At 64.7% G+C, this 112,429-nt stretch carries 114 protein-coding genes and 1 pseudogene (1 of these 115 cut by a window edge); 71 read left to right on the forward strand and 44 right to left on the reverse strand.

The genetic code is table 11. The features are described from left to right. Positions 1-92 (forward strand): annotated as a pseudogene (locus tag NSO95_RS06525) (IS5/IS1182 family transposase); the annotation flags it as partial. 127 nt (positions 93-219) lie between these two features. Here NSO95_RS06525 and NSO95_RS06530 read toward each other — a convergent pair. The 4 genes from NSO95_RS06530 to NSO95_RS06545 all read right to left on the reverse strand — a co-directional run bounded on the left by NSO95_RS06530 (position 220) and on the right by NSO95_RS06545 (position 2,491). Further along, a complete protein-coding gene (locus tag NSO95_RS06530; protein WP_257595376.1) occupies positions 220-495 on the reverse strand; it encodes a hypothetical protein in 276 nt (91 codons plus the stop codon). A gap of 204 nt (positions 496-699) precedes the next feature. Then, a complete protein-coding gene (locus tag NSO95_RS06535) occupies positions 700-987 on the reverse strand; it encodes a helix-turn-helix domain-containing protein (protein ID WP_257595377.1) in 288 nt (95 codons plus the stop codon). 50 nt (positions 988-1,037) lie between these two features. After that, positions 1,038-1,376 carry a type II toxin-antitoxin system RelE/ParE family toxin gene (locus NSO95_RS06540; RefSeq protein WP_257595378.1) on the reverse strand — a complete coding sequence of 113 codons (339 nt, stop codon included), beginning with the start codon at positions 1,374-1,376 and terminating at the stop codon, positions 1,038-1,040. Between the two features lie 200 nt (positions 1,377-1,576). Further along, positions 1,577-2,491 (reverse strand): hypothetical protein, encoded by a 915-nt coding sequence (locus NSO95_RS06545; RefSeq protein ID WP_257595379.1) that lies wholly within the window; start codon positions 2,489-2,491, stop codon positions 1,577-1,579. A gap of 167 nt (positions 2,492-2,658) precedes the next feature. Between NSO95_RS06545 and NSO95_RS06550 the strand changes: the two genes are divergently transcribed. Further along, a complete protein-coding gene (locus tag NSO95_RS06550; RefSeq protein ID WP_257595380.1) occupies positions 2,659-3,447 on the forward strand; it encodes a DUF1036 domain-containing protein in 789 nt (262 codons plus the stop codon). Between the two features lie 25 nt (positions 3,448-3,472). Here NSO95_RS06550 and NSO95_RS06555 read toward each other — a convergent pair whose 3' ends face one another. Together NSO95_RS06555 and NSO95_RS06560 are read right to left on the reverse strand one after the other, a co-directional pair. Next, entirely contained in the window at positions 3,473-3,643 is a 171-nt protein-coding gene (locus NSO95_RS06555) for a Flp family type IVb pilin (protein WP_257595381.1), read from the reverse strand. A gap of 98 nt (positions 3,644-3,741) precedes the next feature. Further along, positions 3,742-4,266, reverse strand: coding sequence for an SRPBCC family protein (locus tag NSO95_RS06560; RefSeq protein ID WP_257595382.1), 525 nt, complete (start codon positions 4,264-4,266; stop codon positions 3,742-3,744). Between the two features lie 93 nt (positions 4,267-4,359). Between NSO95_RS06560 and NSO95_RS06565 the strand changes: the two genes are divergently transcribed. Both NSO95_RS06565 and NSO95_RS06570 read left to right on the forward strand, forming a co-directional pair. Continuing rightward, on the forward strand, positions 4,360-6,597 hold the full coding sequence (locus NSO95_RS06565) for a CHASE2 domain-containing protein (protein WP_257595383.1): 2,238 nt from the start codon (positions 4,360-4,362) through the stop codon (positions 6,595-6,597). Positions 6,598-6,937: 340 nt separating this feature from the next. Next, positions 6,938-7,864, forward strand: a complete 927-nt coding sequence (locus NSO95_RS06570; RefSeq protein ID WP_257595384.1) for a hypothetical protein — start codon at positions 6,938-6,940, stop codon at positions 7,862-7,864. A gap of 10 nt (positions 7,865-7,874) precedes the next feature. Here NSO95_RS06570 and NSO95_RS06575 read toward each other — a convergent pair whose 3' ends face one another. Next, positions 7,875-8,099 carry a hypothetical protein gene (locus NSO95_RS06575; protein ID WP_257595385.1) on the reverse strand — a complete coding sequence of 75 codons (225 nt, stop codon included), beginning with the start codon at positions 8,097-8,099 and terminating at the stop codon, positions 7,875-7,877. Positions 8,100-8,763: 664 nt separating this feature from the next. Between NSO95_RS06575 and NSO95_RS06580 the strand changes: the two genes are divergently transcribed. Next, positions 8,764-9,264 (forward strand): GNAT family N-acetyltransferase, encoded by a 501-nt coding sequence (locus NSO95_RS06580; RefSeq protein ID WP_257595386.1) that lies wholly within the window; start codon positions 8,764-8,766, stop codon positions 9,262-9,264. Positions 9,265-9,286: 22 nt separating this feature from the next. On the opposite strand, the gene NSO95_RS06585 is transcribed toward NSO95_RS06580, so the two are convergent. The 5 genes from NSO95_RS06585 to NSO95_RS06605 all read right to left on the reverse strand — a co-directional run bounded on the left by NSO95_RS06585 (position 9,287) and on the right by NSO95_RS06605 (position 13,977). Beyond that, complete coding sequence (locus tag NSO95_RS06585; protein WP_257595387.1) at positions 9,287-9,931, reverse strand: potassium channel family protein; 645 nt, start codon at positions 9,929-9,931, stop codon at positions 9,287-9,289. Positions 9,932-9,935: 4 nt separating this feature from the next. Further along, positions 9,936-11,264 (reverse strand): TrkH family potassium uptake protein, encoded by a 1,329-nt coding sequence (locus NSO95_RS06590; protein WP_257595388.1) that lies wholly within the window; start codon positions 11,262-11,264, stop codon positions 9,936-9,938. Between the two features lie 72 nt (positions 11,265-11,336). Further along, complete coding sequence (locus NSO95_RS06595; protein WP_257595389.1) at positions 11,337-12,263, reverse strand: FecR family protein; 927 nt, start codon at positions 12,261-12,263, stop codon at positions 11,337-11,339. A 3-nt stretch (positions 12,264-12,266) separates the two neighbouring features. After that, the gene (locus NSO95_RS06600; RefSeq protein WP_257595390.1) at positions 12,267-12,635 is read right to left on the reverse strand and encodes a hypothetical protein; all 369 of its coding nucleotides are present in this window, start codon (positions 12,633-12,635) and stop codon (positions 12,267-12,269) included. Positions 12,636-12,711: 76 nt separating this feature from the next. After that, positions 12,712-13,977, reverse strand: a complete 1,266-nt coding sequence (locus NSO95_RS06605) for a glutamate-5-semialdehyde dehydrogenase (protein ID WP_257595391.1) — start codon at positions 13,975-13,977, stop codon at positions 12,712-12,714. Between the two features lie 160 nt (positions 13,978-14,137). On the opposite strand from NSO95_RS06605, the gene NSO95_RS06610 reads away from it, so the two are divergent. From NSO95_RS06610 to NSO95_RS06665, 12 genes are all read left to right on the forward strand, one after another. Then, positions 14,138-14,941, forward strand: a complete 804-nt coding sequence (locus NSO95_RS06610) for an outer membrane protein assembly factor BamD (protein WP_257595392.1) — start codon at positions 14,138-14,140, stop codon at positions 14,939-14,941. A 226-nt stretch (positions 14,942-15,167) separates the two neighbouring features. After that, positions 15,168-15,341: a DUF465 domain-containing protein gene (locus NSO95_RS06615; RefSeq protein WP_257595393.1), complete on the forward strand. Its 174-nt coding sequence runs from the start codon at positions 15,168-15,170 to the stop codon at positions 15,339-15,341. Positions 15,342-15,392: 51 nt separating this feature from the next. Continuing rightward, the gene (locus NSO95_RS06620; protein WP_257595394.1) at positions 15,393-16,406 is read left to right on the forward strand and encodes a TerC family protein; all 1,014 of its coding nucleotides are present in this window, start codon (positions 15,393-15,395) and stop codon (positions 16,404-16,406) included. Positions 16,407-16,470: 64 nt separating this feature from the next. After that, positions 16,471-18,213, forward strand: a complete 1,743-nt coding sequence (locus NSO95_RS06625; protein WP_257595395.1) for a DNA repair protein RecN — start codon at positions 16,471-16,473, stop codon at positions 18,211-18,213. A gap of 59 nt (positions 18,214-18,272) precedes the next feature. Next, complete coding sequence (locus NSO95_RS06630) at positions 18,273-18,674, forward strand: antibiotic biosynthesis monooxygenase family protein (RefSeq protein WP_257595396.1); 402 nt, start codon at positions 18,273-18,275, stop codon at positions 18,672-18,674. A 62-nt stretch (positions 18,675-18,736) separates the two neighbouring features. Continuing rightward, a complete protein-coding gene (locus NSO95_RS06635; protein ID WP_257595397.1) occupies positions 18,737-19,570 on the forward strand; it encodes an alpha/beta hydrolase family protein in 834 nt (277 codons plus the stop codon). Next, positions 19,571-20,269, forward strand: a complete 699-nt coding sequence (locus NSO95_RS06640) for a GNAT family N-acetyltransferase (protein WP_366518998.1) — start codon at positions 19,571-19,573, stop codon at positions 20,267-20,269. Further along, positions 20,269-22,533, forward strand: a complete 2,265-nt coding sequence (gene ligA / locus NSO95_RS06645) for an NAD-dependent DNA ligase LigA (protein ID WP_257595398.1) — start codon at positions 20,269-20,271, stop codon at positions 22,531-22,533. Before NSO95_RS06640 ends, ligA begins: the two co-directional genes overlap by 1 nt. A gap of 75 nt (positions 22,534-22,608) precedes the next feature. Beyond that, a complete protein-coding gene (locus NSO95_RS06650) occupies positions 22,609-23,781 on the forward strand; it encodes a PA14 domain-containing protein (RefSeq protein WP_257595399.1) in 1,173 nt (390 codons plus the stop codon). 62 nt (positions 23,782-23,843) lie between these two features. Next, the gene (locus NSO95_RS06655; protein ID WP_257595400.1) at positions 23,844-25,019 is read left to right on the forward strand and encodes a sterol desaturase family protein; all 1,176 of its coding nucleotides are present in this window, start codon (positions 23,844-23,846) and stop codon (positions 25,017-25,019) included. Positions 25,020-25,037: 18 nt separating this feature from the next. Then, positions 25,038-26,177, forward strand: coding sequence for a serine hydrolase (locus tag NSO95_RS06660; protein ID WP_257595401.1), 1,140 nt, complete (start codon positions 25,038-25,040; stop codon positions 26,175-26,177). Then, positions 26,174-26,671 carry a CinA family protein gene (locus tag NSO95_RS06665; RefSeq protein WP_257595402.1) on the forward strand — a complete coding sequence of 166 codons (498 nt, stop codon included), beginning with the start codon at positions 26,174-26,176 and terminating at the stop codon, positions 26,669-26,671. The genes NSO95_RS06660 and NSO95_RS06665 overlap by 4 nt, the downstream gene beginning before the upstream one ends. Positions 26,672-26,677: 6 nt before the next feature. Here the strand turns inward: NSO95_RS06665 and NSO95_RS06670 are convergent, their stop codons facing one another. The 5 genes from NSO95_RS06670 to NSO95_RS06690 all read right to left on the reverse strand — a co-directional run bounded on the left by NSO95_RS06670 (position 26,678) and on the right by NSO95_RS06690 (position 30,692). Beyond that, a complete protein-coding gene (locus tag NSO95_RS06670) occupies positions 26,678-27,349 on the reverse strand; it encodes an SDR family oxidoreductase (protein ID WP_257595403.1) in 672 nt (223 codons plus the stop codon). Positions 27,350-27,422: 73 nt separating this feature from the next. Next, a complete protein-coding gene (locus NSO95_RS06675; protein WP_257595404.1) occupies positions 27,423-28,088 on the reverse strand; it encodes a DUF2459 domain-containing protein in 666 nt (221 codons plus the stop codon). Positions 28,089-28,179: 91 nt separating this feature from the next. Then, entirely contained in the window at positions 28,180-29,091 is a 912-nt protein-coding gene (locus NSO95_RS06680; protein WP_257595405.1) for a 50S ribosomal protein L11 methyltransferase, read from the reverse strand. Beyond that, positions 29,081-29,992, reverse strand: coding sequence for a subclass B3 metallo-beta-lactamase (gene bla / locus NSO95_RS06685; protein WP_257595406.1), 912 nt, complete (start codon positions 29,990-29,992; stop codon positions 29,081-29,083). The genes NSO95_RS06680 and bla overlap by 11 nt, the downstream gene beginning before the upstream one ends. Continuing rightward, entirely contained in the window at positions 29,982-30,692 is a 711-nt protein-coding gene (locus NSO95_RS06690) for an SDR family NAD(P)-dependent oxidoreductase (RefSeq protein ID WP_257595407.1), read from the reverse strand. The genes bla and NSO95_RS06690 overlap by 11 nt, the downstream gene beginning before the upstream one ends. A gap of 123 nt (positions 30,693-30,815) precedes the next feature. On the opposite strand from NSO95_RS06690, the gene sdhC reads away from it, so the two are divergent. Genes sdhC through sdhA form a run of 3 tightly spaced genes read left to right on the forward strand, consistent with a single transcriptional unit; the run spans position 30,816 to position 33,423 of the window. Next, positions 30,816-31,196 carry a succinate dehydrogenase, cytochrome b556 subunit gene (gene sdhC, locus NSO95_RS06695; protein WP_257595408.1) on the forward strand — a complete coding sequence of 127 codons (381 nt, stop codon included), beginning with the start codon at positions 30,816-30,818 and terminating at the stop codon, positions 31,194-31,196. Between the two features lie 11 nt (positions 31,197-31,207). Next, the gene (gene sdhD / locus NSO95_RS06700) at positions 31,208-31,597 is read left to right on the forward strand and encodes a succinate dehydrogenase, hydrophobic membrane anchor protein (RefSeq protein WP_257595409.1); all 390 of its coding nucleotides are present in this window, start codon (positions 31,208-31,210) and stop codon (positions 31,595-31,597) included. Then, positions 31,597-33,423 (forward strand): succinate dehydrogenase flavoprotein subunit, encoded by a 1,827-nt coding sequence (gene sdhA, locus NSO95_RS06705; protein WP_257595410.1) that lies wholly within the window; start codon positions 31,597-31,599, stop codon positions 33,421-33,423. The genes sdhD and sdhA overlap by 1 nt, the downstream gene beginning before the upstream one ends. 786 nt (positions 33,424-34,209) lie before the next feature. Here sdhA and NSO95_RS06710 read toward each other — a convergent pair. Both NSO95_RS06710 and NSO95_RS06715 read right to left on the reverse strand, forming a co-directional pair. Continuing rightward, a complete protein-coding gene (locus NSO95_RS06710; RefSeq protein WP_257595411.1) occupies positions 34,210-34,500 on the reverse strand; it encodes a type II toxin-antitoxin system RelE/ParE family toxin in 291 nt (96 codons plus the stop codon). Continuing rightward, positions 34,500-34,751 (reverse strand): type II toxin-antitoxin system ParD family antitoxin, encoded by a 252-nt coding sequence (locus NSO95_RS06715; RefSeq protein ID WP_257595412.1) that lies wholly within the window; start codon positions 34,749-34,751, stop codon positions 34,500-34,502. The genes NSO95_RS06710 and NSO95_RS06715 overlap by 1 nt, the downstream gene beginning before the upstream one ends. A gap of 122 nt (positions 34,752-34,873) precedes the next feature. On the opposite strand from NSO95_RS06715, the gene NSO95_RS06720 reads away from it, so the two are divergent. From NSO95_RS06720 to NSO95_RS06735, 4 genes are all read left to right on the forward strand, one after another. Further along, positions 34,874-35,392, forward strand: coding sequence for an STM3941 family protein (locus tag NSO95_RS06720; RefSeq protein WP_257595413.1), 519 nt, complete (start codon positions 34,874-34,876; stop codon positions 35,390-35,392). A 27-nt stretch (positions 35,393-35,419) separates the two neighbouring features. Beyond that, positions 35,420-35,890, forward strand: a complete 471-nt coding sequence (locus NSO95_RS06725; RefSeq protein ID WP_257595414.1) for a hypothetical protein — start codon at positions 35,420-35,422, stop codon at positions 35,888-35,890. A gap of 114 nt (positions 35,891-36,004) precedes the next feature. Then, the gene (locus tag NSO95_RS06730) at positions 36,005-36,406 is read left to right on the forward strand and encodes a BlaI/MecI/CopY family transcriptional regulator (RefSeq protein WP_436278024.1); all 402 of its coding nucleotides are present in this window, start codon (positions 36,005-36,007) and stop codon (positions 36,404-36,406) included. Beyond that, positions 36,403-37,974 carry a M56 family metallopeptidase gene (locus NSO95_RS06735; RefSeq protein ID WP_257595416.1) on the forward strand — a complete coding sequence of 524 codons (1,572 nt, stop codon included), beginning with the start codon at positions 36,403-36,405 and terminating at the stop codon, positions 37,972-37,974. Before NSO95_RS06730 ends, NSO95_RS06735 begins: the two co-directional genes overlap by 4 nt. Positions 37,975-38,086: 112 nt before the next feature. Here the strand turns inward: NSO95_RS06735 and ypfJ are convergent, their stop codons facing one another. Then, a complete protein-coding gene (gene ypfJ, locus NSO95_RS06740; protein WP_257595417.1) occupies positions 38,087-38,956 on the reverse strand; it encodes a KPN_02809 family neutral zinc metallopeptidase in 870 nt (289 codons plus the stop codon). Positions 38,957-39,072: 116 nt separating this feature from the next. Between ypfJ and NSO95_RS06745 the strand changes: the two genes are divergently transcribed. The 5 genes from NSO95_RS06745 (at position 39,073) to NSO95_RS06765 (ending at position 44,784) form a co-directional block, all read left to right on the forward strand. After that, a complete protein-coding gene (locus NSO95_RS06745; RefSeq protein ID WP_257595418.1) occupies positions 39,073-39,828 on the forward strand; it encodes a 3-hydroxybutyrate dehydrogenase in 756 nt (251 codons plus the stop codon). A 34-nt stretch (positions 39,829-39,862) separates the two neighbouring features. After that, the gene (locus NSO95_RS06750; RefSeq protein ID WP_257595419.1) at positions 39,863-41,323 is read left to right on the forward strand and encodes a M28 family peptidase; all 1,461 of its coding nucleotides are present in this window, start codon (positions 39,863-39,865) and stop codon (positions 41,321-41,323) included. A 96-nt stretch (positions 41,324-41,419) separates the two neighbouring features. Further along, on the forward strand, positions 41,420-42,883 hold the full coding sequence (gene guaB, locus NSO95_RS06755) for an IMP dehydrogenase (RefSeq protein ID WP_257595420.1): 1,464 nt from the start codon (positions 41,420-41,422) through the stop codon (positions 42,881-42,883). A 156-nt stretch (positions 42,884-43,039) separates the two neighbouring features. Further along, positions 43,040-44,221, forward strand: coding sequence for an RsmB/NOP family class I SAM-dependent RNA methyltransferase (locus tag NSO95_RS06760; RefSeq protein WP_257595421.1), 1,182 nt, complete (start codon positions 43,040-43,042; stop codon positions 44,219-44,221). Between the two features lie 59 nt (positions 44,222-44,280). After that, positions 44,281-44,784, forward strand: coding sequence for a tetratricopeptide repeat protein (locus tag NSO95_RS06765; protein ID WP_257595422.1), 504 nt, complete (start codon positions 44,281-44,283; stop codon positions 44,782-44,784). Between the two features lie 300 nt (positions 44,785-45,084). Here the strand turns inward: NSO95_RS06765 and NSO95_RS06770 are convergent, their stop codons facing one another. Then, on the reverse strand, positions 45,085-45,561 hold the full coding sequence (locus NSO95_RS06770) for an RNA pyrophosphohydrolase (protein ID WP_257595423.1): 477 nt from the start codon (positions 45,559-45,561) through the stop codon (positions 45,085-45,087). Beyond that, positions 45,562-46,512 carry an alpha/beta hydrolase gene (locus NSO95_RS06775; protein ID WP_257595424.1) on the reverse strand — a complete coding sequence of 317 codons (951 nt, stop codon included), beginning with the start codon at positions 46,510-46,512 and terminating at the stop codon, positions 45,562-45,564. It abuts the gene before it with no gap. Positions 46,513-46,686: 174 nt separating this feature from the next. On the opposite strand from NSO95_RS06775, the gene NSO95_RS06780 reads away from it, so the two are divergent. The 6 genes from NSO95_RS06780 to NSO95_RS06805 all read left to right on the forward strand — a co-directional run bounded on the left by NSO95_RS06780 (position 46,687) and on the right by NSO95_RS06805 (position 52,948). Beyond that, entirely contained in the window at positions 46,687-48,612 is a 1,926-nt protein-coding gene (locus tag NSO95_RS06780; protein WP_257595425.1) for a 2-oxoacid:acceptor oxidoreductase subunit alpha, read from the forward strand. A 32-nt stretch (positions 48,613-48,644) separates the two neighbouring features. Next, a complete protein-coding gene (locus NSO95_RS06785) occupies positions 48,645-49,022 on the forward strand; it encodes a hypothetical protein (RefSeq protein WP_257595426.1) in 378 nt (125 codons plus the stop codon). Continuing rightward, positions 49,019-50,056 (forward strand): 2-oxoacid:ferredoxin oxidoreductase subunit beta, encoded by a 1,038-nt coding sequence (locus tag NSO95_RS06790; RefSeq protein ID WP_257595427.1) that lies wholly within the window; start codon positions 49,019-49,021, stop codon positions 50,054-50,056. The genes NSO95_RS06785 and NSO95_RS06790 overlap by 4 nt, the downstream gene beginning before the upstream one ends. A gap of 50 nt (positions 50,057-50,106) precedes the next feature. After that, positions 50,107-50,487, forward strand: coding sequence for a GxxExxY protein (locus NSO95_RS06795; RefSeq protein ID WP_257595428.1), 381 nt, complete (start codon positions 50,107-50,109; stop codon positions 50,485-50,487). 41 nt (positions 50,488-50,528) lie between these two features. After that, entirely contained in the window at positions 50,529-51,458 is a 930-nt protein-coding gene (locus tag NSO95_RS06800) for a metal-dependent hydrolase (RefSeq protein WP_257595429.1), read from the forward strand. A 113-nt stretch (positions 51,459-51,571) separates the two neighbouring features. Then, on the forward strand, positions 51,572-52,948 hold the full coding sequence (locus NSO95_RS06805) for a cryptochrome/photolyase family protein (RefSeq protein ID WP_257595430.1): 1,377 nt from the start codon (positions 51,572-51,574) through the stop codon (positions 52,946-52,948). Here the strand turns inward: NSO95_RS06805 and NSO95_RS06810 are convergent. Further along, entirely contained in the window at positions 52,945-53,358 is a 414-nt protein-coding gene (locus NSO95_RS06810) for a hypothetical protein (RefSeq protein WP_257595431.1), read from the reverse strand. The two genes, NSO95_RS06805 and NSO95_RS06810, sit on opposite strands and share 4 nt — an antisense overlap. Positions 53,359-53,456: 98 nt before the next feature. Between NSO95_RS06810 and NSO95_RS06815 the strand changes: the two genes are divergently transcribed. Both NSO95_RS06815 and NSO95_RS06820 read left to right on the forward strand, forming a co-directional pair. Continuing rightward, on the forward strand, positions 53,457-54,695 hold the full coding sequence (locus NSO95_RS06815; protein WP_257595432.1) for an SAM-dependent methyltransferase: 1,239 nt from the start codon (positions 53,457-53,459) through the stop codon (positions 54,693-54,695). Between the two features lie 23 nt (positions 54,696-54,718). After that, complete coding sequence (locus NSO95_RS06820) at positions 54,719-55,930, forward strand: serine hydrolase domain-containing protein (protein WP_257595433.1); 1,212 nt, start codon at positions 54,719-54,721, stop codon at positions 55,928-55,930. A 6-nt stretch (positions 55,931-55,936) separates the two neighbouring features. Here NSO95_RS06820 and NSO95_RS06825 read toward each other — a convergent pair whose 3' ends face one another. From NSO95_RS06825 to purF, 3 genes are all read right to left on the reverse strand, one after another. Then, positions 55,937-56,284: a PilZ domain-containing protein gene (locus NSO95_RS06825; RefSeq protein WP_257595905.1), complete on the reverse strand. Its 348-nt coding sequence runs from the start codon at positions 56,282-56,284 to the stop codon at positions 55,937-55,939. Positions 56,285-56,413: 129 nt separating this feature from the next. Further along, the gene (locus NSO95_RS06830) at positions 56,414-57,136 is read right to left on the reverse strand and encodes an SDR family NAD(P)-dependent oxidoreductase (protein ID WP_257595434.1); all 723 of its coding nucleotides are present in this window, start codon (positions 57,134-57,136) and stop codon (positions 56,414-56,416) included. After that, positions 57,137-58,603, reverse strand: a complete 1,467-nt coding sequence (gene purF / locus NSO95_RS06835; protein WP_257595435.1) for an amidophosphoribosyltransferase — start codon at positions 58,601-58,603, stop codon at positions 57,137-57,139. 191 nt (positions 58,604-58,794) lie between these two features. Between purF and NSO95_RS06840 the strand changes: the two genes are divergently transcribed. The 7 genes from NSO95_RS06840 to dnaE all read left to right on the forward strand — a co-directional run bounded on the left by NSO95_RS06840 (position 58,795) and on the right by dnaE (position 66,027). Continuing rightward, positions 58,795-60,036 (forward strand): lipoprotein-releasing ABC transporter permease subunit, encoded by a 1,242-nt coding sequence (locus NSO95_RS06840; RefSeq protein WP_257595436.1) that lies wholly within the window; start codon positions 58,795-58,797, stop codon positions 60,034-60,036. Continuing rightward, entirely contained in the window at positions 60,029-60,703 is a 675-nt protein-coding gene (locus NSO95_RS06845; RefSeq protein WP_257595437.1) for an ABC transporter ATP-binding protein, read from the forward strand. Before NSO95_RS06840 ends, NSO95_RS06845 begins: the two co-directional genes overlap by 8 nt. A 17-nt stretch (positions 60,704-60,720) precedes the next feature. Beyond that, positions 60,721-61,239, forward strand: a complete 519-nt coding sequence (locus tag NSO95_RS06850; RefSeq protein WP_257595438.1) for a hypothetical protein — start codon at positions 60,721-60,723, stop codon at positions 61,237-61,239. Positions 61,240-61,316: 77 nt separating this feature from the next. Further along, positions 61,317-61,547, forward strand: coding sequence for a hypothetical protein (locus NSO95_RS06855; RefSeq protein WP_257595439.1), 231 nt, complete (start codon positions 61,317-61,319; stop codon positions 61,545-61,547). Next, a complete protein-coding gene (locus NSO95_RS06860) occupies positions 61,544-62,023 on the forward strand; it encodes a glutathione peroxidase (RefSeq protein WP_257595440.1) in 480 nt (159 codons plus the stop codon). The genes NSO95_RS06855 and NSO95_RS06860 overlap by 4 nt, the downstream gene beginning before the upstream one ends. Before the next feature lie 48 nt (positions 62,024-62,071). Next, positions 62,072-62,410: a hypothetical protein gene (locus NSO95_RS06865; protein WP_257595441.1), complete on the forward strand. Its 339-nt coding sequence runs from the start codon at positions 62,072-62,074 to the stop codon at positions 62,408-62,410. A gap of 143 nt (positions 62,411-62,553) precedes the next feature. Next, positions 62,554-66,027, forward strand: a complete 3,474-nt coding sequence (gene dnaE / locus NSO95_RS06870; RefSeq protein WP_257595442.1) for a DNA polymerase III subunit alpha — start codon at positions 62,554-62,556, stop codon at positions 66,025-66,027. Here the strand turns inward: dnaE and NSO95_RS06875 are convergent. Next, the gene (locus NSO95_RS06875) at positions 66,010-66,378 is read right to left on the reverse strand and encodes a hypothetical protein (protein WP_257595443.1); all 369 of its coding nucleotides are present in this window, start codon (positions 66,376-66,378) and stop codon (positions 66,010-66,012) included. The two genes, dnaE and NSO95_RS06875, sit on opposite strands and share 18 nt — an antisense overlap. A gap of 49 nt (positions 66,379-66,427) precedes the next feature. Between NSO95_RS06875 and NSO95_RS06880 the strand changes: the two genes are divergently transcribed. Together NSO95_RS06880 and NSO95_RS06885 are read left to right on the forward strand one after the other, a co-directional pair. Continuing rightward, positions 66,428-68,068, forward strand: coding sequence for a long-chain fatty acid--CoA ligase (locus NSO95_RS06880; protein WP_257595444.1), 1,641 nt, complete (start codon positions 66,428-66,430; stop codon positions 68,066-68,068). Between the two features lie 162 nt (positions 68,069-68,230). After that, positions 68,231-68,665, forward strand: a complete 435-nt coding sequence (locus NSO95_RS06885; protein WP_257595445.1) for a DUF1330 domain-containing protein — start codon at positions 68,231-68,233, stop codon at positions 68,663-68,665. On the opposite strand, the gene NSO95_RS06890 is transcribed toward NSO95_RS06885, so the two are convergent. The 5 genes from NSO95_RS06890 to NSO95_RS06910 form a co-directional block, all read right to left on the reverse strand. Then, a complete protein-coding gene (locus tag NSO95_RS06890) occupies positions 68,662-68,835 on the reverse strand; it encodes a hypothetical protein (RefSeq protein WP_257595446.1) in 174 nt (57 codons plus the stop codon). The genes NSO95_RS06885 and NSO95_RS06890 overlap by 4 nt on opposite strands. A gap of 145 nt (positions 68,836-68,980) precedes the next feature. Next, the gene (locus tag NSO95_RS06895) at positions 68,981-70,066 is read right to left on the reverse strand and encodes a PA0069 family radical SAM protein (RefSeq protein WP_257595447.1); all 1,086 of its coding nucleotides are present in this window, start codon (positions 70,064-70,066) and stop codon (positions 68,981-68,983) included. A gap of 476 nt (positions 70,067-70,542) precedes the next feature. Then, positions 70,543-71,070, reverse strand: coding sequence for a molybdenum cofactor biosynthesis protein B (gene moaB / locus NSO95_RS06900; protein ID WP_257595448.1), 528 nt, complete (start codon positions 71,068-71,070; stop codon positions 70,543-70,545). Between the two features lie 10 nt (positions 71,071-71,080). Next, positions 71,081-72,826 (reverse strand): lytic transglycosylase domain-containing protein, encoded by a 1,746-nt coding sequence (locus tag NSO95_RS06905; RefSeq protein WP_257595906.1) that lies wholly within the window; start codon positions 72,824-72,826, stop codon positions 71,081-71,083. 25 nt (positions 72,827-72,851) lie between these two features. Further along, positions 72,852-73,586, reverse strand: a complete 735-nt coding sequence (locus tag NSO95_RS06910; protein ID WP_257595449.1) for a uracil-DNA glycosylase family protein — start codon at positions 73,584-73,586, stop codon at positions 72,852-72,854. A gap of 127 nt (positions 73,587-73,713) precedes the next feature. On the opposite strand from NSO95_RS06910, the gene NSO95_RS06915 reads away from it, so the two are divergent. From NSO95_RS06915 to NSO95_RS06950, 8 genes are all read left to right on the forward strand, one after another. Then, positions 73,714-75,375, forward strand: coding sequence for an electron transfer flavoprotein-ubiquinone oxidoreductase (locus NSO95_RS06915; protein ID WP_257595450.1), 1,662 nt, complete (start codon positions 73,714-73,716; stop codon positions 75,373-75,375). A 33-nt stretch (positions 75,376-75,408) separates the two neighbouring features. Then, complete coding sequence (locus NSO95_RS06920; protein ID WP_257595451.1) at positions 75,409-75,900, forward strand: GIY-YIG nuclease family protein; 492 nt, start codon at positions 75,409-75,411, stop codon at positions 75,898-75,900. A 31-nt stretch (positions 75,901-75,931) separates the two neighbouring features. Beyond that, positions 75,932-76,840 (forward strand): GHMP family kinase ATP-binding protein, encoded by a 909-nt coding sequence (locus NSO95_RS06925; protein WP_257595452.1) that lies wholly within the window; start codon positions 75,932-75,934, stop codon positions 76,838-76,840. Positions 76,841-76,934: 94 nt separating this feature from the next. Continuing rightward, the gene (locus NSO95_RS06930; RefSeq protein WP_257595453.1) at positions 76,935-77,663 is read left to right on the forward strand and encodes an N-formylglutamate amidohydrolase; all 729 of its coding nucleotides are present in this window, start codon (positions 76,935-76,937) and stop codon (positions 77,661-77,663) included. Between the two features lie 75 nt (positions 77,664-77,738). Next, positions 77,739-79,460 carry a dihydroxy-acid dehydratase gene (gene ilvD, locus NSO95_RS06935; RefSeq protein WP_257595454.1) on the forward strand — a complete coding sequence of 574 codons (1,722 nt, stop codon included), beginning with the start codon at positions 77,739-77,741 and terminating at the stop codon, positions 79,458-79,460. Further along, the gene (locus NSO95_RS06940) at positions 79,441-79,821 is read left to right on the forward strand and encodes a hypothetical protein (protein ID WP_257595455.1); all 381 of its coding nucleotides are present in this window, start codon (positions 79,441-79,443) and stop codon (positions 79,819-79,821) included. Before ilvD ends, NSO95_RS06940 begins: the two co-directional genes overlap by 20 nt. Then, a complete protein-coding gene (locus tag NSO95_RS06945) occupies positions 79,796-81,223 on the forward strand; it encodes an NAD(P)H-hydrate dehydratase (RefSeq protein ID WP_257595456.1) in 1,428 nt (475 codons plus the stop codon). Before NSO95_RS06940 ends, NSO95_RS06945 begins: the two co-directional genes overlap by 26 nt. Next, entirely contained in the window at positions 81,220-82,413 is a 1,194-nt protein-coding gene (locus NSO95_RS06950) for a class I SAM-dependent RNA methyltransferase (protein ID WP_257595457.1), read from the forward strand. The genes NSO95_RS06945 and NSO95_RS06950 overlap by 4 nt, the downstream gene beginning before the upstream one ends. Before the next feature lie 9 nt (positions 82,414-82,422). On the opposite strand, the gene NSO95_RS06955 is transcribed toward NSO95_RS06950, so the two are convergent. From NSO95_RS06955 to NSO95_RS06970, 4 genes are read right to left on the reverse strand one after another with little or no spacing between them, the layout of a single operon-like run. Next, positions 82,423-83,211, reverse strand: coding sequence for a hydrolase 1, exosortase A system-associated (locus tag NSO95_RS06955; RefSeq protein WP_257595458.1), 789 nt, complete (start codon positions 83,209-83,211; stop codon positions 82,423-82,425). Then, positions 83,208-83,894 (reverse strand): hypothetical protein, encoded by a 687-nt coding sequence (locus NSO95_RS06960; RefSeq protein ID WP_257595459.1) that lies wholly within the window; start codon positions 83,892-83,894, stop codon positions 83,208-83,210. The genes NSO95_RS06955 and NSO95_RS06960 overlap by 4 nt, the downstream gene beginning before the upstream one ends. A gap of 2 nt (positions 83,895-83,896) precedes the next feature. After that, positions 83,897-84,208 (reverse strand): acyl carrier protein, encoded by a 312-nt coding sequence (locus NSO95_RS06965; protein ID WP_257595460.1) that lies wholly within the window; start codon positions 84,206-84,208, stop codon positions 83,897-83,899. A gap of 36 nt (positions 84,209-84,244) precedes the next feature. Continuing rightward, positions 84,245-85,219 carry a GNAT family N-acetyltransferase gene (locus NSO95_RS06970; RefSeq protein WP_257595461.1) on the reverse strand — a complete coding sequence of 325 codons (975 nt, stop codon included), beginning with the start codon at positions 85,217-85,219 and terminating at the stop codon, positions 84,245-84,247. Positions 85,220-85,246: 27 nt separating this feature from the next. On the opposite strand from NSO95_RS06970, the gene NSO95_RS06975 reads away from it, so the two are divergent. From NSO95_RS06975 to NSO95_RS07035, 13 genes are all read left to right on the forward strand, one after another. Further along, positions 85,247-86,773: an acyl-CoA ligase (AMP-forming), exosortase A system-associated gene (locus tag NSO95_RS06975; RefSeq protein ID WP_257595462.1), complete on the forward strand. Its 1,527-nt coding sequence runs from the start codon at positions 85,247-85,249 to the stop codon at positions 86,771-86,773. Then, positions 86,770-87,996, forward strand: coding sequence for a pyridoxal-dependent decarboxylase, exosortase A system-associated (locus NSO95_RS06980; protein WP_257595463.1), 1,227 nt, complete (start codon positions 86,770-86,772; stop codon positions 87,994-87,996). Before NSO95_RS06975 ends, NSO95_RS06980 begins: the two co-directional genes overlap by 4 nt. A 181-nt stretch (positions 87,997-88,177) precedes the next feature. Beyond that, positions 88,178-88,822 carry an XrtA/PEP-CTERM system exopolysaccharide export protein gene (locus tag NSO95_RS06985; RefSeq protein ID WP_257595464.1) on the forward strand — a complete coding sequence of 215 codons (645 nt, stop codon included), beginning with the start codon at positions 88,178-88,180 and terminating at the stop codon, positions 88,820-88,822. Positions 88,823-88,838: 16 nt separating this feature from the next. Further along, positions 88,839-90,362, forward strand: coding sequence for an XrtA system polysaccharide chain length determinant (locus tag NSO95_RS06990; protein WP_257595465.1), 1,524 nt, complete (start codon positions 88,839-88,841; stop codon positions 90,360-90,362). A gap of 10 nt (positions 90,363-90,372) precedes the next feature. Then, complete coding sequence (locus NSO95_RS06995; protein WP_257595466.1) at positions 90,373-91,458, forward strand: P-loop NTPase family protein; 1,086 nt, start codon at positions 90,373-90,375, stop codon at positions 91,456-91,458. A 6-nt stretch (positions 91,459-91,464) separates the two neighbouring features. Continuing rightward, positions 91,465-93,093, forward strand: coding sequence for a preprotein translocase subunit YajC (locus tag NSO95_RS07000; RefSeq protein WP_257595467.1), 1,629 nt, complete (start codon positions 91,465-91,467; stop codon positions 93,091-93,093). Positions 93,094-93,110: 17 nt separating this feature from the next. Further along, positions 93,111-94,256, forward strand: coding sequence for an XrtA/PEP-CTERM system-associated ATPase (locus NSO95_RS07005; RefSeq protein WP_257595468.1), 1,146 nt, complete (start codon positions 93,111-93,113; stop codon positions 94,254-94,256). Between the two features lie 13 nt (positions 94,257-94,269). After that, positions 94,270-95,172: an XrtA system polysaccharide deacetylase gene (locus NSO95_RS07010; protein WP_257595469.1), complete on the forward strand. Its 903-nt coding sequence runs from the start codon at positions 94,270-94,272 to the stop codon at positions 95,170-95,172. Continuing rightward, positions 95,169-96,233 (forward strand): FemAB family XrtA/PEP-CTERM system-associated protein, encoded by a 1,065-nt coding sequence (locus tag NSO95_RS07015; RefSeq protein ID WP_436278025.1) that lies wholly within the window; start codon positions 95,169-95,171, stop codon positions 96,231-96,233. The genes NSO95_RS07010 and NSO95_RS07015 overlap by 4 nt, the downstream gene beginning before the upstream one ends. Then, positions 96,233-97,465 carry a TIGR03087 family PEP-CTERM/XrtA system glycosyltransferase gene (locus NSO95_RS07020; protein ID WP_257595471.1) on the forward strand — a complete coding sequence of 411 codons (1,233 nt, stop codon included), beginning with the start codon at positions 96,233-96,235 and terminating at the stop codon, positions 97,463-97,465. Before NSO95_RS07015 ends, NSO95_RS07020 begins: the two co-directional genes overlap by 1 nt. Then, positions 97,455-99,008: an exosortase A gene (gene xrtA, locus NSO95_RS07025; protein WP_257595472.1), complete on the forward strand. Its 1,554-nt coding sequence runs from the start codon at positions 97,455-97,457 to the stop codon at positions 99,006-99,008. Before NSO95_RS07020 ends, xrtA begins: the two co-directional genes overlap by 11 nt. Before the next feature lie 10 nt (positions 99,009-99,018). Continuing rightward, entirely contained in the window at positions 99,019-100,917 is a 1,899-nt protein-coding gene (locus NSO95_RS07030) for an XrtA/PEP-CTERM system amidotransferase (protein ID WP_257595473.1), read from the forward strand. Between the two features lie 148 nt (positions 100,918-101,065). Beyond that, positions 101,066-102,025 carry a crotonase/enoyl-CoA hydratase family protein gene (locus NSO95_RS07035; protein ID WP_257595474.1) on the forward strand — a complete coding sequence of 320 codons (960 nt, stop codon included), beginning with the start codon at positions 101,066-101,068 and terminating at the stop codon, positions 102,023-102,025. Here the strand turns inward: NSO95_RS07035 and zapE are convergent. From zapE to NSO95_RS07050, 3 genes are read right to left on the reverse strand one after another with little or no spacing between them, the layout of a single operon-like run. Next, complete coding sequence (gene zapE, locus NSO95_RS07040) at positions 102,022-103,140, reverse strand: cell division protein ZapE (RefSeq protein WP_257595475.1); 1,119 nt, start codon at positions 103,138-103,140, stop codon at positions 102,022-102,024. The genes NSO95_RS07035 and zapE overlap by 4 nt on opposite strands. Further along, positions 103,137-103,598, reverse strand: coding sequence for a PaaI family thioesterase (locus NSO95_RS07045; protein WP_257595476.1), 462 nt, complete (start codon positions 103,596-103,598; stop codon positions 103,137-103,139). Before NSO95_RS07045 ends, zapE begins: the two co-directional genes overlap by 4 nt. A 1-nt stretch (position 103,599) precedes the next feature. Next, on the reverse strand, positions 103,600-104,385 hold the full coding sequence (locus tag NSO95_RS07050; protein WP_301332554.1) for a succinate dehydrogenase iron-sulfur subunit: 786 nt from the start codon (positions 104,383-104,385) through the stop codon (positions 103,600-103,602). 132 nt (positions 104,386-104,517) lie between these two features. On the opposite strand from NSO95_RS07050, the gene NSO95_RS07055 reads away from it, so the two are divergent. Beyond that, complete coding sequence (locus tag NSO95_RS07055; protein WP_257595477.1) at positions 104,518-105,264, forward strand: SDR family NAD(P)-dependent oxidoreductase; 747 nt, start codon at positions 104,518-104,520, stop codon at positions 105,262-105,264. A 160-nt stretch (positions 105,265-105,424) separates the two neighbouring features. Here NSO95_RS07055 and NSO95_RS07060 read toward each other — a convergent pair whose 3' ends face one another. Both NSO95_RS07060 and NSO95_RS07065 read right to left on the reverse strand, forming a co-directional pair. Further along, complete coding sequence (locus tag NSO95_RS07060; protein ID WP_257595478.1) at positions 105,425-106,228, reverse strand: NTP transferase domain-containing protein; 804 nt, start codon at positions 106,226-106,228, stop codon at positions 105,425-105,427. 3 nt (positions 106,229-106,231) lie between these two features. Continuing rightward, complete coding sequence (locus NSO95_RS07065) at positions 106,232-107,239, reverse strand: D-alanine--D-alanine ligase family protein (protein ID WP_257595479.1); 1,008 nt, start codon at positions 107,237-107,239, stop codon at positions 106,232-106,234. Between the two features lie 97 nt (positions 107,240-107,336). Here NSO95_RS07065 and NSO95_RS07070 point away from each other — a divergent pair, with 97 nt between their 5' ends. Both NSO95_RS07070 and NSO95_RS07075 read left to right on the forward strand, forming a co-directional pair. Further along, positions 107,337-108,017, forward strand: coding sequence for a hypothetical protein (locus NSO95_RS07070; RefSeq protein ID WP_257595480.1), 681 nt, complete (start codon positions 107,337-107,339; stop codon positions 108,015-108,017). Beyond that, the gene (locus NSO95_RS07075; RefSeq protein WP_257595481.1) at positions 107,906-108,802 is read left to right on the forward strand and encodes a hypothetical protein; all 897 of its coding nucleotides are present in this window, start codon (positions 107,906-107,908) and stop codon (positions 108,800-108,802) included. Before NSO95_RS07070 ends, NSO95_RS07075 begins: the two co-directional genes overlap by 112 nt. Positions 108,803-108,808: 6 nt before the next feature. Here NSO95_RS07075 and NSO95_RS07080 read toward each other — a convergent pair whose 3' ends face one another. Further along, positions 108,809-109,831, reverse strand: a complete 1,023-nt coding sequence (locus NSO95_RS07080) for a D-alanine--D-alanine ligase family protein (protein WP_257595482.1) — start codon at positions 109,829-109,831, stop codon at positions 108,809-108,811. 71 nt (positions 109,832-109,902) lie between these two features. Further along, a complete protein-coding gene (locus NSO95_RS07085) occupies positions 109,903-110,799 on the reverse strand; it encodes a haloalkane dehalogenase (protein WP_257595483.1) in 897 nt (298 codons plus the stop codon). A gap of 61 nt (positions 110,800-110,860) precedes the next feature. On the opposite strand from NSO95_RS07085, the gene NSO95_RS07090 reads away from it, so the two are divergent. Further along, a complete protein-coding gene (locus tag NSO95_RS07090) occupies positions 110,861-111,496 on the forward strand; it encodes a class I SAM-dependent methyltransferase (RefSeq protein WP_257595484.1) in 636 nt (211 codons plus the stop codon). A gap of 36 nt (positions 111,497-111,532) precedes the next feature. On the opposite strand, the gene NSO95_RS07095 is transcribed toward NSO95_RS07090, so the two are convergent. Further along, positions 111,533-112,429, reverse strand: the end of a protein-coding gene (locus NSO95_RS07095; protein WP_257595485.1) for an Rne/Rng family ribonuclease. 1,785 nt of this gene lie beyond the right edge of the window; the window shows 897 of its 2,682 coding nt (coding positions 1,786-2,682); the start codon falls outside the window, past its right edge; the stop codon is at positions 111,533-111,535.

The following is a 112,429-nucleotide window of genomic DNA, read 5'->3' on the forward strand; positions in this document are numbered from 1 at the left end:
GGCGCATCCACACACGCTATGATCGCTGCGCGCATGCCTTCATGTCAGCAATATGCATCGCCGCAACCGTCATCTTCTGGCTCAATCAATGAGTCCTGACCCTAAACGACAGATGTCCAAGAACATTGGGAACCCAACCTGCGAAGGACACTCGTGACGAGGCCCATGGAGCAAGCCCCTCCGCCGGAAACGACGTTGGCATAACTGGGTCTTTCCTGCTTAGACTTCAGCGGATGTTGTGCGTGTCTGTCTCGACTTTGATACCTTGCGGCCGTCAAATTCAAATTCCACTCCTTCGATCACATCGATAGATGTTGCTTGGTACTGATCAGGCATATTGCCCGTCAGCCAAGCTCGAATGCCGAAGCCCTTGGCAATTAGATCAGAAATAACCGACGGGCCCTGCCGCAGATGCGAAAACAACAATCCGACCACCAATACGGCAAGCAATCCGACAAGGGCGAAGACCACAAACAGGGTCACCTCAACAACCATTCATCCTCTCCCTCGATGAAGTCGCGGCGATCGAAATTCATATAGGTCAGTTGGCCGATTTGGTTATAAAATGCAAGAACTGTTGATAAGTCTGGTGATAACGGTGAGACGTTTAAGCAAATTTGCGCAGTTCACCTCGGAGCCCACCGACGGGGAATTTGAGGGGGATTTTGGGGGTAAGGAAATCCGGGGACGGTTTATTGATTACTCCGCCCGCTCAATCAACGCCAGCGCTGTCTTAGGGTCAGCATCCACCATCCCCAGCAGCGTCCGTGCCGGGGCGTCGGGCGAGCGGCGGTGTTGCTCCCAGTCGCGCACGGTGCCCACCGGCACGCGCAGTTTGGCAGCGAATTTCACTTGGCTGAGTTTGGTCTTGGCGCGGATGGCCTTGACGTCGGGGCCAGCGGCGACGCGGCCCTTGCTGGTGTCACCTTCGGCATAGGCAATGGCATCGGCCAGCCCGGCTGCGATCTTTTCGAATGCTTTACCCATGATCAATCGGCCTCCTGTCGCCGTGGTGTCGGGCTCAATGCCCAAACGGATCATCCTGCGCCTAAACTCTCTCTCAATGACCTCGTCAGCGAGCGAAGCGCATTACGCTCGCCTTGGGTCAAATTGGCTTTCTCGTCCTTGCCGAACACGGTCAGCAGGAACACCGGAATGTCGCCGCCGCCGAAATACCAGACGATGCGATAGCCGCCGGACTTGCCCTTGCCGCGACCTGCAAGTCGCGCTTTGCGGACGCCGCCCGTACCCTGCATCACATCGCCTGCCTCCGGATCGGCAGCGACGAGATCGACAGCAGCCGTTCTCTCCTCCTCGCTCATCTTTGCGTTCTTGGCGTCGCGCAGATAGCTTTCGGTTTCGATGACGGTCTGCATACCAGACTGGTATATACGGCAATGCCGTAGAAGATATCAAGAGGGAATGTGCGGCATTGCCGTACTGCATATCTCTCCCAATCTCCCCGTCTCAATGAAAAGGACCGTAGGTGGGAACTCGGGGCTACTGTGTGATACGAAACTGGGGGCGTAGTACACCCACCCCTCAATCCCCTCCCTCAAGGGAGGGGAGGCTATGACTACCACCCCTCATCCTTCAACGTCCTGATCCTCGGCCCGCTCGGCTCGGGTGCCTCCGCATCCTCCTCCCGCCACCCCGGCGGGGGTAGCGTCATCGCGTTCTCCTCCTCCTCCGCCTCACGCCTGCGGGCGTGCATGGCCGCCTCTTCGGTCTGCTCGGCGGCGATCGTCACTTCGCTCGGCAGGTGGCTTTCCTCCTCGTATTCGCAGCCCAGGTCGCGGGCGCGCAGGCGTTGGTAGTGGCGGTAGGCGTCGCGGGTTTCGGGGGTGAGCGCGCGCCATTCCTCGCCGCGCGAGGCGAGGACGCGCTGGCGCAGCTCGCCCAGTTTCTGTTCGATCAGCCTGCGGCCCTCGACCGCGTTTTCCAGCCGCTTGCCGGGGAGCTGCGCCTCCCACTTCTTCTTCCATTTTTGGCGCCACTTCGCCTTCCATTTCTTCTTTAGCCGGCGCAGCTGCATCTTGCCCACCGCGCCCTTCTGGCCGGGGGCGGTTCCCCCAGAACCATCGGCGCCGTATTTCTCCGCCAGGCGGGTGCGCAGCATGAACATCACCAGCCGCTCGTTGTAGCGGCGGCGGGTGGCGACCAGTTCGCCGTGGTAATGGACCGTTTCCTCGGTGCCGTTGATCGCGCGGTCGATCGCCTCGTCCTCGATCCGGAGCATGCCGTAGGCGAGCGCGGCGTCCCACGCGGCGGCGAATTCGCGCGCGTCGGGCTGGCGGCGGAGCTGGTAGGCGCCGGTGGTCGCGCGGCCGACCTTTTTGCACGCAGCCTTGACCGAGCCGGAGTTCGCCAGGGCGTCGATGAAGTCGCGCTGGACGGCCTCGTTCCAGCCGTTCGAGCGTTGTTTCTGGCGCTCGACCGGGGCGAAAAGGGTGAGGGGGTTTGGGGCGGATTCGGGGGCGGTGTTGCTCATCCGCCAGTATAGGCCACAAATATGGGTCTGTAGGACAGCACTTTTTGGTTAAGTTTGGACTCAGGCCGGGCGAGACATTAGGGGCGCGATTCCAGCCACCTGCCGGTCAAGCGCGGGGGAACCAGGGTACCGTCTTTCGGGTTGCACAGGGAAAGGGGGTTTTCACCGTGAGAATCGTTCGACTGTTGCTGGGCCTTGCCGCGCTGTTTGCGCCGGTGATGGCGCATGGGCAGGTGCCGAACGATGCGAAGGTGGAGATCCGCAACACCTCGGGCGAGGCGCGGCGGGTGTGCTTCTACAAGGGCCACGCCGACATCAACCTCGCGCCCGACGGCTGCGTGATGCTCGCGGCGGGGGAGACCAGGAGCTACGATCGCGGCGCGGCGGGGGATCGCGGGGCGTTCAAGGTCAAGGTGTTCAAGCCCGCGCTGTTCGACCAGTATCTCTATGCCCGCAAGCTGCCCGCCGATGCCGGCCGGCTGCTGCTCAAGGAGCGCGGGGGGTTCAGCTTCGTGCGTTATCGCAACATTGCGCCGCCGCCCGAGCAAGGGCCGCGTCAGATTTCGCTGTGCAACGCCAACCAGCCGCAATCGGTGTGGGTGGTGCTCGCGCTGCGCCATGCCGGGCGGCTGACCGCGAACGGATACTGGGAAGTAAAGCCGGGGGCATGCATCAACGTGCCATTCCACCGCTATTCCAATGCCCCGCAGACGGTGTTTCCGGAGGTGTTCTACTGGGCGCGGACCTATGGCGATACGCCGCTCTACTGGTCGGGCAAGCCGGGCGACGTGGCGATCTGCAAGCAGCGCGGCGAGTTCCGCAACGAATGGCGCGCACCCGCCGGTCAGGAGGTCGAGGAAGGCGCGGAGTGCGCGGGTGAAGGGAGCGAACTCGTCTTCACCCGCCGCCACACCGCCGGCACGCCGCAAGGGCGGACCACGAGGCTGACGTTCTAGCGCTGCGCAGGGCAGCGCCGGATTATCAGACGGTGTTGCTTTCACCCATCTTGGTCGAGACCGTCCCGAAGGTGGTCGACAATTCGTTGCCCAGACCCTGCATTGCGGTGATCGCGGCAACCGCAATCAGCGCGGCGATCAGACCGTATTCGATCGCGGTTGCCCCGCTTTCATCCTTGAACAAGCGTACCAGCATGACTTTGCTCCCTGCCATTGAGAAACACAGATAGCGCCCGGTTGAGTTTCAGTGCGCTTACCTATGGTGGTTAAATTGGGGCTAACGACGATCGCGGGTCAGCCGAACTGCCGGTCCTCGTAGTCGAGCACCGCCTGCGCGCCCTGCTCGGCGTGGAGCCGCAGTTTCTCGAGTGCGGTCATGCAGCCCATCGCCATCCGCGTGACGTGCTCGCCATACTCGGCCAGCGGCATCGGCTCGTCGAACTGCGCCTCGACCACCAGCCGGACGAGGCACGAACCGTCGCCGCGCGGCTCGATCTCGTGGCGCTCCTCGCTCCACACCAGCCGGCCGACCTTCTTCCGCGCCACCGCGCGATAGGCATAAACCTCGCCCGGCACCGCCTCGCCGACGGTGATGTCGAACGGAAGATCGGCCATCTGCCACATGGTGAAGCAGTAATGATCCGGCCCGACCAGCGCGACACTGTGGCCGAGTTCGCGCTTGGCGCAGAGCTCGCTTCCGAAGTCGAGCAGGCCGTAGATGCGCTCGGCGCTGGCATCGATCTCTTCTTCGAAATCGAAGGTTACCGGGCCCCGAGGCGCCATCTCGGGCGCGAACATCTGCTTGAACCGGTCGAACATCATGGATCCTCCTGCGCGCGCCATAGCCGCCCAAAGGCTAACGACTTGCAAACTCTCCCGCCGCCCATAGGGTGGGGCAGGGGGAGGCCTTGTATGCTCGAGCGCCTGCGGCAGAGCCGCAACGGAACAGCAATCGCGGTCGGCCTCGCGGCGATGCTCGCGGTCGCGCTGGTGCAATGGCTCGACCTGCGGCTGCTGCGCATCCCCAGCCTGCAACTGTTCGACCTCTACCAGCGCGCCGCCCCGCGCGACTATGGCGAGCCGCCGGTAAGGGTGGTCGATATCGACGAGGATTCGATCGAACAGCTCGGCCAGTGGCCCTGGCCGCGCAGCGACATCGCGCGGCTGGTCGACCGGCTGGACCGGGCGGGCGCGGTGGTGATCGCCTTCGACATCGCCTTTGCCGAGGCCGATCGCACCTCGCCCGAACAGATCGCTCAGGCGCTGCGGCGGCAGAGCCCCGAAAGCCCGCTGGCCGACCGGCTGGAGGAACTGCCCGGCAACGACGCGCTGCTGGCGCAAAGCATCGCGCGGGCGCGGGTGGTCAACGGCTATTTCCTGACCCGGGCGCAACGCGGGCGCGACTACGAGCCGCCGGTGGGCGTCGCGCTCGCCGGGACGCTGCTCGACAACTTCGTACCGCATTACGACGGCGTGATCGCCCCGTTGGCCGGGCTCGACGCAGGCGCAGCCGGCGCGGGCTTCCTGACCAAGGCGGAGGACGACGACGGGGTGACCCGCCGCGTCCCGCTGGTGGCGGTGCTGGGCGGCGCGCCGGTCACCTCGCTCTCGGTCGAGGCGCTTCGGGTGGCGCAGGGGGCGGGCACCACGCTGGTCAACGCCAGCGACGCCGCGAACGAGGACGGTTCGGCGCCCGGCGCGGTGGTCTCGCTCAGGATCGGCGACTACGTCGTGCCGACCACCGAAGCGGGCGAGCTGTGGCTGTGGTCCACCGGCCCGCGCGCCGAGCGCAGCGTTCCCGCGTGGAAAGTGCTGTCCGAAGCGACCTCGGCCGAGGAGCTGGCCGAGGAATTCGAAGACCGCATCGTCTTCGTCGGCGCGAGCGCCAGCGGGCTGCGCGATCTCGTGCTGACGCCGACCGGCCAGGTCGAACCCGGGGTGGTGATGCACGCGCAGGCGGCGGAGCAGATGCTCGCCGGGGCGTTCCTCACCCGGCCGGACTGGGCGCGTGGGCTGGAGAGTTTCCTCGTCCTGCTGCTCGGCGGCGGGCTGGCGTTACTGCTGCCCCGGCTCGGCGCGGTGCTCGGCGCGCTGGCGGGCAGTGCCGGGATCGCGCTGACCGGCGCGGGCAGCTGGTTCGCCTTCACCGGGCAAGGCTACCTGCTCGATCCGACCTATCCCGCACTGGCGCTGGTGGCGGTCTATGCGGTGCAGACGGTGTTCGCCTTCAACCGCGAGGAACGCCGCCGCGCCTATATCCACCAGGCTTTCGACCGCTATCTCTCGCCCGCGCTGGTGCGCCAGATCGCCGAGAACCCCGACAAGCTCGAACTCGGCGGGGAGGAGCGCGAAATGACCGTGCTGTTCTGCGACATCCGCGGATTCTCGCGCATTTCCGAGGCGATGGGGCCGAAGCAGGTGATCGACTTCCTGATCGCCTTCCTCACCCCGATGTGCGACGAGCTACTTGCGCGCAAGGCGACGGTCGACAAGTTTATGGGCGACGCGATCCTCGCCTTCTGGAACGCCCCGCTCGACGATCCCGACCACCCCCGCAACGGCGCGCTGGCCGCGCTGGCGATGATCGAGCGGCTGGACCGGCTCAATGCACAGATGGCGCGCGATCCCTCGGCCCCGTGGCCGGGCGAGGTCAAGATCGGGATCGGGATGAATTCGGGCCTGTGCTGCGTCGGCAATATGGGATCGAGCCAGCGGCTCAGCTATTCGCTGATCGGCGACACGGTGAACCTCGCCTCGCGGCTGGAGGGCATGTCCAAGACCTACGGCGTGCCCATCGTGATCGGCAGCGAACTTGCCGCGCAGCTCGGCGGCTTCGCGCTGCTCGAACTCGACCGGGTGAGGGTGGTCGGCCGCGACGCGCCGGAGACGATCTACGCCCTGCTGGGGGACGCGGCGCTGGCGGATACCGCAGCGACGCAGTCGGTCGCGGCAGCGCATGGCGCGATGCTCGCCGCCTACCGCGCGCAGAACTGGGACACGGCGCTGGCGCTGCTGCGCGAGCATGCGGGCGCGCATGACGCGGCGGGGCTTTCGGCGCTGGCGGAGCTGTACCGGGAGCGGGGTGAGGCGCTGCGCGCCGAGCCACCGGGGGCGGAGTGGGACGGGGTGTATCAGGCGGTGAGTAAGTAGGTGGGGGAGTGTGGAGCGGGGCAAGATCGTTTCCACTGACGATGCCATATCAGACATTAGGCCTACGATTTATTGTTGCTAGCTGTTGGGCCAATTTTGGACCGGCAGCTCTATCAAAAAACAAAGATGACCTACCCTTGATCAAGTGGCTACTCTCGCCGCATAAACATCCAGATAAGCAACAATCGTGTCTTTGGACAATCGCGCTAGCGTCGTTGGAGAACAACGGTCACTTGATGAACATCGACCTTTCCTCCAACATTAGATGGTGACGGATTGGATTTACGACAAGCCGCGCGCGACCCACGGCTGGTTCTTACACGAATGACAGGGGCCATAAATGGCGAGACCAAGTGCTTATCCGATTGTCGATCAATGTGAAAAGCTGGCTTTAATGGCCGCAAAGTTCCTTTGGGGTACGTACGAAAATTGGTGTTATGAGCTGGACGTTCAGAGTGTAAGTACAATTGCATCATGGAATAAGGGTAACGGCATTAGCGAAAATTATAAAGCTAAGATTGTTAAAGCTTTGAATAAAAAAGGCTGTTCAATAAGTATTCACGATTTTATAACTATTAGTTATAAAAATTTCGCCGTAGTATTGGGAATAGATGATCCAGAAAGAGTGGACTCTATTATCCATGTTCATCGACTGAGTCGGCGTCGTCATTTCGGACAGGCAGGGCCAAGTGTCCCTGAAGGAGGGGTTGCAGAAGAACTTCTAGTAGGGGAATATGTCGGAGTATATTTATGTCACTCGACAACCGATGCAATCACTCATTCAATTGCAATAGAGCGATTTTCGATTTCTAAAGATGAAGTAAGTTCTGGCCTCATATTAAGTCAAATAAGAAATTATGTAACTGAGCGATCAGAGAGCGGACCATTGCGTAACAAGAACGGAAGAATGGTCGGGGAGATAGAATATGCAGATGCAGATTACACTAACTCCATTTACTATTTAATGGACGTTATTATACTTGAGTCAAATAAGATATTTTACGGGTTATATACGGATATTACTGGTAGGCCAGTTAGAGAGGTGTTCTGCACAAAGTTTCTTTTATTCTCTTGGGATAATAAAGAATCTTTCCCAGATCGCTCTCATGAGGGCGAAGAACTCTATGAGTTGATGCTGCCATTCGTGAAGAACGACCTGAACGTGCGAGCTCGTCTCGTCGTCGAACCGCCTCCGTACGAGTTGCGGGCCGCGCTTCTCGGCGCGGTGCGAAGCGCAAGGATGGCACTAGAGCGTACAACGCTCTAGTGCCACAAGGTTAGCCGTGGGCGCCGCCCGGGCCGGGATCAGCGCGAAAAATTTTGGTCGCTTCCATTTCATCCTCCATGAACTGCTTCAGTGCCACGTCGACACTGACGAACTGTATCATTGACCTGCTCCAGATAACAGTCAGCGTATTCCATAGAACATTCGGCGCATCCGATTGGATTTCGATCGCTTTTTCTCGGATTTTTCCACGGGCAGGTTCTGTGTCGCCGAGCATGATTCGGCAGAAAGGAAAAACGATATGAGGAAATTGGACACAGATCCTGAGGGGATCGACGATCCATGGCCGTGCAGAGAGCGCCCCCTATGGGGACACGGGGAGTTCCCCGATAGCTACATGATCGGTCCCGATTGCGTCTTGCGATGTATCGAAGGGCCCTAGAGAATAGTATGTTTGTATTTTTTCCCATAGGAGTTCGAAAAATGAACAAGTTCTTCAATGATTTCCAACCCGGTCCTACCTGTCTTCGTGGCGGATGTGATGGAGATGGCAGCTGCGGCGACGGCCAAAGCGGCGGGGTCGGCTGCGGTCACTGAATCGAGAGGTCGAATTAACCGGAGCGCCTCTAGCACGGCTAGGGGCGCTCCTACGCATCTATTGAGCGAAACTCACGGCAGATTTCAGGATCAATGCAGAGTCTAGATCGGTGAACTCCAAGGTGCGCGGCTGACAGCGGTAGGTGCAAACAGAATTGATATGAAAGCAATCAGCTTCGGAAGCTCAGTGTTGCAAAGAATCCGTACCATGAAGGTCCAACCCATCTTACTATCGGCTACGCCATGGAAATGCCTCGGCCAGTTAAGTCATTGAGTTAGTTTGAAATAGCACTGCGATAGCGCCACCGACCTCTCCGCCGCCCTTCCACCAGGACCCCACAACCATGCTAATCCGAGACGAGCACCCCGCAGACGCTCCCGCGATTTCCGCCATCACCACCGCCGCCTTCGCGACCATGCCGTTCAGTGACGGGGATGAGGCCGAGCTGGTCGAGCGGCTGCGGGCGAGCGGTGGGCTGGCGGTCTCGCTGGTCGCCGAGGAGGGCGGGGAGGTGGTCGGCCATATCGCTTTCTCGCCGGCGTGGATCGGGGGCGAGGCGGGGCCGTGGTACCAGCTGGCGCCGGTCTCGGTGCGGCCTGACTTGCACCGGCGGGGGATCGGCTCGGCGCTGGTCCGGGCCGGGCTGGACCGGCTGCGCGCGCTGGGCGCGGAGGCGTGCCTGGTGCTCGGCCATGCGGAGTATTATCCGCGCTTCGGCTTCGTCAGCACGCCGTTGGTCTCCGACCGCTATCCGGAGCAAAACCCCAATTTCATGTGCCTCACCCTCAGCGGCGAAACGCCCGCGGGCAAGGTGACCTACCACCCGGCCTTCGGGGAAGGCTGAAGCGCGCGCGCAGGCAGGGACGTTACATCGCGGAGAAGCGTTCGAGATCGGCGATTTTGCCCAACACCACCAGCTCGTCATCGGGGAAGATGATCGTGTCGGGCACCGCGTGGATGAAGTTCTCGCCCTTGCGTTTCACCCCGACCACGGTGACTTCGTATTTCTTGCGGCAGGCGCTGGTGACCAGCGGCAGGCCGACGATCGGCTCGGGCGCTTTCAGCCGAGCGATGGCGAATTCGTCGTCGAAGGCGATGAAATCGAGCAGGCGTTCGTTGAGCAGATGCGCCACGCGCTCGCCCATCCGCTGTTCGGGGAACACGACATGCGCCGCGCCGATCCGCTCGAGGATGGCGGCGTGCTTGTCGTTGGTCGCCTTGGCCCAGATGTTTGAGAGGCCGAGGTCGGACAGCGCGAGAACGGTCAGCACGCTCGCCTCGATGTCGGTCCCGATGGCGACGACCGCGGCGGCGAAGTCGCGCACGCCCAGCTTCTCCAGCGTCGCGGCATCGGTGCAGTCGGCCTCGACCACGGTGGTCAGGTCGCGCGAGAACTCCTGCACCAGCAGCGGGTCCATGTCCGCTCCGAGCACCTCGTGACCCATGCGTTCGAGCGTGCGCGCGACGGCGCCGCCGAACCGGCCGAGGCCGACAACGAGGACGGGTTTCAATGTATCAGCCGACAATCGGGTTCTCCTCGGCAAAGCGGTAGGGGCGCTCGCGCCTTCCGAGCGCAAGTGCAGTGGCGACGGTGATGGTTCCCACCCGCCCAATGAACATCAGCGCGATGATCACGAGCTGCGCGCTCGGCGGCAGGTCGGCGGTGATCCCGGTCGACATGCCGACGGTGGCGAAGGCGGAGATGCATTCGAACAGCACTTCCTCCAGCGGGAGGGTGGTAATCGAGGCGATATAGGTCGTCGCGCCGAACACCAGCGCGCCGGCCAGCGCGGTGATCGCCAGCGCCTGCCGCTCGACCGCATGGCCGAAGCGGCGGCCGAACATGCCCGCATCGCGGCGGCCGAGGATTTCCGACAGCACGATCGCGAACAGCACGGCGAAGGTCGTCACCTTGATCCCGCCCGCGGTGCCGGCGCTGCCGCCGCCGATGAACATCAGGAAATAGTTCGCCATCAGCGTTTCCTGCTCGAAACTGCCGACGTCGAGGCTGTTGAACCCGGCGGTGCGCGGCATGACCGAATGGAAAGCGGCGTTGAGGATCTTGGAGCCGAGGCTCATCGGCCCGAGCGTGGCGGGATTGTCCCACTCCATCGCCAGCATTGCGGCGAAACCCGCCACCAGCAGGCCGAGGGTGGCGGTGACCGTCATCTTGGTGTGCAGCGACCAGCGCCGCCAGTCCATGCGCCTGGCGCGGAAATCCTGAAACACCGGAAAGCCGAGCGCGCCGAGGATGATCGAGAGCATGATCGGGCCGAGGATGACGGGATCGCTCTGGTAACTCATCACACTGTCCGAGAAACTAGAAAATCCGGCATTGTTGAACGCGCTGACCGAATGGAACACGCCGTGCCACAGCGCTTCGCCCGGCGGCATGCCGTAGGAAAAGGCGAATTGCAGCGTGAGGATCAGCGCGACCAGCCCCTCGACTACCAGCGTGATCGCCAGCACCAGCTTGAGCACCGAGGCGGTGTCGCCGGTCTCGAGCCGGCTTCGCTCGACTTGCGTCGCTATCCGCTGGCGCAGGCCGAAGCTGCGCCCCGCCATCAGCCCGAACAGCGTCGCGGCGGTCATGATCCCGAACCCGCCGATCTGGAACAGCAGCAGGATGACGACCTGGCCGAACGGCGACCAGTAGGTCGGGGTGTCGGTGACGATCAGCCCGGTGACCGACACCGCCGAGGTCGCGGTGAACAGCGCGGTGAGCAGCGGCGCTGCATCCTCGCCCGCAGTCGCGATCGGCAGGCTGAGCAGCGCGGTGCCGATCAGGATGGCCGCGAGAAACAACAGGGGGATCAGCCGAATCGGATCGCGCAGCGCTCGCATCGGGGGCCTACTGCGCGCGCCCGCAACGCCGGTAAAGCGAATTGTCCGTTCCCCCAAGCGCCACGCGAAAGCCTACTGGCAATCGGGCGAATTGGGGTTCTGGCGGCAGTATGCGTCATCCGCTGTGGGATTGGTCGGGGTGGTATTGGTCGTGCCCGGATCGTCGTCGCCGTCGCTCAGGATCGCGACGCCGACCGCGATTCCCGCAGCGATCCCCAGCGCGGGGAGCAGCTTTTCGAGCGGGCCCTTGCCGTTCGCCCGCGCGACATTGGGGGCGAGCAGGTCCTGCACCCGCGAAAGCCCCGCGGGCGAGATGCGGAACGGGCCGATCGGTTCGGCTCCCGAGCGCGGGATATAGGCGGCGAAGGATGGCGCGGTGAGCGAGACGGTCTGCGTCGCCCCCGTCACATCCGCCGCGCCGACCGACAGGCCGCCTTCGGTCGCCGCGCCGGGTCCGCGCAGCACCACCAGCATGGCGCTGTCTTCGTCATGCCGTACCTTGCCGATCGCTTCTTCGTCCTTGGCGATCTCGACCGCGTTCTCGCCGACTACGATATCGACCGCAGTCCCGCGAATGCCGATCGAGCCGGAGGGCGAATTGAGCCGCCCGCCGGAGCGCGCGTCGCGGCGGCCCGACATGAAGCGGAACGCACCCTTGGCAATCCCGACGCTGAAGTTGCGCCCTTCGCTCGGGTCGTAGACGAAGCGGTCGATGGTCAGCCGCGACTTGCTGCCCATCGTCAGGCTCGACCGGTCGAGCAGCAGGATCTGCAGCTTGCTCTTCGATCCGGTGCGCACGGTGTCACCCCAGGCGAAGCGTTGCTGCAAGCGGATCTTCTTTGGCTTGGGCGTCTGCGCATTGCTCAGCGTTACTTCGCCGGTGACGGTCGAAGCGGTGCCGACCTGCACCGCCTGCGAGGCAGCAGGGCCGGCCACCAGGGTAAATCCGGTCAGCGCGGCGATGGCGAGTCGCAGGCGGGGGAAGCGGTGCAGCAGCATGGCTCAGTTCCCCGCTTCGCTGAAGCCGCATTGCGCCAGTGCCTCGGCCCATTGTGCGTCGGAATATTTCTTGCGCCGGAGCTTGTCGAACTCGACCGCCGCGCCGAGCTTGTCGTCCACCCGGCACAGGTAGACCGCGTGGAGCAGCCGCGCGGGGTCGGACTTGGGATGCACCGCGAGCACCCGCTCGAGCGTCGCCAGCGCATCGAGGAATTCGCCCCGCGCCGCCTGCTGCTGTGCGAGCTGGATGCCGAGCGCTTCGTCCTGCGAGGTTTGCGCCAGTGCGTCGAGCTCCTCGAGCGTTTCGGCCGCAGCAGGTGCGGCGAGCAGGGCGAGGGCGCACGCACTCAGCCGGATCACATTTAGCAGCATATTCGCGACTCCCCCGATCAGGCGCGAAGTCTATCACCCGCGTGCGCGCCGGGGAAGGGCGAGCTCGGCTGCCGGGTCAGGGCCGGGTCTGCCCGCTGCCGTGGACGAGATATTTGAAGCTGCACAATTGCTCCAGCCCGACCGGGCCGCGCGCGTGCATCTTGCCGGTGGCGATGCCTATCTCCGCGCCCATGCCGAATTCGCCGCCGTCGGCGAACTGGGTGCTGGCGTTGTGCATCACGATCGCGCTGTCGACCGCAGTCATGAAGCGGCGCGCGGCCTCGGCGTCTTCGGCAAGGATGGTTTCGGTGTGATGGCTGCCGTGGGTTTCGACCCAGTCGATCGCCTGGTCGATGCCCTCGACCAGTTTCACGCTGAGGATCGCCTCGAGATATTCGGTTTCCCAGTCAGCCTCGCTTGCGGGGACGAGCCGGACATCAAGCGCACAGGCTTCCGCGTCGCCGCGCAGCTCGCAGTCGGCGGCGATGGCTTCGGCGAGGGCAGGGACGAAATCCGGCGCAATCGCCCGGTCCACCACCAGGCTTTCGAGCGCGCCGCAGACGCCCAGCCGGCGCAGCTTGGCGTTGCGGATGACCTCGATCGCCTTGGCGATATCGGCGCTGGCATGGACATAGGCGTGGCAATTGCCGTCGAGGTGCAGCAGCGTCGGAACGCTGGCCTGGTCGCGCACCAGCTCGACGAGCCCGCGCCCGCCGCGGGGGATCACCAGGTCGATGTATTCGTCCGCCTTGAGCAGCGCGGCGACGGCGTCGCGGCTGGTCGTCTGCACGGTTTGCACCGCATCCTCGGGCAGGCCCGCTTCCTTGAGTCCGGTGCGCATGCAGGCGACGATTTCGCGGGTCGAATACCGGCTTTCGCTCCCGCCGCGCAGGATCACCGCATTGCCGCTCTTGAGGCACAGCGCGCTGGCATCCGCGCCGACATTGGGGCGCGATTCGTAGATCATGCCGATCACCCCGATCGGCACCGCGACGCGCTCGATCGTGAGGCCGTTGGGCCGCTCGAACGTCGCCAGCACGCGCCCGACGGGATCGGGCAGTTCGGCGATCTCCTCCAGCGCGGTGGCCATCGCTTCGACCCGCGCCTCGTCGAGCAGTAGACGGTCGATGAAGCTGGCAGGCTTCAAGCCTTCGACGCTTGCGACATCGGCCGCATTGGCTTCGACAATCGCTCGCGTGCCCTCGCGCAAGGCCTTCGCCGCTTCTCGCAGAGCAAGGTTCTTGGTGTCGGTGCTGGCCGCCATCAGCGCGCGCGCGGCGGTCCGGGCACGGGTGCCCAGCTGGCGGATATGGATCGCGGGATCGAGGGTCTGGTCGTTCATGGCGTGCTCTTCCTGCTCCATAGCATAGGCCGGCACCCGAAGCGCGCGACAAACAAAAACCTATCCCGCTGCAAGCTGGCGGCATGGCCCCTGCACGGCTGTGGGCGCCGTGCGCAACTTCACTTGGCGTTCAGCGAGGGCGCGGTTATAGGCTCGGTCCATGATCAGTCTCCCGCGCGTTTCGCCCAAGGCCGCCCTGCTCAGCATCGGCTGCGCTTCCACCCTCCTGCTGTCGGCCTGCGCCGGCGGCAGTGACGGACCGCAAGACACCGCCTATGTCGCGCGCGACGTGGAATCGCTCTACTTCGAAGCCAAGAGGCGGCTCGATACCGGCAATGCGCCGCTCGCCGCCGCGCTGTTCGACGAGACCGAGCGGCAGCATCCCTATTCGCCCTGGGCCCGCCGCGCCCAGCTGATGAGCGCCTTCAGCTATTACGTCGCACGCGATTACAACAAATCGATCCAGAGCGCGCAGCGCTTCCTGTCGATCCACCCGGGGAATAAAGATGCCCCGTATGCCTACTACCTGATCGCGCTGAGCTACTACGAGCAGATCAGCGACGTCACCCGCGACCAGAAGATCACCGACCAGGCGCGCGCCGCGCTGACCGAGGTCAACCGCCGCTTCCCGCAGAGCGAATATGCCGCCGACGCGCGGCTCAAGCTCGACCTGGTCAACGATCACCTCGCGGGCAAGGAAATGGAAATCGGCCGCTTCTACCAGCGCTCGGGCCGCTGGCTTGCCGCGCAGCTGCGGTTCCAGAACGTGGTCGATACCTACCAGACCACCAGCCACGCGCCCGAGGCGCTCTACCGGCTGGTCGAATCCAACCTCGCGCTGGGCATCCCGGAAGAGGCGCAGAAATACGCCGCCGTGCTGGGCGCGAACTATCCGGGCAGCGAGTGGTACGACAAGGCCTACGACCTGATGGAAAAGCGCGCCCCGGCGCTCGCCGCGAGCTGAGCATCCTGCCGCGCGCGAAAATTTTTTCGCACCCCCTTGGAACCTTTGTCCGCCTCGCCTATTGAAGGTGTTGCGGACCGGGCCCCTCTGGCAGGCAGTCTTCGGATGCCTGTGATGTCGGACCGCATCGGACAACCGATGCGCGACTGACGGGCCTATCCCCTCCCATTCCCCCTCAGCGCCTTCGGTTGTTCGATCGACACAAGCTTCGATCACGGAGACAACGATGAAGGCCCGATTTTTCAGACTGACCCAGATCCACCAGCGGATCGATGAGCGCATCCGGCTGGAGCTGCGCAAGCGGCGGCCCGACGTGCAGGCGCTGTCGCACCTCGCGCACAAGGAGCACCGTGTAAAGCAGGCGCTGCGGCGGCTGCTCGGGGTGCCGCAAGCGGCCTGACCGCTCGCCTTTCAATTATCACATAAAGACCATCTAGAGGGGTAACACCTGATGGAATTCCTGTTTGCCGACTGGCTCGGAACCCCGGTGTGGTTCTGGGCCGCCTTCCTCACAATCGTCATCGCGCTGACCGCATTCGATCTCGGCGCACTCCACAAGGAAGACCGCGAACTCGGCATTGCCGAAAGTCTCAAGCTGTCGGTGTTCTACATCTCGGTCGCGCTGCTGTTCGGCGTCTGGGTGTGGTTCGAGCGCGGGGCCGAATCCGGCATGGCCTATTTTACCGGCTTCTTCATCGAGAAGGCGCTGTCGATCGACAATGTCTTCGTCATCAGCCTGATCTTTACCTATTTCGCGATCCCCGCGAAATACCAGTACCGCGCGCTCTTGTGGGGCATCATGGCGGTGATCGTGCTGCGCGGGCTGATGATCGCCGGCGGCGCGGCGCTGCTCGCCGAGGCCTACTGGGTGCTCTACATCTTCGCCGCGTTCCTGGTGTTCACCGGCATCAAGATGTTCTTCGTCGGGGATAAGCCGATGGACGTCGGCAACAACCCGGTGGTCAAGTGGATCAGCCGCCACATGCGGGTGACACCCGAGCTTCACGCGCAGAAGTTTTTCGTGAAAGTGCCCGATGCGAAGACCGGTAGGATGGTCCGCGCGGCGACCCCGCTGTTCCTCGCGCTGGTGGTGATCAACCTCGCCGACCTCGTCTTCGCGGTCGACAGCGTGCCGGCGATCTTCGCCATCACCACCGACACCTTTATCGTCTACACCAGCAACATCTTCGCGATCCTCGGTTTGCGTGCGCTCTACTTCGCGCTCGCCGCGATGGTCCACCGCTTCCACTATCTGAAATATGCGCTGGCGGCGGTGCTGGTGTTCATCGGCTCGAAGATTTTCGTCAGCGACTTCCTGCTGGGCGAGGACAAGTTCCCCGCGTGGATCAGCCTTGCCGTCACCGCGGCGCTGATCGCGGCAGGGGTGCTCTATTCGCTGTGGAAGACCAAGGGGCAGGAGGAGCCTGACTGGCCCGCCGTGGAGCCGGAGAGCGCCGACAGCTAGCTGTTTGCAAAGCGCCAAGAACGGATGACGAACCTGTAGCGATGCTCTAGGGGATGGGTCGGCCATGCTGACCCATCTCGCCATCCGCAACATCGTGCTGATCGAGGCGCTGGAACTCGATTTCCGGCGCGGGCTGGGCGTGCTGACCGGCGAGACCGGGGCGGGCAAGTCGATCCTGCTCGACGCGCTGGGGCTGGTGCTCGGCAACCGCGCCGAAACCGCGCTGGTCCGCGCGGGGGAAGACAAAGCGAGCGTGACGGCGACGTTCCAGTTCGCGTCATCCCAGCGAAAGCTGGGATCGCCATCGGAACCGTCGGACTTCGCAGAAAGCGATTCCAGCTTTCGCTGGAATGACGGCTGGCCGAATGCGATCGTCGACGCGCTGGACGATGCCGAAATCGAAATCGAGCCGGGCGAACCGCTGATCATCCGGCGGCAGGTCAGGGCCGACGGCGGCAGCAAGGCGTGGATCAACGACCAGCCGGTCGGGGTCGCCCTGCTGCGCGAAATCGGCGGCGCGCTTGTCGAACTGCACGGCCAGCACGACGACCGCGGCCTCGTCAATCCGCGCGGCCACCGTGCCTTGCTCGACCGCTACGCCAGGGGTGCGGTCGATGGCGTCGCGGCGGCATGGCGCAAGTGGCAGGATGCGGGCGCGAAGCTCACCGCCGCGCGCGACGAGATCGACCAGGCCAAGGCCGACCAGGACCTGCTGCTCGCCCATCTCGCCGAACTGACCGCGCTGGAACCGCAGGCGGGCGAGGAAGCGCGGCTCGCCTCGGCCCGCTCCGACATGCAAAAGGGCGAGCGGCTTTCGGGTGAGCTCGAGGAATTGCGCCGTATGTGGGACGGATCGGATTCGCCGCTCGCCGCGCTGCGGGTCGCCGCGCGCAAGCTCGACCGGATTGCGCCCGAGCACCCGCTGCTGGCCGAAGCGCTCGCCGCGCTCGACCGCGCGGTGATCGAAGCGGGCGAGGCGGAGGAGAAGCTGGAAAAGGCGGGCGAAGCGCTGGTCCACGATCCCGCCGCGCTCGACGCTGCGGAAACGCGGCTGTTCGAACTGCGCGCGCTCGCCCGCAAGCACCGCTGCGAGGTCGACGAACTGCCCGAAAGGATGCGCACCATGCGCGCCGCGCTCGACGCGATTGAAGGCGGCGAGGCGGCGCTCGATGCACTGGAAGCGGCGGAGAAGGCGGCAGCGGCGGACTACACGGCCAAAGCGCGCGCGCTGCACGATGCGCGCGTCGCAGCCGCGGCGAAACTGGACGCGGCGGTGGCGGCCGAACTCGCGCCGCTCAAGCTCGATGCCGCGCGGTTCACGACCAGGGTCGAGGAGCTGCCGCAGGACAAGTGGGGCGCGAGCGGGATCGACGCGGTCGAATTCCTCATCGCGACCAATCCGGGCGCGGATTTCGCCCCGCTCGGCAAGATCGCCAGCGGCGGAGAACTCTCGCGTTTCATCCTCGCATTGAAGGTCGCGCTGGCTGAGAAGGGCGGCGCGGCGACGGTGATCTTCGACGAGATCGACCGCGGCGTCGGCGGCGCAGTAGCAAGCGCGATCGGCGAACGACTGGCGCGGCTGGCGGCGGACGGGCAGTTGCTCGCCGTGACGCACTCCCCCCAGGTCGCCGCGCGCGGCGGCACGCACTATGTTATCGCCAAGTCGAGCGAGGGCACGGTTACCAAGACCAGCGTCGCGCTGCTCGACGCGGCGGGCCGGCAGGAAGAGATCGCCCGCATGCTCAGCGGCGCGGAGATCACCAGCGAGGCGAGGGCGCAGGCAGACCGGCTGCTGGAGGGGGTGTGATGGGTCAGACGTCGCTGCACCACCCCCCGACCCCCTCCTCTGAAGAGGAGGGGGCTTAGATGATCACCACCCGCCGGACGTTCATCGGTGCCTCCGCCCTCACACTCCTCGCCGCATGCGCGCCCAAGTCAGGAGCTTTCGCCATGGAAGAACTCGATCTCGATAATCTCTACGGCCTGATCGGGGAGATCAAGGCCGCGCCGGGCAAGGGGCGCGAGTTGGCGGAGATATTGCTCGAAGCGTCCGCCAGCCGGATGCCGGGCAATCTTGCCTATCTCGTCTCGCTCGGGGTCGAGGAGTCGGATTCGGTGTGGGTCAGCGAGGTGTGGACCTCGAAGCAGGCGCATGATGACAGCCTGAGGCTTCCCGCCGTGCAGGCCGCGATCGGCAAGGCGCGGCCGATCATCGGCGGCTTCGGGACGCGGGTCGAAACCAGACCGCTGGGCGGGGCGGGGCTTTGAGGCTTGGCTGGCTGGCTATCCTGGCGCTAGCTGCCGTGGGCTGCGCCGACAAGGGAGGGGCGATGAGCGACCATGTGCTGAGCGCGGGCGGGGCGGCGTGGGGAACCGACGCAAACCTCAGTCCCTCGAAACCCGACGCGGTGCTACGCTTCGGCGAGCGCCCGCGTGATTATGCCGAACTGCGGCTGCCCAAAGGCGAAGGCCCGTTCCCGCTCGCGGTGATCTGGCACGGCGGGTGCTGGAAGCAGGGCGTGGCCGACACCGCCTATATGGCCGCGCTCGCGACTCGCTGGCAGGAGCAGGGGATTGCGACGCTCAACGTCGATTATCGCGAAGTGGGCGACGGTGGCGGCTGGCCGGGCAGCTTCAAGGACTGGCAGGCGGCATCGGCGCTGATCGACCGGGTGGCGCAGGACTACCCCGTCGACCGCGGGCGGGTGACGTTGGTCGGCCACTCGGCGGGTGCGCTTCCGGCGCTGTGGCTCGCGTCCGAGAGCGGTGCGGCCGGGCCGACCGGAGCCAGGACGCCGGTCAAGGCGCGCGCCGCGATCGTGCTCGACGGGCCGGGCGATATCGGGGCGGAGGCATCGGCGTTCGATGCGCTGTGCCAGTTCTCCGCCGTCGATCCGTTCATGGGCGGCACGCCTGCCAAGGCCGCCGCGCGCTATGCCGCGATTTCTCCGCGCAGCAGTGCGCCGCAGCTGGAGGAAGTGCTGTTCGTGCAGGCGAGGCTGCCGGCCCCCTCGCAGGAAACGCTCGCCGCCATCGGCGCTGCGGGCGCGAAGGTCGTGACGGTGGCCAACCCCGATGCGAGCCACTTCGACATCATCACCCCGGGCCATCCGGTGTACGAGCGCAACGAGGCGGCAATGCTGGAAGTGCTCAAGGGGCGGTAGGTGGCGCTCGATGCTTCGCCCCTCGACCGGCAGGTGTGGCACATGCTGCACGGACGGTTGGCGCATCTGGCGCAGGGCGGCGAGCACGCGCTGCGGGTCGATCCGCGCTATGGACCCTTTGCTGCGGCGCGCGATGGCGGAGCGGGAGCGCAGGCCGCGCTCGCTGCGCTGCTCGAAGGCCCTGACGATCAGCTATGGCTGATCGAGCCCGAGGTCTGGACCCCGCCGCCGGGGACGCAGGTGGTGCGCACGATGGAGCTGTTGCAGATGGTCGCCGATGGCGAGCCGCCACCACCCGCCGAGACCGATTCCGCGACCTTCGCGCTGGGGGAGGAGCACTCTGCCGAAATGGCCGCAATCGCACTAGCGACCGAGCCGGGGCCGTGGCGTGCGCTGACGCATCGCTACGGAGTGTTTTACGGGATTCACCTCGACGGGCGGCTGGCGGCGATGGCGGGTGAGCGGATGCTGCCCGCGCCGGGTCTCGCCGAAGTCAGCGGAGTATGCACCTGGCCCGAGTACCGCGGGGAGGGGCTTGCCCGGCGACTCATCATGCGGGTCATGGCCGGCCAGCGGGCGCGGGGCGATGTGCCCTACCTGCATTCCTACGCCCACAACGCAGGCGCGATCGGACTTTATGAATCGCTCGGATTCAGGCCTCGCCGAACCCTGTGGGTGACGGTATTGGCGTCGGCGTGATGACCGAAATTTCCGACATGACCGAAGCCGATGCCGCCAACGAATTGATGCGGCTGGCGAAACAGATTGCCTATCACAACCGGCGCTATCACGCCGAGGACGATCCCGAGATCACCGACCAGGAATTCGACGCGCTGGTGCGGCGCAACGAGGCGCTAGAGGCGGCGTTTCCGCATCTGGTGCGCGAGGATTCGCCGTCCCAAGGTGTGGGCCATGCGGTGGCTTCCTCGCCGCTCGGCAAGGTCAGCCACGAGGTTCGTATGATGAGCCTCGACAACGCTTTCTCGGACGAGGAAGTGGCCGAGTTCGTCGCCCGCGTGCGGCGCTATCTCAACCTCGGCGAAGGCGAGCCGCTGGCCTTCACTGCGGAGGACAAGATCGACGGCCTCTCGTGCTCGCTGCGCTACGAGAACGGCGTGCTGGTCCGCGCCGCGACCCGCGGCGACGGGCAGGTGGGGGAGGATGTCACGGCGAACGTCCAGTTTATCGATGACATCCCGGAAGCGCTCAAGCCCCTTCCCTTGAGGGAAGGGGTTGGGGATGGGTTTGCGACGCCCGCGGATGCCGAACCCCAACCCCCAACTCCTTCCCAAGGGGAGGGGGAGTATCCCGCCGTGTTCGAAGTCCGCGGCGAGGTTTACATGTCCAAACAGGACTTTACCGCACTCAATGCTGCGCAGCATGAAGCGGGCGGCAAGCTGTTCGCCAACCCGCGCAATGCCGCCGCAGGATCGCTGCGCCAGAAGGATGCAAGCGTGACCGCGAAGCGTCCGCTGCGGTTCTGGGCGCATGGCTGGGGCGCGGCGAGCGAGGTGCCCGGAAAGACGCAGACCGATGTCGTACGGCAATTGGCAGCCTGGGGCTTTCCGGTCTCACCGCATTTCCGCCGCTGCGACACGCTGGAGGAAATGCTCGCCGCCTACGCGGCGATCGGCGCTTCGCGGCCCGATCTGCCGTACGAAATCGACGGGGTGGTCTACAAGGTCGACCGGCTCGACTACCAGCAGCGTCTGGGTTTCGTTGCCAAGGCGCCGCGCTGGGCGATCGCGCGCAAGTTCCCGGCGGAGCAGGCTGAGACCACGCTGGAAAGCATCGACATCCAGGTCGGCCGCACCGGCAAGCTGACGCCTGTGGGCCGGCTCGCCCCTGTGCTGGTCGGCGGGGTGACGGTGACCAATGTCACGCTCCACAACCGCGACGAGATCGCCCGGCTCGGCGTGCGACCGGGCGACCGCGTGCTGGTCCAGCGGGCGGGGGATGTGATCCCGCAGGTGGTGAAGAACCTCACGCCCGATGCAGAGCGCGCGCCTTTCGCGTTCCCCGACCACTGCCCCGAATGTCAAAGCGAAGCGGTCGCCGAAGAGGGCGAGGTCGATGTCCGCTGCACCGGAGGGCTAATCTGCCCGGCGCAGCGGACCGAGCGCCTCAAGCATTTCGTCAGCCGCGCCGCACTCGATATCGAGGGGCTGGGCGAGAAGACCATCGACCAGTTCTTCGCCAAGGGCTGGCTCGAAAGCCCGGCGGACATCTTCCGGCTGAAGGATCGCCGCGAGGAAATTCTCGCGCTCGAAGGGTGGAAGGACAAGTCTGTCGATAACCTGTTGGTATCGGTGGAAAACAAGCGCCAACCCGATGCCGCGCGGCTGCTGTTCGGCCTCGGCATCCGCCACGTCGGCGCGGTCACGGCGCGGGATTTGATGAAGGAATTCGCGACGCTGGAGGCGTTGCGAGAGGCCGCTGAGGCTGCATCCCAATCCCCTCCTCTTCTGGGGAGGGGAAGGAGCGCCGAAAGCGCGGAAGGGGTGGGGACTGTCACCTCGACCCCGGACGATGACATTCCCCACCCCAACCCCTCCCCTGAAGGGGAGGGGCTTGAAGCCCGCGCCCGTCTCCTTTCAATCGACGGGATCGGTAGCGCGGTGGTCGAGGCGCTGGGCGATTTCCTTCACGAGCCGCACAACGTCGCTGTGTGGGACGACCTGCTGTCCGAAGTCCGCCCGCCGCCCTATATCGTCGAGACGCTCGACAGCCCCGTCGCAGGCAAGACCGTGGTCTTCACTGGCAAGCTCGAAACCATGAGCCGCGACGAGGCGAAGGCGCAGGCCGAGCGGCTGGGCGCCAAGGCCGCGGGCTCGGTCAGCGCGAAGACCGATCTCGTTGTCGCGGGTCCGGGGGCGGGGAGCAAACTCAAGAAGGCCGCCGAGCTCGGGATCGAAGTAATCGACGAGGCGGGCTGGGCCCAGATCGTCGCCGCCACGGGGTAGACACCGTTAAGCACTTCTAAGAACCTGTATCCTATAGGATACGCTCCGGCGGCGGAGGCACTGGCGATGCGGTTTTTGGCAGCTATGATCTGCACGCTGTTTGCTGGCCTGCTCGCCGCTTGTTCGGACGATGCCCCGGGCGGATCGATCTTCAGCAGCTTCACTTCGCCCGACTATGTCGCGCCGCCGGTCGAGCCGCGCAGCACCTGGGCGGCCAAGGCCCTCAAGGACGGGAAAATCCCCGATCGCGGTTTCCTCGCCGCCTATTTCGACCGTTCGCAAAGCGCGCCTGTGTTCCATACCGAAGAGGTGGACAGCATCGCAGTAAAATATGCGTGGGACGAGCTGCACCAGATAAAATCGGAGAATTTCGCCGCCTACTGGATCGGCCAGATCGACATGCCCGAGGGCGGCAAGCGGACCCTTGCGGTCAGCCAGAGCTGGGCCAGGTCGCGCATTTTCATCGACGGCAAGCTGGTGTTCCCTCACGGCAGCGTGGCCGGGTTCGACAACGGCCTTGCCTCCAACCGCCGCCCGGTTGCTCCATCGGGATCGGAGGTCGCGGGCAAGAGCGGCGAATTCACCCATTACTTCGCCCCCGGCAAGCACCTGATCGAGGTGGAATTCGTCAACAACTGGCACACCACCGAATACAAGGTCACCATCGGCGAGGTGCAGGCCGCCCCGCTAAGCGACAGTGAATTGCGCAGCGCGATGGGCAAGCTCGACGGTAAAGAGATTTTCTATGTCGGCATCTACGAGAGCGACAATCGGGACACCTCGGTCGAGGTCGACCTGCCGCGCACCGGCAAGCCGGCGATCGTATGGCTCGATTCCTACGAAGGGGTCGACTGGTCGATCGATGCGCCCGATGGGGTCGAAGCGGTGGTGATCGCATCCTACTCTCCCGGTTCGCGGGTGGTCGCGCCGGAAGGCGTCAAGATTTTCCGCGCCCAATCGCGGCTCGGCATTCGGGAAGTCGGGCGGGGCGGCGGCTGCCACTGCGTCGGCGGAAATTTCCGCTGTGAACAGTCGGGCGGGATTGCCGGGTTGAGCACCGCGCTGGGACGCAGCACAGGCAAATCGCTCATCGGCCTGGCCACCGCCTACAGCACCGCAAGCATCTCCGTCCGCAGTTACGACGCTGGCGAGCGGGCGCGGGCGCAGGAGGTTGCGGCAAAGACCGAGGAAGCGCGGCGGATATGCGAAGCCAGTGGCAATCCCGATTTCGACAACATGTTCGACTAGGCCAATTGTGATGCGCCCGCCCGATGCGGTATGGCGGTGACGGGATACAGCGGGGGTTGGACGTGGCGGGTTATCTGAAAAATCTCATGCGCGATCTCGAGGCGCACACCGAAGTGCGGCGGTTCGGGAGTGGGTGGCTGTCGGGTTTCTTCGGCCTGCTGCTTGCGATCACCGCGCTGCTGATGGTCGTCGCGCTGCGCTTCCCCGAATGGTTCGCGACGCCCGAGCTCAATGTGGTGAAGGGCTGGAGCGGCTTCCGCCCGCTGCTCCACCTGATCCTGCTGGCGAGCTACGCGCTGTCGCTGCTCAGCCTGCTGCTGCGCCCGCGCAAAGTGCTGGGGGTGACCGCGCTGATGATCGGCCTCGGCGCGGCGCTGCTCGGCGGGGCGAATGTGCAGCCCGATGAAACGCGCAGCTGGGGCGTATTCTTCGGGCTCGATTTCTTCATCGTCAATCTGCTGGTCACCGGCTTCATGTTCGCCCCGCTGGAACGGCTGGTGCCGCACCGCCGCGCGCAGCGGCTGTTCCGGACCGAGTGGCGCGAGGACCTGTTCTACTTCCTCGTCAGCACGATGTTCGTGCAATTGCTGAGCTTCCTCGCGCTCGCCCCGCAGGCCTTCGTCAATGCCAACACCGGCAGCTTCGACGCTTTCCGCGCGATGATCTACGGCCTGCCATGGGTGGTGCAGTTCGCCATCGTACTGGTCGCGTCGGACATCGTGCAGTATTTCTTCCACCGCAGCTTCCATCGCTGGCCGTTTCTGTGGGGGTTCCACGCGATCCACCACAGCGCGAAGTCGATGGACTGGCTGGCCGGCTCGCGGATGCATTTCATCGAGATCATCCTGCTGCGGGCGGTGACATCGCTGCCGCTGTTCACCCTGGGCTTCGCGCCTTCGGTGATGCAGGCGTATATCGGCTTCATCTATGTCTGGTCCTCGCTGCTGCACGCCAATGTGAAGGGCGATTTCGACCGGCTCGGCCACTGGATCGCGACCCCGCGGTTCCACCATTGGCACCACGGGCTGGAGCGCGAGGCATTCGATGTCAATTTCGCGATCTTCTTCCCGTGGATCGACAAGCTGTTCGGCACCTTCCACCTGCCCGAAGGTCGCTGGCCGAAGGACTACGGGATCCCCGAGGATGTACCGCGCAGCTATGGCAAGCAGTTCCTCTACCCGTGGACCCGGACGGGCAAGAAGACCGACGATGGTGCCGGCCCGGAACCGGCGGAATAGCGGGCCGCAACGATTCAGATGACCCTGCTGCATCGGACCTTGACCCGGTTTGCCCTGTCGCTGGCCGCGCTGGGCCTCGCGGCGTGCAGCGGACTGGGGACCGGTTCGGGCGAGAGCGAATCTCCGCCCGATGCCTCGGCGGAAGAATCCCGTCCGGCGGAGCTGCTGGCGCTGGAGGACCGGCTCACCGCGATCGGATTGGGGTTCGACGGTTATCTTGGAATCGCGGTAGTCGATCTCGACAATGGCGAACTCGCCGCGCTCAACGGCGAGGAATGGTTCCCGCAGCAAAGCGTCAGCAAGCTGTGGGTTGCAATTGCCGCGCTGGACGAGGCGGATGCGGGCGAATTGGACCTCGGCGAGACTGCGACGGTCAGTTTCGAGGACTTGACGCTGTTCTACCAGCCGGTGCGCAAGCTGGTGCTCGCCAACGGCTCGTTCGCTGCGAGCTATGAGGAATTCATCCGCCGCGCGCTGACCGAAAGCGACAACACCGCCAACGACATGGTGCTGCGGCGGGTCGGCGGCCCCGATGCGGTGCGCGACATGCTGGCGGCTAAGGAACTGCCGGGCATCCGCTTCGGCCCCGGCGAACGCGCGATGCAAAGCAGTATCGCGGCGATGGAATGGCGCCAGCTCTACGCGCTGGAAGAGAACTTCTTCAAGGCGCGCAAGCTGGTTCCGGTGGCCGCCCGGCGCGAGGCGTTCGACGCCTATGTCACCGACCCGGTCGACGGGGCGCAGCCCGCTGCGATCGCCCGCGCGCTGGCACGGCTCGCACAAGGGAAACTGCTCGGCCCCGAAGCGAGTGCGCGGATGCTCGGCTGGCTGGGCGAGGTGAAGAGCGGACCGAACCGGCTCAAGGGCGGGTTGCCGGAGGGCTGGGGCATCGCGCACAAGACCGGCACGGGGCAGGTGCTCGACATCGTCCCGCCCGGTGTGATCGGCGAGCAGGCGGGCTACAACGATGTCGGCATCCTGACTGCGCCTGACGGGCGGCGCTACGCCGTGGCGGTGATGATCGGGCGGACCAAACGCCCGGTGCCCGAACGGATGGACCTGATGCACGCCGTGGTCGCGGCAGTCGCCGACTACCACTATGCCGTGACCGGGCAGCCTCGACCCCAAGTGCCGCCGCCGCAAGAGATGATCCCGTGATTGCAGAACTGCACCCGCAGGCGATGCGGATTGCCGGTCTGCTCCGCGCACGGGGCGAGACAATCGCGGTGGCAGACGGGGCGACCGGTGGGCTGATCGCGACATCGCTGCTGACCGTGCCCGGCGCGCTCGACTTCTTCGTCGGGGGAGGGGTGGTCTATTCCTTCCGCGCGCGCGACGTGCTGTTCGCCCTGCCGCGCGAGGCCTATGCCGGAATGCGCGGCGCGAGCGAGGATTATGCGCTGCTCCAGGCCCGCGCCATCCGCGACAATTTCGGTGCCGACTGGGGCATCGCCGAGAGCGGTTCGGTCGGCGGAGCGAGCCATCCCACGGGCGCACCGGCAGGACGCAGCGTCTGCGCGGTGGTCGGGCCGATATGCGAGTTCACCCAAGTCACCGAGACCGGCAGCGCCGACCGGATCGCCAATATGGAAGCTTTCACCAGAGCGGCGCTGGCGCATCTCGAGACGGTGCTGTCCTGCCAGCGAGACTGAGCCAGATCAGTCGTTCGGCATCAGATGAATTTCGCGGATCGCCGAGGTTTCGCGCTGACCCAGCGCAAACACCACCGCATCGGCGATGTCTTCCGGCTGGAGCTTGCCCGGCTTCGGTTCTTCGAAGAAGGGCGTATCGACCATACCCGGCGAAATGACCGTGCAGCGGCCGTTCCATTCGCGCATTTCCTCCGCCAGATTTCCGGCAAAGCCATGGACGAACCACTTTGTCGCGCCGTAGACCGATCCCTTGAGATGATCCCGCCCGGCCTTCGATCCGGTGACGATGAAATGGCCCTTGGTCTTCCGCAGCTCGGGCAGTGCAGCGTGTGCGGTGTAGAGGACGGCCATGATGTTGAGATGGATCATTGTGTGCCATTCGTCCGGGTCGCCCTGTTCGACGCCGGCCTTGCTCGTCCCGGTGCCGGCATTGGCGAACACCGCGTCGAGCGCGCCGAATGTTTCGACCGTTGTACCGACTGCCGCCTCGACAGCTGCGCGGTCGGTCACATCGCATTCTATCGCCAACGCCCGGTCGCCGATCTCTTCTGCGATTTCGTCGAGCTTGTCTTTCGACCGCGCGAGCAGTGAAACATTCCAAGCCGCCTTTGCCGCCGCCCGTGCGGTCGCCGCGCCGATGCCGCTAGAAGCGCCGGTGATGAAAAGTGTCTTTGTCATGGGATGCCTAGCCTATTGGTGCTTGATTGAGGGGAAGTGTCATGTCCCCAATCGACCGGCTGGCGCATCGTTCCTATCCGGCCGACACCCACTTCATCACCCCGCCGGGGAAGGGGGTCCACCAGCCGGTTTTCACCCCCGCCAGCGCCAGCATGTCGCTGGTCCACTGGTTGCAGGTGTTACCGAGGTGGTAGGTGCCGGGGGCGTCGTAGAACACGTCGTAGGTTGAATAGCCCTCATATTTCTTGCGCTGCTGGGCCGGTAGCACCTGGCCTTCGATAGCTGCCACCAGCTTTGCGTATTCGGCCTCGCTGATCGTCAGCTCACGGTGATCGGGCGAAGGTGCAGGGCGGATGTAATGCGCGACATGCAGCAACCCGTCCCCACCGGTCGCGGCATTGAGCACTGTGGGCAGCGACAGGTCCGCCCAGGTCGGGGTGTTGAGGAACACCTCGCGCTCGCCCCAGCTGACCGAGACATGGGTATAGGCGAGGCCCGGTGCGGCAAGGTCGGTGGCGGGGAAATCCGTGCGCCAGTCCTTGGTCTCGGTAACCAGCGGCATGACGATGGCGGTGTGGATGCCATTGGTTTCGACCATGATGGTGACGCCGTCGCCGGGCTCTTCCCATCCGCCATTGCGCGGGATCGCGCTGCCGATCCATGCGGTGAGGAAGAACAGCCCGACGAGCAGCGCGAGCCACGCCAGCGCCTTGCCGGCAATCCTCCTTATCCTCGTCATTGCGAGGAGCAGAATGCGACGCGGCAATCCAGGGGCTGTGCCCTACCGCCCTGGATTGCTTCGCTAAGCTCGCAATGACGGGCATGGTGTGTCATCGGGCGGAGCGGCGGCGGAGCCAAAGGATCGACCAGTCACCCCTGACCAGCCGTGCGGCAAGGCGGAAGCCCGCGCGGCGATAGGCGCTGCGCACCTTGGGTTCTTGCGTCTCCAGCAAGCCTGCCAGTAGCAGCGAGCCTCCGGGCGGAACGGCCTTGCCGAAGTCGGGCGCAAGTTCGACCAGCGGACCGGCGAGGATGTTGGCGATCAGCAGGTCGTAAGGCCCGCGTGCCTGCAGCAACGGGTCCATCATCCCGTCGGCCACCACCATTGTCACTTCGCCCGCGCCCGGACCGAGGGAGAAGCCGTTCGTCCGCGCGTTGAAGTCGACCACCTCGACGCAGACCGCATCGATGTCGCTCGCAGTCGCCCTTGCATGGGGCCACAGGTCGAGCGCGGCGAAGGCGAGCAGCCCGGTGCCGGTCCCGATATCGGCCAGATTGCGCACCACCACACCGCTCCGCCTCATCGCGGTGAGCATATGCAGGCAGCCCGCGGTTGTAGCGTGCTGGCCGGTCCCGAAGGCCTGGCTCGCGGGGATCGACAGGCTGCGGACCGCCGGATCTGGATCGGGCGGATAGTCGGGCGTGTGGACATGGAACCTGCCTGCCCGGATCGGTTCGGCCCCTTGCTGGCTGAGCGTAACCCAGTCCTCGTCGGGCAGTTTCTCGACTTCGAGTGCAGGCACGCTGCCGCCGAACAGCGCGGCGACCGCCGCCTTGTCCTTGCGGGTCGGGCGGCGCGGGTACCAGGCTTCGAGCACCCAGTCGTCGGGCCGGTCGTCGGCCTCCTCGCGGCCCGAGAGGATGACCTCCGGGTCCCAGTCCCACGCATCCTCATGCGCCATCAGCGCATCCTGGATGACGGGCTTGGGCGCGCGGGCGGCGATCTTCCAGCTATCCGCCATTGGCGGCCTTGGCTTCTTGCGCGAGCCGGTCGTCGAGCCGCTTGCCGACCTTGTCCGCATAGGCGCGGCAGGCGCCGGGATCGATCCACGGCGCGTCGCCCTTCAGCCGCGTGCGCATGTCGCTGGCCGAGGGGTGGGGCGTGACCAGCAGGTCGCAATCGAGCCCGGCCAGCCGCGCGATCCCGCCGCGGAACATGGCTACATAGTCGGGATGGTCGGTAAAGCGGTAGTCGTCGGCGCTGACCGGCGAGAGGCTGTCGCCATAAACGATTGTTATGCAACCGGCTTCATCGCAGCTTTCCCAGCTCCAGCTCATCGCGCCGATCGTGTGGCCGGGGGTGGCGATGCCGGTGATCGCAACGCCGGCGAGCGTGCCGGTTTCGCCGTCCTTGACCGAGCGGACCTCGCCGATGACCGGCTCCATCGGATCGTGCAGCCCGTGCTGCGGATCGCGCGGGTCGTCGCGGCCGGACCGGATCACCGGCGACGCGCCCCATCCGGCGAAGACCGGGGCGCCGCTCAGCTTCTGCAGCCGCGCCATTCCCCCGACGTGGTCATAGTGCTCGTGGCTTACCAGCAGCGCCTTTACATCGCTCATGGCGAAGCCGAGCCGCGCGATATTGGCTTCGACCGCTTCGGAACCCCGCTGCGTGCCGGTGTCGATCAGGACCAGCCCTTCGTCGCCGACGATCAGCACCGCGCTGATGCCACAGGTCCCGACCTGGTAGGTCTGCCCATGGATGCGATAGGGCGGGGCGGGCTTGTCCCATTCGTCCCAGTCATTGCAGGCCGCGACCCAGTCGGCGCGGCTCGATTCCGGCGTGAGCGGCGCTGCCTCGCCAGCATGCGCGCAGGCGGCGAGCGCCCAGGCCGATAGCGCAACCAGATATCTAGCGGACATAGCTCGCTCCATTGGCGTCGATGGTGGTGCCGGTCATGCTGTCTGGCGCGTCGAGCGCGCAATAGACCGCGATATTGGCGATTTCTTCCGGCTCCGCCACCCGGCCGAGCGGGATGTCCGCCAGCAGGCCCGGCCCGCCTCGGCTGGAGAGATAGTCGCCCGCCATCGCGGTGTCGGTGAAGCCCGGCGTGATCGCGAAGCTGGTGATTCCGTGCGCCGCATATTGCCGTGCGATGGTCTTGTGCATTGCCAGCATCCCGCCCTTGGCGGCGGCGTAGTGCCAGTGTGCCGGCGAGTCGCCGCGATGACCTGCGCGGCTGGCGATATGGACGATCCGGCCCGGCACCCCGCGTTCGAGCCAGTGCAGCACCGCGAATCGGGAGAGCTGCGCGGCGGCAGTCAGGTTGATCCGCAGCGTATCCTCCCACGCGTCGAGCCATTCGATATCAGAACGGTCGAGCGCATTGGCCTCGAACAAACCGGCGTTGTTGACCAGCACGCCGATTTCGCCGCCCGCGCGGTCGAGCGCTTCCTGCCACAGCATCGCCGGCGCTGCCGGGTCGGCGAGGTTCGCGCCAACCGTCTGTTCGTCATGCGCGATCGAGCCGTGACCTATGATCGGGACATTGCGTGTTTCGAGCTGTTCGCGGATCGCCGCGCCGATGCCCCGGCTCGAGCCGGTAAGGAGGATGCCTGCCATGCAAACCCTATCCTGAAATTTGCAAGCGATGTCGAGTGCGACGGCGGTGTTTGACGGGTTGTTTCGGCCGCCCGTTGCGCCTAGGGATTGTCGCCAATCAGGGGACATCACCGGACACAGCCTATGAGCAACCGACCGCTTTCGCCGCACCTTTCGATCTGGAAATGGGGGCCGCACATGCTGGTCTCGATCCTGCACCGCGTCAGCGGCGACGGGATGGCGCTGGTCGGGCTGTTCGTCCTGCTGTGGTGGCTCGGCGCGCTGGCGAGCGGACCGGTCTATTACGGGCACTTCTCCGAATGGATGACCTCGCCGCTCGGCTATGTCGTGCTGGTGGGCCTCAGCTGGGCGTTCTTCAACCACATGATGAGCGGGCTGCGCCACTTCGTGATGGATATCGGCGCGGGCTACGAGCTCGACACCAACAAGTTCTGGTCGATCGCATCGCCGCTGATCGCCATCGTCCTCACCGCCGGCTTCTGGGCCGCTATCTTGTATCTCTGAGGGGCTCGACCATGGGTAACGGAACTTCTCTCGGGAAAGTGCGCGGGCTCGGCTCGTCGCACCACGGGGCGCATCACTGGCTGGTCCAGCGCTTCACCGCGGTCGGCAATCTGGTGCTGATGCTGTGGCTGCTTGGCAGCTTCATCCTGCTGCCCGACCTGTCCTACGCGACCGTGGCGGGCTATCTCGCCAAGCCGGTTCCGGCGGTGGCGATGATGCTGTTGATCGTGAGCCTGTTCTGGCACGCGCGGCTGGGCCTGCAGGTGGTGATCGAGGACTATGTCCACGAAACCGGCACCCGGTTCGGCGTGATCGCGCTGCTCAATCTTGCAACCATCGGCGGCGGGGCCTTCGGCATCTTCTGCGTCGCCCGTCTCGCGCTCGCCGGAGGAGCCGCATAATGGTCGACACCTCAGCCTACAAGATCATCGACCACACCTATGACGTGGTGGTCGTCGGAGCGGGCGGCTCGGGCCTGCGCGCCACCATGGGCGCGGCCGAAGCGGGCCTGCGTACTGCCAATATCTCCAAGGTCTTTCCGACCCGCAGCCATACCGTGGCGGCGCAGGGCGGGATCGCCGCCTCGCTGGGCAACAACAGCCCCGATCACTGGACGTGGCACATGTACGACACTGTCAAGGGGTCGGACTGGCTGGGCGACCAGGACGCGATCGAATATCTCGCGCGCGAGGCCCCTGCCGCGGTCTACGAGCTGGAGCACGCCGGTGTACCGTTCAGCCGGAACGAAGATGGCACGATTTACCAGCGTCCGTTTGGCGGCCACATGCAGAACATGGGCGAGGGCCCGCCGGTCCAGCGCACCTGCGCTGCAGCCGACCGCACCGGCCACGCCATGCTTCACGCGCTCTACCAGCAGAGCCTGAAGTACGACGCGGACTTCTTCATCGAATATTTCGCGCTCGACCTGATCATGCACAATGGCAAATGCGTCGGCGTGATGGCGATGTGCCTCGACGATGGCACGATCCATCGGTTCCGTTCGCAAAGCGTGGTGCTGGCGACCGGCGGCTACGGCCGCTGCTACTTCACCGCCACCAGCGCCCACACCTGCACCGGCGACGGCGGCGGCATGGTGCTGCGCGCTGGGCTGCCGCTCCAGGACATGGAGTTCGTCCAGTTCCACCCGACGGGCATCTACGGCGCGGGCGTGCTGATCACCGAAGGCGCGCGGGGCGAGGGCGGTTACCTGACCAACTCCGAGGGCGAGCGGTTTATGGAACGCTACGCGCCCTCCGCGAAGGATCTTGCATCGCGCGACGTCGTGTCACGCTCGATGGCGCTGGAAATGCGCGAGGGGCGCGGCGTGGGGCCGGAAGGCGACCACATCTACCTCCACCTCGACCATATCGAAGCCAAGGTGCTGGCCGAGCGGCTGCCGGGCATCACCGAAAGCGGCAAGATCTTTGCAGGCGTCGACCTGACCCGCCAGCCGCTGCCAGTGACCCCGACGGTGCATTACAACATGGGCGGGGTGCCGTGTAACTATCACGGCCAGGTCGTGACCGTGGGACCGGATGGCAACCCCGACACGGTGGTCGAAGGGCTCTATGCAGTGGGCGAGGCGGCCTGCGTCTCGGTCCATGGCGCGAACCGGCTCGGCTCCAACTCGCTGATCGACCTCGTGGTGTTCGGCCGCGCGACCGGCCTGCATCTCAAGGAAAACCTCAAGGGCGGTGCGGCGCAGCCCGAATTGCCCAAGGACAGCGCCGATCTCGCGCTCACCCGGCTCGACCATTTCCGCCACGCCGACGGCGGCTCGCCGACCGCGGAAATCCGCAGCGAGATGCAGAAGAACATGCAGAAGCACGCCGCCGTGTTCCGCGACAGCAAGCTGCTGGGCGAGGGGGTCGAACTGCTAAAGTCGGTCAACAAGCGGATGGAGGACATCAAGGTGTTCGACCGCTCGCTGATCTGGAACAGCGACCTGATCGAGACGCTCGAACTCGACAATCTGATCGCACAGGCCAACGTAACCATCGCCAGCGCGGAAAACCGCAAGGAAAGCCGCGGCGCCCACGCGCACGAGGACTACCCCGACCGCGACGACAAGAATTGGATGAAGCACACCGTCGCGTGGTTCGACGGGTGGGGCGGAGGTGCTCGTGGTTCCGGTGGCGGCGACGTGAAAATCGACTACCGCCCGGTCCACGAATACACGCTGACCGACGATATCGAGTACATCAAGCCGAAGAAGCGGGTGTATTGAGTGTAAAAGACGGAACTTGGGAAACGCATGCTTATCGCGTCGAGGTCACGCCGTGGCTTCAGATGTCCCATCTCGAGGAAATACTCCTCGCAAGAGGTGCCTATATCGCAGCGGTTGGAGTACTAGAAACGGGACTGACAGAGACCGCTATCAGGCTGTCTCGGCATGATGAGTATCATGCACTTCGGCCGCACTTTCCCAAACGCCGCAATCAGCGCCTGCGTTTTCTCTTGGATGCCAGTCAGACAACAGGCCCTTTGGGTGACTGGTCGCCATTATTGGCAAGCTTTGTCAGGCGACTAGAAGCATACTCTCCCATGCGAGACTTACTTGCTCACGGATCCCAAACCGCGCTCTCGGGTCATACATTTGCGCAAACGCAGGCGAGGTTCAAGGATTACTATGCGTCGCCGGGAGGGGCCGAATTCCGCATAAAGCCCATGCCGCTTTCGATGCTCGAGATGCATGCCTCGAAAGCTTGTCGCACAGCTCGGGTATGGTCGCGCTTGTACCCACGATTGGATGAACGAATCGTGCCGTTAGACTGACCATATGGAATTTTGGTACCTTCCTTCGCCTGTGACGTCTGGATGATTTTCTACCTCACGCCGCCCTGCTACCAATCAGACGTTCTTTCTCATCGTCATCCCCGCCTTAGCGCATGCACGCAACCACAGGCAGCTTTGTCACCTCGGCCCGCTGCCGCACAGCGTGAAGTTTGTGTATACTTGTAAGATCTGCGGGCGGGTTCTCCGGCATTGCAGATGGTGTTCCGACACCGAATCGCTACGTCAGTGCATCTTCCACATCCATCCGGCTATGCAACACGCGGACAACTTCCACAGTCATTTCGCTGATAATGTAGAAGATCAGATGCTCTCCGCTCCGCGCTTTGCGGAATTTGCCATGAGAACAATCGTAATTGGGATAGCTTTCGGGAAAATCGCAGATGCGGCTCAAACGATCCTCTATTGCGCGAACATAATCATCGGCCTGATCGACACCCCATCGGTTCGCGGTGCTCAACCAGATGTCCGCCAGGTCGAGCTTGGCGGCGTCACGCAGGAAAAAGCGCATCAATCCGCTTTGTAGTTGGCGCGCATCTCGCGAAGGAAATCGTCGAAGTCGAACTCCCGCGCCGGGCCACTGTCGAGCCCTTCCTTAAGCGCCCCGTCCAATGCCTCGCGCTTGGCGTCCTGTGCGATATATTGCCGCATCGCTTCGCGGACGACTTCGCTGGTCGAGCCGAATTCGCCGGACTCGACCTTCCGCCTGGCGAATTCGGTGAAGGGCGCGCCCAAGGCGATCGAGGTGTTTTTGGCTGCCATGCCCGCAGCAATACCAAATTTTGGTAACGTCGACAATTCCGCGGCGAGCCAATCGAATCCGGAATGGACCTGCCGATTGGCCGTGCTATCTGCCGGACAAACCTCTCCGCGCAGGAAGCCGCATGAGCCAGCCGTTCGAAGCCCGCTACTCGCCCGCCCGGTCGATCCTGTTCGCCTTGCTCTCGGCAGGGTTTGTGGTCGCCGGGCTTTGGATGATCGGCGTGTTCGGCGCGGTGGAGGGCGGCCGCCTGCCCGAGTGGGCGGTGCCGATAGCCGGTTGGGCCGCCATCGTCTTCTTCGGCGGGTTCATGGTGCTGCACGCGATCAAAGCCGTGACTGGCGGCGTGGCGGTGCGGATCGATGCGCGTGGGATGCTGCTGCGCGACTATTCGGACCAGCTTATCCCGTGGGACGATGTCACCGCGCTCAGCACCCAGAACATGATGGGCACCCATATGCTGATGTTCGAGGTCGTACCTGCGCGTGAGGATACCTTCGGCGCGTTCCGTCGGCTGTCGATCCCGCTCAACCGCTCGATGAACGGATATGGCTGCGCGCTCGTCGTCAACAACACCGACCGCAGCCATGCCGAACTGCTCGAGGCGGTGGCCGATTTCGCACCGCCGCGGCTGCTGGGATAACGCGGCGGGGTGCCAGGGAGGGAGACTATGCGAAGAGTTCTCGGCGGATTGGTCCTGTCGCTGGCACTGGTCGGCACGCCAGCTGGCGCTTGCGAGGAAGACATCGGGCTCGAGGCGATCCACGCCTACCTCGTTTATGCCTATAGCGGCACACTGTCGGACGATCTCCTGGCGCGGGCGGACCGGTTCGACGGGTGGAACACCCCGATCGGCGGCGGCGATGCAGCAGAGGCGGCGGACGATGTGCTGGTCATCGTCTCGGTCGCCTCGACCGGGCAGGTCTTCGTCGACGACCGGCTCGAGATCTGGGCGGTCGAGGACGAAGGCGGCGAGGAACTCGCGCGGCGGAGCTTCAGCAGCCTGCTGACCTCGGAAGACGGGCAGGGCGCCGCCGCGCTCTATCTGCCCGACAGCACCTGCGAGGGAAGCGTCACGATCCACGCCAGTTTCCGCGGCGAGGAGAAGACCGCCAACCTCCAGCTGCATTGCGGCGAATAGCGCGCGACACGCACAATGGTCCGCCGCTGAACATAGTTCGTCGAGGCTGAACACCCGTTCATACCGGCTTCATGTTTACAGACGTAGTCGCTCTGGCTACAGATGTAGTCGGACATGAGGAACGTCAGCGTGACAGCGAGCGACAATCCACCCGAACGTATCAGCGATGCCGAGCATGCGGTGATGGAAGTGCTTTGGGATCGCAGCCCGCTCACTGCCGTCGAGGTATGCGAGGCGGTGTGCGCCCAGCGCGACTGGTCGATGCCGACGGTCAAGACGCTGCTCAGCCGGCTGGTCGCCAAGAATGCCGTCGCTACCGAGCCCGACGGTCGCAGGTTTCTCTACTCGCCGCTGCTCGAGAAGGCCGACTATATCGGCACGGAGTCGCGCCGTCTGGTCGACCGGTTGTTCGGCGGCCGCGCCGCACCGCTGTTTGCGCATCTCGCCGAGCACGAGGCGCTGACCGAGAAGGATATCGACGAGATCGAAGCGCTGCTGCGGGAGCTGCGCAAGTGAGCGCGGTGTGGGGCGAGGGCGCGGAGCAATTCGTGCTCGAGACGCTCGGCTGGACCGGGCTGCTGATCGCGCTGGTGCTCTTGTTGCGACGCCCGGTCAGCCGCTGGTTGGGTCCGCAGGCGGCCTACGCGCTGTGGCTGCTGCCGACGCTGCGGCTGGTCATGCCGCCACTGACCCTGCCGGGCTGGATGGCTCCCGTCGAGCCGGTCGCACCAACGGTAACATCGACCTACTACATATTGACTGGCGAAGCCTCGGCACCCGCCGTCGCGGCTCCACCATTGGCCGAACCGACCGACTGGCTTGCGATCGCAATGCTTGTCTGGGCGCTTGGCACCGCAGCCTTCCTCGTTCGCCGCTTCCAGCAATACTTCGCCATGCGCCGTGAGTTGCTCGCCGAAGCGCGTCCGGTGGGTGAGGCGGGCAAGGTGCGGCTGGTCGAGACGCCCGCAACCAACGCGCCGATCGCGTTCGGTGTGCGCGACAAGGTGATCGCGCTGCCGATCGGGTTCATGGCGCTGACCGAACGCGGCGCGCGCGATCTGGCGCTCGAGCACGAGCTGGCGCACCATCGCGGGCATGACCTGCTGGCCAATTTCATGGTCCAGCCGCTGTTCGCGATGCACTGGTTCAACCCGCTGGGGTGGGTGGGCTGGAAGGCGCTGCGGCGCGACCAGGAAGCCGCGTGCGATGCCCGGGTAATCGCTCGCTATGGGACTGAACACCGGGGAGCCTACGCTTCCGTCATCGCCGGTTTCGCGACCGGTCCGCACGTCGCACTAGCAGCGTCAATGGCGTGCCCGGTGCTGGGCGACAAATCGATAATCCACCGTCTCAGGAGTTTGACGATGTCCGATATTTCTCCCCGCCGCCGCAACGCCGGCCGTGCCCTGATGGCTGCCGGCCTGCTCGCGCTGCCGCTGACCGCCTCGATCAGCTACGCCAATGCGCCGGGGGCACCCGTTGCTCCGGTGGCACCGATTGCGCCTGTCGCCGGTATTGCACCGCCAGCCCCGCCGGCGCCGCCGCTGCCGTTCCTGTTCCAGTCCGCGCCTGACGACGTCGAAGTCGAGGTCGAGACGACCGAAGACGGGAAACGCGAAGTCCATGTCATTCGTAAGGTCGAACGGACCGGTGAAGAGGGTGAGGAGCAAGAGATCCATCGCGAGCGCCGGGTGGTGTTCCTGGGCGAAGGCGAAAAGCTCTCGCAAGAGGAACGTGACAAGATCCTCGCCGAGGTGCGTTCCGAGCTCGATCGGGCCGACGCCGAGATCGAGGGCGCTCGTCGGGAAATGCGTACCGCCATCATCGAGATGGAGAACGCCAGGCACGGCATGACCAAGGTCAGCATCCAGTGCCGCGGGGGCGACAAGGGCGCCGAATGGCGCGCCAGCGACAGCGAGACTGTTACCCGCCTGTGCACCAGCGAGGTGATGGCCAGCGCGATCGATGGGCTGAAGCAGGCCCGCGCCGAGATCGCGAAGAGCACCGAGATGGACTCGCAAATCCGCGCCGAAATTCTCAAGGCGCTCGACGAAAAGATCGCCAACTGGAAGAGCCGGGACTGATCGCCTGTCCCCAGGGGCGAAAGTTCGGTGAAGAGGGTGGGGAGGGTGATGCCCTTTCCACCCTCCGCATCGCTTGCTCAGCGCGCCTGGCGAGTGTCGGCCCGGGCCAACCTCACCGCATCTGCACGTAGCGGTCGCACACCGAATCATCGCGCGCGTTGAGACCCAATTGCAGCGCTTCCATCCGTTGCTCGCTGGTGCCGTGGGTAAAGCCTTCCGGATTGATGCGCTGCCCTGCGCTGCGCTGGAGCGCGTCGTCACCGATCGCGCTGGCGGCGCGCATGCCTTCCTCGAGGTCGCCTGGCTCGATCAGGTTGCGGTTCTTGCCCGCCCAGACCCCGGCATAGCAATCGGCCTGCAGTTCCATCCGCACCTGCAACTGGTTGGCGGCGCGCGGGTTCTGGCTTTGTGCACTGCGGATCGCAGCGGCGACCCCGGTCAGCTTCTGGATGTGATGGCCATATTCGTGAGCAACGACATAGTAGCGCGCGAAATCGCCGCCTCTGCCCGCCATCCGGCCGAGCTGGTCGTAGAAACCGGTGTCGATGTAGATCGTCTGGTCACCGGGGCAGTAAAACGGCCCCATGCCGACCGATCCGTTTCCGCAGCCGGTGCTGAAATTGTTCGATGCGGGAAACCGCAGGATGGGATCCTCGAACGGAACGCCCGCTTGCCGGAACACCGGCTCCCACGTCTGATTGAGCGAAGCGAGTGCGTTGCAGGTCTCGAGCGCATAGGAATTTGAGTTGCACAGCGTTTCGGCATCCTGCGCGCCGTCCTGCTGCTGCGTTTGTGGCGCAGTCCCCTGATCCATGCCGCCGAGCATCTGTGCCGGGTCGACCCCGAACACCAGCGCCGCAATCAGCACGATCACGATCGTCCCGCAACCGGCCTTGCCGCCCCCGCCACCGGGAAAGCCGCCGCCTCCCCCGCTGGTGGTACCGACGCGAATATTGCGTGGATCGAAACGGTTAAGCCGCATGCTGCCTCTCCAGTTGTAGCGCCCCGGCAGAATCGCTGGACAGGCGGCACGATGCCCGCAAAAACGCGGTTTCGCAAAGCCCCGATCCCTTTCTGCCCCAATTTCAGGAGTTCACCATGTTCCTTTCCGGCAAGCGCGCCCTCGTCACCGGCTCGACCTCGGGCATCGGGCTCGCGATCGCGCGGGCGCTGGCGGCCGAAGGCGCACAGGTGGTGCTCAACGGTTTCGGCGATGCGGACGAGATCGCCCGCCTGTGCGAGGAGCTCTCCGCAGTCCACGTCGGGGCCGACCTGATGACCCAGGGTGGCTGCGAGGCATTGATGGCCGGTGCCGGTCCGGTCGATATCCTCGTCAACAACGCCGGGATGCAGCACGTCTCCCCGGTCGAGGAATTCCCGGTCGATAAGTGGAACGCGATCATCGCGCTCAATTTGACCGCCGCGTTCCACACCACCCGGCTCGCGGTACCGCATATGAAGGCGCAGGGCTGGGGCCGGATCATCAACACTGCAAGCGCGCATTCGAAGACTGCTTCGCCGTTCAAGATTGCCTACAATGCCAGCAAGCACGGGATCGACGGTTTCACCAAGACCATCGCGCTCGAGCTGGCGCAGACCGGGGTGACCGCCAACTGCATCAGCCCCGGTTATGTCTGGACCCCGCTGATCGAAGGCCAGATCCCCGATACGATGAAGGCGCGCGGGCTGAGCCGCGAGCAGGTGATCAACGATGTCCTGCTCGCCAAGCAGCCGACCAAGAAGTTCGTCCAGGTCGGGGAGGTCGGCGCACTCGCCGCCTTCCTGTGCCGCGAGGAAGCGGGCAATGTTACCGGCGCCAATTGGAGTATCGACGGCGGCTGGACTGCCGAGTAAGTCAGCCCAAGAGCCAAGGGGAGCACACAGGGGCATGTCAGGGTTGCGTATCGGCTTCGCCTTGCTGCTGGCGGCGTTCCTCGCCGCCTGCGCGACCATGCCGTCACAAAGGGCAGCCTACCAAGCCGAACGGCAGGCGCTGAGCGATCATATCCGTGTGTTGTCTGGTCCCGAGTACGGCGGGCGGATGCCGGGCACAGAAGGCGGGCGGATGACGCAGGCCTACATGGTCGAGAAACTGACAGGCTATGGCTTTCAGCCGGGCGCGGCCGGTGGCAGCTGGCACCAGCCGGTCACGCTCCAACGATTCAGCCCGGTATCCTCGCGGCTGACTATCCGCTCGGGCCGCCAGTCGCTCCCGCTCTCCGGCGAGGGGTTGCTGGTCCGTATTCGTAGCGAAAGCCGGACGGTCAAGGATGCCGGGATCGTCTTCGTTGCCGACAAGCAAGGTCTGCATGCGGCATCGCTGACGGGCCAGGTCGCGCTGGTTCGCGCAGACGATATGCAGGCGGTCGCGACCGAACTGCTCGCTGCCGAACCCGCCGCGATCGTTGCGCTGTTCGATGATTCGGCGGCGTTCGATCGTTTCGCTAGAGGCTTTCGCAATGGCAGGTACGGCCTCATCACCCAGCCAAGCGACAGGACCGCCTTTGCCCTGCTGTCACCCGACCTGACGCGTGCGCTTTACGAAAGGCTCGCGACCGACGGAGAAGGATTGGCCGCGCGCGCCACTGAAGCAGGCGCGCCACTCCCGCTGGACGCAACCGCCGACCTTGCCTTCGAAACCGCGCGCGAGACGCTCGAAACCGCCAATGTCATCGGGGTTTTGCCTGGCAGAGTGAAGGGGAGCGGCGCGGTGATGCTGCTCGCGCATTGGGACCACCTCGGCACCTGCGGCGGGGAGAGCGACGAAGACCGCCTGTGCAACGGGGCGGTCGATAACGCGAGCGGGGTCGGGGTGATGCTGGAAACCGCGCGCCTGATCGCCGCACAAGGTCCGCTCGACCGCGATCTCTACATCGTCGGGACCACCGCTGAGGAACTCGGGCTGCTGGGCGCAGAAGCCTTCGCCGAAGACCCGCCGTTCCCGCTGCCCACCATCGTCGCGGCGTTCAATATGGACACGATGGCGATTTCCCCCCGGGGCGCGCCGCTGACGGTGATCGGCGACGGGCGCACCCCGCTCGATCCGGGTATCCGGATGGTGGCGGAATCGCTCGGACGCAAGCTCGATATCCGGGAAGAGCATCAGGCCTTCGTCGCCCGGCAGGACGGCTGGGCGCTGCTGTCACGCGATGTCCCGGCGGTGCTGGTCGGATCGGCGATGGGCGATCAGAGCGCCTTCGACGCTTTCATGTCGACCCACTACCACGCCGCGAGCGACGAGTGGTCGCCCGACATGGAACTGGGCGGGGCGACCGAGGATATCTTCCTCCATGTCGAACTGCTCAGGTACTTCGGCAACGAGGTCAGTTACACTCCCGGCAAGCGATAGACGCTTATCTTTCGCTCGGGCTAGCCGAACGGCGCGGTTCCGGTTAAGGGGCGGCGCACGATTCTTCCCGCCCGCTTCCGCAACGAAAGACGCCTCGTGCAGATCAAAGACATTCCCCTCGGCCTGACCTTCGACGACGTGCTGCTGCGTCCGGGCGAGAGCGACATTCTGCCGTCGATGGCCAATACGGCGACCCGCCTGACGCGCGAGATCGCGCTCAATATCCCGATCCTGTCGGCGGCGATGGATACGGTGACCGAAGCCGACATGGCAATCGTCATGGCGCAGCTGGGCGGTATCGGCGTGCTCCATCGCAATCTTGAAATTGACGAGCAATGCGCGGCGGTGCGCGCGGTCAAGCGGTTCGAAAGCGGGATGGTGGTTAACCCGATCACTATCTCGCCCGATGCCACGCTAGGCGACGCGCAGGCGCTGATGACCCAGCACCGGATCAGCGGCATTCCCGTGACCGACCGCGACGGCAAGCTGTGCGGCATCCTGACCAACCGCGATGTGCGCTTTGCGGAAAATCCCATGCAGCCGGTGCGCGAATTGATGACGACCGAAAATCTCGCGGTCGTGCCGCTCGGCACCGGACAGGAGGAAGCGCGCCGCCTGCTCCACCAACGCCGGATCGAAAAGCTGCTGGTGGTCGATAGCGACTATCGCTGCATCGGGCTGATCACCGTCAAGGATATCGAAAAGGCGGTCAATTATCCCAATGCCACCAAGGATCAGACCGGGCGCCTGCGCGTGGCAGCTGCAACCACGGTGGGCGACAAGGGTTTCGCCCGCACACAGGCGCTGATCGATGCCGAAGTCGATGTGGTGATCATCGATACCGCCCACGGCCACAACCGCGATGTCGCGCGCGCGGTCGAACGCGCGAAGACGCTGAGCAATTCGGTCCAGATCGTGGCGGGCAATGTCGCCACTGCCGAAGCGACCCGCGCGCTGATCGATGCCGGGGCCGATGCGGTCAAGGTCGGCATCGGGCCGGGGTCGATCTGCACCACCCGGGTGGTTGCAGGCGTCGGGGTGCCGCAATTGACCGCGATCATGGAAAGCGCGGAAGAGGCAGCTAAGTCCAACGTGCCAGTCATCGCTGACGGTGGTCTGCGCACTTCGGGCGATGCAGCCAAGGCGCTGGCGGCGGGCGCATCGAGCATCATGATCGGATCGATGCTGGCCGGCACCGCCGAGGCACCGGGCGAAACGTTTCTCTATCAGGGACGCAGCTACAAGAGCTACCGCGGGATGGGCAGTGTCGGCGCAATGGCGCGGGGCAGCGCAGACCGTTATTTCCAGGCCGACGTCTCTGCCTTGAAGCTGGTGCCCGAGGGGATCGAAGGGCAGGTGCCGTTCAAGGGCCCCGCATCCGATGTGATCCACCAGCTGGTCGGCGGGGTCAAGGCAGCGATGGGGTACACCGGCAGCGCCACGATCGAAGACCTGCAGCAACGTGCGCAATTCGTCCGCATCACCAATGCGGGCCTGAACGAAAGCCATGTCCACGACGTGGCGATCACGCGCGAGGCACCCAATTATCCCACGCGCTGAGCCCTCTCCAACTCCGACTGGGCAACAAGTTGCCAAGTCTGCGTATCCTCTCCCGCAAGGGGAGAGGAGATGGTGCTTATCCTCCCCCCTCGCGGGGGAGGATAGCGCAGCTTGCCTGCCCCGCAGGCTAGCGAAGCCTGCAGAGGGGGTTTCCGCATGACCCCCGCCGCCCGCGTCCAGTCGGCGATCGAGATTCTCGACCAGGTGATCGAGGCGGCACGTAGCAACGGCGCGCCTGCGGACCGGATCCTGGCAGATTGGTTTCGCGCCCACCGCTTCGCCGGGTCGAAAGACAAGCGCGCCGTCCGCGAGCTGGTTTACGGCGCGATCCGAGATTGCGGGCCACTGCCGGCATCGGGACGCGCGGCGATGCTGCATTTCACTGCGGGCGATGAAACGCTGCGCGCCTTGTTCGATGGTTCGAACTATGGCCCGGCAGCGGTGGGTTCGACCGAACGTCCGGCGGTTGGCGGCATCGCGCCCAACTGGCTGGTCAAGTCGCTTGCCGCATCCGGCATCGCGGGGGACGAGGCCAAGGCCTTGCTCGGCCGGGCTCCGCTCGATCTGAGGGTCAACACACTCAAGGCCGATCGGGAAACGATCGAATTGCCCGAAGCGGGAGAAGCGCTCGCCGCCCCGCAGGCCCTGCGCTTCCCCTCGGGGACGCAGGCCGATCAATGGGCCGCCTATCGCGACGGGCTGGCCGAGGTGCAGGACCACGGCAGCCAATGGGCCTGTGCGGCGGTCAATGCGCAGCCGGGGGAAACGGTGATCGACCTGTGCGCCGGGGCAGGGGGCAAGACGCTCGCGCTCGCCGCCGCGATGGACAATCGCGGGACGCTCGTCGCCGCCGACACAGACAAACGGCGGCTCGGCAATCTGCCCCCGCGCGCCGAGCGGGCCGGGGCCGGGATGATCGAGACCTTGCTGCTCGATCCGGTTAAGGAACTCGACGCTCTCGCTACATTCCACGGCAAGGCCGACGCGGTTTTGGTCGACGCGCCCTGTTCGGGCACCGGGACCTGGCGGCGCAACCCTGAGGCGCGCTGGCGGCTCGATCCCAAGCAGATCGAGCGTTACGCTGAAACACAGGCGCGTTTGCTCGATGTCGCAGCACAGCTCGTTCGGTCCGGCGGCAGGCTGGTCTATGTCACGTGCTCGCTGCTCGATGTCGAGGGCAAGGATCGGATCACAGCTTTCCTTGCGGCCAATTCGCAATGGAGCGCGTCGCCGCTGAACTTCCCGCTCGGCCGCCCGCATGGCGATGGAACGCGCCTCACACCGTTCCATGACGGCACGGACGGATTTTTCATCGCACGTCTAGAATTGGCATGTTAACGAAGCCGCCGATGGCAGAGTCCGCCCTTCCTCGACCCGCTGCCGCCAAGGAGTTGTTCATGCGTTATGCCCCGCTCGCTGCCGCCCTGTCGCTCGCTTTCGCGGTGACTTCGAGCATCGGCAGTGCCGGCGAACGCGCGCCGTCGCAGCGCGCGGCGATGCTGATTGCCGAAGGGCAGGCCGCGCTCGACGCCGGCCAGCCGCAAAAGGCGATCGATGCGTTCGAGGCTGCGCTGGCGGTCGACCCGGCCTATACCGGAACCTACCTTCACCTCGCCGAGGCCGCGCGCCGCGAGGGGATGCAGGGCAAGGCAATCCGGTACTACCGCGAGGTGCTAACCCGCGATCCGGACAATTACGCCGCGATCTCGGGCGAGGGCGCAGCGCTGGTCGAGAAGGGCGCGGTGGAGAAAGCGAAGACCAATCTCGCCAAGCTCGAATCCGAATGCGGTTCGGGCTGTGCCGAGACACAGGAGCTCGCCAGTGCGATCGCACGCGGCCCGCAACCGCGTGTACTGGCAGCGGAAAACGTCCTGCCCGACACCCAAGTGACGCAGAACTGATCGTCCGTTCCACGACCGTTCAAGTCGTGTGCATGAGGCTGGTCCGCCTTTTGCAATACACCAGCCGTTGTCATTCCCGCGTAGGCGGGAATCCATGGGCTAGGGTCCTTCCTGGATCCCCGCCTTCGCGGGGATGACAAGTTTTGGCGGAGGCCACGGGATGGATCGGCGCTGCTTTGGCTGATGTCACAGGGTTCTATTCAAGGGCACGGACCTGAGGTTGGTTGCGAGGCGGCAGCCTCGTTCAGCGCCGCTACCACCTCCACCCCCTGCACTGAAGAGCAGAGGGCTTCGCGTAGCCTAGATCAGTTCCCGAAACGCTTCCAATACAGTGCGATAGACGCGCTTCTTGAACGGGACGATCAATTCCGGAACACGCTCGGGCTCGACCCACATCCATTCGGCGAATTCGGGCGGGTCGTGCGCTTCGAGGTCGATGTCGGCGTCGCTTCCGGTGAAGCGGGCGAGGAACCAGACCTGCTCTTGGCCGCGATACTTGCCGCCCCACAGCTTGCCCAGAAGTTCCTCAGGCAGGTCGTAGCGGACCACTTCTTCCATCCGCTGGATGATCGCAACATGCTCCTCGCCCACGCCGGTTTCCTCCGCCAGCTCGCGCAGCGCTGCCTCGCGCAGGTCCTCCCCGTCGTCGACGCCGCCCTGCGGCATCTGCCATGCGCCCGAATCCTTGTTGTCGATTCGCTGGCCGACGAACACCTTGCCCTCGGCATTGACCAGCATCACCCCGACGCAGGGGCGGTAACCCGGTTCTCCGTTCATTCAGCCGTGCCTCGCGAGCATCATCTTCATCGCCGCAAACACATGGTCGAGATCCTTCTGGTAGCTCGGAATGGCCTGACGGAGATTGGTAAAGCTGTGGGTGCCGCCCGACACTTCGATGAAGACGTGGTCGATCCCCGCCTGGCTCAGCGCGGCGCTATAGTCGCGGCCCGAATCGCGGATAGGGTCGAGGCTGGCGGTGACCAGCACTGCGGGCGGCGTGCCTGCATGGTCGGCCAGCACCGGCATGGCGCGCCAGTCGCTCTTGTCGGGCTGGTAGGCGGCTTCGAAGAACTCCATCGCGGCGCGTGTCAGCACGAAGCCCTCGGCGAATTGTTCGACACTCGCCGAGCCGACCCAGTCGCTCGCGAGCGGGAAGATCGGCACCTGCAGCACCACCGGCACCGCCGCCGCCTCGCGCATCAGCGCCTGCGTCACCACGATCGCCGCATTGCCGCCCGCGCTGTCGCCGATCGGGACGAGGCCGGTCGCGCTGCGGCCCAGTTCGGCGGGCGATCCGGCGATCCAGCGCGTTGCGGCAACGCAATCTTCGATCGCGGCGGGGAAGGGTGCTTCGGGCGCGCAGCGATAATCGACCGCCACCACCGGCAGATCCATCTGGTGGGCGATCTCGGTGCACAGGCTGTGATGCGTGTCGAGGTCTCCGATCACGAAGCCGCCGCCGTGGTAGAAGCAGATCACCGGACCGGGGTCGCGGCTCTCGCGTGCGTCATACAGGCGCAGCGGGATATCGCCCGCCGGGCCGGGGCAGGCGAGGTTGCGGATGACGGCCAGCTCGCGCGCCGGCGCGTCTGCCATGTCGTGCAGCGCCTGGTATCCCGCGCGCGCTTCCGCGATGGTCACCTCGCCAAGCGGCGGGCCGCCAGCGGCTTCGAGCATGGCGAGGAAAGCCTTCACATCCTCACGCACGTAATGTTCGGTATCGGCCATTGCCGCTTCGCCCCTTATCCTGATTTGCCGACAGCTTAGCGAGGGTGCGCGCCTTTTCCACTCGACATTTTGCAGGTAGCAGAGAAAAACTTGATTGCGGGAGCAGGTCCGGGTTCATAGGTGCCCGGCCACACATGACAGCGCAGATCGAGCTGCGCGAGCAAAGGATTACCCATGGCTACTCTGGCCAAGCCGCCTCTTTCCGAAAAGCCCGAAGCCGTCGTCGTCCGTTTCGCCGGGGATTCCGGTGACGGCATGCAATTGACCGGCGGGCAGTTCACCCTGTCGAGCGCCCTGTCGGGCAACGATTTCGCGACCTTCCCCGATTTCCCCGCCGAGATCCGCGCTCCGCAGGGCACGCTGTTCGGAGTTTCGGCGTTCCAGATCAATTTCGGCGCGACCGACATCGATACCGCGGGCGATGCGCCCGATGTGCTGGTGGCGATGAACCCGGCGGCGCTCAAGACCAACCTGCCCGCATTGAAGCCGGGCGGGCTGGTGATCGTCGACGAGGGCGAGTTCGGCAAACGCAACCTCGACAAGGCAAAATACGACACCAATCCGCTCGACGACGATACGCTCGCCAAATACGACGTCCTCCGGCTCGATATCTCCGCGCGCACGATCGAGGCGGTCAAGCCCTACGGGCTGGGTAACAAGGATGCGCTGCGGTCGAAGAACATGTGGACGCTCGGCCTCGCGCTGTGGATGTTCGACCGCGACCGCACGCCGATCCACGATTGGCTCAAGGCCAAGTTCAAGGGCAAGCCGGAGATCGCCGCGGCCAATATCGCCGCGCTCGATGCGGGCCATGCCTATGGCGAGACGGCGGAACTGGCCGGGCCGCTGCGGCAGGTCCATGTCGATCCGGTGCCGACCGCGCCGGGGCTCTATCGCACGTTGACGGGCGCAGAGGGCATTGCGCTCGGGCTGGTCGCCGGATGCCGGCTTCTGCGCTTGCCGATGTTCTTCGGTGGCTATCCGATCACCCCGGCCTCTGCGATCCTGCATCATCTGGTGCGGATGAAGGAATTCAACGTCACCACCTTCCAGGCGGAAGACGAGATCGCCGCGATCTGCGCCGCCATCGGGGCGAGCTATGCCGGCTCGCTTGGCATTACATCCTCGTCGGGTCCGGGCATCGCGCTCAAGACCGAGGCGATCGGCCTCGGCATCATGACCGAGCTGCCGCTGGTGATCGTCAATTCGCAGCGCGGCGGCCCTTCCACCGGCCTGCCGACCAAGACCGAGCAGAGCGACCTCTATCAGGCGGTTTATGGCCGCAACGGCGATGCGCCGATGCCGGTGATCGCCGCGCGCAGCCCGGCCGACGCCTTCGACTGCGCGATCGAGGCCTGCCGCATCGCGGTGCAGTACATGACCCCGGTGATGCTGCTGACCGACGGCTATATCGCCAACGCCGCCGAGCCGTGGCGGGTGCCCGATCCCGAGGCTTTCGAGCGGATGCCGGCCGAATTCCTCGAAGAGGCCAACGGGCCGGACGGACAGTTGCTGCCGTTCAAGCGGGACGCGAAAGGTGCGCGGCCATGGATCAAGCCTGGCACGCCGGGGCTGATGCACCGTATCGGCGGGATCGAGAAGGCGGTCGACACCGGCCATATCGACTATTCGCCCGCCAACCACCAGGCGATGACCGATGCCCGCAAGAACAAGATCGAAGGCATCCGGGTGCGCGACCAGCAGGTTTCGGTCGGCACCAAGGGCGGCAAGCTGGCGGTGGTCGGCTGGGGCTCGACCTACGGCCCGATCCACCAGGCGGTGACCCGCGCACGGCGCGGCGGGCTGGACGCCAGCCACATCCACCTGCGCCACATCTGGCCGCTGCCCGCCAATCTGGGCGAGCTGCTGGGGAGTTATGACAAGGTGCTGGTTCCCGAAATGAACACCGGCCAGCTCAAGACCTTGCTGCGCGACCAGTATCTGATCGACGCCCAGCCGCTGACCAAGACCAGCGGCCAGCCGTTCCAGATCGCCGAGCTGGAAGCCGCGATTGCGACGTATTTCGACGGCGTGCCGGGCAATGCGGGCGGCAATATTGTGCCACCCAACGATCAACAATTACCAAGTACCGAAAGTTAGACATGGCCTCTCCGAACAGAATTTCGCTCGGTTTGGAACGTCTGGCTATCGTGTTGCCCGTATCAATTGTTTCGGTCGCAGCAGGATACGCTCTTGGTTCGAGTTGGCTCACTTTCGCATTGATTTCCGCTGGTTGTTTGGCTGCGATGATCTACGTGGGCAGGAAGCATGGTGTTTCTCACACTGGGGCTCTCAGCCCATCAATTTTCGATAGATATGCTCCGAGGGTAGCCTTATCAATTGCGCTTCTCCTTCCGTTTGTGATGGCTTTGGCGAACTCGCTGGTGGCGCGAATGGATGGTGCCTCGATCGAACCGTTCTTATGGATCGCTCTTGCGGGCGCTGGATTCAGCGCCGTCATCACGCTGCTTATTCCGGATTCTTGGACACGTAAGAAAGTGTTGAAATGAACGCCCCTGTAAAAATCGAAACCACCCTCAAGGACTGGGAAACCGACCAGGAGGTGCGCTGGTGCCCCGGGTGCGGGGACTATGCGATCCTGAAAGCGGTGCAGCGCACGCTTCCGGTGCTCGGCGCGGACCCCAAGAACACGGTGTTCATCAGCGGCATCGGCTGCTCAAGCCGCTTCCCCTATTACGTCGAGAGCTACGGCTTCCACACCATCCACGGCCGCGCGCCGGCGGTGGCGACGGGGGTCAAACTCGCTAATCCGGAGCTCGACGTGTGGATCGTCACCGGTGACGGCGACGGAATGAGCATTGGCGGCAATCACACGATGCACATCCTGCGGCGCAATCTGAACTGCCAGATCTTGCTGTTCAACAACGAGATCTACGGCCTGACCAAGGGGCAGGCCTCGCCCACCAGCCGCCTCGGCACCCGCTCGCCGACGACGCCCGCAGGCAGCTACGATCGCCCGGCCAAGGCCTGTGCCTTCGCCATCGGTGCGGGAGCGCGCTTCGTGGCGCGCGGGTTCGATGTGTCGAAGAAGCTGCCCGAAGTCCTCGAGGCCGCCTACCGCCACCAGGGCGCGGCCTTCGTCGAGATCTTCCAGAACTGCATCGTCTACAACAAGGACGTGTTCGACGGCTTCGCCGCGCCCAAGGGGGCGGAGGACCACCAGCTGTGGCTGGAGGACGGGCAGCCGATGTTGTTTGCCAATGGCACCAAGGGCATCACGCTCGACCATAACACCCTGCAACTGGCGATTGTCGATGTTGTGGATGGTGATTGGCAGAGCGCCGGGGTGATCGTCCACAACGTCCGCAACCGCTCGATTGCGCATATGCTGGTCGAAATCCCGTTCCCCGAATTCCCCAAGGCGCTCGGCGTGCTCTACGATGATCCGCGGCCGAGCTTCGAAGGCGAAGTGATGGACGAAAAGGCGCGCATGTCGGAAGGCAAGGAACCCAACCTCGCCGCGCTGCTGGGCAAGGGCCAGAGCTGGACTGTCGATGACGAACAGGGGCATCCGGCGGAGTAATTTGTTTCGCGCTAAGACGCTAAGACGCAAAGGGGAAAGCGGCAATCGAAGTGCTGATCCGTCACTGTGTCGATCGGGGGTATCGTTTGCACCGGGATCTCGGTCCGGGCCTGCTAGAGAATGTCTATGAAAGCCTTCTGTTTGAAGGCCTACGGCGGGATGGGCTTGCAGTGCTGAGACAACAATCGGTTCCCGTCTCGCATGACGGGATCGTGATCGAAAACGGCTTTCGCTACGATCTGCTTGTCGAAGACAAGCTATTGATTGAAATAAAATCGACTGAACGCCACGCTGCAGTCCATGCGAAGCAGGTGATAACCTACTTGCGCCTGTTGGACTTGCGCATTGGGCTGTTGATGAACTTCGGCATGGGAACTTTCAAGGAGGGCTGCCAGCGCCTCGTGAACAACTACGTGAAAGGCCAGCAATGAAGCCTCCTTTGCGTCTTAGCGTCTTTGCGCGAAACAAGTAGATGGACAATCTCACCCACAGCCTCGTCGGGGCGCTGATCGGGCAGGCGGGGCTCAAGCGGAAGACGGGGCTCGCCATGCCCGCGCTGATTATCGGGGCGAACCTGCCCGATATTGATGCAGCATGCTTCTTCTGGCTGGAGGGGCTGGAGCACCTCGGTTTTCGCCGCGGGATCACGCATGGCCCGCCCGCGCTGGTGCTGCTGCCGCTGATCCTCGCGGGGCTGCTGTGGGGCTTCGACCGCTGGCAGGCGAAGCGCGGTACCCGGCCAGAAAGCCGGTTACCGGTCAGCTTCAAATGGCTGTTCTTGCTGAGCTTCATAGGCTGCCTGACCCACCCGGCGCTCGACTGGCTCAATGTATATGGCATCCGTCTGCTGGAGCCGTTTTCGAGCCAGTGGTTCTACGGCGACACGCTGTTCATCATCGACGTGTGGCTGTGGGCGCTGATGGGCTTCGCGACGTGGTTCTCGCTGCGGCGGGAGAAGCGGGGTGGCGAGTGGATGAAGCCCGCGCGGGTCGCGTTGGTGGTGTCACTGGCTTACATCGGCGCTAATGGTGCGATTTCGAAACTTGCACAGCTGACGGGTCCCCAAGTTTCCGGCTTTCGCACTATACAAAGTCCGCTCCCGCTTGCATCGTGGCACCGGGAGACGCTGACACAGAAGGCCGACGGTCAATGGTGGATCGGACGAGATTTGGTTGGTCATTGCTCCCTCGATCCGGTTAGACAGCTCACATTGAGGTCTTCCGAACTATCTTCCGAACTAAACGCCTTCCTCTTCTGGTCTCGTGCTCCCTTTGCCGAGCGCGCGCCGGACGGCTCGGTCATCCTGCGCGATGCGCGGTTCTACGATCCGCGCGCGCGGGACCGGTTCTCGCTCGCGCTGCCGGAGGTGAAGTGTGAGCCTCTTGACGGTCCGTCACCCTGAACTTGTTTCAGGGTCCATTTCTGCCTCATAGCCATCGATCTGATCCGATAGATGGATGCTGAAACAAGTTCAGAATGACGGAATTGGTTGGCTAAGGAACTCATACAGGACAAATGACACAGGCCCAAATCGTCTGGCTGCGGCGCGACTTGCGCCTGGGCGACAACCCCGCGCTGTATCATGCCGCCGAGGCTGGACCGATGGTTGCGGTCTACGTGCTCGACGATGCTCGGGCGAAGGGGCACGCTCATGGCGGAGCCTCACGCTGGTGGCTGCACCATTCGCTCGCCAGCCTTGCCAAGAGCCTCGAAGCCAGAGGCAGCCGCCTGATCTTGCGCCGAGGCGATGCGGTCGAGGAACTGTGCAAGGTGGCCGAAGAACTCGGTGCGACCACAGTGCAGGCCAACCGCCACTACGAGCCATGGTGGCGCAAGGCGCAGTCGGAACTCAGAGAGAAGCTCGACCTGCAACTGCACGACGCCAACTACCTGCTCCCGCCCGGGGCAGTCACTACCGGCTCAGGCACGCCGTACAAGATCTACACTCCGTTCTCCAAGGCGACGCTCGACCTGCTGCCCCCGCGCGATGCGCTGCCTGCGCCGGAGACGCTCAGCGTGCCCGAGCGCTGGCCTGCCAGCGATGTGCTGGACGGTTGGGATCTGCTCCCGACCAAGCCTGATTGGGCCGGCGGCATGGGCGATTTCTGGACTGTGGGTGAGGCAGCGGCACATGAGCGGCTTGCCTGGTGGGCCGATCACGTCGCCGACTATGACGATGCGCGCAACCTTCCGTCAGTCGACAAGACCAGCCAGCTTTCGCCGCATCTCCATTTTGGCGAGATCTCGGCTGCGCAGATCTGGCACGCGCTCAAGGATCGACGCTCGACCGGCTGGAAAACCTTCGAGAAGGAATTGATCTGGCGCGACTATGCCCAGAACGTGATCTGCCAGTTCCCGGCCTATGCCACGCAGAGCTACCGCGAGGATTTCAATGCGCTGGAATGGCGCGATCACACCGGCGAGGCGGCGGCCGACCTCAAGGCCTGGCAGCAGGGCCGCACCGGCTATCCCATCGTCGACGCCGGGATGCGCCAGCTGTGGCAGACCGGCTGGATGCACAACCGCGTCCGCATGATCGCCGCCAGCTTCCTCATCAAGCACCTGCTGATCGACTGGCGCGTGGGCGAGCGATGGTTCTGGGATACGCTGGTCGATGCCGATTATGCCAGCAACGCCTGCAACTGGCAGTGGGTGGCGGGCAGCGGGGTCGACAGCAACATGTTCGTGCGGATCATGGCCCCGCTGACGCAAAGCGAGAAGTTCGACGCGGCGGCCTATATCCGCCAATATGTGCCCGAACTGAAGCACTTGCCCGACAGCGAAATCCACGATCCGGCCGACGACCGACGTGGCCGCTATCCCGACAAGATCATCGGCCACAAGGAAGGCCGCGAGCGGGCTCTTGCAGCCTATCGCGCGACGAAAGGCTAGGCCGCCATTCGGCTCGCGACGAGGCGTCTCGCAACCAGCACACCGGCCAGCGGCAGAACGACCGCTGCGGCCATCATCCACAGCGGGTGCGGGAACATCTGGGTCGTGAACAGGCTCAGCGCGACCAGAACCAGCCCGACGATCCAGCCCGGCATCGCCTCCTTGCCGAGTACCATCGCCGTAGCGGCCCCGGCCGTTGCGCCGAGGAACCATGCCACCACCACCGCGATCTTCGCGCCGAGCGGTATGACCTCCATCAGTCGGGCCTGATCCTCCGGCTTGGTGATGTCGAGCCCCTCCGGCGGCGGGAAGATCGCATGACCCGCTCCCTCTGCGAGCATGACCACCAGCATGGCGACAATCAGCCCCGCAACCACCGCGACGACCTTTCTGACGATCGGATTGTTCATCGATTTTCTCCCCCGATGTCCAGATAGCAGCGCAGCGAGCGGGGAGGAAGCCTGCTCGCGGCTTGCTCTCCCCAACGCGCCGCGCCATATTTACATCGATGACAGCAACGGGGTTGGAAAGGGGCAGCGAGTTGCTCGCAGGCGCGGCGCGTTTCGAGCGCCGCCCGGGCCTTTTGGCGCGCGGCATCGCGCCGGGATTTCACAAGATTCTCGATCTTGTCGACCGCGGCCTCGAATCGGGCACCATCCACGGGCGCCTGCCCGACGGGACGACCCGCCTGCTCGGCGGTCGCAGCGCGGGGTTCGAGGCCGAGGTCCGGTTGAACGACTGGCGCGGGTTGATGCGGCTGGCGACCAATGGCTCGATCGGCTGGTATCAGGCGTGGGCGGCGGGCGAATGGGAAAGTCCCGATCCGGTCCCCGTTTTCGCGCTGTTCGGGGCAAATGGCGACGCGTTGGGCGACACCGGGCGCGCGATGGGGCCGTTCCGCTGGGCGGCGCGCTTTGCGCACTGGCTCAACCGCAACACGCCGGAAGGCTCGGCGCGCAATATCCATGCGCATTACGATCTCGGCAACGACTTTTACCGCCAGTGGCTCGATCCGACGATGAGCTATTCCTCGGCGAGCTGGCAACCGGGCGACGATCTCGAGGCGGCACAGCGCCGCAAATGGGATGCGCTGGCGCAGCGCTTGGATGGTGCAGGCACCCTGCTCGAAATCGGCTGCGGCTGGGGCGGGCTGTCGGACCATTTTTCGCGTGCGGGGATGGATGTCACCGCGATCAGCCTGTCTGACGAGCAGTTGGCGTGGGCGCGCGAGCGGCATGACCCGGCGATCGATTTCCGCAAGCAGGACTATCGCGACACGGCGGGGCAGTTCGATGCCATCGTCAGCGTGGAGATGGTCGAGGCGCTGGGGCGGGAATACTGGCCGACCTTCATGGACAGCATCGCGCGCAACCTGAAGCCCGGCGGCAAGGCGGCAATCCAGTACATTTCGATGCAGGAATCGCTGTTCGATGCCTATGCGCGCAGCGCCGACTTCATCCAAGCCTATATCTTTCCCGGCGGGATGCTGATTCGCAACAGCGAGTTCCGGCAATTGGCGGAGCAGCGCGGGCTCGAATGGCGCGATCAGCACGATTTCGGGCTCGACTATGCCGAAACTCTCGAGGCGTGGCGCGAGCGGTTCGATGCCGCTGCCGCCGAAGGCTGCCTGCCGGCCGGTTTCGACGAGCGGTTCCAACGCCTGTGGCGCTATTACCTGATGTATTGCGAAGGCGGCTTTCGCGGTGGCAGCATCGATGTCCACCAGGTGACGTTGGTCAAGCCGTAGGGACCTTGGGGAGAGGAACGACAATGAAGAAATGGATCATCGGCCTGCTGGCCGTGCTGCTCGTCGCCGGCGGGGTAACGTGGTTCCTCCTGCCCAAGGATACCCGCGAGTTGCTCGCGCATATGCCGACCGACAGGAATGTCCTGTTCTGGTCGGTCGAGCAGCGCGACGCAGCCTTCCGCGCGATGGATGCGCTCCCGGTGCTGGCCGAGGCGCGGGTGATCGAATCGGGCGACAAGGTGTTTCCACTCGCCAAGGGTGAGCCACTCGATCTCGGCCTCGATCTCGACGCCTATATGAAGAAGCAGCGCACCGCCGCAATGGTCATCCTGCTCGATGGCAAGGTGGTTACCGAGGAATACGGCCTCGGCTTCGGGCCCGAAGGCAAATGGACCAGCTTCTCGGTCGCCAAGAGCCTGACCTCGACCATGGTCGGCGCGGCGATTAAGGACGGCCATATCAAGAGCCTCGACGACAAGGTCACCGACTATATCGACGGGCTCAAGGGCTCGGCCTACGACGATGTGACCGTGCGCCAGCTGCTCACCATGACCTCGGGCGTGAAATGGAACGAGGACTATACCGACCCAAAGTCCGATGTCGCGCTGTTCAACGAGCACAAGGCCGAGGATGGGCTGGATGCGACTGTCAGCTATATGCGCAAACTGCCGCGCGAGGCCCCGGCGGGGGAGAAGTGGGTTTACAAGACCGGCGAGACCAACCTCATCGGCGTGCTGGTGAGCGAGGCGACCGGCAAGCCGCTGGCCGAATATCTGTCCGAGAAAGTCTGGTCACGCTTCGGGATGGAGCAGGATGCAACCTGGCTGCTCGGCTCGACCGGGCACGAGATCAGCGGCTGCTGCATTCAGGCATCGACCCGCGATTTCGCGCGCTTCGGGCAATTCATCATGTCCGGTGCGATGATTGATGGCGAAAGCATCCTGCCCGATGGCTGGATGGCCGAGGCCGGCACCAAGCAGGCCGATATCGGCGCACCGGGCAAGGGCTACGGCTTCCAGTGGTGGACCTACGACGACGGCAGCTACGCCGCGCAGGGAATTTTCGGGCAGGGCATCTTCATCGACCCGGCGCGCAAGCTGGTGATCGCATCGAACAGCAACTGGCCCACGGCGACCGATGAGGAAGGGGTCGGCGCGGAGCGAGAGAGGTTCTATAAGGCGGTCCAGGCGGCGGTCGACCGGAAATCAAGCAAAGCAGCAGCGCCTGCCACCTGATCTGCGTCAGAGCGTGCTGCGATAGACCGTGCTGGGACTGTAACGCTGCAGGATGTTGTCGTGCACGATCGGGCTGAGCAATTCGCTGAACGCGCAGCCAGCAATCGAGCTTTCCCACCACACCACCTCTGCCTGGAGCGATTCGAGACCGGGGAGGGTGATCCAGCATAGCTGTCCGACGTGCATTCGGCTGATGGCCGACGCGCTGAAGCCCGAAATCGACAGGTCGTGCACCACGGTCTGGAACGCGCGTCCGCCCGATGCACGCAGTTGCGCCGGGATGATGAGCTTGGTGCGCGGGCTGCAGCGATCTTCCTGCGCCGCGAGGTGATAGCTATTCGTCGAATCCAGCATCATCGCCCGAAACCCCGTATTGAAACTGACCGGACCTGACGCGCGGGTGCGCGGGAGGCATTGCACAGTGTGGCCAGATCTGGTTTCGCGGGGGTTGCCGAGGGTGCTTAAGGCGAATTTACCAGTGTCTTACGCGGTTTCCGGTACTCGCTCGCGATGCCCGGTCTCGAAATCGCGTGCCAGCAGTGCGACGAGGTGCGCGCCGACCATGGCAGGCTCCTTGACCGTCTTCGGATCCTCGCCCGGATAGGCCTTGGCCCGCATCGCCGTTCGGGTCGCGCCCGGATCGACGATCGCGACTTTCACGCCGCCGATCTTCTCGACCTCGGCGGCATAGCTGTCGAGCAGCGATTCGAACGCTGCCTTGGTCGAACCGTAAGCCGCCCAGAACGCGCGCGGCTGGGCGCCAACCGAGCTGGTCAGCGCGATGACGCGCCCTTTTCCGCTGCGCTTGAGCAGCGGATCGAAGGATGCGAGCAGCGCCTGCGTTGAAAGCAGGTTGGTCGTCACCGCCGTGGCGAACTGCTTCGGGTCGATCTGCGTCACCGGGGTGAGGTTCGGCAGATACGCGGCAGACAGCACCAGAATATCCAGCTTGTTCCAGCGGCCCGCAACCGCAGATGCCAGCCGCGCGATGCCGTCGCCCTCGGCCAGATCGATCGGCGCGATGGTGGCGGAACCGCCGGCATCGTGGACTGCATCCTCGACGCCCTCCAGCGCACGCACGTCGCGCGCGGTCAGGATGACATGCGCACCGGCCGCCGCGAGCGCCTGCGCGGTTGCCGCGCCGATGCCCTTGCTTGCACCGGTGACAAGCGCAATGCGCCCCTCGAGCGGTCTGGCGTCGGTCATTCAGGCTACCTTGTCGAAAGAGAGTTGTGCGTCCCCGGCCTGCTTCTGCGCAAGGTCGGTCAGCGATGTGGGATATTCGCCGGTGAAGCAGGCGTCGCAGAATTGCGGGCAGGCCGAATTGCGCGGTATTCCCCCCACCGCGCGATAAAGTCCGTCGATCGACACGAAGGCGAGGCTGTCCGCCTTGATGAATTCGCGCATCGGCTCGACATCCATCCGCGCGGCGAGCAGTTTCGACCGTTCGGGTGTGTCCACGCCGTAGAAGCAGCTGTGCGCGGTCGGCGGGCTGGCGACGCGGAAATGAACTTCGCTCGCCCCGGCCTCGCGCATCATCTCGACGATCTGCAGCGAAGTGGTGCCGCGTACGATGCTGTCGTCGATCAGCACGATCCGCTTGCCTTCCACGAGGCCGCGATTTGCGTTGTGCTTGCGCTTCACGCTGGAAGTGCGCGCGCCGTCGCCCGGCTGGATGAAGGTTCGCCCGACATAGTGCGAGCGGATGATGCCGAGCTCGAACGGCACGCCCGATTGCTGCGCATAGCCGATCGCCGCCGGAACGCCGCTGTCGGGCACCGGAACCACCAGGTCCGCCTCGACCGGGCTCTCGATCGCCAGCTGCTCGCCGATCGCCTTGCGCGCGGCATAGACGCTGCGCCCGTCGAAGATCGAATCGGGACGGCTGAAATAGACATGCTCGAAAATGCACGGGCGGGGGGCGTGGTTGCCGAACGGGCGGAGCGATTCGACCTTGCCGTCGAACCCGACCTTGACCAGCTCGCCTGGCTCGATCGAGCGGGTGAATTCCGCGCCAACCACATCGAAGGCCACCGTCTCGCTGGCGAACACCACCGCATCGCCAAGCTTGCCCATCTGCAAGGGCCGGATGCCTAGCGGGTCGCGGCAGGCGATCATCCCTTCGGGCGTCATCACGATGAGGGAATAGGCGCCCTCGACCATCCGCAGCGCGTCGACGAAACGGTCGATCATCGTGGGGTAGCGGCTGGTCGCGACCAGGTGGATGATGACTTCAGTGTCCGAGGTAGACTGGAAGATCGCGCCCCGGCTGACGAGGTCGTCGCGCACCGCCTGCGCGTTCGAGAAATTGCCGTTGTGCGCCACCGCGAAGCCGCCGCTGGCGAGATCGGCGTAAAGCGGCTGCACGTTGCGCAGCCCCGAACCGCCGGTGGTCGAATAGCGGACATGGCCGGCCGCCATGAAGCCGGGCAATTCGCCGAGCTGCTGAGGGGTTGAGAAATTTTCCGCCACGTGACCGAGCCCGCGGCGCGAAAAGAACGTCGTGCCGTCGAAACTGGTGATCCCGGCGGCTTCCTGCCCGCGATGTTGCAGGGCGTGCAGGCCCAGCGCGGTGAGGGCAGAAGCTTGGTCGGATCGGATCGCACCGAAAATGCCGCACTCTTCGCGCAGCTTGTCGCCGTCCGCGTCCCTGAAAGGGTCCGTCACATTCATTGCCGATCGCCCGTGCCTGTCCTGCCAGCGCTGGGCTGCGCTGCTGTCGTGCGCGTCAATGGCGATGTTGCAGCGAGATTACAAGGGCGGGCGGGTCCGGCCGACAGGCTTGCGCGCCTATTTCATTGCAGCGACAGGAAAGGCTGACTATCGGAGCGGCAGCTTTGCCACAATTGCGGGTTTCGCCCATCTTGCTGCTTTCCAATTTCGAACGGACGATCGCCAAGCGCTACCTGTTACCAGGGCGCAGCGAGGCTTTCATTGCGCTGGTCGCAGGGATCAGCGTGGTGGTGGTGATGCTGAGCGTCGCCATGCTGGTAACGGTGATGAGCGTCATGAACGGTTTTCGCGGCGAGTTGCTCGACCGGATCGTCGGCCTCAACGGCCATGCCATCGTCCAGGCCTATGGCGGGCGGCTAGACAACTGGCAGGGCGTGCTCAAGGAAATTCGCGCGACCGAAGGCGTGACCGAGGCCTCCCCCCTGATCGAACAGCCGCTGCTGACGAGTTTCAACGGCCGGGTCGAAGGCATTGTGATGCGCGGCAACACGGCGGAGGACATCGCCGCGCTGCAGGAAGACCTGATCGCGGGCCGGGCGAGCGACCTCAAGCCCGGCGCCAGCAAGGTCATCATCGGCGCGCGGCTGGCGGAGAATATCGGCGCGAGCATCGGCAGCACGATCACCATCATCAACCCGCAGGGACGGACAACCCCCTTCGGCACCGTGCCGCGCCAGATCGGCTATGAAGTGGCGGGGCTGCTGGAAACGGGCATCTACGAGTTCGACCAGGCCTTCGTCATCATGCCTATCCCCGATGCGCAGACGTTGCTGCTCAGCGGCGACAAGATCGGCATGATCGAGGTCCAGACCGAGGATCCGGACCGGGTGGACGAGATCATGGCCCCGGTAAAAGCCAGATTGCAGAGCCGGGCGGTCGTCTCGAGCTGGAAGGAGATCAATTCCTCCATCTTTGAAGCGCTCGAAGTGGAACGGGTAGCGATGTTCTTCGCGCTGTCGATCATCGTGGTGGTCGCGGCGTTCAATATCCTTTCGTCGCTTGTGATGCTGGTGCGCGCCAAGACCCGCGACATCGCAATCATGCGCACGATGGGCGCGACACGGCGCAGCGTGCTCAAGATTTTCGTCACCACCGGTTTCATCGTCGGCGCGATCGGGACCGGCGCGGGGTTGGCGCTCGGCTTCCTTCTGCTCGCCTTCCGGCAGCCGATCGTCGAAGGTATCCAGTGGCTTACCGGAGCGCAGCTATGGAACCCCGAGGTGCGTATCCTGACCGAGCTGCCTGCGCGGGTCGATGTGGTCGAAGTGGCCAGCATCGCGTTGCTGACGCTGGGGCTGTGCCTGCTGGCAACGCTCTATCCCGCGCTGAAGGCGGCCAAGACCGACCCGGTGCAGGTGCTGCGTTATGAGTAACTCCGTCGTCAAACTCACCGGGCTGACCCGCAGTTTCGAGCAGGGCGGGGAGCGGATCGACGTATTGCGCGGGGTCGACCTTACGATCCTGCCGGGCGAGATCGTCGCGCTGCTCGGCCCGTCGGGCTCGGGCAAGTCGACCATGCTCCAGGCCGTCGGACTGCTCGAAGGCGGCTTCGGCGGCAAAATCGAGATCGGCGGGGTCGACGCAAGTTCGCTGCCGTCCGACGGGCGCACGAGCCTGCGCCGAACCCATCTCGGCTTCGTCTACCAGTTCCACCACCTGCTGCCCGATTTTACTGCGGTCGAGAATGTGAACCTGCCGCAGCTGATCAATGGTGTCCCGACCGCAGAGGCCACGGTCCGCTCCGAACAGTTGCTCGGCTCGCTCGGCCTGTCGGAGCGGTTGACGCACCGGCCGAGCCAGCTTTCTGGCGGCGAGCAGCAGCGCGTTGCAGTTGCGCGCGGGCTGGCCAACCGTCCCCAGCTGGTGCTAGCCGACGAGCCGACCGGCAATCTCGACGAGCATACCTCGGACAAGGTGCTCGCCCAGTTTCTCGAGCTGGTGCGCGGCGAAGGCAGCGCGGCGCTGGTCGCGACGCATAACGAGCGGCTGGCGAGCCGGATGGACCGTGTGGTAAGGCTGCACGAGGGCGTGCTCGACTGACGGCGGAGGAAGCTGCGATGATATCCGGTGTTCTGGCTTCGATCCTGATGCAGGCGGCGACGACCGCTTCCTCCGCTCCCGCCCTTCCGGCCTGTAATACACCGCAGCATGCGGAGTTCGATTTCTGGGTGGGCGAATGGGACGTCTACCCCAACGGCAGCGCCGATAAAGTGGCCGAGAGCAGGATCGAGAAACTCTACAACGGCTGCGCCATTCGCGAGAACTGGAAGCCGCTCAAGGGCGGGGCCGGAGGCAGCCTCAACAGCCTCGACCCAGCGACCGGTCGCTGGCACCAGACCTGGATCGGCTCGTCGCCCGGCAAGGTCGAGTTCACCGGCGGCAAGGTAGCCGACGGGATCGTGCTGACCGGTTACTGGCAGCACATCGGCGGACCTGGGAAGCATGGCCTGGTCCGGATGACCTATACGCCCAATCCGAACGGCTGGGTCCAGCAGTTCGGCGAAGTGTCCTACGATCACGGCGCCAACTGGTCGCCCAGCTTCGATTTTATCTACAAGCCGCGCGAACGCGATTGAGACCGCCGCGACCGCTTGCCCGCGCAAGGTCTGCGTGCCAATAGGCGCGTTCATCTGTCGTGAAAGGGTGGGTTCGCATGCAAGCCGTCGACTGGAATGCCTCCGCAACGCTGCTGGAGCGAGACGATTCCGGGTCGGACCTGCACTACCACTTCCGCACAGTGGAAAAGAGCACCTTGGGTGATCTCGTACGCAAGGTTGCCGCAATGTCGGCGAACGACCGGGCGCGGCTGGTGATCGACAGCGGCGGCGGAACCATCAACGTTGGCGAGATCATGGCGCTGGCGCAAAGGGACGATTTGCCATGAGCACGATAGCCGATTTCACCGTCGAGAGTTCCAATGGGGCGGCGCTCGATCTGTCCGACAAGCTAGGAAAGGTCCTGCTGGTGGTCAACACCGCGAGCAATTGCGGTTTCACCCCGCAATACAAGGGGCTGGAGGCGGTATTTCAGCAGTACAAGGACCGGGGTTTCGAGGTGCTGGCCTTTCCGTGCAACCAGTTTGGCGGGCAGGAACCGGGCAACCAGGACGAGATCGAGCAGTTCTGCGAAGTCAATTTCGGTCTCACCTTCCCGCTGATGAAGAAGATCGATGTCAATGGGGACGATGCCAGTCCGCTGTTCGACTGGATGAAGGGCGAGGCGCCCGGCCTGATGGGCTCCAAGGCGATCAAGTGGAACTTCACCAAGTTCCTGATCGACCGTGAGGGCAATGTCGTGAAGCGCTATGCGCCGCAGGACACGCCCGAGCGGATCGCCAAGGATATCGAGAAGCTGCTGTAACCACGCCGGGCTGCGCCCCGAATTGCGGTCCGAGGCAAGGAGGGCGGAATGCTCGAATCGATCAACCAGTGGTTTCTTTCGCTCGGCGCGGAATACGGGGTGAACCCCTATATTTTCGGCGGGATTTACGTCGGTGCGATCCCGTTCTTCATCCTCTCGATCGGCTGGCTGGTGCGCCGCGCCAAGGCTGGGAAATCGACCGTCTTGCCGACGCTGTGTGCAGGGTTCTGTTTCGTTTCGGCCTATATCTATCTCGCCATCGCCGGGCGGAATATTCCGCTGTGGGTATGGATATTCCTCGGCGCTCTGATCGTCTACGGCGCATGGTCGAGCATCCGCGACACACGGCGCAAGATCGCGGCGGCGAAGTCGGAAAGCCCCGAATGATCGTCATCCCAGCGAAAGCTGGGATCGGGTTCAAACTTGCACCAGACCGAGAACGATCCCAGCTTTCGCTGGGATGACGAATAAGGAGCAAAAAGCTCCGTCTGACCGTTGGCGAATCCCGTTACTCCCACCATAGTGCGGCCATGGCCTATGCCCCCTTCGTTCCGCTGCGTGTTCTCTCGTCCTACTCGATGCTCGAAGGGGCGATCGACCCGAAAAACATCGCCAAACTGGCGAAGGAGCGCGGGTTCCCCGCCATCGCTATTGCCGACCGCAACGGCCTTTATGGCGCGGTCATGTTCGCGTCTGCCTGCGTGGCGGAAGGGGTACAGCCGATCATCGGGACCTTGCTGGGTGTTGCGCGTGACGACAGCGGCCGGCAGGTCGATTACCTGCCCCTCTACGCGCAGGACGAGGCCGGTTACGACAATCTATGCCATCTCGTGTCGAAGGCGCATCTCGACCGTCCGCTGGAGCTTGCCCCGCATGTCAGGCTCGCGGATCTGGAAAGTCATACCGAGGGGCTGATCGCGCTGACCGGCGCGGGCGAGGGGGCACTGACCGACCTGCTGGCAAACGGGCAGGTCGATGCCGCCGAGGCGCTGCTTGACAAGCTCCAGGCCCTGTTTCCCGAGCGGCTCTATATCGAAATCGCGCGGCGCGGGAACGCGGCCGAACAGGCCGCGGAAGGGGCGTTGCTCGATCTCGCCTATGCGCGCGACCTGCCGCTGGTCGCGACCAATCCGGCCAATTTCGCCGAACCGCACATGCATTCGGCGCACGACGCCATGCTGTGCATCGCCGGTTCGACCCATATCGAGGCGGAAGACCGCCCGCGTTCGAACCGCGAAGCGTGGGTGAAGTCGGCGCGGATGATGCAGGAGGCCTTCGCCGACTTGCCCGAGGCCATCGCCAACACCCTCGTCATCGCGCAGCGCTGTGCCTACGCGCCGCCCCATCGCGACCCGATCCTGCCCAGCCTCGCCGGCGACCTCGAGGCCGAAGCGAGGATGCTGGCAGAGGACGCGCGCAAGGGCCTCGAAGCGCGGCTCGCGCCTTATGGCGAGATGGCGCCGGACGAGCGCCAGACCTATTTCGACCGGCTCGATTTCGAGGTCGGGGTGATCAACCAGATGGGCTTTCCCGGCTACTTCCTGATCGTTGCCGATTTTATCAAATGGGCGAAGGATCACGATATTCCGGTCGGGCCGGGGCGCGGCTCGGGCGCGGGCTCGCTGGTCGCCTGGGCGCTCACCATCACCGATCTCGATCCGATCCGGCTGGGGCTGCTGTTCGAGCGCTTCCTCAACCCTGAACGCGTTTCGATGCCCGACTTCGATATCGACTTCTGCGAAACGCGGCGCGGCGAGGTGATCCGCTACGTCCAGCAGAAATACGGCCACGATCACGTCGCGCAGATCATCACCTTCGGCAAGTTGAAGGCGCGCGCGGTGTTGCGCGATACCGGGCGCATCCTGCAGATGAGCTACGGCCATGTCGACCGTCTGTGCAAGATGGTGCCCAACCACCCGACCGATCCGTGGACGCTGCCGCGCGCGCTCAACGGGGCGGCCGATTTCCGCCGCGAGTACGAGAACGACAACGAGGTCAAGCGGCTGGTCGATCTCGCGATGCAGCTCGAAGGTTTTCCGCGCAACAGCTCGACCCATGCGGCGGGGGTGGTGATCGGCGACCGGCCGCTGGCTCAACTGGTGCCGCTCTACCGCGATCCGCGGTCGGATATGCCGGTGACGCAGTACGACATGAAGAATGTCGAGAGCAGCGGGCTGGTGAAGTTCGACTTCCTCGGCCTCAAGACGTTGTCGGTGCTGCAGAAGGCGGTGAAGCTGCTCGAGAAGCGCGGCATCGCGGTCGATCTGGGCGCGCTCGCATGGGACGATCCGGCGGTGTTCCAGCTGCTCAAGTCGGGCAACACGGTGGGCGTTTTCCAGCTGGAATCGGAAGGGATGCGCCGCACGCTGACCGCGGTGAAGCCGACCAAGTTCGAGGACATCATCGCGCTCGTCTCGCTCTACCGGCCCGGCCCGATGGACAACATCCCGCTGTTCGGCAAGCGCAAGGCGGGCGAGGTGCCGATCGAATACCCGCATCCCAAGCTCGAGGGCATCCTTGCCGAAACCTACGGCATTTTCGTCTATCAGGAGCAGGTGATGCAGGCGGCGCAAATCCTCGCCGGCTACTCGCTCGGCGATGCCGACCTCCTGCGCCGCGCGATGGGCAAGAAGAACCAGGCAGAGATGGACAAGCAGCGCGCGCGCTTCATCGAAGGCTGCAAGAGCGTATCCGACATCGACGCGCGGAAGGCGTCGGAACTGTTCGATTTGATCGACAAGTTCGCCGGATACGGCTTCAACAAGTCGCACGCCGCCGCCTACGCTCTGCTTGCCTACCAGACCGCGTGGCTCAAGGCGCATTACCCGCATGAATTCTACGCCGCATCGATGTGTTTCGACATGCACCAGTCGGAAAAGCTGGCACTGTTCGTCGACGATGCGCGGCGCCACGGGGTCGAGATCGCGCCGCCCGACGTCAATCGCTCCGAGGCGGAGTTCACCGTCGAACAGACCGACGACGGATATGCTGTGCGCTATGCGCTCGCGGGAATCCGCAACGTCGGCGAGAAGGCGATGGAGGCGCTGGTCGCCGAACGCGAGGCGCGTGGCTGGTTCGAGAACCTCAAGGAACTGTTCGAACGCCTGCCCAAGGGCAGTATGAATTCACGCCAGCTTGAAGGGCTGATCTGCGCGGGCGCACTGGACCAGCTCGAGCGCAATCGCGCCAAGCTGTTCGAAAATGCGGACCTGTTGCTGGCGGTGGCGGACAGCGCGGCGCGCGAGCGCGAAAGCGGGCAGGGTGGCCTGTTCGGCGGCGAGGATGCAAACCACGACACTCTGCGCCTCAGGGATGTCGAGGAATGGTCGCGCGCCGACCGGATGGCGAGGGAGCGCGAGAATTTCGGGTTCTATTTCTCGGCCCACCCGGTGCAGCAATTCTGGCCGGTCGCCTCCGCCAATGGAGCGCGCACCATCCAGAGCCTGATGGAAGCGGGTGCGCCCCCGGGCGGCCGTCAGCCGGCGGTGATGGCGGCAATGGTCGAGAAGGTGAACAAGGGGCGGACCCGCAAGGGCAAGGATTTCGTCCGCGCCGATTTCTCCGACCAGACTGGCCAGTTCAGCGCCGCCTGTTTCGAGGAATCACTGGTCGAGAACTTCATCCGCTGGGCACAGGAGGGGACCTGCATCCTGCTCAACGTCGAGCTCGATTCGCCCAGTCCCGACGAACCGCCGCGGATCACCGTGCGCGGCGCGCGGCCGCTCGACGAGGTCAAGGGCGGCTCGCGCATGTTGCTGACACTCGACGTGCGTGATGCGGCGGCGCTGCACGATCTTAAGCTCGAGCTCGGCCCCGGAACCCCGGGCCATGGCGAGGTCATGGTGACCTTGCGCACCGGCGCGGACATCGAACCGCAGCTCCGGCTTGGGCGGGACTATGCACTCGATGGCGAACTGGCGGAGCGGCTCGCGGCGATCGAGGGCCTCGACAAGGTTTCGCTGACCACCCGCCGTGGGGCGACGCACCTACGGCTCGTCGCCTGATTCCTCGGATTCCCCTGCGTCTGCCGGTTCGGCGAGCGGTCGCGCGAAAATCCCCGTCCAGCGTGACAGTGCCAACAGCAGGACCGGCAGCATCATGGTGTTGACCATGTCGTGCACGCTGCTCCAGATATAGGGGTTCTTCTCGATCTCGAGATTGAAGAGGATGTCGTTCACCTCGTTGGCGAGCGCCACCAGCAGCACCGGCACCAGCGTGCGCCACTGCCAGGTCTTCCAGCCGAACATGATGCAGCTGGCCGCGTAGACGATCAGCGCGACATAGATATGTAGCGCATCCTTGGCGAGGCCGGTCAGGTCGACCGCCACCAGCTTGAAATCGTAGAGCCACTGCATCGCGCGCCGGTTTAGGCCGATTGCCAAGGCTGGCAAGCGCGGGCATGACATGCGGCAGAAGATAATCGAGAGGAGAGAGACGGCGATGGCTTCTTTGGGCGCGATGCAGGACTGGACCATGCGCATCACCCACGTGATCGATCACGCGGCGCGCGAGGCTGGAACCCGCGAAATAGTCAGCCGCTGGGCTGACGGCAGCGAGACCCGGACCGACTGGGCGGGCATCCGGCGCGACGCGCTGAAGATGGCGCAGGCGCTGCAGGCGCTCGGCATCCGCAAGGGCGACCGCGTCGCGAGCCTGGCCATGAACCATTCGCGGCATCTGGTCAGCTGGTACGGCGTCGCCGGGATGGGCGGGGTGCTCCACACGGTCAACCCGCGGCTGTTCGACGACCAGCTCGAATATATCGTCAACCACGCCGAAGACCGCGTGCTGTGCTACGACGCGGCGTTCCAGCCGATCGTCGACCGGATGAAAGACCGCTGGACTACCGTCGAGCACTACGTCTGCTACGATTCCGGCGCACACTCGACCGCCTTCGAGGACTGGATTGGCGCGCAGGACGGCGATTTCGAATGGGTCACGGGCGGCGAAACCGATCCTTGTATGATCTGCTACACCAGCGGCACGACCGGCAACCCCAAGGGGGTGCAGTACGAGCACCGCTCGACCCTGATGCACGCTTTGGCAGGACTGCAACCGGCGGCGTTCAACTTCAGCTCGGCGAGCGTGATGCTGCCGGTGGTGCCGATGTTCCATGCCGCCAGCTGGGGCTTGCCCTATGCCGGGGCGATGGCGGGGATCAAATTCGTCTTCTCCGCGGTCAACGACCCGGCGGTGCTGCATGAACTGATGCTGCGCGAAGGGGTTACCGACAGCGCGGGAGTGCCGACGGTGTGGCTCGCGCACTTCCAATATTGCGACAAGCAAGGCATCGACCTGCCGCCTCTCAAGGCCGCAACGATCGGCGGCTCGGCGGCGCCCAAATTCATGATCGAACGGCTGATGCGGAACGGCACCCGCGTACAGCATGCCTGGGGCATGACCGAAACCAGCCCCATCGGCACGGTCGGCGGGCCGACCTTCGATTGGGACCAGCTCAGCTTCGAAGAGAAGGTGGCCAAGACCGCGATGCAGGGCCGCCCGGTGTTCGGGGTCGAGCTGCGCACGGTCAGCCTTGACGACATGCTTACCCCGCTGCCGCGTGATGGCGAGACTTCCGGCGCGCTGCAGATCCGCGGGCCGTGGATCATCAAGCGCTATTTCAAGGCCGAGCAGGACGCGACCCATAATGATGGCTGGTTCGATACCGGCGACGTCGGCATCATCCACCCCGACGGCACGCTGCAGCTCACCGACCGGACCAAGGACGTCATCAAGTCGGGCGGCGAGTGGATCAGTTCGGTCGAACTCGAGAACGCCGCGGTCGGCCATCCGGCGGTGGCGGAGGCGGCCTGCGTTGGCATGTTTCACCCCAAGTGGGACGAACGCCCGGTGCTGTTCGTGGTGAAGAAGGAAGGCGCGGAGTGCTCGGCCGACGATATCATCGCGCACCTCACGCCGCTGATCGCCAAGTGGTGGCTGCCCGATGCGGTGGAGTTCGTCGATGACATTCCGCACACCGCCACTGGCAAGATCAGCAAGAAGGACCTGCGCGACCGGTTCGCCGATTACCGGCTGGCGGAGTAGGACATTCCTCCCCATCGACTTGCGATGGGGAGGTGGCAGCGCGAAGCGCTGACGGAGGGGTGGGATGGATGCACCCAATCGCGCCAAAGCCCCTCCACCGCCCTGCGGGCGGTCCCCCTCCCCATCGCAAGACGATGGGGAGGTTAGCAAAAGGAAAATTGGATGGCTGAGACCACATTTATCGACCCGACCCCCGCCGGTTTCCAGGCGTTCAAGGACCTGCCGCGCGACGAGCCGATCCATATGCTCAACCTGCTGCGCTATCGCGAGCTGGCGGAATATCCCGCGGGGCACGAGCACCATGGCAAGGGCTGGACCGGGCGGCGCGCCTATGAGGAATATGGCAAGACCAGCGGCCCGATCTTCCGCCGGGTCGGTGGCAGCATCGTGTGGCGCGGGACTTTTCAGGCGATGGTCACCGGGCCGGAGTCCGAGCGGTGGGACGACGGCTTCGTCGCGCAGTACCCGAACAGTGCGGCGTTCTTCGCAATGATCAAGGATCCGGATTACCAGCTGGCGGTGGTCAACCGCAGCGCCGCGCTGGTCGACAGCCGCCTGGTCCGGTTCATGCCGGGCGAAGGCGGGGAAGGTTTCTAGTCGGCGATTTCGCCGCGCTCGGCCTCGCGTCGGCTGACGACATAGGCGTAGCCCACGGCGACCAGCAGCACCACACCGCTTCCGCCGATGACAAAAGCCGAGTTGAACATCACCGCGACCACGATCAAAAGGACCGACGCGAGCAGGATAGTTTGGGTCAGTTTCGACATGGATGCGCCCCTTCGCTGGATGTTATCGGCAGGCCCCCGCGTTACCCGGCACGTCGAGCCTCCTGCCATTGCTAGATTGCGAGCGTTAACAAAGTGTCGCCGCCAATTCTTACCGCGCCGCTAGGCATGGCGGGGCATTGCGCGCTCACAGCAGCCGCAACTGCCCGCCGACTTCGGGACGCCGGAACTGCGAGCAGTCGAGCTCGATCCGGTCCCTGCCGACCCCCGCGCGCTTGCAGGCTATTCGGAAACGGGCGCGGAACAGGTCGGCCCACACCCCGCTCGGCTTCATCCGGGTGAAGAAATCGGGGTCGTTTTCTCTCCCGCCCCGGATCGAGCGGACGATGCTCATCACCTTACCCGCGCGGTCGGGGTAATGGACTTCGAGCCATTCACGGAACAGCGGCGCGACCTCATGCGGCAGGCGCAGCGGGATCCAGCTGGCGGATCGCACCCCGATCGCCCCGGCGCGTTCGATCAGCCGCTCCATGAATTCGTCGGTGATTGCCGGGATGACCGGCGCGATGGAGATATGCGCCTGGACCCCCGCCGCAGCCAGTTTCTCCAGCGCGGCCAATCGCTTGGCGGGCGAAGCGGCGCGCGGTTCGAGCTTGCCCGACAGCACCGGGTCTAGCGACGTTACCGAGATCGAAACGGCGGTCAGCTTGTGCTTGGCCAGCTCCGCCAGCAGGTCGAGATCGCGCAGCACCCGGTCGCTCTTGGTGGTGATGGTCACCGGATGCCGCGCCTCGAGGCACACTTCGAGCACTTGCCGTGTTATCGCATAGCGCGCCTCGATTGGCTGGTAGGGGTCGGTGTTTGTCCCCATCGCGATGAATTGCGGCTTGTAGGCGGGCTTGGCGAGCGTCCGCCGCAGGATCTCCGCTGCATTCGGCTTGGCGAACAACCGCGTCTCGAAATCGAGCCCGGGGGAAAGGTCGTGATAGGCATGGGTCGGGCGGGCGTAGCAGTAGACGCAGCCATGCTCGCACCCGCGATAGGCGTTGATCGAGCGGTCGAACGGCACATCGGGCGAGGAATTGAAGGTGACGATAGTCTTGGGGAATTCCTCGGTCACCGTGGTGCGCAGTTTGACCGGTGGTCCGTCGAAAGTTTGCACATGGTCGCGCCAGTCGCCGTCGACTTCGCGCTCCGCCAGCCCGAAGCGGGTCGGCACCGCCCCCGACTGGGCACCGCGGCCGTTGATGGCTGGTTCGAGGGGACGACGCATGTTGAGAACATACACAGAACATGACGAGATAACCAGAGTGCGTTTTGGGCGCTGTGGTCCTGATCCGGTGGAGAGTTCGGCGATGCAATTGAGACAGAACCGGATCGTGCGATGAATCCGGGAATGAGGCACAAACCGTTAGATAAGGTCTGCCGTACCAGAATCCGAATTTGAAAGCTCAAGTACCACGATCAGGGCGAAAGCGGCTGTAGAATATCAAAACAATTGGAGCAAAAACGAAGATTGTCATCAATAAAAGTTTCGTAGGCAATCCGACGTTATGCTCATCAAGGAAAAAGTCAGTCATGTAAATTGTGAGGCTGAAGAGATAGAAATAAAGAATTTTCATAATCATCCCCTGGCTGGCGTCGAGCCAAACGTAGATCGCTAGACTCACCCGCTATGTAATCTCCTGGCAATCAGCAAGACCTAGTACGGGTCGGTTCGCAGCTTTCTCATCCAAGCGGCGCATGGACTTACCGTTCCCGCAGCCGCGGCATCAGCTCCACGAAATTGCACGGCCTGTTCCGGCTGTCGAGTTGTTCGGCGAGGATCCCGTCCCAGCCGTCCTTCACCGCGCCGTTCGAGCCGGGGAGGGCGAAGATGTAGGTTCCGCGCGCCAGCACGGCGAGGGCGCGGCTTTGTACCGTGCTGGTGCCGATGGTCGAATAGCTGATCATGCGGAACAGCTCGCCGAAGCCGGGGATGTCCTTGTCCTTCACCCGCTCGAGTGCTTCGGGGGTCACGTCGCGCCCGGTCAGGCCGGTGCCGCCGGTCGAGACGATAGCGTCCACGCCCGGATCGTCGATCCAGGTGTTGAGTCGCTGGACCAGCGTGTCGGCATCGTCGCGCTCGATCGCGCGGGCGGCAAGCTTGTGCCCCGCTGTCTTGATCCGTTCGGCGAGGATATCGCCCGAGGTGTCGTCGGCAGCGGTGCGGGTGTCGGAAACGGTGAGCAGGGCGATGTTGATCGGCTTGAACTTCCGCGCGGGGTCTATCGCCATCGCTTGCCCGTCAGTCGCGCCGCGTCAGGCGCACGCCGCCGCCGCCGCTGAGTTCGGGGAAGGTCGGCCACATGCCCTGCGCCAGTGCCTCGCGGGTGGGCGAAGCGCCGCCCGCCTGCCGCTCGTACATCCAGTAGTTGCGCATCACGATGGCGACATATCCGCGCGTCTCCCAATAGGGGATGCTCTCCATATAGAGCAGCGCGTCGCCCTGGTCGTTGACCTCGGTGTTCCACCGCGTGATCGGGCTGAGGCCGGCGTTGTAGGCGGCCATGATCTTGGGCAGCAGCCCGCCGGTGGCACTGCTGTCGCGCAGCATGGCAAGATGCTCCTGCCCGAACGCAAGGTTGACCTCGGGATTGTTGAGATCGCTGGCATTGCCCGCGACGCCCAGCTTGCCGGCATGGTCGCGCGCGGCGGCGGGCATGATCTGCATAAGCCCGCGCGCGCCGGCGGGGCTGACCACGGCGGCGCGGAAGTTCGATTCCTGCAGCGTGTGGGCATAGGCGAGCGCGGGGTCGACCTTCCACCCGTTGACCGGCACCCAGCGTGGTGCGGGATAGCGCAACGAGGGTTCGGACTGCGCACCGCGCGGGGCGTTGTGCGCCATCCACAGCTGGGTCGAGGGCAGGCCGAGCTCGCGCGCAAGGCGCGAGAGTTCGTCATACTGCGATGGATCGCCGATCCGCGCCTGGTGGCGCAGGACTTCGTCGGCGAGATCGCTGCGGCCGATCTCGGACAGCGCGACCGCGGTGCGGACATTGGGGACATTGCGCAGGTCCTGCCAGTCGGCCTGGTTGAAGTCGGCCGTCTGGCGTTCGCGCGGAGGTTTCTGGCCCAGCTGCTCGAGTGCGAGCATGCCGTAGAGCGTCTCGTCCATCCGCGCTGCACCGCGCAGCAGCTCGGCGGATTTTTCCGGCTGGCGGCAGCGGGTCAGCGCGCGGCTTGCCCAGTAGTAACCGGCGGCGGACAGTTCGGGGTTGACCGCGCGCTGGCCGGCCCGCTCGAAATGGGTCGCGGCGGTGTCGCAATCATTGAGCCGCCAGGCAGAGAGGCCGGCGACCCAGTCGCCTTCCGCCACCCATGCGCCCGAACCTTCGCCCACGGTGCGAGCCATGCCAAGCGCGGCGGCATCCTGGTTCTCGATGTAATAGCTCCAGGCGACGCGCTGGCGCCATTCGGCGCGCGCTTCGGCGCTGAGCTGCGCGTCGATCCCGTCGAGCAGCAGCCGCGCGCCCTCGGGGTCGTCGTTCTTGATATGATCGAGGATACCGCTGCGGATCGAGGAGGGCATCGAGCCGTCCTCGACGCTGCGCGGCAGGATGCGCTTGGACGCATACCCCTGACTGACGAATGCCTGCTGTCCCGGCACGGGGTAATAGGCGTCGAGCCCGCGCTTCTGGCCGAGAGTCACCAGCTTCTCGCTGTGCGGCAGGTCGGTCCCGGCGGAAAGCCAGGTGCGGACCTGCTCGGCCTCGACCTTCGGACTGCCAGCGTGGAGGTAGAATTCGGCCAGCGCGACCTGGTGCAGCGGGCCGTCTGTGCGCTGCTCGAGCAGTGTCTGGACCTCGGCCCACTTCTCCCGGTCGATCGCGGTGAACAGCTGGCGGTAATACTCCTTCTCGGCGTTCGAGAGGAGTTCCGGCACATTGGTCGAGGTGGCGCGGGCGCGGAAATAGTCGGCGGCGGAGGAATTGGCGAGGGCGGGAGTGGCTGTGGCGGCGCCCGTGGCAGCAAGCGCCAGAGCCAGGGCCATGCGTACGGGGCGGGTTCTTGTCACGTCAGCCTTCCGTCCAATCGAGCCAGCGCTGCCACAACTGCTTGCGGCGGCCTGCCGAGCGCAGGAGTTCGCCGAGGGTTGGGGCAGCCATTAACGGCACGCTGACCCCGTCATGGTTAAAAACCCGTAAAGTGGCAGCAGCTTGCGCCGTATCGTGGCCCAAAAGCGGCAGAATGTTGCGCCCGAAGGCAATGATACGATTCGGGGCCGCAAGCGCGACGTGATGCGCAAGCAGATCGCCCAGCCCATCGGCCTTGAGCCGGTCCCACTCGGGCAGCGGGGTATGGCGAGGGAGAGCAGCAGCGAGATAGGTCTGGTTCGTGCCAAGACCCGCTGCTGCGAGGAACCCTGCGAGCAGCTTGCCTTCGGGTCCGGACATCAAGGTCTCGCGGTCCACCTCTTCTGGTTCGGGCACCACGACCATCAGTTCCGCGCCCGCAAGTCCGCGTGGGGCGATGCGCGGGAAGCTGCCCCCAGCGTCGAGCGTGTCCGATTCGAGCCACCAGCGATGGAAGGCGGAAAGGTCCGTCGGCCAGCCCGCCCGCTCGCCGCCGATCGCGACGCGCGGCTTGTCGGGCACAAGCGCGCGGCGCTGCGGCTGGGTGGCGGAAGGTACGGGGGCAGGTGCCGTCGCCTCCGCTTCGGGCGTGGCGAGCCAGTCCGTAACGTCATCGGCGAAGTCCGTATCGACCCCGGCCAGCCGCCACCAGTCGAGCGCGGCCTCGAATTCCTGCATCAGTGGGGGGGATTGCCGCTCGTCCATAGCTTGCAGCGGTCTTGACCTGTCGCGCCGCAGTATACAAGGCATTGCGGCAACTTCTGCGCGGGTGACACCGCGCCCGGCAACGAGGAAACGAGACGCAATGAGCGGCGCAAACATCGAACGCGAGTCCATGCCCTGCGACGTGGTGATCGTCGGCGGAGGCCCGGCCGGCCTCGCCGCCGCGATCCGGCTGAAGCAGATCAATTCCGAGCTCGAAATCATCGTGCTTGAGAAAGGTTCGGAGATAGGCGCGCATATCCTGTCGGGCGCAGTGGTGGACCCCAAGGCGCTCGACGAACTGCTGCCCGACTGGCGCACACAGGGCTGCCCGATGGCGCAGACCCCGGTGACCGACAACTGGCACTGGGTGCTGTCGAAGGGCAAGAGCTACCCGATGCCGCATCTGATGATGCCGCCCTTCATGTCGAACAACGGCTGCTATACCGGCTCGCTCGGCAACCTCACCCGCTGGCTGGCCGAGCAGGCCGAAGGGCTGGGGGTGATGGTGTTCCCCGGCTTCCCCGCAGCAGAAGTGATCATCGACGAGAACGGCGCGGTGGCAGGCGTGATCACGCAGGATATGGGCGTCGCCGCCGACGGCAGCCACAAGGGCGATTTCCAGCCGGGGATGGAGATCCACGCGAAGTATACCCTTTTCGCCGAGGGCGCGCGCGGCAACCTCACCAAGCGGATGAAGGCAAAGTTCGACCTCGAGGCCGACTGCCAGCCGCAGGTCTACGGGCTCGGGATCAAGGAACTGTGGGACATTGATCCAGAGAAGCACGTGCCGGGACGGGTGATCCACACTCAGGGCTGGCCGCTGTCCGAAAGCGACACTTGGGGCGGGGGCTTCCTCTACCACCAGGCCAACGGCCAGGTCGCCTTGGGCTTCGTCACGGCGCTCGACTACAAGAACCCCTATGTCGCGCCGTTCCAGGAATTCCAGCGCTGGAAGCAGCACCCGGCGATCCGCGAATATCTCGAAGGCGGCACCCGCGTCGCCTATGGCGCGCGCGCGATCAACGAGGGCGGCTGGCAGAGCGTGCCGAAGCTCGCCTTCCCCGGCGGCGCGCTGATCGGCTGCGCGGCGGGCTTCGTCAACGTGCCCCGGATCAAGGGCAGCCACACCGCGATGAAGAGCGGGATGCTGGCGGCGGAAAGTGTCGCAGCCGCGATCGCGGCGGGCGCGGAAAAGACCGAGCTGATGGATTACGATGCGGCGGTGCGCGAGAGCTGGATCGCCAAGGAACTGAAGCAGGTGCAGAACGCCCAGCCGATCATCGCCAAGTTCGGCGGCGATGTCGGCACCGTGCTCGCGGGGATCGACATGTGGATGCGCCAGCTGAAGATCGGCCTGCCGATCAGCATGAAGCACCACCGCGATTACGAGGAGCTCCAGCGCGCCGACCTCCACCAGCCGATCGCCTATCCCAAGCCCGACGGCAAGATCAGCTTCGACCGGCTGACCAGCGTGGCCTTCAGCTTTACCAACCACGCGGAAGACCAGCCATGCCACCTGATCCTCAAGGATCGCGCGCTGCAGAAGGAAAGCGAGCTGAAAGTCTTCGCCGGCCCCTCGACTCGCTATTGCCCCGCCGGGGTCTACGAATGGCTGACCGACGAGGATACGGGCGAGGCTCGGTTCCAGATCAACAGCCAGAACTGCGTCCACTGCAAGACCTGCGACATCAAGGACCCCAACCAGAACATCGAATGGGTGACGCCGGAAGGCGGCGGCGGGCCGAATTATCCGAATATGTGAGGAGGAGGGGCGGGATTGTCGCGACCAGACCTGTTGATTCCCTACGAATGGCCCCGAAGGCCGCGTAAAGAGCTGATCCTGCCTTCAGCGCCCGGAGTTTATGCGCTTTTCCTTCGGGATGGCGCTAAGCTTCCTGTGATTGACCCGCCCACTGATAGGCTCATTTATATCGGGCTGGGTAAATCGCTTGCCCGGCGTTGCCATTTTCGCGGTCGAACCGAAGGTCACTCACCTCGGCGCAGTCTCGCCGCACTCGTGTGCAACGAGCTCAAGCTCAAGCCGTTTTTGGGAGCGAACGGAAACTATAAATTTGATCAGGAAGGGGAGCGCCGTCTTGATGAATGGATGCATCGTAACCTTCTAATGGCGTTTGCCCTAACTGATGACTTGGAACGTGTAGAAGGCGAGTTAATTGTGAGATTTGCGCCTCCGCTCAATTTGAACAAATGCGCGCAGTCGCCAAGCCATCGAGCGGTCTCTTCGCTTCGTGCTTCCTTGCTTGAACGCGCGAGAAATCAGGCGTGAAGCCTGCGGTATCTTTAGTCAGAGCCACCTGATGCGCGAAACCGCCTACGCCAAGATCAACCTCGCGCTGCATGTCCGCAGGCGGCGGGAGGATGGGTATCACGAGCTTGAGACCTTGTTCGCCTTTGTCGATGCCGGCGATGTGCTGAGCGCGCGGCCTGCTGCGCAGGACAGCCTGCATGTGGTGGGTGAATTTTCGGGCGCGCTGCATCCTGCCCCCCTCCCCACGGGGGAGAAGTTGGGGGTGGGAGGGCTGCGGTCTGACTATCAGGCCGAAGCAAGCCCCCCTCCCGACCTCCCCCCTCACGGGGGGAGGGGATTTGGCGCGCTCGACAATCTCGTCGGCCGTGCGCTCAATGCCCTCCCGCGCCCACAAGGGCTCGCGGTCACGCTCGAGAAAAATCTCCCCGTCGCGGCGGGCCTGGGCGGCGGATCGGCGGATGCGGGGGCGGTGTTCCGGATGGTCGAGGCGCTGCATGGCCTGCCCGAAGACTGGCCAGCTCGCGCGGCCAAGCTCGGCGCGGATGTCCCCGCCTGCGTGCTCAGCCGCACCCATATCGGGCTTGGCACCGGCACCGAGCAGGTCGAGGTCGAGGACGATCTCGCCGGGACCCCGGTTTTGCTGGTCAATCCGAGGGTGCCGCTCTCGACCGGGCCGGTGTTCAAGGCGTGGGACGGGAAAGATCGCGGCGCGCTCCCCGATGGTCCGGCGAGCCGGATCGCGAGGGATGGGCGCAACGACCTCGAAGCACCCGCAATCTCGCACTGCCCGGTGATCGCCAAAGTGCTGGCGGCGCTGCAAGCCACCAACCCGTGGCTCGCCCGTATGTCCGGCTCGGGCGCGACCTGCTTTGCGCTTTACGACACGCCTGAGGCGCGCGACGCCGCGCAAGCCGCCGTGCCGCGCGAATGGTGGACAATGCTGGGCGCGCTGCGATGAGCCAACCTTGCCGACTCCCGTTCGTGCTGAGCCTGTCGAAGCACACGCTGCGCGCCTGCCCTTCGACAGGCTCAGGGCGAACGGAGGTTGGAGCGTGAGCGAGGCCTATCGCATCCTCGGCACACCGCGTGCGGGCGGAATTCTGATCGTCGCCGACCATGCGTCCAATCGTGTGCCGGAGGATATCGATCTCGGCATCGATCCAACGTTGCTCGACCAGCACATCGCAATAGATATCGGAGTGGCGGAGGTCGCCGAATTTCTAGTCCGCGAAACCGGCTGCGCCGCTTTCCTAGGCAATGTCAGCCGCCTGGTGTGCGACTTCAACCGCGACGAAGACCAGCCGGGCACCATTCCCGCAACCAGTGACGGGCATGCGATCCCCGGCAATGAGCTGTGTGACACCGCGCGCGAAGCGCGGCTGGCCCGGTTCTTCTTTCCCTATCACAACGCGCTGGCGGCCTTGCTGGCGGAGCATCCCCCCGCGCTGATCCTGTCGCTGTACAGCTTCACTCCGCGGCTTGCCAGCAGCGATGAGCCGCGTCCGTGGCACTGCGGGGTGCTCTACAACGAAGACGAGCGCGCGGCGCGGTTGGCGATCCCGCTGATCGAGCAGAGGGGCATGATCGTCGGCGACCAGCTGCCCTATTCTGGCAAGCTGCTCAACGCCACGATGAACCGCCATGCCGAGGCGAACGGTCACCCCTATTTCGGGCTGGAGGTGCGGCAGGACCTGATCGGCGATGCAGTCGGGCAAGCTCGCTGGGCCGCGCTCATCGCACCGGTTCTCGATCGGGTCGTGCAGCAGTTGCAGCACGGCTAGGGCGGGCCAAAGTTCGTCTCGCTTGACCGGGCCGAGCATCGCCGCGATGGCAAGGCGACACACCGAGAGGGGCCAATGACCGCCAAGTTCGACAAATCCCGCCTGCCAAGCCGCCACGTTTCGGTCGGCCCGGAGCGCGCGCCGCACCGTTCCTATTATTATGCGATGGGGCTCACCGAGGAGGAGATTGCGCGCCCGTTCGTCGGCATCGCAAGCGCGGGCAATGACAGCGCGCCGTGCAACACCACGCTCGATGCGCAGGCGGATATCTGCCGCCAGGGAGTGAACGAGGCGGGCGGGATGCCGCGCCGCTTCAACACTATCACCGTAACCGACGGTATCGCGATGGGCCATCAGGGCATGAAGAGCTCGCTGGTCAGCCGCGAGGTGATCGCCGATTCGGTCGAGCTGTCGGTGCGCGGGCATTGCTATGACGCGCTGGTTGGCTTTGCCGGTTGCGACAAGAGCCTGCCCGGCATGATGATGGCGATGCTGCGGCTCAATGTGCCGTCGATCTTCGTCTATGGCGGCTCGATCCTGCCGGGCAGTTTCCACGGCAAGGACGTGACGGTGGTCGATGTGTTCGAGGCTGTCGGCCAGCATGCGGCGGGCAATTGCCCCCTGCAGGAGCTGATCGCGCTGGAGAAGGTCGCCTGCCCCGGCCACGGTGCCTGCGGCGGCCAGTTTACCGCCAACACCATGGCCTGCGTCGGCGAGGCAATCGGATTGTCCTTGCCGAACAGCAATATGACCCCCGCACCTTACAGGTCGCGTGAGGAAATCGCAGTGACAGCGGGGCGACAGGTGATGGCGCTGCTGGAGCGCAATCTCCGCCCACGCGATATCTGCACCCGCGCAGCGTTCGAGAATGCCGCCCGGGTTGTGGCGGCGACGGGCGGCTCGACAAACGCCGCGCTCCACCTTCCCGCCATGGCGAACGAATGCGGGATCGAGTTCGACCTGTTCGACGTCGCTGAGATATTCAAATCAACACCTTACATCGCGGATTTGAAGCCGGGCGGGAAGTATGTTGCCAAGGACATGCACGAGGCGGGCGGAGTCTATATGGCGATGAAGACGCTGCTCGACGGAAGTTTCCTCGATCCTGAGCCGCTGACTGTTACCGGCAAGTCGATCGGCGAGAACCTCGAAGAGATCACATGGAACCCCGACCAGAAGGTGTTCTACGATGTGAAGACCCCGATCACTCCCACCGGCGGTGTGGTCGGCCTGAAAGGCTCGCTCGCGCCCGACGGGGCGATCGTCAAGGTCGCGGGGATGGAACGACTCCGGTTCAGCGGCCCCGCGCGGGTGTTCGATTGCGAGGAGGAAGCCTTCGCCGCGGTCGAGCGGCGCGATATCGCCGAGGGCTGCGTGATCGTGATTCGCTACGAAGGGCCGAAGGGCGGTCCCGGCATGCGCGAGATGCTCTCGACCACCGCCGCGCTTTACGGCCAGGGCATGGGCGAGAAGGTCGCGCTGATTACCGACGGGCGGTTTTCCGGCGCGACGCGCGGCTTCTGCATCGGTCATGTCGGCCCTGAAGCCGCCGATGGCGGGCCGATCGCGCTGGTTGAGGATGGCGATACAATCACCATCGACGCCGTCGTGGGCACGATCGAGCTCGAGGTTTCCGAAAATGTGCTGGCCGAGCGGCGCAAGGCGTGGCAGCCGCGCGCGAACGACTACCAGTCGGGCGCGCTGTGGCGCTATGCCCAGAACGTCGGCCCCGCGAGCGGCGGCGCGGTAACGCACCCGGGTGCGCGGACGGAAAAGCATGTCTTTGCGGATATCTAGCCTCGGCTTCGCAGCGCTCGCGCTGGCGGGCTGTTCGGGCGAAGCGCCGGTCCAGCCGCAGGCGGAGGAGGGCGCGAAGCCGATCGATTGCGCGCTGGGCGAAGGGAGCGATTTCGGCGCCTATTGCTTCGTCGAGAACGGCGAGGTGGAGGGGCAGGAAGTGCTGACGATCCGGCACCCCGACGGGGGCTTTCGCCGATTTACTGTCAACCCCGACGGTAGCGGTCTTTCGGTCGCGGACGGGGCAGACGCGGCGCGAAATGCGTTGATAGAGAATGGCGAACGGCTCGAAGTGGTTGTCGGGGAGGACCGCTATCGCCTACCCGTGCGGGACCATGACGCAGGCGCTCCGAAAAACTGACCAGGTGCTCACCGTCGCCCAGATGCAGGCGGCGGAGCAGGCGCTTATTGATGCCGGGACCAGCGTGAACGAACTGATGCAACGCGCTGGGCGCGGCGCGGGCGAGATCGTCTGGCGGATGGCGGCGGGGCGCAAGGTCACTGTGCTGTGCGGGCCGGGCAACAACGGCGGCGACGGCTATGTCATCGCGCAACTGCTGCACGAACGCGGGGTGCCGGTGCGGGTGGTCGCGCCGATCGAGCCGAAGACCGATGCGGCGAGGAGCGCCCGTGCACTTTACACCGACGCGATGGCGGCGAGCGGCATGGGTATTTCGGGCGCGGTGTTCGTCGACTGCCTGTTCGGCAGCGGGCTGACCCGCGAGCTGTCCAACGAACTGGCCGGGCTGGTCGAAGGGCTGTTCCTGTCACATGAGATGGCGGTCGCGGTCGATCTGCCGAGCGGGGTCGAGGCGGACAGCGGCCAATGCTTAGACCGGCTCGGCGAGTATCGCGCCACCATCGCGCTGGGGGCATGGAAGTTCGCGCATTTCAGCGGGCCTGGCGCGACCCAGATGGGGCGGCTGCATCTCGTCGAGATCGGTGTGCCGAAGGTCGGCAGCGGCGCCTACCTCATGCCGCGCGCGCGCATTGCGCCGCCGTGGCTCGGCGCGCACAAATATACCCGCGGGCTGCTCGCGGTGATCGCCGGGCAGATGCCGGGCGCGCCGATGCTGGCCGCCAAAGCCGCGATGCGCGCCGGGGCCGGCTATGTGAAGCTGTTCACCCCCGAAATGCCCCAAGGCGTACCATCCAGCCTCGTGGTCGATACGCAGGCGCTCGACGTATCGCTCGAGGATCCGCGGATCGACGCGCTGCTGATCGGGCCGGGGCTGGGGCTGGGCGAGGATGCGCGCGAGCGGTTACGGCTCGCGCTCGACCTCCAACTGCCCACCGTGCTGGATGCCGATGCGCTGCACCTGCTCGACTATGCGATGCTGCAGGATGCCGAGCCCGAGAACATTGTCGTCACCCCGCACGACGGCGAGTTGCGGGCGCTGTGCGAGACCTTCGGTGTAACCGGTGACTGCAAGCGCAGCCGCGCGGCGGGGCTGCAGGCCGCGACGGGTATGGCGGTCATCGCCAAGGGGGCCGACACGACCGTCCACGGCGAGGGGGAGTTGAACGGCGAGACGATCCTCACCGGGCTGTTCCGCCCCGCGCCAAGCTGGCTTTCGGTCGCGGGGAGCGGCGATGTGCTCGCCGGGATCGCCGCCAGCCGGCTTGCAAGCGGCGAAGAGCCCTTCGATGCGGCGGTGCAGGCGGTCTGGCTGCACGGCGAAGCGGCACGTCTCACAGGTCCCGCATTCACCGCCGACGATCTTGCCGCGCAGGTTTCTGCCGCGATGGCCGCGCTGCGTTGAGCGAATTCTCCGAAATTGTCCGCGTTGCCGCCAAGGGTGACGGGGTGACATCGGACGGGCGGCATGTGCCGCTCGCCGCGCCGGGTGACCGGGTCGCGGCCGATGGCACGGTTCTAGCCGGGCCGCACCACGCTGATCCGCCCTGCCGCCATTTTCCGCAGTGCGGCGGGTGCCAGTTGCAGCATCTCGACGAGGATAGCTGGCATGCATTCGTCACCGCGCGCGTGGTCAATGCGGCAACGGGTCATGAGCTCGTTCCGGAGGAGGTGCTCACGACCTGGTGCTCGCCCCCTGCCAGCCGGCGGCGCGCGACGCTGCATGCAATTCGGGGCAAGGGCGCAGCAGTCGGTTTTCGCGAGCAGGGTTCGCACCGCATCGTCGACCAACGCGAATGCCCGGTGCTGCGGCCGGAGTTGCAGGCGCTGGTCGGGCCGCTGCGGGAATTGCTCGAAGCGCTCGGCGGGAAGGGCGGCTGCGATGTCCACCTCGCGCTCGCCGAGCAGGGCGTAGTATGCGAGTTGCGCAAGCTGGAAGTCGACGGGCTGCGCACCATCGAGCGGCTGACCGAATTCGCCCAGAACCACGGTCTTGCTAGATTGACTGTCGACCAAGGCTACGGCGCGGAGACGCAATGGGAGCCAGAGCCTGCGACGGTTCGCCTTGGCGGCGTGTCGCTCGGTCTGCCGCATGATGCGTTCCTCCAGCCGACCGAGGATGGCGAGGCCGCGCTGCTCGCCGATGCGCGCGAATGGCTGGCGGGCGCGACGACGGTCGCCGATCTGTTCGCGGGACTGGGTACTTTTGCCTTCGGCCTTGCAGGCCAGTCCAAAGTCCTCGCGGTGGAAGCAGCGCGCGATTCTCATCTCGCGTGCAGGGCCGCTGCGGCTGTGCAGGGCCTGCCGGTTCACGCACTGCATCGCGACCTGTTCCGCACCCCGTTGACGACCAGCGAACTGAACCGGTTCGGCGCGGTCCTGCTCGACCCGCCCCGGGCGGGCGCACGCGAGCAATGCGCGCAGCTCGCCGCAAGCACGGTCGAGCGGGTGGTCTACATCAGCTGCAACCCCTCAAGCTGGGCGCGTGATGCGCGGCAACTGGTCGAGGGCGGCTATCGCCTCGCCAAGCTGCGTCCCATTGGCCAGTTCCGCTGGTCGACCCATGTCGAGCTCGCCAGCCTGTTCGTGCGCTAGATCAATCTCTTATCGGCGCAACATGGCAAGAATCTGCTGGTCCAGCCAGTCGCGCGCATGGGGCTCGACATAGGCGTGGCTGGCCCCTTCGCAGCGGCGAACTTCACCCTGATTTTCAGCCGATAGATCACTCGGCCACTGCGCCTCGAACACTTGCGCGGTGCGGTCGTTGGCGGCGAGCAGGATCACATAGGGCTTGCCGGAAGCATCGAGCCCGCGTGCCATTTCCTGTGCGAGGCTGCTTGGTGCGGGCGCGCGCGACGTGGCCTGGCGCAGGCCGCCCGCCAGCCTCGCGAGGCTGACCTTGCCGGTCGCCAAGCGGAGCAATTCGCGCGGATTTTTCAGTTTTTCGAGGTAGCGGGAGCGGACCGCTGCAGGCGGGAGCGCCCCGGTGTCGTCCTCGATCGTCCACGGGTTGGACAGGACCAGCGCATCGCACAGATCGCCCTGCGCCAGCATCAGCGCGCTGGCGGCGTCGCAATTGCCGAAGGCGACGACGCGCTGCATATTCGGCGCAATCGCCCGAAAGGCTTCAAGCGCGGCGTAGATGTCCTTCCCGCTCTTGCGGAAGCCGCGATTCTCTCCATCGCTGTCGCCTACACCGCGCCGGTCGAAGCGGAACACGGGGAACCCCGCCGCCGCGATCCGGGCGGCAAGGCGGGATTGGCCCTGGAATGCGCCCGAGCGGATTTCGTTGCCCCCGCTGACGATCAGCAGGCCGGTGGTGCCGGGTGCGGTATCGATCGTGCCGACGCAAGTCCGCCCCTGGCATTCGAAGGTTAGGTGCAGGCGGCTCATTCGCCCGTCAGCCCGATCGCAATGATGGCGGCAAGCGCATCGGCCTGCTCCGGATCCTCGTCCGGTTCGGCGCGCAGCCACAGCGGACTGCCGCCGATCGTCTCGTGGTCGATATCGATGGCGGAGGAGGCTGTCGGCACATCGGATTCGGTAAGGCCGTGGTAGAATCGGCTACCGATTTCCCATCCCGCCGCGACGATCCCTTGCGTGTCGGCGAGCTTGGAAAGTTCGGCCATCGTTTCCTTGTTTCCGGTTTCCTGCGACGCGATCGTGCGCGCCCGCAGCAAGGCGCGGACGGCGTTGCGCCCGGCGATTGGCGCATAACGCCAGCCGGGCAAATCGGCCGGCGCAAAGATCGCGCCGCTCCTGACGCAAAAACAGTGTGTTGCGCGGAAATGTTCGGACGCGGCAACCGCAGCTGTCCTGAGTGTTTCGAGCGTGACGTCGCGCTGTGCGACCAGGCTGTCGTTCGTTCCGGGCAGGTCGGGAAGGAAGCTGTCGATCCCCGAAAGGTCGAGCCGGTGCATGATTTCAACCAGTTGCCGGCGAAACTTGTTGGCTTCGTCGAACAGCGGCGGGACCACCAGCAGGCGATGCTTGCGCCCCTTGTCGAACACCAGCGCGGCTTCTTCGCGTGTCCCCCCGCCGATATCGGGAGCGGGCCAGGCGGTCACTGCCCGCATAGTCAGCCTTCGATCACCTTCATCTCGGCAAAGGCGAGCAACGCACCATAGGTTTCGAGCATTTCGCCGTCGACATCGTCATCCTCGATCACGATATCGAGCCGGTCTTCCATCTCGGTCAAAAGGCCGGCGACGGCCATCGAATCGAGTTCGGGCAGATGGCCGAACAGGCCGGTTTCGCCATCGAACGCCTCGACCGTCTCGCGGTCCAACCCCAGCACATCGGCGATGATCGCGCGCAGTTTGTCGTCGATCGCCTGTCGGCTTGGCGGCAAACCGCGCCGCTGGTGGTCCTGCTCGGTGCTGCCGGTCATAATGCGCCGCAATCCCCTGACTATGCGGCGCTGCCCTTAGCCCCCGGTCTTGCTCGCCGCAAGCCGCCTGACAAGGCGCTTCACCAGTGCGGGCCAGGCGCGCGGGTTGCCCGGGTTGAGACAGTCGATCCGGTAGCGCGGGCGGTCGAGTTCCATCCAGTCGCGCTTGTAGGGATCGTTGCCGGTGCCGAAATCGATAAGCGCGACCTGGTCGACATCGATCACCCGTTCGAACAGCGCAGCGCTGAGCGTGGTCCCCGCACTGAGGTGCTTCATCGCCTCGAGATGCGCCAGCTTGTGGATGTAGGCGGTTCCATCTTCCACCGTCCAGAACTGCGCTGCGACCGGCTCGCCAGCGTGACGCGCGATCCCCAGCCGCATTCGCCCTGCCGCCGCCTCGGCCTCGGCAAAGCGGCGCAGCAGCACAGGGTCGCCCTCTTCGGGCTTCCAGCTTTCGGCATAGATCGCCTCGTAGTCAGTCCAGGCAACTGCGTCGAAATCGGTAAGGATTGCGACCTCGACTTTCTTCGCCTTGCGTTTGAGCGTGGTGCGCATCTGGCCCGGGCGGGTGGCCCAGTAATCGGCAAAGTTGCGATCGCCCACCTCGAGCACGTGGTTGTGGTCGCACTGGGTGCGCTCGACGTGCCAGCCGGAGGCGCGGAACGCTCGTTCCAGCCGGGTCGAATCGCCCGATTCGCCGGGCACCGGTGCCATGACGATCCGCGAGCGCCCGCGCCGCAATCTACGGGCGAGCTCTGCCAGCAGTTCGGCATCGTCGCCATGCGGGGCCCAGGTGAAGCTGTACCAGTTGGTGAGCGCATCGAGCCTATCGTCGTGGTCTGCGAAGCACAGCGCCACCTGCCGCCCGTCCTTCTCGGCCGTGGCGATCAGCACCTTCTCTGCCCGTTCCTCTACCAAGGCGAGCCATTCGGCGCGCGCAAACGGGCCCATCGGCACGAAATTCATCGCTTGCAGGGCGTTAACCGTCTTATGGTAGCTGACCGTCGTCACCTTCGAATCCTGCCTTGCCGGAGCCTCATGTCCCTAGCGTCTATTCCCGTTGCGAAGCCGCTCGACCATCTGGCCGAATGCGGAGCCGCTGGCGACCCCGCGCTGGTGTTGCGCGCCGAGACGCTTACTTTCGAGGCCTTAAGAAGCCGTGTTTCGCGCCTCGCGCAATGGCTGGCGGACCGCGTTCCCGAAAAGGGCTCTAGGGTGGCAAGCTGGGCAGCTAAGGGTGAATTGACCTGCCTCATGCCGCTCGCCGCAGCGCGAGCGGGCCTGATCCACGTTCCGATCAACCCGCTGCTCAAGCGCGCGCAAGTAGCGCATATTCTCGCCGATAGCGGCGCGGTGCTGCTGGTCGGTACCAAATCGCGCATCGCCTTATTGGAAGAGGGCGATATCGACCCGAACTGCCGCGCGATCGAGGAGGGTGAAGCGCTCGCGCAGGCGATTGAACTGCCGTCCGGTCTCCCGCCAAGCGAGGCCGACCCTTCGAACCTCTGCGCCATCCTCTACACCAGCGGGTCGACCGGGCGGCCCAAGGGCGTGATGCTGAGCCATGCGAACCTGTGGCTCGGCGCGGTGAGCGTGGCGGATTACCTCGACATGGCGAAGGATGACGTCACGCTGGCGGTGTTGCCGCTGTCGTTCGACTACGGGCAGAACCAGCTCTTCAGCACCTGGTACGCAGGCGGCTGCGTGGTGCCGCTCGACTATCTCTTCCCGCGCGACGTCGTGAAGGCCTGCGCGAAGCATGGCGTCACGACGCTCGCCGCCGTGCCGCCGCTATGGGTCCAACTGACCGAGATCGACTGGTCCGAAGAGGCCGTGACGTCGATGCGCCGCCTGACCAACAGCGGTGGCGCGCTGACGACCGATCTGGTGCGCGATCTGCGCCGGATTTTCCCCGCTGCGCTGCTGTTCCCGATGTACGGGCTGACCGAGGCGTTCCGCTCGACCTATCTCGACCCTTCGCTGGTTGATAGCCACCCGACCTCGATGGGCAGCGCGATTCCCTTCGCCGAAATCCTTGTGATCGATGATCGGGGCAATATCGCCGCACCGGGCGAGGAGGGCGAGCTGGTCCATTGCGGGCCGCTGGTGGCGCAAGGATACTGGCAGGACCCCGAACGTACCGCCGAACGGTTCAGGCCCGGCCCTGCAGCCTCCGAATTCGGCGGCATGGCGGTGTGGTCGGGCGATCGGGTCAAACGCGATGGAGACGGATTGCTATATTTCGTCGGGCGGCGCGATGCGATGATCAAGAGCGCGGGCAACCGTATCAGTCCGCAGGAAGTCGAGGACGCCGCGCTCGCCAGCGGGCTGGTGGCCGAAGCGGTGGCGCTGGGCGTAGCGGACGAACGGCTCGGCCAGGCGGTGCATCTGGTGGTGCGCGCCGATCCGGGCGCGAGCGATGCCGAAGCGGCTCTGCCAAAATTCCTCGCGCGCGAACTGCCCAATTTCATGCAGCCGCAGGCGATCCACTGGCGCGCGGAGATGCCGCTCAATCCCAACGGCAAGATCGACCGCACCGCACTCAAGCAGGAGATTGGCGGATGAAGCCGCTCGGCCCGATACCCGCCGGATTCGAGACCATTGATGGCGAGCTGGCGATTGGCGGCATGACCGCAAGCGCACTGGTCGAGCAGGCGGGGCGCACCCCGCTCTTCGTCTATTCGCGCGCGCATCTGGACCGCCGGATGGCCGAATTGCGCGCCGCCGTGCCCACGCGGATCGGCATCAATTACGCGATCAAGGCCAACTCCTTCGCGGGGGTGCTCCAACATATGGCCGCGCTGGTAGACGGTTTCGACATCGCTTCGGGCGGCGAGCTGGCGATGGCGCAGGCGGCAGGTCTCGACCCCGCGCGGATCAGTTTCGCTGGCCCTGGCAAGCGCGACAGTGAGCTCGAATCGGCGATCGCAGCGGGCGTGACGCTCAACTGCGAATCGGATGGCGAGGTCGATCGGGCGCTGGCCATCGGCGCGCGCCAGGGTATCGCGCCGCACATCGCCCTGCGGGTCAACCCCAGCTTCGAGCTGCGCGGATCGGGCATGAAGATGGGCGGCGGAGCCAAGCCCTTCGGCATCGACGAGGAACTGGTGCCAGCTATCGCGCGCAAGGCGATTCTGGCAGGGGCCGAGTGGCGCGGGCTGCATATCTTCACCGGTAGCCAGGCGCTGTCGGCCGAAGCGATCATCGAGACGCAGGGTAATGTGCTCGATCTTGCAAGCCGTCTGGCCGACGAGATCGGCGCGCCGCTGCCCAAACTCAACATGGGCGGCGGGTTCGGCATCCCCTATTTCCATGGCGACGAGCCGCTCGACATTGTCGCCATCGGTGCAGCTTTGGGGGAACGACTGGCGAGTCTGCCGGAGATACTCATCGATACCGAGCTCTGCATCGAACTCGGCCGCTATCTCGTCGGCGAAGCGGGGGTTTACCTGACCCGCATCGTCGACCGCAAGGTCAGCCACGGAACCACCTTCCTCGTCACCGACGGGGGGCTGCACCACCAGCTCGCTGCCTCGGGCAATTTTGGCACCGTGGTGCGCCGCAACTATCCGGTCGCTATCGCGAGCCACTTCGATGCGGCGGCGGAAGAAGAGGTCTATGTCGTCGGGTGCCTGTGCACTCCGCTCGACCGGCTGGCCGATGGCGCGATGCTGCCACGCGCGGATGTCGGCGATCTGGTCGCGGTGTTCTGCGCCGGAGCCTACGGCGCCAGCGCCTCTCCCAGCGCGTTCCTCGGGCAGGGGCCGGCAGCCGAAGTGCTGGTTTAACCTTTGCAGTCAAGCCGTCCCGGAATGGGACTTGGGCTTACTAAACATCGGGAAACGCAAAAAGGCTAACCGGATGTTCACCCTTTTTGGCGAGGAAGGCCGCCTGTCCCGCGGGTGCGGAAGGCCAGGTCGCTCCTGCCTTGCGCGCAATGCCCGCCCAACCAGGCAAGGATGCGCATCGATGCCGAAGTACCGTTCCACCGTCCTCCTCGCGAGCAGCGCGATCGCCGCGCTTGCATTGCAGGGCTGCGCCACATCCAGCGGCCCCGAACTGCCGCCGGCCAATGTCGTGCCGCTGCAGGAAGGGCCGGGCGAGGAATACATCATCGGCCCGATGGACGAGCTGACGATCCACGTCTGGCGCAACCCTGAACTCGGCGCCGAGAAGATCCAGGTCCGCCCCGACGGGCGCATCACCACGCCGCTGGTGACCGACCTGCCGGCGGCGGGCAAGACCCCGACCATGCTGGCGCAGGATATCCGCCTGCAGCTCTCGCAATATATCGAGGAGCCGCTGGTTTCGGTGATCGTCAACCAGGCGAACAGCACCTTTGGCCAGCAGATCCGGATCATCGGCGCGACCGAGAAGCCCGCTTCGATGCCCTATCGTGCGAACATGACCGTGCTCGACGCGATGATCGCAGTCGGCGGGCTCAGTGAATTCGCGGCTGGCAACCGGGCCAAGCTGATCCGCTTCGACAAGCAGAAGGGCCGGCAGGTCGAATACAGCCTGCGGCTCGGCGACCTGCTCAAGAAGGGCGAAAGCCGCGCCAACGTCCTGCTGATGCCGGGCGACGTGATCATCATCCCGGAAAGCATGTTCTGAGAAGGCGGCCGAGAGAATGAACGAAGTCTTCGAAGATCTGCGGACAGCGGTCTATTCGGTCTGGCGGCGACGCTGGCTGGCGCTGTGCGTGGCCTGGGGCGTGTGCGTACTGGGCTGGCTGGTGGTCGCGCTGATCCCCAACAAGTACGAATCAAACGCGCGGATCTATGTCCAGCTCGACGATGTGCTCGCCGAACAGCTCGAGATCGCGGGCGGCGCCGAGCGCGACATCACCCGCGTCCGCCAGACGCTCACCAGTTCGGTCAATCTCGAGAAGGTCATCCGCTCGACCCGGTTGGGCGAGGGGGTCGACGATCCGCGCAAGATGCAATCGGCGATCGAGAGCCTGACCAAGGCGGTCGAGATCAAGAGCGAAGAAGACAACCTGTTCGAACTCGCTGCCGAGATCGGCAAGAGCGACCTGTCCGATTCCGAGAACGCCAAGCTGGCGCAGGACGTGGTGCAAAAACTGATCGACATCTTCCGTGAGGAAAACATCGCCGGCAACCGCGGCGAAGTGGCCGAGACGGTGGTGTTTCTCGACAAGCAACTCGAAGACCGCAAAGAAGAACTCGAAGCCGCCGAACAGCGCCGCATCGCGTTCGAATCCGAACATCCCGATTTGATTGGCGGGGCCGACGGCGTATCCAGCCGGTTGCAGACGATCCGTTCCGAGCTGCGCGATGTCGAGGCCGACCTTGCCGCCGCTTCGGCAGCGCTCGCGGGGATCGACGGCCAACTCGCCGGCACCCCGCGCACTGTGGCTGGCGGCGCAGGCGACACCGGCAGCGCCCGCGCGGCACTGGGACAGGCACAGTCGAATCTCGCCGGCTTGCAAGCGCGCGGCTTGACCGACAGCCACCCCGATGTCGTCTCGGCGAAGAAGCAGGTCGATCTGCTCCGCCGTCAGGCTGCAAACGAGAATCCCAACACTACGGGTTCGCCCAATCCGGCCTACAGCGCACTGCTGTCGATCAAGTCCGAGCGGCAGGCGAACGTCCAGGCGCTATCGGCCCGCAAGGCGGCGCTCAACGCGGACCTCTCCTCCCTGATGGCCAACCAGGCCGACGAACCTGCGGTTGCCGCCGAAGCAAACCGCATCAGCCGCGACTATACCGTGCTCAAGGACAAGTATGACGAGCTGCTCAACAACCGCGAAGAAATGCGGCTGCGCGGGCAGGTCGAGAACGAGCGCAGCTCGTTCAAGTTCGAGGTGATCGACCCGCCGACCTCGCCGCGCGTCCCGTCGGCCCCGAACCGGCCGCTATTGTTGCTCGGCGTGCTGTTCGCCGGGATCGCGGCCGGCGTGGGCGCGGCCTTTGCGATCGGCCAGCTCAAGTCGACTTTCTCGACCACAGGCGGGCTCGAGCGGGCGCTCGACCTTCCGGTGCTGGGGGCGATTTCGCAGACGCTGACCGATGCCAAGCGGCAGCTCCAGCGCAAGCGGATGAAGCAGTTCTACGGTGCCTCAGCGGCGCTGGGCGGCCTCTGCGTCGCCCTGCTGGCGATCGAGTTCGTCCAGCGCGGCATGGTGGCGTGAGGAGCGAGAGATGACCGAACATACCAAGATCCCGCTCCCCGGTGGCGAAGAGCCCAAGGAAAGCTCGCTGTTCGAACGCGCCAGCGGTGCCTTCGGCTTCGATCCGTTCAAGCCGGCCCCGATCAAGGGCAAGCTGCCCGAACCGGAAATGAAGCGCGCCAAGGTGCGGCAGAAGGTGGAGGCGCCCGAAGTCCTGGCAGTACCGGCTCAGCCACCTCACGTCCAGCCACCTCAAGCTCCGGCACCTGCAGTCCCGCAGACGCCGCTGACGACCTCCTCGCCTATCCCCGTCGCCTATGAAGCGCCGGTGCCTGCGCCCATCGCGCCGTCGGAAGTCGTCGTGCAGCAGGACGTCGGCTGCGTCGAACTGTCCGGGCCGACCTTCGATGTCGACCGCGAGCATCTGCGCGAACAGGGACTGATCGTGCCTGAGGCGACCGCCGGTGCGCTGCGCGAGGAATTCCGTATCGTGAAACGCCAGCTGCTCGGCACCGCGAGACAGAAGGGCACTGCGCTTTCGCGCCGCATCCTGGTCTCCTCGCCGCATCCGGGCGAAGGCAAGACCTTCTGCGCGTCAAACCTCGCGATTTCGATGGCGTGCGAGCGTGACGGCGAGGTGCTGCTGGTCGATGCCGATTTCGCCAAGCCGTCGATTCTCTCGACCTTCGGCCTGCCCAAGGGGCCGGGCCTCATGGACTGCCTGGCCGACGAATCGATCAAGCCGGAAGATCTGGTGCTCGGGACCGATATTCCGGGGCTGTGGATCCTGCCCGCCGGCAACCAGACCAATACCGACAGCGAATACCTTTCGAGCGAACGCACCGCCGAGGTGCTCGACCGGCTGACGATGGGTGCGCCGCACCGGATGGTGATCTTCGATTCGCCGCCGGCACTCGCTGCCTCGCCGGCGGCAGAACTGGCTAAGCATGTCGGGCAGACGGTGCTCGTCGCGCGCGCCGATGTAACCGGGCGCAATGCGCTCGAGGATGCCTATCGCCTGCTTTCCGGCTGCAGCGACGTGAAGCTGCTGCTCAACGCGACCCAGTTCAGCCCGAGCGGGCGGAACTTCGGGTCTTACTACGGTTACGGGGAGTAACCCGCTATGACGCGTCTCATCCTTCTTGCCGGCAGCGCGGTTTCCGTGCTGGCCCTTGTAACCCCTGCCGTAGCGCAGGAGAGCGAAGAGGGCCGCTCGCAGCGGACCACTGTTCAGCCCTATATCGAAGTGAGCCAGATCGGCGTGGTCACCCTCTCGCCCGACGAGGATGCGGTGACCTACACTCAGGCCGCGGTCGGGGTCGATGCGCAGGTCAACGGGCGCAACACCGGCGGCTCGCTGTCGATCCGCTACGAATACAACAAGAGTTATGACGACGACACGCCCGACAGCGACACCGTAAGCGGTGTGGCACGCGGTTACGCCTCGATCGTGCCGCAGGTGCTTACCGTCGACGTCGGCGGCCTTGCTGCGCGGACACGGGTCGACGGCAATGGCGGCGCGACGCTCAACCCGCTCAATGGCGAGGACAGCGAGAGCCGGATCTATTCCGCCTATGCAGGACCTACGCTCAACACACGGGCAGGCGATGTCGCCATCGCGGCGCAGTACCGCGTCGGATACACCAAGGTCGAGCAGCCGGATGCACTGGTGCTCACACCTGGCGCCGATCCGGTCGATGTGTTTGACGACAGCATCAGCCAGCGCGCCTCGGTGCATGTCGGGACCAGCCCCGGCGAGCCGCTGCCCATTGGCGTCGGCCTCGGGGCTGGCTGGGCGCAGGAAGATGTCTCCAACCTCGACCAGCGGGTGCGTGACATCTACGCGCGCGCCGATGTGACCGTTCCGGTCTCGCATTCGGTCGCGCTGGTGGGCGGGATCGGCTACGAGGATGTCGTGGTTTCCAGCCGCGATGCGTTGCTCGACACCAACGGCCAACCGGTCATCGGCAACGATGGCCGTCTGGTGACCGACAAAAGCCAGCCACGCCAGATCGCGTTCGAGGCTGATGGCCTGATCTGGGATGCCGGGGTCGTCTGGCGGCCGAGCAGCCGCACTGCGTTCGAGGCGCACTACGGTCGCCGCTACGATTCGGACACCTACCATGGCAGCTTCGCCTGGGCGCCGAGCAGCCGCAGCTCGCTCAACGTGTCGGTCTACGATTCGGTTTCGGGCTTCGGCGGGCAGCTCAACACCGCGCTCGCCAACCTGCCGACCGAATTCAACGTCGCACGCAATTCGCTGACCGGCGATCTCGGCGGCTGTGTCGCCAGCGTCGAAGGCAGCCAGTGCCTCACCGGCGCGCTCGGTTCGGTCCGCTCGTCGGTGTTCCGCTCGCGCGGGGTTTCGGCCAGCTACACCACTGCAATCGGCCGGATGACGGCGGGAATCGGCGCGGGTTACGACCGGCGCAAGTTCCTCGCACCCGAAAACACCGTGCTCGCCGACGCGAACGGCGTGGTCGACGAAGCCTTCTACGGTTCGGTCTTCCTTTCGGGCGATCTGGGTCGCCGCGCCAATTTCAGCACCAACGCCTATGCCACCCTGTTGCAGAGCGGCTTCGACCAGCAGGGCGAAGTCCTGGCGACCGGTGCATCGGCTTCGTACAACCGGTCTTTGACCGACCGCCTGTCGCTGCGCGCGGCGGTTGCACTCGACCATATCGATAGTGACCTCGATCTCGAGGACCTGACCGCCGCATCGGGCCTGCTCGGCCTGCGCTACGGTTTCTGACGCTGGGGGACGTAACAATGTTCGACGATTTCTATGGGCTTACGGGGCGTCCGTTCCAGCTGACCCCCGACCCGAATTTCTATTTCGAGAGCACGACGCACCGCAAGGCGCTGTCGTACCTCGGCTATGGCCTCGCGCAGGCGGAAGGCTTCATCGTCATCACCGGCGAAATCGGCTCGGGTAAGTCGACTCTGGTCGCGCATCTGATGCAGAAGATCGACCGCGAGCAAATGACCGTGGGCCAGGTGGTGACCAGCAACCTCGATGGCGAGGAACTGGTGCATGTCGCGGCGCAGAGCTTCGGGCTCGACGTCGAAGGCCACGACAAGGCAGCTGCGCTCGGTGCGATCGAGAGCTTCCTCCACGACGAAGCGCGCGCGGGCCGCCGCTGCCTGCTGGTGGTCGACGAATCGCAGAACCTGTCGGTCGAGGCGCTCGAAGAGCTGCGCATGCTGTCAAACTTCCAGCTCGGCGCGCATCCGCTGCTCCAGCTGCTGCTACTCGGCCAGCCCGAATTCAAACAGGTCCTCGCGCAGCATGGCGAGCTCGAGCAGCTACGCCAGCGGGTGATCGCGGCGCATCATCTCGAAGCGATGGAGCCGGGTGAAATCGAGCCCTACATCAAGCACCGCCTCGAATGCGTCGGCTGGCAGGGCAACCCCGATTTCGACCAGCGCGTATTCGCCGAACTCTACACCGCGACCGGCGGTATCCCGCGCAAGGTCAACCAGGTGGTGACCCGCCTGCTGCTGCTCGGCGCGGTCGAGCAGCGTTCGCGGATCGACAACGCCATGCTGAGTTCCGTCCTGTCAGAAATGCAGCACGACAACGCTTTCCCCGAAGCCGCGCCCAAGCCGATGGAAAAGCTCTCGCCGGCTCCCCCGCCAGGCCCGGTCAAGCACGTTGCCTACCCGCAGCCAGCGCCTCCCGTGCGGGTCGAGGCCCTGCTGGCAGAGCGTGACGCACAGATCTCGGAATTGCAGCAGGCGGTCGTCGAGCTGGCCGAAAGCGTCGAGAACGGCAGCGGAAGCGGATCGGACGAGATCAAGCACCGGATCGATGCGCTCGAACAACGGCTCGAAGAGCAGGAGCGCATGGTGCGCCACGTCCTGACCATGATGATCGAATGGATGGAAAGCAGCCAGTCGCGCGCTGCTGCCTGAGGAGTTCCGACCGATGAAACATGCGCCGATCGAGGCTGCTCCGGTCGTCAATGGCCCGATCGTCAACGGCCTGTCGGTCGATGTCGAGGACTGGTTCCAGGTCGGTGCGTTCGAGAACGTCATCGGGCGCGGCGACTGGGACAGCCTGTCGCTGCGCGTCGAGGACAACGTGCTGCGCATCCTCGACCTGTTCGACGAGGCGGAAGTCAAGGCGACTTTCTTCACTCTCGGCTGGGTGGCGAAGCGCCATGGCGCGCTTATGCGGCGGATCGTGGAAGCGGGGCATGAACTGGCCAGCCACGGTTACGATCATGCGCGGGTCTTCACCTTCGACCGGAAGGAATTCGCCGAAGATATCCGCAAGGCGCGGACTATCCTCGAGGATGCTTCGGGTGCGAAGGTGATCGGCTATCGCGCACCGAGCTTCTCGTTCGACCAGCGCACCCCATGGGCCTATATGGAACTCGCCGAGCAGGGCTACGCCTATTCTTCCAGCGTCGCACCGGTGGCGCATGACCATTATGGTTGGAAGGAAGCTCCGCGCTTCGCGTTCAAACCGCTGCCGTGGTCCGATCTGGTCGAAATCCCGGTCACCACAGCGATTCTCGGCGGCAAGCGGGTCGCGGCGGGGGGCGGGGGCTTCTTCCGCGTGCTGCCCTACGGCTTCTCGCGCTGGGCGATCCGGCAGGTCAACCGCCGAGATGCCCGGCCGGCAGTGTTCTATTTCCACCCGTGGGAGATCGATCCCGACCAGCCGCGCGTCCCCAATGCGCCGATCAAGTCGCGGCTGCGGCACTATACCAATCTCGACCGGATGGCCCCCAAGTTGCGCGAACTGGTGCACGAATTCGCCTGGGGGCGAATGGACGTGCTGGCGCACCGTGAGGCGGCCATCGCGGAAGAGCTGGCGGCGTGAATGCGCCTTTTCCCCTGGCCATGGAGACGGTGAGCCTCGTCGACCTGCGCGATCCCGGTGAGGTTGCGCGGATCGAAGGCTTCGTCGCCGAACACAGGGGGAGCCTGTTTCATCGCCCGGCATGGCTGCACGCGGTCGAACAGGGGACGGGGCAGCGCGCGTTGGGGCTGGTTGCCGAGAAATGCGGATCGCTCACCGGCTGGTTACCCTTGACCGATGTCCACTCCCCGCTGTTCGGGCGGGCGCTGGTTTCTAGCGGTTTTGCCGTTGGCGGCGGGCCGCTGGCTGAGCGCGAGAGCACCGCAAAACAGCTCTGCCGCTCGGCACAGGAAATGGCTGTTCGCCTCTCCTGCTCGGGGATCGAACTTCGCTCGGGCGGCGCTCCGGCGGACTGGGAAAGCTGGGATCACACCCACTGCGGTTTCGAGCGGGCGCTCGCCGACACCGACGAAGCCGAACTGCTGGCGGTGCCGCGCAAGCAGCGCGCCGAAGTGCGCAAGAGCCTCGATCTCGACCTTGATGTCTCGGTCGGCAGCGGGCCACAAGATCGGGCAGCGCATTATGCGGTCTATGCCGAAAGCGTGCGCAATCTCGGTACGCCCGTTTTCCCGCGCAGCCTGTTCGATGCGATGCTCGACCGGTTCGGCGACGATGCGGACATCATGACAATCCGCCATCGCGGTGAGGCGGTGGCGAGTGTGCTTTCGTTCTACCATCGCGGCGCGGTGTTGCCGTATTGGGGCGGCGGCACCCTTGCCGCCCGCGTCCTGCGCGCCAACGAGCGGATGTATTTCGAACTCATGCTGCATGCGCGGCGCAAGGGCTGCGATAGCTTCGACTTCGGACGCTCGAAAACCGGTAGCGGACCTTACAGTTACAAGAAGAACTGGGGTTTCGAGCCCCAACCGCTGAGCTACGCGCGCTGGACCGCGCCGGGCGCGACGCCGCGCGACATCGATCCGACCAGCGACGCCTATTCGACAAAGATCGCACTGTGGAAGCGGTTGCCGCTTGCCGTCGCGAATGCTGTGGGTCCGCATATCGCCAAAGGACTGGCGTGATGGGCGAAATCCTGTTCCTCGCGCACCGGATCCCGTTTCCGCCAGATCGCGGCGACAAGATCCGTTCGCACCACCTGCTGAGGGCGCTAGCAGCCATCGCGCCGGTCCATGTCGCGACCTTTGGCGAAACCGATGCCGACATGCTGGCTGAACTTGAGCTGGCGGCGGTCGCTGCATCGCACCGGCTGGTCCGCCGCACCAAGCCGCTGAACCGGGCAGGGATCGAGGCGCTGCTCTTCGCCAAGCCGGTCAGTCTTACGGCGTTCGACCATCAGGACCTGCGCACATGGATCGCGCGAGTGCTTTCCGAACGGCCGATCGACACGATCTTCGTCTTTTCCGGCCAGATGGGCCAGTACATTCCGCCGGACTTCGCCGGGCGCGTGGTGGTCGATCTATGCGACGTCGATTCCGCCAAGTTCGAAGCCTATGCGGAAAAAGGTCACCCGCCGCGTTCGATCATCGACCGGCGCGAAGGAAAACTGCTGGCGAAGGAAGAATCCTGCCTGGCCGCGCGCGCCGAACGGGTGTTGCTCGTCAGCGCGAACGAAGCCGCATTGTTCCGGGGCCGGATCGCTGCACCGATGCAAGGCAAGGTAGCGGCGCTGCGCAACGGGATCGACGCAAGGTTCTTCGACCCGGAAAAGGCGGGCGGGGAGTCACCCTTTGATGGGCAAGTGGGGCCGCATTTGGTCTTTACAGGCCAGATGGATTACCCGCCCAACATCGCGGCGGTCACGCGGGTTGCCCGCTCAATTCTTCCGGAAATCCGCAAGACCCATCCCGACGCCCGTTTCCACATCGTCGGCCGCGCGCCGACCGAGCAGGTCCGGCGGCTCGGGCAGATCTCCGGAGTCGAGGTGTGGGGCGAAGTGCCCGATGTGCGGCCCTATCTCGCCCATTGCGACGTAGTCCTTGCGCCGCTCATGATCGCGCGCGGGATCCAGAACAAGGTGCTCGAGGCGATGGCGATGGCGCGGCCGGTCGTCCTGTCGCCCGAGGCCGCCAACGGCATTGATGGCGGGGACGGCGAGCATTTCCTCGTGGGCCGCGACGATGCCGCGCTGACCGGCCACATTCTTGATCTGTTGGCCGATCCCCAACGGGCAGGCGCAATTGGCCTTGCAGCACGCGAGTACGTGGTCGCCCACCAGAGCTGGGAAGCGATGCTGAAGGGCATGGCCGCGATCGTCGGGCGTGAACCGGAAAACGAGGCACGCCGTGTCGCCTGAAGCCGCCGCCGCAATGCCTCAGGCGGGCAAGTCGCTCCTGACGGCCTGGCGCAGCGGGTTGATCCGGCTTGCCGCCGCGTGGCTCGCGCTGGGTATCGCCACCTGGCGCGACTGGGCGGCGATGCTCGACCAGTGGTGGAACATCTCGACCTATAATCACATCCTGTTCGTCCCGCTGATCGTCGGATGGCTGATCCATTTGCGCCGCCGCGAACTGGTGGAGATCGAGCCCGCGCCTTGGTGGCCGGGTCTCGCCCCGCTGGCTGCGACAATGCTGGTCTGGCTGATCGGTTCGGTTGCCGGGGTCAATATCGTCAGCCAGACCGGCGCGGTGGCGAGCCTGATCGTGATCGTGCCCGCCATCCTCGGTCCGCGCGTCGCGCTCGCCTGTGCTTTTCCGCTAGCCTACCTCCTGTTCCTCGTTCCATTCGGCGACGAGATGGTCCCGACCCTGCAAATGGTCACCGCCGACATTGTTATCTGGCTGACCCACCTGAGCGGGATCGAGGCGGTAATCGACGGCGTGTTCATCGACACACCAGTGGGCCTGTTCGAAGTTGCCGAGGCCTGCTCGGGCGTCAAATTCCTCGTTGCCATGATCGCGCTTGGCGTGCTGGTCTGCTACGCCTGCTTCCGGGGCTGGATGCGCCGTGCGATCTTCATGACTGCCGCGATCGCTCTGCCGATACTTGCCAATGGCGTCCGCGCATGGGGCACGATCTTCATCGCGCAGTCGCAGGGCATCGAATTTGCCGTGGGCTTCGATCACATATTTTACGGCTGGGTGTTCTTCGCCATTGTCGTGTTCCTGCTGCTGGCGGCATTCTGGCGCTGGTTCGACCGCGAACCCGACGAGCTCGGCCTCGATTTTCAGGACCACGTCCATAGCGACTGGTTGGCCCGGCTGTCCGGCGCGGATGCGAAACCCCAGGCGCATCTCGCTTCGGTTGTTGCGCTGCTTTCGGTCGTGTTCGCCTGGAACCTCTCCGTCTCTTCGGTCGAGGCGGCTATCCCGGAGCAGATCGAATTGCCGCAGGTGAATGGCTGGCAGCGCGTTGACCCTGTGTCGCAGGTGGATTGGCAGCCGCGCTTTGCGGGGGCCGATCATACTCTGTTCGGGCGCTACCGCGACGCAGCGGGGCGCGAAGTGGATGTCGCCTATGCGCTCTACGCTGCGCAATCCGAGGGTCGCGAAGCTGGCGCAGCGGGCGAGGGCGCGCTGATTCCCGACACCCCGTGGCGCTGGGTCGCGCCCTGGATCACCGATACCGAAGCCATGGGCGAAGAGTTGATGGCCTATGGCGACCTGCGCCGCCATGCGGTCACCAGCTACCGCACCGGTGATACGCTGACCGGCAGCGCGGCGCGTCTCAAGCTGCACTCGATGAAGGGTCGATTGACCATTGCCGGCGAGCCAACCATGACCCTCATCCTTTCGGTCGAGGGAACCGATAGCCGAACTGCCGAGCAGACCATCGCCGATTTCACCGCAGCTACCGGTGATCGCGGCGAATGGATGGACCGCATCGCCGGGCTGCGATAGGGCGCGCGCCATGTGCGGGATCGCGGGCATCTTTCATCACGGCACGGCCAAGCCGGTCGATCCTATGCGGGTCGAGCGGATGTGCGACGCGCTGGTTCATCGCGGCCCTGACGGATCGGGTGTGTGGACCGTGCATGGCATCGGCCTCGGTCATCGCCGCCTCTCCATCATTGATCTCGCCGGCTCTCCGCAACCGATGCATTCGGTCGACGGGCGCGCGGTGATCGTGTTCAACGGCGAGATTTACAACTACCAGGAACTGCGCCGCGAACTCGTTGCCGATGGGGCGAAGTTCCGCACGCAGGGCGATACCGAAGTCATCCTCGCGGCATGGCAGCGCTGGGGCGTCGGTTGCCTCGAACGGCTGCATGGCATGTTCGTCTTCGCAATCTATGACCTCGACAAGAAGCAGTTATTGCTCGCGCGCGACCGGCTGGGGGTGAAGCCGTTGTTTACCGTGCAGCTTAGCGACGGGAGCCTCGCCTTCGCGTCTGAGCTGAAAGGCCTGCTGGCGCATCCGCTGCTCCGCCGCGAGGTCGATCCGCTGGCGATCGAGGACTACATGACCTGGGGTTACGTCCCCGATCATCGCAGTTTCCTCAAGGGTGTGAGCAAGCTCCCCGCCGGGCATTTCCTTCTGCTCGAGCAGGGCAAGGGAATGCAGCCGACGCGACAGTGGTGGGACATCGATTTCCGCCACCGCCACAAGGGCAAGGCGGAAGACCTGTCGGTCGAACTGCTGCACCACCTGCGCAGCGCGGTGACCTCGCGCATGGTGGCGGATGTGCCGCTGGGCGCGTTCCTTTCGGGCGGGGTCGACTCCTCTTCGGTGGTTGCGCTGATGGCCGAAGCGAGCGCCGAGCCGGTACGGACCTGCTCGATCGGATTCGATGTCGCCGCGCTCGACGAAACCGCCTATGCCGATCAGGTCGCCAGGCTCTTTCATACCGATCACCGTTCGCGGCAGGTCGATCCCGACGATTTCGGGGCGATCGATACGCTTGCCGGGATGTTCGACGAGCCCTTTGCCGATGCTTCCGCATTGCCGACCTGGCGGGTCAGCCAGCTGGCGCGCGAAACGGTGACAGTGGCCCTGTCGGGAGATGGTGCGGACGAAGCCTTTGCTGGTTACCGCAGGCAGGTGTTCCATGCACGCGAGGAACAGGCGCGGGCGGTGCTGCCGCAGGCGCTCCGGGGGCCGGTGTTCGGCGGACTGGGTAAGGTGTGGCCGAAGGCGGACTGGGCACCGCGGCCCTTGCGGGCAAAGTCGACCTTGCTGTCGCTCGCGGGTGAAGGCGAGGCGGGATACGCCGCCGCGCTCGCGGTTACCACGCCGATGCAGCGCGGTGCGATCTATTCGCAGCGGTTCGCTAAAGGGCTGGGCGGCTATCGCGGCGAGCAGCCATTCATTGATCTGATGCGCAAGGCTCCGGCCACCAGCGGGCTCGACCGGGCGCAATATGCCGATCTCAAGTTCTGGCTTCCGGGCGATATCCTGACCAAGGTCGATCGCACCAGCATGGCGGTAAGTCTGGAGGCACGCGAGCCGCTGCTGGACCACAGGTTGATCGAGTTCGCCGCCGGCCTGCCGCACCGCCTGCGCATTCGCGGCTCGCAGGGCAAATGGCTGCTCAAGCACACGATGGAGCGCTATCTGCCGGAGGATATCCTCTACCGCCCGAAGCAGGGTTTCGTGACCCCGATCAGCCACTGGTTTCGCGGCCCGCTGGCGGGAGAGGCGCGAGCCCTGGCAGACAGCTCGCTCGCCGTGCGCGCAGGATGGTTCGAACGCGGGAGCGTTGCCCGGATTGCAGAGCAGCATATCGCCGGAACATCGGACCATGGCCGGCTGCTGTGGCAACTGGTGATGCTCGAAAGCTCGCTCAGGCATCTCAAGGTTTCCGCCTAAGACTCTGGAAAGGAGTCACAATCCTTCTAGATCGGCCCAATCTGGTGCAGCTTCGAAAAAGCGGCGGAAAATAATAGTTTGCCAACAGAGTCCTGCGTCCTGTAGTTTGCACCGGAACAACAACCGCATTCATGATGAGGGGTCGTCAATGGATCGTGTCGGGCCAGGTCTGGAAAACGTCGCGAGCGAGGCAGCGGAGTCGGTCGATCCGGTGATGCCGCTCGACCAGCGGGACGAAGCTTTTGTAATGCGAAGCGCGATGCCCGAGGGTATCCCGCAAGCCCTGTTCGAACTGACCCAGCTCGAAACCTTCTACCAGGAAGAATATCAGGCGCTCTGGAGCTATATGCGCCCCAATGGGCGCCCGAGCTTCACCCCGCCGATGCTGGGGGAATTCGAACGCTGGCAGGACCTGATCGGAAAGAGCTTCGGCTCCGGCGGCGTTCCGCTGCGCTATCTCATCCTCGGTAGCCGCTCGCCCGGAGTGTTCTGCTTCGGCGGCGATCTCGACCTGTTCCAGCGCCTCATCCGCGATCGCGATCGCGACGGGCTGGTGCGTTACGGCCACCGCTGCTGCAAAATACTCCACCGCAACATGAACACGCTCGACATTCCGATGTTGACCATCGGGCTGGTCGAAGGCGCGGCGCTCGGTGGGGGGTTCGAAGCGTTGCTGTCGTTCGACTATATCGTGGCGGAGCGCGATGCCACCTTCGGCCTGCCCGAGGTGATGTTCGGCCTGTTTCCCGGCATGGGCGCGCATGCTTTCCTCAGCCGCAAGCTGGGCAGCGCGATGGCCGACCGGCTGATCGTGTCGAACGAAACCTATACCGCCGAACAGATGTACGAGATGGGCCTCGTCCATGTGCTCGCCGAACCGGGTGAGGGGCTCAATGCCTGCCGCGAATTCATCCGCAAGTCTGAACGGAGGCATGCCGGCCTCGTCGGCGCGCGCAGGGCGACCAGGATCGCGTGGAACCTAGAATTGCAGGAACTGACCCGGATCACCGAACTGTGGGCCGACACCGCGCTCCAGCTGAGCGAGCAGGACCTGCGGATCATGAACCGGCTGACCAGCGCGCAGCAAAGGCTCGCCGACGCCGCCTAGCCGCTCGCGCCGTGGCCAAGCGCCATATATTCGTCGCTCTGCATCTCGTTGAGGCGGCTGACCGTGCGTTCGAACTCGAAGCTGCCGTCGCCCGCCTGATATAGGTTTTCCGGTTCGGCAGCGGCGGTCGCGAACAGCTTAACGCGGTGCTCGTAGAGGGCGTCGATCAGCGTCACGAAACGCGCCGCCTCGTTGCGGTCTTCGGGCCCCATCTGGGGGATGCCGACGATGAAGACCGTGTGGTAATATCTTGCAATCGCGAGATAGTCGCTCGCCCCGCGCGCTTGACGACAGAGCCGGGAGAAGCTGAACACTGCAACGCCCTTGAGCGACTTTGGCACATGGATCGTCCGCCCGCCGCCGACATCGAGCTCGGCGGTCGGGACATGCGCCGCATCCTCGGGCGCGAAATCGGTGAGTTGAAAGAATGCCTGGCGGATGCGGGCGGTTGCCTCCTCACCGATCGGCGCATGCCAGCTGTCGATTCCGCCGATCCGTTCGAGCCGGTAATCCACCGGGCCGTTGAGCGGGACAACATCGAGCCGTTCCTTCACCAGCTCGATGAAGGGCAGGAAATGCTCGCGATTGAGCCCGTCCTTGTAAAGATCGTCCGGCGGGCGGTTCGACGTGGTGACGACGGTGACGCCGCGATCGACGATCAGCGCGCGGAACAGGCGGCTCATGATCATCGCATCGGCGCTGTTGTTGACCACCATCTCGTCGAAGCACAGGCAGCGCACGTCCTCCGACAACTGGACAGCAACGGGCGGGATCGGATCGCCGCTCTCCTTCTTGCGTTCCTCACGCAGCAGCGCGTGAACATCCTGCATGAACGCGTGAAAGTGGACCCTTCGCTTGCGGTTGATCGACAGGCAGTCGTGAAACAGGTCCATCAGCATCGACTTGCCGCGCCCGACACCGCCCCACATATAGACCCCGCACGGTGCAGGCGGCGGCCCCTTGAGCGCGCGCCACAGCACGCTGCCGCGCTTGGGAACGGCCTCGAGTTCCTCCTGCAAACGCCCGAGGCGCTCCGCAGCGGCGCGCTGTTCGGGATCGGGGCGCAGTTCGCCGTTCGCGATCATCGCCTCGTATCGGGCGATCACGCGGCTCATCGCGGCAGGAATTTCCGGACGATGCCGGAGAAGGACGCGACGATCTCGGCCTCGCCTTCTTGCTCCACCGTGCCGCGCACGAAAACCAGCTTGCCGGTTTCGCGCATGATTTCGGTCACTGCATCGAGCGGCTTGTCTCTCTTGCCCGCGCCGGTGAACTGGGTCGACAGCTCAAGCGTGACCGAGGGGCCCGCATTGCCGGTGCCGAGCGTGTGCATGGTGGTGAACAGCGAGATATCGATCAGCGCCAGCGTCACCGCGCCATGCACGATCCCTTGCAGGTTTTCGTGCTTGCGTTCGGGAAACATGCGCAACCGGCTCTTTCCGTCCTCGACCCGGGTGATGAGCTTGCCCATCACCGCGCCGTTGAACAGCGTCGGGTCCTTCAGGTTCCAGTGCTTCCAGCCCGGATTTTCGGGGTCCGGGCTGTGATCGAATACGTCTTCGGAAAGCGCCACGTCAGATCGCGCGTTCGGCCATCATCTTCTTGGTTTCGGCGATCGCCTTGGCCGGGTTGAGGCCCTTGGGGCAGACGTTGGCGCAGTTCATGATGGTGTGGCAGCGATAGAGCCGGAACGGATCCTCGAGCGCGTCGAGCCGCTCTCCGGTCATCTCGTCGCGGCTGTCCGCCAGCCAGCGATAGGCCTGAAGCAGGATCGCCGGGCCAAGGAACTTGTCGCTGTTCCACCAGTAGCTCGGGCAAGAGGTCGAGCAGCAGGCGCACAGGATGCACTCATACAGCCCGTCGAGCTTCTCGCGCTGCTCGGGCGATTGCAGCCGTTCCTTGCCGCTCGGGGTCGGCGTCACCGCCTGCAGCCATGGCCGGATCGACGCATATTGCGCATAGAAATGGGTGAAATCGGGCACCAAATCCTTGATCACGTCCATATGCGGCAGCGGGGTGATGCGCACTTCGCCCGACTTGAGATCCTCGATCGCTGTGGTGCAGGCGAGGCCGTTCTTGCCGTTCATGTTCATCGAGCACGACCCGCAGATCCCTTCGCGGCAGGAACGCCGGAAAGTCAGCGTCGGATCGATCTCGTTCTTGATCTTGATCAGCGCGTCGAGGACCATCGGCCCGGTCTGGTCGAGGTCGAGCTCGAAGGTATCGTAGCGCGGGTTCTCGCCGCTGTCCGGATCGTAGCGGTAGATCTTGAATTTGCGCAGCTTGCCGCCGCCCTCGGCCGAATGCGCACGGCCCTTGCCGGTGATCTTCGAGTTCTTCGGGAGGGTGAAAGTCGCCATGGTCCGCCGAGTCCTGTTGCTTCGCCAGACTTTCTAGCGTTTCGTGCCAAGAGAGCAAGGCGGCGAACATGCAAGTGTCGCAACGCCCGATCGCCCGCTTGCAAGAATGGGATAGTGACCCAAGTGAACAATATGGACGGTGCAGGACAGCAGGTTGGCACATGGCCGCGGTGTGCAGCGATCTTCGGTGCTTCCGGGGGGATCGGTTCGGCACTGTGCAGCGAACTCGCCGCGCGTGGCGTGGCAACGATTCACGCCGGAAGTCGTAGCGGTCGCGTGCCGCAAGACCAGGCGATTCGGCCTTTTCGTTTCGAGCTCGAAGACGAAACCTCGATCTCGGCAGCAGCCGATGCCATGCGGAATGCGCCGCCCGATCTGGTGATCGTGGCGAGCGGTGTCCTGACCTTGCCCGATGGAACCGGGCCGGAGCGCAGCTACAAATCGCTCGATCCGGTTGTCATGGCGCGGGTGTTCGCCGCCAACACCATCGGTCCGGCTCTTGTTGCCAAGCACATGCTGCCGCTCCTGCCGCGCGACCGGCGAGCGGTCCTTGCAGCCTTGTCGGCCCGGGTCGGCTCGATCGGTGACAACCGCGTGGGGGGATGGCACAGTTACCGCGCGAGCAAGGCGGGGCTCAACATGCTGGTCCGCAACTTTGCCATCGAACTCGGTCGGACCCACAAGCAGGCGGTGGTCGTGTCATTGCATCCGGGCACGGTCGACACGGCCCTGTCGGAGCCGTTCCGGGCCAATCTGCCTGATGGGCAACTGACGGACCCGGACGGCGCAGCGCGCAATCTGCTCGGCGTGATCGATGGCCTCATCCCCGCCGACAGTGGGCAACAGTTCGACTGGAAGGGCGGGCGGGTTCCGGATTAGCCCTCAATCGCAAGTCAAAGGCCGTCCGTTGAATTCATTTTCCTACACGATCACGCCTGGTTAAACCCACTACCGCTCTTTCAAACCGTGATTTTTTCTCGAGCGAATTCCGAGCTGCCGACCGGTTGGACTTTGGTGTCGCCTTAGTGTCGCCTTTCGATCAAGCGGACGGGAGGGGTTTGCGGCTCGGCAACAGCTCTTCGCACACGGCGTAGGTTCGCTCGTTGTCGACATCGATCGCCAGCGCGCCGTCGGCGAAGAATGTCGCTTCCATGGTGATCCCGAACCGCTTGCCGACGCGGCGGATGGCGCTGGGGGCGGAGACGAGCTTGAGGCCCATGAGCGCGATGTTGAACAGGCCGAAGGCGCGGATCATCCGGTCGCGGTTCTTCTGAAACTGCCCGCCCTCGCGAAACGCCTCGGCGGCGGCGAAGGCCTTGCGATTGGCAAGGCCATAGATGTTGCAATTGGCGTAACCGCCGTCGCGAAATTCGTAGAAGTTGCGCTGGCCCTCCGGATGGGCGGTGCGCACATCCTCCGCGCGCGCAAGCGCAAGGGTCGCATCGGCCCGTGCCATTGTCGACCTAACTTGTTCGAAGCCGTCCTCGCTCAGCAGCACGTTGTCGGCTGTGGTGATGACGAAGGGACCTTCGTCGTCTTTCGCCGCAGCGGTCACGCTGTCGACGATGCCGTGATGCGAATCGACGAATAGGATCTTTGTCCCGCAATCGGCATAGCGACCGAGCAGCTTGCCCACTTCGGCCTGCGCCTCCGGCTCGATCGAGATGCGGATTTCGGAGAGGTTGCTGCGCGATGTGACTGTGTCGAGCACCCATTCGATCAGCGGTTTGCCGCAGATCGGGGCGAGGCACTTGTGCGATACCCCTGCGCGTTCGGCGAGCGGGTTGACAACACCGGCGCGCTGCGCGGCGAGGATGATGACTATGGCCGGTCGGTCGCTCAAGGCTTACTCCATCAATCCGTGGCGGCGCAGGCTTTCGGCGAGGATCGTCTCGATCAGCTGTTCCTGCGTCCAGCCCGCCAGAACCGCCGCGCGGCCAAACACCTTCTCGGACCACAGATTGCAATTGAGATTGAGCTCGAGGAAGGTGATCTCGCCGGTCTGCTCATTCACGCGGAATTCGAACCTGCCGTAATCGAACGGCCGGTAATCCTCCCACGCCAGCCGCGTATAGTCGGCGATTCGCGCGATCATCGCCTGGTCCTCGAACGGGTCGAGCGAGTATTTCTGGCTCCGGTCGACCAGGTCGCGCTTTTCCTGATAGGTCCGCAGATGCGACGGATCGGCCTGGCGGAAGATGAGCATCGGCAGGATTTGCGGCTGGCCGTCGATCGTCACCACCGGCACCTCGACATCGCTGCCGTCGATGAAGGGCTCAACGATGGCATCGTGGCCCAGCGCTTGGACCCCGTGCACCGCGGCCTTGACGCTGTCCCAGTCGGTTGCATCATGCACGCCCCAGCTGGCGCTGGAGTTGTTGGGCTTGACGACGAAGCGTTTTCCCTCGGGGCATTTGGCCGGATCGACCGGTGCACCGCGGCGATAGATCGCCCAGGGCGCAGTCGGCACACCAGCGCTGCGCACCGCCATCTTGGCCAGATGCTTGTCGTCCGACAGGCCGCGGATGATCGGGCTGGCACCAAGGTAGGCGATCTCGGCGCGTTCGCACAGCAGCGGGCACAGCATCTCCGAATTGAAGAACCCCGCGCGGTTGAGCAGCGGGAAGACGAAATCGACATCGGGCTTGTCCCACAGGATGTCGAAATTGTTCGAGATCTTGAGGTTCAGGCCGAGGCCGCTCAACACCTGCGACATTTCGCGATGGTACTTCGCATGGTTGCCGTCTTCGGGATTGCCGGTGCCGTCCCAAAGGGCGTTCTTGGCGAGGAAAAGGATGCGAATCCGTTTCTTCGCGGCAGCAGAGATGGTCTTCGGAGCGGGAAATGCCGGCAAGTCGTGCGACCTTTAAAGTTCTTCGTAGACCGGCCCCATAAATCCGCTATTCCCCAAAAGAAACCATAATACGGGCGGGGCATACAAAGGGTCGCATATGCAGCCGCTAAACACCACGGCACCTGTTTCCTCAATCCAGTGCCAGCCATCCCATGATCGTGCGATCGAATTGCTGTCGTCGGGCGGCGATGCACGCATCCTGGTCGATCCGGCATCGTGCCTCAACCAGTACCTTTCCACCCCCTATCCGCGCGAGGTGATCGCCTACGCTTCATCGACGGCGAACGATATAGGTGCGGACGCCTTTGCGCGGGTGGTTGCATTGGTCGAAGCGGGGCTGGATGACTACACCTGTGCTCTGGAAGCGATGCGGGTGCGGTTGCGCAGGATCTTTGCGCTCGACCGCGATTGCGATGTCGTGTTTGCTGCCTCGGGAACGGATCTCGAATACGTGCCACTCGCCGGTGTCGCGGACGCTGCGATGGGCGGGGTGCACAACATCCTCCTCGGCGCGGATGAGGTCGGCAGCGGCTGCATCCATTCGGCACGCGGACGCCATTTTGCCGACCGCACGCCGCTTGGCATCACATCGGAAAGCGGAGCCCCGGTGGACGGGCTGGCGCGGGTTTCGCTGGTCGACATAGCTGGCGTTCGGCTTCGGGCACAGTGCGAACATCGGGCGAAATCGAAGCGGATATCTCGTGCGAGATCGAACAGGCGCAGAAACGGGGGAAGCACGCACTGGTGCATCTGGTCCACGGCTCGAAGACGGGCCTGATCCTGCCCCGGCTCGACGCGCTGGACCGGCTGATGGTGCGGTGGTCCGGCGCGGCCAGTTTCGTGATCGATGCCTGCCAGGTCCGCATCGCGCCCGGGATGGTTGGCAGCTATCTCGAACGCGGCGCCATCGTGATGCTCACCGGCTCGAAGTTCGTCGGCGGCCCGCCCTTCAGCGGGTTTGCGCTCGTTCCGCCGCAGTGGAAGGCACGGGCGGGCAATGTGCCGTCCGGCCTCGCGCGCATATTTCGCCGGGCCGAATGGCCGGCGGACTGGCCAGGCGTCGCTTGCTTGCCCGAAACCGGGAATCCCGGCTTGCAGTTGCGGCTGGAGGCTTCGTTATTCGAGCTCGAAAGGTTCGCCGCGCTCCCGGTCGAACGGGCAGAGAGCGTGATCGCTGCGTTCGGCGCAGCGATTGGCGACCATTTGCTCGCAATCGAAGGCATCGAAATCGTTTCGCCGTGCGAGCCGGGTTTGTCCGGGGAGGCCGAGGACCACCCGCTCGAAATGCGTACGCTCGTCACTCTGGACGTTTCGTCGATGCCGCAGGCCCGCACGTTCGACGATGCACAGGCGTTGCATCGCCGGATCGCCTGTGCCGGGATCAGGCTCGGCCAGCCGGTGCGCTGCCGCAAGCTGGCGGACGGCTGCTGGGCTGGCACACTGCGGATCGGACTGTCGATGCCGCAAATTGTTGTGCTGGCTGCGCTCGACGACATGGCGATGCGCGAAGTGCTGGCATCCGACATGCGCCGCATCGCTGCGGTGTTCGACCTCGCGAGCTGATTTGACTCAGGCGGTGGGCGCGATCAGCCCGGTCCGCCGCCAGCTTTCAGCCAATAGCGTTTCGAGCAGATCGGCGTGGCTGAAGCCAGCGTATCCCGCCGCCTTGGCCATCACCTTCTCCGACCAAAGATTGCAGTTGAGATTGATCTCGATGAAGTTGAACTCACCGGTTTTGAGATCAAGGCGGAACTCGATGCGGCCATAATCGAACGGCAGCAATTCGCGCGCGACCTTGCTCGCCAATTCGGTGATCTTCGGCGCAAATTCGGGGTGCTCGAAGGTCTTGAGCGCGGCTTTCTCGGTGTTCTGCACCAAGTCGCGCTTTTCATAGTAGGTCCACAGTTTCTGCGTGTCCTCACGCTCGTACCACAGCATCGGCAGTGCGACAGGCCGGTCCTTGATGGTGATGAAGGCGCACTGGATATCATAGCCGTCGAGATAGGGCTCGACGATCGCATCATGGCCCTGACCGTGGATATTGGCGATGGCATTGGTGACACCGTTCCAGTCGAAGGCGTCGGAAATGCCCCAGCTCGCGGATGAGGCGTTGGGCTTGATCACCCAGCGGCCATCGGGCGCGGCGGGCAGATCGTTTTCCAGCACGGGCGCGCCGCGGCGATAGCAGAACCAGTCCGCAGTCGGCACGCCGGCATGCGTCGCGACCAGCTTGGAGACGGATTTGTCGTCCCCCAAACCGCGCAGGAACGGCATGGCCCCGAGGTAGGGGATGCGGTGCATGTTGCACAGCAAAGGGATCAGCATCTCGCTGTTGACGAAACCGCCGCGATTGAGCAGCGGAAAGACGAAATCGGTGTCGGGTTGTTCGAACAGCGTCTTGTAGGTGTTCGACAGGCGAAGGTTTAGTCCGAGGTTTTCCAGCGTCGTGCGCACTTCGTGATGATAGATCGCATGATTGCCGTCTTCCGGGTGCATCCCGCCGCCGAACAAAGCGTGCTTGGCCATGAACAGAAGCCGCACCCGTTCCTTCGCTTCGGCCGGGATACGAAGGGGTTCGATTGCACGGGTCATAGCGGATCCTTGTCGTGGGTAAGGCGCTTCCACTAATCTCCATCATCGACCGGGAAAAGGGCCAATTGTGCTCAGACCCCGGCGCGCCGCGCCGTATCGAGGATCGCACCGACGAAGCCCTCGGGATCGTCCTCCTGAATGAAATGCCCGCCCTTGAGGGTCCGGTGAAGCGGGTTGTCGCGTGCGCCGGGAACGCGTTCGCGGAACATGGCATCGCCGCCCCGGGTGATCGGATCGCCATCGGAAAAACAGCAGGTGAAGGGCCTGTCGAAGGTCTCGAGCACCTTCCACGCTTCGATCTGCGCGGGCACCTCGACATTCTCCCCCAGCGGGACCAGCGACGGGAAGATCCGCGCGCCCGCCTTGCTGGCGCGGGTGTCGTAAGGCGCGTCGTAGGCAGCAACCACGTGATCCGGCAACTCGGTCGTGGTCGCGCGCTGGAGAATGCCGCCGATCGGGAACACCGGGCTGTATTTCGAAAACGCGCGCCATTTGGCGAAGGCGGGCGGCGGCTCCTGGCCGGCAGGAAGCCCGCCATTCGACAGGACCACACCGGCGAAGCAGTCGGGCATCGCCGTCACCAGCCGCAAGCCAACCAGCGATCCCCAGTCCTGGCACGCGAGGATGACGTTGCCCAGGCCCATCGCCTCGAACCATTCGCGCATCCACGCGACGTGACCGGCATAAGTATACGCGCCCTTGTCGGTGGGCTTGTCGGATTTGCCGAACCCGATGAGGTCGGGCGCGATCACGCGATAGCCTGCCTCGACCACCGGTCCGATCATCTTGCGATAAAGATAGCTCCAGCTCGGCTCGCCGTGCATCATCAGCACCGGGGTGGCCTCGCGCGGGCCTTCATCGACATAGTGCAGCCGCAAGCCGTCGCTAAGCAGGTGATATCTGGGATCGAACGGATAGTCCGCCAAACCTGCAAACCTATCATCCGGCGTGCGATGTACCTTCGCCATGGTCTCTCCCTCTTTTGCAACCTATCTTGCCGCGAAGGGCGCGAAAGGGAAGGGGAAAACGATGGGTCTGGCCAGCTGGTGGGATGCGCATGGTGTGCCGCGCGTGATCAGGTTCGCATGCGGCATGCCCGCAATCATGAAGCTGCGTTCGAAGGTCGTCCCGCTGGCGGAGGGAGAAGTGTTCGAACTCGGCTGCGGGGGCGGGATCAACCAGCAGTTCTACCGCGCCGATGCGATCACCCGCTACGCCGGGATCGATCCGGGCGGCAAGCTGCTCGAATACGCCCGCGTCGAGGCGGAGAAGAAGGGCTGGCGGGCCGATATTCGCGACGGGGTAGGGGAGGCCATTCCGTTTGGCGACGAAAGCTTCGATACCGTCGTGTGCACCTACACCTTGTGCTCAGTGCAGGACCAGGCGCAAGTGGTGCGCGAGATGCGGCGCATACTGAGGCCTGGCGGAAGGCTCTTGTTCCTCGAGCATGGACGGGCTCCTGATGCCAAGGTGGCGCGGTTCCAGGACCGGATCGAGCCGTGGTGGATGCCTTTTGCCGGCGGGTGCCATCTGACCCGGCCTGTCACCTCCGCCGTGCGCGCCGGGGGGTTTGCGGTCGAGCCGATGGGGGCAAGATACCTCGACAAGACGCCCAGATCGCTCGGCTGGAACGAATGGGGCGTCGGGATCAAGCAAGGGGGCTGAAGGCGGGAGCGCGCACGCTCCCGCCCCAACGCATTGCTATTCGCCGAACGTGCGCTGCCACCAGCCGCGCCGCGAGGTGCCGTTCTCGGTAACCTCTTCCGTCGCAGATTCTTCGGGCGCAGCTTCGGTTTCGACCGGATCGGCTTTCTTCCGGCGAGTCCGCTTGGGCTTTTCTGCCGGGGCCTCTGCCGCAGCCTCCTCCGCCTGGACGTCCTCCGCAGGAATCGCGGCGACAGGCGCGGGTTCGGCCTTCTTCCGGCGCGCGCGCGGCTTAGGCTTGACCTCTGCCTCTTCTTCGACGGCAGGCGCTGCTTCCGCTTCGCTCTCTTCTGCCTTCCTGCGACGCGGGCGACGCTTGGGCTTAGCTTCCTCGGCGACCACCTCGGCCGTCTCCGGCGAACCGTCCGGACCGGCAACCACTGCCATGTCCTCGGCTACCTGCTCGGCAATCACCTCGGCCGTTTCGGCTTCGCTTCCCTCGCCAGCACCATCCTCGCTGTCGCGGTTGCGACCGCCACGGCGACCACGCCCGCCACGGCGGCGACGCTTCTTCTTCTGCTCGCCATTGTCGGTTTCGGTGCCTTCGTCGGAGGAATCGTCATCAGAAGAATCCTCGGCATCGGTGTCTTCGCCGTCGCCGTTCTCGCCGTTCTCGTCGCGCTTCTTGCGGTTGCGCCCGCCGCGGCGGCGGCGCTTCTTTCGCGCACCATCGTCGTCGCGATCCCGGTCGCGGCTCCGTTCGCTTTCCTCTTCGCGCTCGTCGCCTTCGTCCGCTTCATCCTCTTCGGGATAGACCTCGTCATCCTCGTCATCGACGATCGGTTCGAACTTCGGAGCCTGCGACGGACGCGGGCCCGAGCTCGACACGTGCATCTTGGCACCCTCGTCCTCGCCCTCCGGCACGACTTCGACATTCACGCCATAGCGGTCTTC

Source organism: Parerythrobacter lacustris, from assembly GCF_024626475.1.
Lineage (GTDB): Bacteria > Pseudomonadota > Alphaproteobacteria > Sphingomonadales > Sphingomonadaceae > Parerythrobacter_A > Parerythrobacter_A lacustris.

Coding starts and splice junctions, on each gene's coding strand:
- NSO95_RS07055 (WP_257595477.1), top strand. CDS start 104,518: ATGGACGGTGCAGGACAGCAGGTTGGCACATGGCCGCGGTGTGCAGCG.
- sdhD (WP_257595409.1), top strand. CDS start 31,208: ATGGGTAACGGAACTTCTCTCGGGAAAGTGCGCGGGCTCGGCTCGTCG.
- NSO95_RS06635 (WP_257595397.1), top strand. CDS start 18,737: ATGAGCGACCATGTGCTGAGCGCGGGCGGGGCGGCGTGGGGAACCGAC.
- NSO95_RS07010 (WP_257595469.1), top strand. CDS start 94,270: ATGAAACATGCGCCGATCGAGGCTGCTCCGGTCGTCAATGGCCCGATC.
- NSO95_RS06675 (WP_257595404.1), bottom strand. CDS start 28,088: ATGACGAGGATAAGGAGGATTGCCGGCAAGGCGCTGGCGTGGCTCGCG.
- NSO95_RS06710 (WP_257595411.1), bottom strand. CDS start 34,500: ATGCGCTTTTTCCTGCGTGACGCCGCCAAGCTCGACCTGGCGGACATC.
- NSO95_RS06855 (WP_257595439.1), top strand. CDS start 61,317: ATGCAAGCCGTCGACTGGAATGCCTCCGCAACGCTGCTGGAGCGAGAC.
- NSO95_RS06860 (WP_257595440.1), top strand. CDS start 61,544: ATGAGCACGATAGCCGATTTCACCGTCGAGAGTTCCAATGGGGCGGCG.
- purF (WP_257595435.1), bottom strand. CDS start 58,603: ATGAATGTGACGGACCCTTTCAGGGACGCGGACGGCGACAAGCTGCGC.
- NSO95_RS06610 (WP_257595392.1), top strand. CDS start 14,138: ATGATCAGTCTCCCGCGCGTTTCGCCCAAGGCCGCCCTGCTCAGCATC.
- NSO95_RS06905 (WP_257595906.1), bottom strand. CDS start 72,826: ATGGCCCTGGCTCTGGCGCTTGCTGCCACGGGCGCCGCCACAGCCACT.
- NSO95_RS06560 (WP_257595382.1), bottom strand. CDS start 4,266: ATGTTCGACCGGTTCAAGCAGATGTTCGCGCCCGAGATGGCGCCTCGG.
- NSO95_RS06720 (WP_257595413.1), top strand. CDS start 34,874: ATGAGCCAGCCGTTCGAAGCCCGCTACTCGCCCGCCCGGTCGATCCTG.
- NSO95_RS06690 (WP_257595407.1), bottom strand. CDS start 30,692: ATGGCAGGCATCCTCCTTACCGGCTCGAGCCGGGGCATCGGCGCGGCG.
- NSO95_RS06965 (WP_257595460.1), bottom strand. CDS start 84,208: ATGACCGGCAGCACCGAGCAGGACCACCAGCGGCGCGGTTTGCCGCCA.
- NSO95_RS06545 (WP_257595379.1), bottom strand. CDS start 2,491: ATGAGCAACACCGCCCCCGAATCCGCCCCAAACCCCCTCACCCTTTTC.
- NSO95_RS06540 (WP_257595378.1), bottom strand. CDS start 1,376: ATGCAGACCGTCATCGAAACCGAAAGCTATCTGCGCGACGCCAAGAAC.
- NSO95_RS07090 (WP_257595484.1), top strand. CDS start 110,861: ATGGGTCTGGCCAGCTGGTGGGATGCGCATGGTGTGCCGCGCGTGATC.
- NSO95_RS06960 (WP_257595459.1), bottom strand. CDS start 83,894: ATGCGGGCAGTGACCGCCTGGCCCGCTCCCGATATCGGCGGGGGGACA.
- ilvD (WP_257595454.1), top strand. CDS start 77,739: ATGACCGCCAAGTTCGACAAATCCCGCCTGCCAAGCCGCCACGTTTCG.
- NSO95_RS07035 (WP_257595474.1), top strand. CDS start 101,066: ATGGATCGTGTCGGGCCAGGTCTGGAAAACGTCGCGAGCGAGGCAGCG.
- NSO95_RS06875 (WP_257595443.1), bottom strand. CDS start 66,378: ATGCAGTGGCTCTACGATTTCAAGCTGGTGGCGGTCGACCTGACCGGC.
- NSO95_RS07080 (WP_257595482.1), bottom strand. CDS start 109,831: ATGACCCGTGCAATCGAACCCCTTCGTATCCCGGCCGAAGCGAAGGAA.
- NSO95_RS06790 (WP_257595427.1), top strand. CDS start 49,019: ATGAACGCCCCTGTAAAAATCGAAACCACCCTCAAGGACTGGGAAACC.
- NSO95_RS07070 (WP_257595480.1), top strand. CDS start 107,337: ATGCAGCCGCTAAACACCACGGCACCTGTTTCCTCAATCCAGTGCCAG.
- sdhA (WP_257595410.1), top strand. CDS start 31,597: ATGGTCGACACCTCAGCCTACAAGATCATCGACCACACCTATGACGTG.
- NSO95_RS06555 (WP_257595381.1), bottom strand. CDS start 3,643: ATGCTGGTACGCTTGTTCAAGGATGAAAGCGGGGCAACCGCGATCGAA.
- NSO95_RS06865 (WP_257595441.1), top strand. CDS start 62,072: ATGCTCGAATCGATCAACCAGTGGTTTCTTTCGCTCGGCGCGGAATAC.
- sdhC (WP_257595408.1), top strand. CDS start 30,816: ATGAGCAACCGACCGCTTTCGCCGCACCTTTCGATCTGGAAATGGGGG.
- NSO95_RS06780 (WP_257595425.1), top strand. CDS start 46,687: ATGGCTACTCTGGCCAAGCCGCCTCTTTCCGAAAAGCCCGAAGCCGTC.
- moaB (WP_257595448.1), bottom strand. CDS start 71,070: ATGGCGATAGACCCCGCGCGGAAGTTCAAGCCGATCAACATCGCCCTG.
- NSO95_RS06810 (WP_257595431.1), bottom strand. CDS start 53,358: ATGAACAATCCGATCGTCAGAAAGGTCGTCGCGGTGGTTGCGGGGCTG.
- NSO95_RS07020 (WP_257595471.1), top strand. CDS start 96,233: ATGGGCGAAATCCTGTTCCTCGCGCACCGGATCCCGTTTCCGCCAGAT.
- NSO95_RS06625 (WP_257595395.1), top strand. CDS start 16,471: ATGCTGACCCATCTCGCCATCCGCAACATCGTGCTGATCGAGGCGCTG.
- NSO95_RS07085 (WP_257595483.1), bottom strand. CDS start 110,799: ATGGCGAAGGTACATCGCACGCCGGATGATAGGTTTGCAGGTTTGGCG.
- NSO95_RS06805 (WP_257595430.1), top strand. CDS start 51,572: ATGACACAGGCCCAAATCGTCTGGCTGCGGCGCGACTTGCGCCTGGGC.
- NSO95_RS06995 (WP_257595466.1), top strand. CDS start 90,373: ATGACCGAACATACCAAGATCCCGCTCCCCGGTGGCGAAGAGCCCAAG.
- NSO95_RS06580 (WP_257595386.1), top strand. CDS start 8,764: ATGCTAATCCGAGACGAGCACCCCGCAGACGCTCCCGCGATTTCCGCC.
- NSO95_RS07030 (WP_257595473.1), top strand. CDS start 99,019: ATGTGCGGGATCGCGGGCATCTTTCATCACGGCACGGCCAAGCCGGTC.
- NSO95_RS06715 (WP_257595412.1), bottom strand. CDS start 34,751: ATGGCAGCCAAAAACACCTCGATCGCCTTGGGCGCGCCCTTCACCGAA.
- NSO95_RS06975 (WP_257595462.1), top strand. CDS start 85,247: ATGTCCCTAGCGTCTATTCCCGTTGCGAAGCCGCTCGACCATCTGGCC.
- NSO95_RS06575 (WP_257595385.1), bottom strand. CDS start 8,099: ATGCTCGGCGACACAGAACCTGCCCGTGGAAAAATCCGAGAAAAAGCG.
- NSO95_RS06940 (WP_257595455.1), top strand. CDS start 79,441: ATGTCTTTGCGGATATCTAGCCTCGGCTTCGCAGCGCTCGCGCTGGCG.
- NSO95_RS06885 (WP_257595445.1), top strand. CDS start 68,231: ATGGCTGAGACCACATTTATCGACCCGACCCCCGCCGGTTTCCAGGCG.
- NSO95_RS06820 (WP_257595433.1), top strand. CDS start 54,719: ATGAAGAAATGGATCATCGGCCTGCTGGCCGTGCTGCTCGTCGCCGGC.
- NSO95_RS06595 (WP_257595389.1), bottom strand. CDS start 12,263: ATGCTGCTGCACCGCTTCCCCCGCCTGCGACTCGCCATCGCCGCGCTG.
- NSO95_RS06760 (WP_257595421.1), top strand. CDS start 43,040: ATGACCCCCGCCGCCCGCGTCCAGTCGGCGATCGAGATTCTCGACCAG.
- NSO95_RS06800 (WP_257595429.1), top strand. CDS start 50,529: ATGGACAATCTCACCCACAGCCTCGTCGGGGCGCTGATCGGGCAGGCG.
- NSO95_RS06980 (WP_257595463.1), top strand. CDS start 86,770: ATGAAGCCGCTCGGCCCGATACCCGCCGGATTCGAGACCATTGATGGC.
- NSO95_RS06915 (WP_257595450.1), top strand. CDS start 73,714: ATGAGCGGCGCAAACATCGAACGCGAGTCCATGCCCTGCGACGTGGTG.
- NSO95_RS06670 (WP_257595403.1), bottom strand. CDS start 27,349: ATGACAAAGACACTTTTCATCACCGGCGCTTCTAGCGGCATCGGCGCG.
- NSO95_RS06745 (WP_257595418.1), top strand. CDS start 39,073: ATGTTCCTTTCCGGCAAGCGCGCCCTCGTCACCGGCTCGACCTCGGGC.
- NSO95_RS06535 (WP_257595377.1), bottom strand. CDS start 987: ATGGGTAAAGCATTCGAAAAGATCGCAGCCGGGCTGGCCGATGCCATT.
- NSO95_RS07000 (WP_257595467.1), top strand. CDS start 91,465: ATGACGCGTCTCATCCTTCTTGCCGGCAGCGCGGTTTCCGTGCTGGCC.
- NSO95_RS06725 (WP_257595414.1), top strand. CDS start 35,420: ATGCGAAGAGTTCTCGGCGGATTGGTCCTGTCGCTGGCACTGGTCGGC.
- NSO95_RS06845 (WP_257595437.1), top strand. CDS start 60,029: ATGAGTAACTCCGTCGTCAAACTCACCGGGCTGACCCGCAGTTTCGAG.
- NSO95_RS06680 (WP_257595405.1), bottom strand. CDS start 29,091: ATGGCGGATAGCTGGAAGATCGCCGCCCGCGCGCCCAAGCCCGTCATC.
- zapE (WP_257595475.1), bottom strand. CDS start 103,140: ATGAGCCGCGTGATCGCCCGATACGAGGCGATGATCGCGAACGGCGAA.
- NSO95_RS06730 (WP_436278024.1), top strand. CDS start 36,005: ATGAGGAACGTCAGCGTGACAGCGAGCGACAATCCACCCGAACGTATC.
- NSO95_RS06630 (WP_257595396.1), top strand. CDS start 18,273: ATGATCACCACCCGCCGGACGTTCATCGGTGCCTCCGCCCTCACACTC.
- NSO95_RS06955 (WP_257595458.1), bottom strand. CDS start 83,211: ATGAGCCGCCTGCACCTAACCTTCGAATGCCAGGGGCGGACTTGCGTC.
- NSO95_RS07050 (WP_301332554.1), bottom strand. CDS start 104,385: ATGGCGACTTTCACCCTCCCGAAGAACTCGAAGATCACCGGCAAGGGC.
- NSO95_RS06570 (WP_257595384.1), top strand. CDS start 6,938: ATGGCGAGACCAAGTGCTTATCCGATTGTCGATCAATGTGAAAAGCTG.
- NSO95_RS06660 (WP_257595401.1), top strand. CDS start 25,038: ATGACCCTGCTGCATCGGACCTTGACCCGGTTTGCCCTGTCGCTGGCC.
- NSO95_RS06750 (WP_257595419.1), top strand. CDS start 39,863: ATGTCAGGGTTGCGTATCGGCTTCGCCTTGCTGCTGGCGGCGTTCCTC.
- NSO95_RS06590 (WP_257595388.1), bottom strand. CDS start 11,264: ATGCGAGCGCTGCGCGATCCGATTCGGCTGATCCCCCTGTTGTTTCTC.
- NSO95_RS06775 (WP_257595424.1), bottom strand. CDS start 46,512: ATGGCCGATACCGAACATTACGTGCGTGAGGATGTGAAGGCTTTCCTC.
- NSO95_RS06600 (WP_257595390.1), bottom strand. CDS start 12,635: ATGCTGCTAAATGTGATCCGGCTGAGTGCGTGCGCCCTCGCCCTGCTC.
- NSO95_RS06945 (WP_257595456.1), top strand. CDS start 79,796: ATGACGCAGGCGCTCCGAAAAACTGACCAGGTGCTCACCGTCGCCCAG.
- NSO95_RS06605 (WP_257595391.1), bottom strand. CDS start 13,977: ATGAACGACCAGACCCTCGATCCCGCGATCCATATCCGCCAGCTGGGC.
- NSO95_RS06880 (WP_257595444.1), top strand. CDS start 66,428: ATGCGGCAGAAGATAATCGAGAGGAGAGAGACGGCGATGGCTTCTTTG.
- NSO95_RS06615 (WP_257595393.1), top strand. CDS start 15,168: ATGAAGGCCCGATTTTTCAGACTGACCCAGATCCACCAGCGGATCGAT.
- NSO95_RS06890 (WP_257595446.1), bottom strand. CDS start 68,835: ATGTCGAAACTGACCCAAACTATCCTGCTCGCGTCGGTCCTTTTGATC.
- NSO95_RS06895 (WP_257595447.1), bottom strand. CDS start 70,066: ATGCGTCGTCCCCTCGAACCAGCCATCAACGGCCGCGGTGCCCAGTCG.
- NSO95_RS06985 (WP_257595464.1), top strand. CDS start 88,178: ATGCCGAAGTACCGTTCCACCGTCCTCCTCGCGAGCAGCGCGATCGCC.
- NSO95_RS06530 (WP_257595376.1), bottom strand. CDS start 495: ATGGTTGTTGAGGTGACCCTGTTTGTGGTCTTCGCCCTTGTCGGATTG.
- NSO95_RS07005 (WP_257595468.1), top strand. CDS start 93,111: ATGTTCGACGATTTCTATGGGCTTACGGGGCGTCCGTTCCAGCTGACC.
- ligA (WP_257595398.1), top strand. CDS start 20,269: ATGACCGAAATTTCCGACATGACCGAAGCCGATGCCGCCAACGAATTG.
- NSO95_RS06620 (WP_257595394.1), top strand. CDS start 15,393: ATGGAATTCCTGTTTGCCGACTGGCTCGGAACCCCGGTGTGGTTCTGG.
- NSO95_RS06770 (WP_257595423.1), bottom strand. CDS start 45,561: ATGAACGGAGAACCGGGTTACCGCCCCTGCGTCGGGGTGATGCTGGTC.
- dnaE (WP_257595442.1), top strand. CDS start 62,554: ATGGCCTATGCCCCCTTCGTTCCGCTGCGTGTTCTCTCGTCCTACTCG.
- NSO95_RS06850 (WP_257595438.1), top strand. CDS start 60,721: ATGATATCCGGTGTTCTGGCTTCGATCCTGATGCAGGCGGCGACGACC.
- bla (WP_257595406.1), bottom strand. CDS start 29,992: ATGTCCGCTAGATATCTGGTTGCGCTATCGGCCTGGGCGCTCGCCGCC.
- ypfJ (WP_257595417.1), bottom strand. CDS start 38,956: ATGCGGCTTAACCGTTTCGATCCACGCAATATTCGCGTCGGTACCACC.
- NSO95_RS06815 (WP_257595432.1), top strand. CDS start 53,457: ATGACAGCAACGGGGTTGGAAAGGGGCAGCGAGTTGCTCGCAGGCGCG.
- NSO95_RS06765 (WP_257595422.1), top strand. CDS start 44,281: ATGCGTTATGCCCCGCTCGCTGCCGCCCTGTCGCTCGCTTTCGCGGTG.
- NSO95_RS06925 (WP_257595452.1), top strand. CDS start 75,932: ATGCGCGAAACCGCCTACGCCAAGATCAACCTCGCGCTGCATGTCCGC.
- NSO95_RS06565 (WP_257595383.1), top strand. CDS start 4,360: ATGCTCGAGCGCCTGCGGCAGAGCCGCAACGGAACAGCAATCGCGGTC.
- NSO95_RS06825 (WP_257595905.1), bottom strand. CDS start 56,284: ATGCTGGATTCGACGAATAGCTATCACCTCGCGGCGCAGGAAGATCGC.
- NSO95_RS06990 (WP_257595465.1), top strand. CDS start 88,839: ATGAACGAAGTCTTCGAAGATCTGCGGACAGCGGTCTATTCGGTCTGG.
- NSO95_RS06910 (WP_257595449.1), bottom strand. CDS start 73,586: ATGCAGGAATTCGAGGCCGCGCTCGACTGGTGGCGGCTGGCCGGGGTC.
- NSO95_RS06830 (WP_257595434.1), bottom strand. CDS start 57,136: ATGACCGACGCCAGACCGCTCGAGGGGCGCATTGCGCTTGTCACCGGT.